The sequence below is a fragment of the Luteimonas suaedae genome, from assembly GCF_008312895.1.
Lineage (GTDB): Bacteria > Pseudomonadota > Gammaproteobacteria > Xanthomonadales > Xanthomonadaceae > Luteimonas > Luteimonas suaedae.
Genome location: NZ_VSSP01000001.1, coordinates 338667 through 454009 on the forward strand (window position 1 = coordinate 338667; position 115343 = coordinate 454009).

Below are 115343 nucleotides of genomic sequence, written 5' to 3' on the forward strand. Positions count from 1 at the left end.
TGGAGGATGGCATAGCCGCGCGCCACGGTCGCCAGCGGGCTTACCGCCTCCAGTGCGCGGGCCGCGCCGCGCAGGCGCAGCGTCTCGCCGTGGAGGCGACGCGGCAACGCCGCGGCCAGCCGTGGCTGCAGCGATTCCAGGCGTTGTCGCAATGCGCGCAGACGCCGTTGCGGGTGCTGTGCGCGCAGCCGCGACTGCGCATGACGCAGGGCGGCGCCGCGACGCTCGGCCGCGATCGCCCAGGCGGCCAGCAGCCGGCGCAGGGCGTCGCGCTGGCGCTGGCGCAGCGCCTGCAACCGCGCCTGCGGCCGCAGCGCCTGCAGGCGCAATGCCGCGCGGTCGGCGCGCTGTGCCGCCTGGCGCAGGCGGTTCCCGCCGAGCGAGGCCATCCGCCGCTGCAGCGTGCGCAACCGCGCCAGCAGCTCGCCGCGATCGGGCACCAGCAGTTCGGCGGCGGCCGATGGCGTCGGTGCGCGCAGGTCGGCGGCGAATTCGGCCAGGCAGAAATCGGTCTCGTGCCCGACCGCGGCCACCACCGGCACCGCCGAGGCGGCCACCGCACGCGCGAGGGCCTCGTCGTTGAACGCCCATAGGTCCTCGAGCGAGCCGCCACCGCGGGTCAGCAGCAGCGCGTCGTAACGATTCGCGGCGGCGGCGCGCTGCAGCATCGACACGATCTGCGGCGCGGCGCCTTCGCCCTGCACCGGCACCGGCAGGATCTCGACCTCGATCAGCGGGTAACGCCGCGCCAGAACGCTCAGCACGTCGCGCACCGCGGCGCCGCTGGGCGAGGTGATCACGCCCAGCCGGCGCACGTGGGCGGGCAGGGGGCGCTTGCGGGCGGCATCGAACAGGCCTTCGGCCTGCAGCTTCGCCTTCAGCGCCTCGAACGCGCGCCGCAGCGCGCCTTCGCCGGCCTCCTCCAGCGAGTCGAGGATCAGCTGGTAGTCGCCGCGTGCCTCGTACAGGGTCAGCCGCCCGCGCGCCACCACCTTCAGGCCTTCGCGCGGCTGGAAGCGCAGCCAGGTGCTCTTGGGCTTGAACAATGCGCAGCGCACCTGCGCGCGCGCATCCTTCAGGGTGAAATAGAGATGGCCGGACGCCGGCCGCGACACGTTGCCGAGCTCGCCCTCGACCAGCACCACCGGGAACGCATCCTCGAGCAGGCTGCGCGCCAGCGTGTTGAGCTGGGTGGGGGTGAGGATCTCGGGGCCATCCTGCATGGGCGAAAGCATAGCGCGTCGTGCCGTGGCCGCCCGCGCCGGCCGGGCGGGGCGCTGCGCGGGTGCGACAAACGGTCGCATTCCGCATGCTGCCGGTGACTGCTGGAATGTCGGGGCGCCGGAATCGACGCCGCGGCAGGAATACCGGCAGACGCGGCGTCCTCGGCCGCATCGTCCGGCGCCTGTGTCGCATCGCCGCATAGAATGCGGATGCCTTGCGCGTTTGCCACCGGAGTTCGACCGATGAAAATGCTCGCCACCAGCCTCGCCACGTTGCTCGTCGTACTCGCTGGCTGCAGCCAGCCGTCCGGGACGGCCGCACCCGAGGACGAAACCGCCGGACCGGAGCGGGCCGAAGCGACGGAAGCCGCGCAGACGCTGCCGCCCGGCGTGGTCGCGTCCGATGCCTGGGTCCGCGAGGTGCCCGCGGGCGGCCGCGTCGCTGGTGGATACCTGACGATCGCCAACGGCGGTGACTCGGACGACCGCCTGCTCGCCGTGGAAAGTGAACATGCCGCGCGTGTCGAGATCCACGAGATGCGGCACGATGACGGCATGATGCGCATGCGCCACCTCGACGACGGCCTGCCGCTGCCGGCGGGCGAGCGCACTGCGCTCGCGCCGGGCGGCTACCACCTGATGTTCATCGAGCCGGCGCGGCCGTTCGCGGCGGGCGACGAGGTGCCGGCGACCTTGCGTTTCGCGCATGCGCCGGCGCAGGAGGTGGTGTTTCGGGTGCGTACGGCGGGCGGCGAGGAGTGAGTGACGTCGGCTGCAGGGAGTGACCTGCATGACGTGAATCGTGCGTGGAAAGAACGCAGCGGCTTTTGTTCGTCATCCCAGCGCAAGCTGGGATCCATCTTGATTCTGCCGTGGTCCCAAATGTTTGCCCGTTGTTCCGAACCGGAGAGGGAATGGCAAAATGGATCCCAGCTTGCGTTGGGATGACGGGATGTCAGGGTTGCGCCTGCGCTCCATGGTCCGCCGGCTCCCAGTCTCGTCCAGGACTTGCGGTTTGCCGATCACGATCAAAGCGTTGGGCCAAGGCTCACGACAGACGGCTCAACCTTCCCCGCCGCCGCGCTCCGGTCCCGGCCGCTTGGCCAGCTTGCGCTGCAGCGAGCGCCGGTGCATGCCGAGCAGGCGCGCGGCGGCGGAAACGTTGCCGTCGGTTTCGTGCAGCGCCTGCTGAATGTGTTCCCACTGCAGCCGGCGCAGCGGGATCATGCCAGCGTCGTCAGGCAGCGCCGTGGCCGGCTCGCCGCGCAGCGCCCGCAGCAGCGCATCGGCGGTGACCGGCTTGGGCAGGTAGTCGTCGGCGCCGCGCTTGATCGCCTCGACCGCGGTGGCGACGCTGGCGTAGCCGGTCACCAGCAGGATGCGCATCTGCGGGTCGATCGCGCGCAACGGTTCGATCAGTGACAGGCCGGACTCGGCGCCGAGCTTCAGATCGAGCAGCGCGAAGGCGGGGCGCTCGCGGCGGGCGAGCGCGAGTGCGCCTTCGATGTCGGATGCGGTGACGCAATCGAGCCCATGGCGCTGCAGTGCGCGCTGCAGCGTGCGCAGGTACAGGGCGTCGTCGTCGACCAGCAGGCCCTTCACGATGGTTCTCCAGCATCCGGCAGCGGCACTTCGAAACTGACGCGCGCACCGTCGGCGGCCGAGGCGATCGACAGCGTACCGCCGAGCCGCTCGACGGTGGCGTGCGACAGCGCCAGGCCCATGCCCAGCCCGTCCGGCTTGTCGCTGCGGAACAGCGCCGGCAGCAATGCGTGGCCGGAGAATCCCTTGCCGTAATCGCGGATCTCGCCGCGCAGCCGCCGCGCGTCGGCCTCGATGCGCAGGTCGACGCGGTGCCCGCCGTTGGCTTCGCTGGCGTCGGCGGCGTTGTTGAGCAGCGCCAGCAACAGGTGCCCGATGCCGCGGTCGATTGCCAGCCCGCGCGGCCCGGTGCCGGAGCGGTTCAGTTCGACGCCCGGACGCACCAGCTGCCATTGCGCCAGCACGCGCTCGAGGTCGATATCGGAGGCGGTCTCCGGATCCGCCGGGCTGGCCAGCTCGCGCACGCGCCGTCGGCACACCTCGAGCAGTTCACGCATGCCGGCGAGGTCCTCGCCGGCGCTGGGCGGCAGTGGCTGCGCATCGAGTTCGTCGACCAGCAGCGTCAGCGTGCCCAGCGGGGTATTGAGTTCGTGCGCGACTGCGGCGGCGTGCGTGGCCAGGGCGAGGATGCCCTCGTCACGGGCGAAACGTTCGCGCATCGTCGCCAGTTCCCGCTCGCGGCTGTCGCGCGCGGCGACCAGGCGGGTGGAGAAGAACAGCACCACCGCCACCGACAGCACGAAGTTCGCCGCCATGCCCCACAGGTGCAGGTCGAAGTCGCTGCCGGAGACGTGCGGCAGCGGCTGGCCGAGCGCGGCCGCCAGCGCATAGCCGGCCATGCAGGCGGCCGCGGTGGCGAGCGTCCAGCGCGGTGGCAGCGCCAGCGCGGTCAGTGCGATCGGCAGCAGGAACAACGAGCCGAACGGATTGGCGATGCCGCCGGTCCAGCCGATGATCCAGGTCAGCACGCCGATGTCGACCAGCAGGTGCGCGAACGCCTCGGCGGCCGACGCGGGCCTGGTACGCGCGCAGCGCCACTGCGCGTACAGGTTGAATGCGGCCAACAGCAGCACCGCGCCCCACAGGCGGCTCCACGGCAATGCCATGTCCAGCGCCAGCGCGACCACCAACAGGGTCGATGCCTGGGTCGCGATCGCCACCCAGCGCAGTCCGCACAGGGTCTTCAGGAATGGGGTGGCCGCGGGCTGCATGGCCGATATGTTACCCAGCCGACGTGGCAAGCCTTCGTTGCGGGGTGGCGCCCGGCACATGCCGTCGCCGGGCCGTTGCGATTCCCATCGCCACGAGGGCGACAAGCCAGTGACGGTGTTTATCCCCTGGGGGGCAATGGAAGCCGCGACGGCGCTGCTGCGGAGCGCACGTGGCGACGGAACGCCCAGTCGCGACTCCCGTCGCTCCCTCGGCGAGGGAAGGCGCAGTCGCGGCGCCCTTTGCTGCCGCAAGCGCCGGACCTGGTCGATTCAGCCGGCGGAACACGAGGCAGGCACCGAGGCAGGTAAAATGCCCACATGTCCGTGCAACCGCCTCCCATCTCCCCCTGCCACGATCCGGCGTCGTTCGGACCCGCGCCGCGGCGCGCTACCCGGCAGGTGCACATCGGCGGGGTCGCCGTCGGTGGCGACGCGCCGGTGGTGGTGCAGTCCATGACCAATACCGACACCGCCGATGTCGCCGCGACCACGAAGCAGATCGGCGAGTTGTGGCGTGCGGGCTCGGAACTGGTGCGGATTACCGTCAACAATCCCAAATCCGCGGCGGCGGTGCCGCGGATCGCCGAACGGCTGGCGATGCAGGGCATCTCCGTGCCGATCATCGGCGACTTCCACTACAACGGCCACCAGTTGCTGGCCAACGAGCCGGCCTGCGCCGAGGCGCTGGCCAAGTACCGGATCAACCCCGGCAACGTCGGTTTCGGCAAGAAGAAGGACTTGCAGTTCGCGCAGCTGATCGAGTTCGCGCTGCGCTACGACAAGCCGGTGCGGATCGGCGCCAACTGGGGCTCGCTGGACCAGTCGCTGGCGACCCGGCTGATGGACGAGAACGCGCAGCGTCCCGAACCGTGGAGCGCCGCCCGCGTGCTGCGCGAGGCGCTGATCCGCTCGGCGCTCGACTCGGCGCAGCGTGCGGTCGAGCTGGGGCTGCCGGCCGAGCGCATCGTGCTCAGCTGCAAGGTCAGCGGCGTGCAGGAGCTGATCGCCGTGTACCGCGATCTCGCCACGCGCTCCGATTTCGCGCTGCACCTGGGACTGACCGAGGCCGGCATCGGCAGCAAGGGCATCGTTGCCTCCAGCGCCGCGTTGGCGGTGCTGCTGCAGGAGGGCATCGGCGACACCGTCCGCATCTCGCTCACGCCGGAGCCGGGTGCCCCACGCACGCAGGAGGTGGTGGTCGCGCAGGAGCTGCTGCAGACCCTGGGCCTGCGCGCGTTCACGCCGATGGTCACTGCGTGTCCCGGTTGCGGACGCACGACTTCGGAGTTCTTCCAGGAGCTGGCCGGACGCGTGCAGGAACACGTGCGCGCGAAGATGCCCGAATGGAAGATCAGCCACCCTGGCGCCGAGAACATGACCCTGGCGGTGATGGGCTGCGTGGTCAACGGCCCCGGCGAATCGCGCCACGCCGATATCGGCATCTCGCTGCCCGGCACCGGCGAGGCGCCGGCCGCACCGGTGTTCATCGACGGCCAGAAGTCGGTCACCCTGCGCGGCGAGCGCATCGCCGAGGAATTCGTCGCCCTGGTCGACGACTACGTCGAGCGGCGCTATGGCCGGCTTGCCGAAGCCGGCTGACCTTCCCGCGGTCCTTGCCACCGGCGTCCGCGCGGGCAGGCGGTTTCTAGGCGATCACGGCTGGGCCCTGCTGTTGCTGTTCGGCGGCGTGTTGCTGCCGATGTGGATGTTCTCGGAACTCGCCGACGAAATCCACGACGCCGAAGCGATTCCTTTCGACGAACCGTTGCTGCTGTTCGCGCACGCGCTGGCGCGGGAAGGCTTCGATCGCGTGTTCCTGTTCTTCTCCGCGATCGGCTATGACCGCGGGGTGGTGCCGTTCGACGTCGGCCTGGTAATCGTGCTGCTGGCGCTGCGCCGTTATCGCGAGGGGATCTTCGCGGCGATCGCGCTCGGCGGCTCGGCCCTGCTCAACGTCGCCGCCAAGCAGGTGTTCGCGCGCGAGCGCCCCGTGCTGTGGGAGTCGATCGCGCCCGAGGGCACCTACAGCTTTCCCAGTGGCCATGCGATGGGCTCGATGAGCCTGGCGCTGGTGCTGGTCCTGCTGGCCTGGCCCACGCGCTGGCGTTGGCCGGTGCTTGCCGCGATGGTGGTGTTCGTACCGATGGTCGGGCTCTCTCGGGTGTACCTGGGCGTGCATTACCCATCGGACATCCTCGCCGGCTGGGCGGCCGCCTCGATCTGGGTGGTCGGGGTATACCTGCTCCTGTTCCGCGGGCACCGTCGTCCCTGGTGGCGCCGCTGACGCGGCCCAGGCGACGGTTTCCCTTGTAGGAGGGGCTTCAGCCCCGACCGCGCCAAGCAGACCCATCGGTGGCGGTAACGATGGACGCGCCGCCGCGCGTTGCGCAGGGAAAAGAATGGCAGAGCGCATCTACTGTTGGCCTGCGCGGTCGGGGCTGAAGCCCCTCCTATAAGGGAGGTCTCGGGAATGCGCGCCCAGGCGGTGCGCCGGTGCTGCACCGCGAGAAGCGTGCGGCGCGGGAGGCGTGTAGAGTCGGACATGGCGTGGTCCCGCGGGACCGCGCCGCCCGGCGGACAGGGGCGCCGGTGAGTGTCGAGCCAATTGTCGCGATCGGCGGACATCCGGTGTTCCGGCTGTCCCGTCCCGATCGCTGTTGCCGATTCTTTCCGGGGAAACAACATGTCACGAATGAAGAAATGGGGTGCGGTGGCCGCGCTGCTGGCGCTCGCCGCCGTTGCGGGTGCCAGCACCCTCAAGTTCGGCGCCGCCGAGCGTGGCGCCTCCGCCGCCAACGTGGCGGTCGGCCAGGCGGGGACCGCGGTCGCCGCGAGTGCCGCCCAGTCCGCCGGCAACGCCGGCATCGCCAAGCCGGCCGTGGCGCCGGGCCGCGGCCGCGATGATGGCGGCACCTATCTGGTGGTGTTCCGCGAGCCTGCGCTCGGTGCCTATCGCGGCGGCGTGTCCGGCCTACCGGCACCACAGCGCAGCACCGGCGCGCGCGGCAAGCTGCGCCTGGACAGCCAGGGCGCACGCGCACGGAACTACGTGAGCTACCTGCGTGGCCGCCAGTTCGAGCTCGAGGGCGACATCGCCCGCGACATCGGCCGTCCGCTGGCGGTGCGCGAGCGCATGCAGCATGCGGTGAACGGCATCGTCGCCGACCTCGGCGGCGGCGAAGCCGACCGCATCCGCGAACGGTCCGACGTGCTGCTGGTCGAGGCGTACCGCGAGTACGTGATGGACACCGACACCGGTCCGGCCCTGATCGGCGCCGAGCCGGTCTGGGACGGCAGCAATCCCGGCGCCGCGGCGGCCTACCAGGGCGAGGGCATCGTGTTCGGTATCCTCGACTCGGGCATCAACTTCGGCAGCCCCTCGTTCGCGGAGCAAGATCCCGTGGACGGCTACCAGCACGTCAACCCGCTCGGCGCCGGCAACCATCTGGGCACCTGCGCCGCGGGCGAGGTGGACGACGGCCGCTGCAACGCCAAGCTGATCGGCGGTTACGATTTCGTCTGCGAAGCGCCGGCCAACCTGTGCGGCCAGGTCAACGTCCGCGAGGAGCCCGGCTTCGGTGACAGCAACGGCCACGGCAGCCATGTCGCTTCGACCGCGGGCGGCAACCGCCGCGACGTCGACTTCCGCGGCAACATGCGCCGGATCTCGGGCGTGGCGCCGCGCGCCAACATTGTCGCCTTCGACATCTGCTACACCAACACGGCCACCAATCAGGGCCTGTGCCCGAACGTGGCGGCCGTGGCCGCAATCGACCAGGCGATCGCCGACGGCGTGGTCGATGTCATCAACTATTCGATCGGCGGCGGTTCGCAGCCGTGGAGCGAGGCGGTCTCGCTGGCGTTCCTGGGCGCGGTCGATGCCGGTATCTATGTCGCCGCGTCCGCCGGCAACAGCGGCCCGGGCCCGAACACGATGGGCCACCTGGAGCCGTGGGTGTCCTCCACCGCCGCCGCCCAGCACGGTCGCGGCGCATTCGCGGTCCTGCTGCACGTCACCGGGCCGGCACCGGTGCCGGAGCCGCTGGCGCCGATGGTGTTGAACGAGGGCAGCAACGGCGTGCCGCACACCACGGCGATCCCGGGGACGACTCCGCTCATCGTCAGTACCGATTTCGACGGGGCCGAAGACGGTTGCGCCGCCTATCCCGAGGGCGCCTTTGCCGGCGCGATCGCGGTGATGCGCCGCGGCGGTTGCGCGTTCACGATCAAGACCGCCAATGCGGCCGCGGCCGGCGCGGTGGCGGCGGTGATCTCCAACAACGACGAGGGCGGGCTGATCCCCTCGGTGCCGGACACCACCATCCCGGCCTTCGGCATCACCCAGGCCGACGGCGACGCCCTGCGCGACTTTGCCTGGGCGCATCCCGACACCACCGCGATGATCGGATTCCCCGCGGTACCGCTGCCGAACACGGCCGATGCGCTGGGCGACTTCAGCTCGCGCGGGCCGGCCGGCAACTTCGATCTGCTCAAGCCGGACGTGACCGCGCCAGGCGTGAGCATCCTGGCGGTGGACGCGGGCACCACGATCACCGGCTTCGAACAGCTGGTCGGACTGAAGAACGGCACCTCGATGGCATCTCCGCACCAGGCCGGCGCCGCCGGACTGGTGCGCCAGGCGCGGCCGGACTGGACCATGCCCGAGATCAAGTCGGCGCTGGTGATGACCGCCAAGCAGGAGGTGTTCACCGAGGACGAGGTCACCCCGGCCGATCCGTTCGGTCGCGGCGGCGGCCGCATCCGCGTCGACCAGGCGATCAACGCCGGGCTGGTGCTGAACGAGACCGCCGACAATTATCTTGCCGCCAATCCGGCGGACGACGGCGATCCGGCCACGCTCAACCAGCCGAGCCTGGCCAGCGGGCGTTGCTTCCAAAGCTGCGTGTTCCTGCGCACCTTCCGCAACCCGACGCCGCGCGCGCAGGCGTTCCGGGCGGAACTGCAGGGACTGCAGGGCACGGTTACGCCGCGGATCGTCAAGGTTCCGGCCGGTGGCATGCGGACGGTGCGGATCATGGTCGACAGCGAGGCGTTGCCGCCGGACGGCAGCTGGCATTTCGGCACGGTGGTGCTGGCGCCGGCCGCGCAGCAGGCGGGCCCGACCTTGCGCCTGCCGGTGGCGGTGTCGGTGCCTCCGCCGGAGATCCAGCTGCCGGATCTCGTCCAGGTCTCGCTGGCCCAAGGCCAGATCGGGAGCGCGAACAGCCAGGTCGGCAACGTCGGCGGTTCCACCCTCAGCTACTCGGTCGACAACACCGGGATTGCCACGTTGAACCTGGCCGATGCCCCGCGCGGCGCCGTCAACAGCGGATTCAACAGCAGTTTCCTGACCGACAATGCCACCCCGGCGCTTTTCGCCAGCGACGACTTCACGCTGGCTGGGGCCACCACGCTGACGTCGATCTACACGGAAGGGTTCACGGCAGCGTCCGCGTCGCTGGCGGCCGTGACCTCGGAACTGACCTGGAGCATCTTCCCGGATGCGGATGGCGTTCCGGCGGGCAATCCGCAGACCTCTCCCAACGCAGCGGTCTGGCGCTATACGGCGGCGCCGACCAGTGCCGGGATCTCCATTGGCGGCTCGGGACAGATCAACAACGTCGGGCTGGACCTCCAGCAGGCTGGCCAGAGCGTCACTCTGCCGGCAGGGCGCTACTGGCTGGTGGTGAATGCACGGACGACCACCGCGAACCGCTGGCTCTGGTTCGCGTCGAACGACAGCAGTGGTGGCTTGATGACGATCACGCCGGGAGCGGCCGGTACCGGCGAGTGGACCGCCAACACGTCGTTCGGCGGCCTGGCGATGCGCATCGACGGGACGGTCGAATGCGGCGCGCCGTGGATGGGTGCTGCGGTTCCGGCGGCGGGCAGCCTGGCCCCGGGGGCGACGCGTCCGCTGCGTGCGACCGTGAGCAGCAGCGGCCTGTCGCCGGGCAGCTACACGGCGAACCTGTGCGTGGCCAGCAACGATCCGGCCACGCCGAAGGCGGCGGGGCCGATCCGGCTGACGGTCATGCCGTAGTCGGCAGTTCCATCGCGGTACCTGAGAGGGCCCGCCATCGGCGGGCCCTCTTTTTCTTTCCGGCCGCCTCCGTAGGAGCGCGCCATGCGCGCGATGCCGCGGGCATCGCGCCGCCCACGAATTCCGGAGACCAGCGCGCCTGCCGGTCCGGAATCGCGGCATCCGTCGGATCCGGCCAGCCCCGCGGTATCGCGCGCATGGCGCGCTCCTACGACGGCAATCCCGGGTGGGCTCATTCGCCCGGCTTGGCGGCCTCGATCGGGGCGCTGGTCGCGGCGCGGCGCGCCAGCTGCGCCTCGCGATGGGCGATGTAGGCGTTGGCGACGAAGATGATCGTCGCACCGGCGATGGTCCAGGCGTCGACGGTCTGCCCGAACAGCACCCAGCCGAACAGCGCCACCACCGGCAGCTGCATGAAGCTGATCGGGGTCAGCGCCGAGACCTCGCCGAGTTTCAGCGCCCGTGTCCACAGCATGTGGCCGCCGGTGCCGAGCACGCCGGAGGCGACCACCCAGATCCAGGTGACGCCCTGCGGCCATTCCCACACGGCTAGCGCCGGCAGCAGCGACATCGGCACCCAGAACAGCGTGGTCCAGATGACGATGCGGTCGGCGGGCTCGGTGCGCGAGAGCTCCTTGATCTGGATCGCCACCAGCCCGCTCAGCATCGCCGCGGCCACCGCGACCAGCATGCCGGGCGTGAACTCGCCGCTGCCGGGGCGCAGGATCACCAATACGCCGAGGAACCCGAGTCCGACAGCGGTCCAGCGTCGCGCACGCACCTGCTCGTGCAGGAAGATCACCGCGGCGATGGTGACGAAGATCGGGGTCGAGTAGGAGAGTGACACCGCCTGCGCCAGCGGCAGATTGCCGATCGCCCAGAACCCGCAGAACATCGACAGCATGCCGATCAGGCAGCGCACGAAATAGCGCGGCAGTTGCGCGGTCTTCAGGAAGCCGATCCCGCGGCCGCTGCGCATCAGCAGCGGCAACGCCGCCGCCAGGCCGAAGAAGTTGCGGAAGAACGCGATCTCGAACGTGTGCAGGGTTTCCGACGCCAGCCGGATCGCGATCACCATCATCGCGAAGAACAGGGTGCTGCCGAGCATCAGCAGGGCGGCGCGGGTGGGTTGGGGGATCGGCATCTGGATGGCTGTGGTAGGTCGGCTGGAGCGGTTGCTTGTCAGGTGTTTACGCGTGTCGCGGGAGTACTCCCTTTCCCGCTTGCGGGGCGAGGCCGCACCGCTTGCGCCACTGGCGCGAGCCGGGGCGCGGAGCGGGGTTGGGGTGAGGGTGCTCCTGGCGAGAGATCAAAAGCGCCCTCATCCGCCCCCCGACTAAAGCGCTCGGGGGCAGGCTCTACGGGCCCTCGCTCCGCGCCCCGGCCCTGCGCAGCGCGCAGGGCGCTCAGGCGTGCACGAGCCAATAGCTCGCAAGGCCGCACGCCTTCGCCCCGCAAGCGGGAGAAGGGAGCTATCAGCTGCCAGCACCGCCCGCCGCCGGAGCCGGCCGTCACCAGCTGTCGCCGACGATCCGCGGCTCGGGTTCCAGCGCGACACCGAAGCGCTCCGATACCGATGCCGCGATGCGGCGGGCGAGGTCGAGCAACTGTGCGCCGCCGGCGGCGCCGTGGTTGACCAGCACCAGCGCGTGGCGCTCGGAGACGCCGGCATCGCCCTCGCGGTGGCCCTTCCAGCCGCAGGCGTCGATCAGCCAGGCAGCCGAAAGCTTGCGGCTGGCGTCGTCGCCGCCGGGGAATGCCGGCAGGGCAGGGTGCGCGCGTTGCAGCGCCTCCGCCTGCGCCAGCGGTACGATCGGATTCTTGAAGAAGCTGCCGGCATTGCCGGTTACCGCCGGATCCGGGAGCTTGCGCCTGCGGATCCGGCAGACGGCCTCGGCGACCTGCGAGGCAGTCGGCTGGTCGATGCCCATGGCGGCGAGTTCGGCGCCGACGCCGGCGTAGTCGAGCCGCGGCACCGGCGTGCGCGTGAGCACGAACTCCACCGCGGCGACCACGTGCCGCTCCGGCTCGCGCTTGAAGCGGCTGTCGCGATAGGCGAACCCGCAGGCATCGCGGTCGAACCGGCGCAAGGTCCGGTCGCCGCGATCGAAGGCTTCGACTACGTCGATGCGCTCGCGCACCTCGACGCCGTAGGCGCCGATGTTCTGGATCGGCGCGGCGCCGACGGTGCCCGGGATCAACGCCAGGTTCTCCAGCCCGGCCAGGCCGCGGCTGAGCGTCCACAGCACCAGCGTGTGCCAGTCGACGCCGGCATCGGCGCGCACGATCGCGGTGTCGCCGTCGTCGGCCAGCACGCGGATCTCCTGGCCACCGAGCGCCAGCACCGCACCGGGGGGATCGCCGGCGAACAACAGGTTGCTGCCGCCGCCGAGCACCAGCACCGGGCCGTCGCGCAGCATCGCGTTGCCGAACAGCTCCGGCAACGCCGCGGCGTCGCGCACCTCCACCAGCATCTCCGCGGTGGCGGGCACGCGGAAGGTGTTGCGCGCCTGCAGCGGGGCGCGCTCGGCCAGTCGATAGGCGGGACTCATGCCGCACTCGGGGGAAGGTTGCCGCGGCTCGGCGCTTCCTTGCGGCGCCGGATCGCGTCCGCGCATTCGCCGATCAATTCCGGGCCGCGATAGATCAGCCCGGTGTAGACCTGCACCAGGCTGGCGCCGGCCGCCATCTTCTTGACCGCGTCGGCGCCGGAGAGGATCCCGCCGACGCCGACCAGCGGAATCGATTCGGGCAGGCGCGTGCGCAGCATGCGCAGGACCGCGGTCGACTTGTCCATCAGCGGCGCGCCCGACAGGCCGCCGGTCTCGCGCGCGCGTGGGTCCTCCTGCACGGCGATGCGCGAGACGGTGGTGTTGGTGGCGATCACCCCGTCCACCTGCAGGTCCGACAGCACCCGGGCGGCGGCCGCGATGTCCTCGTCGCTGAGGTCGGGCGCCATCTTGACCAGCATCGGCACCCGCCGGCCGTGCCGTGCGCCCAGCCGCTCCTGTGCCTCGCGCAGGGTGCCGACCAGGCGCCGCAGCGCCTGTTCCTCCTGCAGCTCGCGCAGGCCGGCGGTGTTGGGCGAGGAGATGTTGACGGTCAGGTAGTCGGCCAGCGGGTAGACCCGCTCCAGGCAGTGCAGGTAGTCGCGTCCTGCGTCCTCGTTCGGCGTGTCCTTGTTCTTGCCGATGTTGATGCCGAGCAGGCCGGCGCGGCGGCGCGCGCGGCCGACGTTGGCGACCAGCGCGTCGACGCCGTCGTTGTTGAAGCCCAGCCGGTTGATGATGGCGCGGTGCCGGGGCAGGCGGAACATCCGCGGCTTCGGATTGCCCGCCTGCGGCCTAGGGGTCACCGTGCCGACCTCGACGAAGCCGAAACCGAGCGCCAGCAGCGCGTCGACATGGGCGCCGTTCTTGTCCAGGCCGGCGGCCAGGCCGACGGGATTGGGGAAGGTCAGGCCGAAGGCCTGCACCGGGAACGCGCGGCGGCGCCCACTCAGCAGCGGATTGAGACCGCTGCGCCAGGCCGCTTCCAGCGCCGCGAAGGTCAGCGCATGCGCCCGTTCCGGATCCAGGCGGAACAGCAACGGACGGGCGACGCCGTACATGTCAGTCCAGCATCCCCAGCCACGCCAGGCCGCCGAAGAACAGCACCAGCGTGGTCAGCAGCACCAGCGACAGGACGATCATCGTGTAGCCGAGGATCAGCCCGGCCAGCGCCAGGCCGTCGCCCTCGTAGCGCTCCGGTGCGCGCCGGATCTCGGCGCGCGCCAGATGCCCGGTGACCACCGCGACCAGGCTGGCCATCAGCGGAAACGGCAACACCCCCAATATGCCCGAGATCAGGCTGATCACCGCCAGCGGGTGGCTCTGTCGCATCGGTGTGCTCATGGCTCGCCTCGGGTCAGGGGGATAAGGTTGCTCAGAGTTCGAACTTGATTCCCTGCGCCAGCGGCATCGCGTCCGAGTAGTTGATGGTATTGGTCTGCCGGCGCATGTAGGCCTTCCATGCGTCGGAACCCGACTCCCGGCCACCGCCGGTCTCCTTCTCGCCGCCGAAGGCGCCGCCGATCTCGGCGCCGGAGGTGCCGATGTTGACGTTGGAGATGCCGCAGTCGGAACCGGCTGCGGACAGGTAGGCCTCGGAGACCTTGAGGTTGGTGGTGAAGATCGCCGACGACAGGCCCTGCGGCACGGCGTTCTGCATGGCGATGGCCTCGTCCAGGTCCTCGTACTTCATCACGTACAGGATCGGGGCGAAGGTCTCGGTCTGCACGATCTCGCTGTCGTTGTCCAGGCCGGTGATCAGGGTCGGCAGCACGAAGTTGCCCTTGCGGTCGCTCAGTGCCGCGCCGCCGCTGGCGATGGTGCCGCCGGCTGCCTTGGCCTTCTCGATCGCGGCCAGGTACGCCTGCACGCCCTCGGCGCTGTTCAGCGGACCCATCAGGTTGGCCGGGTCGGTGGGGTCGCCGATGCGCTTCTCGACCTGCTTGTAGCCGGCGACCAGCTTCTCCAGCACGGTGTCGTAGATCGAGGCGTGCACGATCAGGCGCCGGGTGGAGGTGCAGCGCTGGCCGGCGGTGCCGACCGCGCCGAACACGATCGCCGGGATCGCCAGCGCGAGGTCGGCGCTCTGCTCGACGATGATGGCGTTGTTGCCGCCCAGTTCCAGCAGCGAACGGCCCATGCGCCTGGCGACGCGCTCGCCGACCTGGCGGCCGACCTTGGTCGAGCCGGTGAAGCTGATCAGCGGAATGCGGCGGTCGTCGACGAACTGCTGCGCCAGCTCGGTGCCGGCGTCGTTGATCAGGAAGAAGATGTCGGGGAATCCGCCTTCCTTCAGCGCGGCATTGCAGATCTTCATCGACGCGATCGCCGACAGCGGCGTCCGCGGCGACGGCTTCCAGATGCAGATGTCGCCGCAGGCCGCGGCCACGAACGCGTTCCACGCCCACACCGCCACCGGGAAGTTGAACGCGCTGATGATGCCCACCAGGCCGACCGGGTGCCACTGCTCGTACATGCGGTGGCCGGGGCGCTCGCTGTGCATGGTCAGGCCGTAGAGCTGGCGCGACAGGCCGACGGAGAACTCGCCGATGTCGATCATCTCCTGCACCTCGCCGTCGCCCTCGGGCTTCGACTTGCCCATCTCCAGGGCGACCAGCGAGCCGAGCGCATCCTTGTTGCGGCGCAGGGCGTCGGCGCACAGGCGTACGGCCTCGCCGCGGCGCGGCGCCGGCGTCGTGCGCCAGACCTTGAAGGCGGCCTGGGCGCGCGCGACGACGGTCTCGTAGTCGGCCTGCGACGTGCCCCGCACCTGCGCCAGCACCTCGCCATCGGTCGGATTGACCGGCTCCAGCAGGCCGGCGGAGGTGTCGTTCGACCACTCGCCGTTGCCGAGGTAGGTGCCGGATTCGTTGCCGGTGAGGTCGAGGGCGGTAAGGACGGGATGAGGCATCAAGAGCTCCTGTGAAGCGAGAAGTGAGTGGAGAGGAGTGAGAAATGAGTGGGAGCGATCTCTCTCCCGCGTCCATGACGGCAGGAAGAGGGCGGACGCGAGAGCAGACTGCTTTCTCTCGTTTCTCACTCCTCTCCACTCACTCCTCGCCTTCTGGCGACCCCGGCACGATTCGAACGTGCGACCTTCCCCTTAGGAGGGGGATGCTCTATCCAGCTGAGCTACGGGGCCGTAGCCGGGCATTTTCGCACGGAGGCGACGCTTTCCCAAACGGAACCCCGCTTGCGGCCAGGTGTGGCGCGTTATCCACGCGGTCCATCTCCAGGCCGGGCCGCGGCGGATGCGGCGGCCGGATCCGCCCGGGACGCGGACTCGGGATGAAGGCGTTCCGGCCCGGGTCGCGGATCGGCTATGGGACTGCGGAGACGATCGGCGGGACGGATCGGCGTGGTTCCGGCGCGTGCCGTGCGTCTTCCGGCGCCGGCCGCGGAATCGCCAGGTAGACGGTGCTCCATAGCTGCGCGGCGTTGGATTCGTCGGCATCGCCGCTGCTCTGGCCGAAGGGTTCGATGCGATAGCGGCCGGCGGCGTACGACCAGGACCACAGCTCCGAGGTGCGCATCGCCCGGGTGGCGTCGATCACGCGCCACAGGCGTCGCTGCGCGTCGCGCAGGCGCGTGCGGGCGGCGGCGGGCAGGTCATCGCGCTGCAGCTGGCGCGCCAGCCCGGCGGCCAGCAGGGCCTGCTGCCATGACCAGACGACGGTGCCGTGATAGGCGGTGCGGCCGAATTTCGCGGCGGTGCCGGCGCCGGCATAGGCCGGGTTGGCGACCAGCAGGCCCGCGCCAGTCAGCAGGCCGGCCGGGAAGGGGCGCAGCATGGTTTCGACCATCGTGACCAGGGCATCGGCTTCAGGCTCCAGGAACAGCAGGGCGAAACCGCCGTCCGAATGCAGGACCGGGATCGGCCTGCCTTCCGCATCCAGCGCCAGCGCATCGAAGCGCAGTCCGGCGTGCGGAACGCTGGCCAGCACCGGCGCCGGATCGACACCCTGCGCCTCGGCATGGCGGACGATCGCCTCGCGGGCCGCCGCCGCCGTCAGCGTCGTCCGGAATAGCGGCGGGGCCTGACGCGACCAGACGGCGGCCTGGTCGCGGGCGGTGGAAAATGCCTGTCGCTGCTCCGCGGTGGCATAGGGCTTCAGCAAGGCGGTTCGCTGGAAGCGTGCGATCGCATCGAGCGCCGCCGGCATCAACACCGCGTTGACGTCGTAGGGGGTGCGGCCGCTGGCCAGTCCCTCCTGGCTGTCGCGCCACTGCCCGGTGTCGCGGCCCGGCTTGAGCGAGAGCAAGTGACCGGTGACGGGTCGTCGCGAGAACGCCCGCGCCGACCGAAGAACGCAGTCGAAGTTGCGCGCCAGCGCCGCGCCGAGCGGCTCGCCGGCCGCGGTCGTGCGCGCGAGGAACGCGGCGGCGCGGGTACGGCCCTGTGGGCGGTCGAGCAAATAGGCCGCGGCCACGGGCGCCAGCATCAGGTCGTCGTCGATCATGGCGTAGTCGTAGATCGGCATGTCGTCCGTCGCGGCTCTCGGGGCATCGTCCTCGCGCCGGCGCAGGAGGGCGAATTCGCCGATGTCCTCCTCATGCGCCACCTCGCCCCGCGCGTCGAGCCGCTCGAGCACGGAAGCCAGGCCGTCCTCGATCGCCGCTGGCTGCAAGTCCGGCAGCAACAGCCGCAGCGCCATCAGCGTGTCGCGGCCGAAGTACGTATTGAAGCGCCAGGACCCGGCGAGGAACTTCTCGCGATAGCTCAGGAACTGCAGCGCCTGGCGACTGCGTGGATCACGACTGGCAACCGCGCCGAACAGGTCCTGCGCCGCGATCGGAGTGAGCGGCTGTTCGCCGGTGAGCGCGGTGATGCGCAGGCGCAGCGGTTCGCCTTTGCGCGTCGGTGCCAGCACCAGCGGCGTGCCGTCGCCGCCATCAACACGGCCGTCGAGCAGTTCGATCGAGATCGCATAGCCGGGCGCGCCGTCGATGCGCGCCCGTGCCCAGGTCACGCCGTGCGCCGATACCCGTGCGGGTGTGGCGACCGCCGTCGGATACGCGGTCCCGAGCTGGAAATCGCGCAGCACGCGCACGCTGCCCAGCACCGCGTCGCGGACCACCAGCCGGTCGGCGTCGACGCTCGCTTCCGCCGCGATGCCGCGCAGGAGCCGGCCCGACGCATCGGACCGCTGGATTCCCTCCATTTCGCCCAGCGTCCATCGCACCGGTACGGGGCTCTCCTCGAACCACACGCCGACGCCGCTGTTGCCGGCCGGAAACGCGACCAGCAGGCGCGGTTGCCGGCCGGAACTGAGCAACAAATGCGCCGCGACGGGTCCTTGTCGGTGAAAGGCGTTGAGCACGTCGCCTTCCGCCACCCGGAACTGCAGCGGTGCATCGCCGTCGCCGGCGGAGGCGAGGCCGGGCGCCAGCGAAAGGAGCAGGGCCAGCAGCCATCGCTTCATGGCGGTGAGGCGCTCGGGTGGTGGCATTGACCGATGTGCGCGTCCGTCACCACATGTATTTCACCTGCGCATTGACTTCGCGGCCCTCGAGCGGGCGCGCCAGCAGCACGCCGTCGGTACCGGCGGCGCTGCCGAAGATGCGCGAGTTGCTTTCGGTCAGGCCCAGCTGGTTGGTCATGTTGGTGCCACGCACGTTGAACTGCCAGTGCATGCCGATGTTGGCGGTCACCCCGAAGTCCCAGGTGTGGTACGACCCCAGCTGCTGCAGCCCGGACTGGTCCTGGGTGTGATCGCCGACGTGGGTGTAGGTGACGTACGGCAGGACGTCGCCCCAGCCGAAAACGAAGCGGTAGCTGGGCGTGAACATGTAGCGCAGCTTGGGCTGGCGCTGCAGCTGCTTGCCTTCGATCGGCTCGCAGGCGTCCTCGCCGTTGACGTCGACGTATTCGATGCAGGCGTCGTAATCGGTGTACTCGCCGTCAAGGTAGTTGGCGACCAGCTGCAGGCGCAGGTTCTCGACCGGCGTCACGGCGCCGATGAAGTTGACGCCCCAGGAGTCGGAGCCGTAGATCAGCGGGCGGCCCACCGGTGTACCGGCGTTGTCGGTCGGCTGGTAGGGCAGGCCGCTGAACCTGCGGCGGTAGGCGCTGACGTCGGCGTACAGCAGGTCCGACTGGTACTTGAAGCCGATCTCGTAGTTACGGATCTTGTGCAGCGGCGGGAAGTCGCCGTCGGTGGTGCCGCGGATGCCGTTGTCGAAATCGACGAAGTGTCCGCCGGTATTGACGCGGCCGTACGCCGACATGCGCTCGGTGAAGGAATAGTTGGCGCCGGCCGTCCACGACGGATGGGTCTTGTCGTAGCGGATCCTGGCGTAGGTGCCGTCGCAGACGGGAACGTGATTATCGTATTCGGTCAACGGGTCTCCGTCCAAGTCGACGAAATCCGTCACCCCGTCATCGTCGGCATCTTCATCGTTTTGGAAATTGCAGACGTTGTTGGTCGCGTCTTGGTTCTCGACGCGCCCGGACAGGTCCAGCAGCCACTTGCCGATGCGCCAGGTGTCGGACAGGTACAGGGCGGTGTTGGTGGCGCGCCCGTGCTGGGCGATGTTGAAGGTGCCGTAGTCGAGCAGGCCCTGGTCGTCGGTGCGCTGGCGGACGTTGCCGTCAGCGTCGACGTAGCTGACGGTGATCGGCGTGGCGTTGGGCTCGTTGGTCATCAGCATCTGGTTGCCGAGCGCCCACCTGTCGTCCATGGTGTAGTGGTTGACATACAGCCCGAGGGTGAGGGTATTGCCCTCGAACAGCTCCTTGCTTAGGCGGAAGTCGTTGTTGATGCTCTTCAGGTGCTTGTGGATGTGCCACCAGCCCTGCGCGATCACGCTCTGGCCGCCCGGTACCGTGCCACCACCGACATAGGTGGCGGTGGCCGAGCCGGCCGGCAGCTCGAGTCCGCCCGGGGTGCCGAGGGTGTACAGCATGTCGTCCAGCGTCGCCGGGTTGTTGCCGGAGAACAGGGCGTTGGTGTCGGCATCGCCTTCATCGAACAGGAACCGGTCGCTGATCGACCAGCCGTTGTCGAACTCATACTCGAAGTTGCCGCCGAAGAAGAAGAACTTCGCCCCGCGGCCATCGGCCAGGTCTGCTTCCGTGCCGCCGCCCGGGTAGCCGGGCAGGCGCACGTGCTGGATGGCGCGGCTGTAGTAGGTGTCCTTCAGTGGATCGAAGCCGGGATAGGCGCTGAAACGGTCCTCGCCGCTCTGGATCAGCGGGATCGGCGTGATGAACTGGTTCTTGTCGTTGAGATAGCGCGCGTACAGCACCAGGCTGCCCCGGTCGAAGTCGTGCGCCAGGGTGGCGGTCAGCTGGCCGCCCTCGTCGGCCTTGAACTCGGGATTGCGCACACCGTCGGAACTGCGCCAGAAGCCGCCGAAGCTGCCGTACCAGCCGTCGGCGAGCTTGAAACCGGAGAATCCATCCAGCCGCCACAGGCCCTCGTTGCCGTAGGTCAGTCCGACGCCGCCAGTCGGCACCTCGCTGCCGGTCTTGAGGAAGAAGTTGGCCGTGGCGCCCATCTGCCCATCGGCGAACACGACCGACGGGCCACCCTGCAGGATCTCGACCGATTCGATGGTGTCGTCGAGCCGGAACAGCGAGGTGGTCTCGAAGAACGACAGCGTCGGCATGCCGTACAGCGGCGAGCCCATCAGCAGCGTGGAGAAGTAGGGCGCATCGCCACCGCCGGGAAAGCCGGCGATCTCGATGTTGGCGCCGGTCTGGCCGCCGGTCGATTCGGGCCACATGCCCGGGGAGATCTTCAGCAGGTCGGCGGTGCTCTTGGGGTTCGACTGTCTGATCTCCTCGGCGCTGGCGGTGACGATGTTGTAGCTCGCCTCCAGCTTGGTCACGCCGCCCGCGGCGCTGCCGGTCACGACCACGGTGTCGAGTGTGGTCGCCCGGTCCGTGGTCGCTTGTGCCGCACTGTCCTGTACGGGCGCGTCGCTCGGCGCGGGCTGCGTCTGCGCCTGTGCCAGGACGGGTAACAGCGTCACGGCGATCGCAACCGAAAGCGCATGGCGGGTGCTGTCGAGGCGGTTCATGGGCTCCTCCGGATGTGATGTTGTCAACGCCCGGCGCTACGCGCAGGCAACGGCGGCAACGCTCCGCACAGGTGCGAGACACCGGTCGGCGGGCGCAGGTCCACACACAGGCCGTGAATCGTTCCACAACGGCCGCGGAGGAGAGTTGCGGTTCTACAGCGTGAAAACAGCGTGAAACACGGGATGTCCGCGCGGAATCACCTGCCATATCGTTATGCTGAGGGCGGACATCCAACCCATGACGCACGGAGACGAGTCGATGGCGGACGACAGGATCGCGGCTTCTGCAATGCGCCGCACGAGCGCGACGGCATGGATACTGCTGCTCTGGCTGTCGCTGCAGGCGCCGGCGATGGCCGGCATCTGCGTTCCCGGCCTGCCGCAGCTCTACGGCGAGTTGTTCGAGGATGCGCAGGAGGTCCTGACCGACAAGAAGGCCTTCGTGGACGCGACGCCGAAGCAGCCGCCGGCCGGCATCGCCGCCGAGTACGAGAATGTCCGCGACACGCCCGGCTTCGACCTGCACGCCTTCATCGCCGAGCAGTTCGTCATGCCCCCGCTGGCGGGCGACGATTACCGCACCGACCCGGACCACGACGTGCGCGAGCACATCGATGCCCTATGGGGCGTGCTGGAGCGAAAGCCCGGAACCGCGGATACACGGACCTCGCTGCTGCCGCTGCCGCATCGCTACATCGTGCCCGGCGGCCGTTTCGACGAGATCTACTACTGGGATTCCTATTTCACGATGCTGGGCCTGGAGGAGAGCGGCCGCCATGACCTGGTCGTCGACATGGTGAAGAACTTCGCCTGGCTCATCGACCGCTACGGCCACATCCCGAACGGCAACCGCACCTACTACCTGAGCCGCTCGCAGCCGCCGTTCTTCGCCGCCATGGTCAACCTGCTCGCCGAACGCGACGGGCCGTCGGTGTTGTCGACCTACCTGCCGCAACTGGCCCGGGAATATGCATTCTGGATGCAGGGCAGCGAGCGGCTCGCGCCGGGCCAGGCGCATCGGCGCGTCGTGCGGCTGGCGGACGGATCGCTGCTCAATCGCTACTGGGACGATTGCGACACGCCGCGCGAGGAAAGCTACGGACGCGATGTCGAGACCGCGATGGCCTCCGGCCGCCCCGCCACGGAGGTCTACCGCAACCTGCGCGCCGGCGCCGAGAGCGGCTGGGACTACAGCTCGCGCTGGTTCGCCGACGGCGAGACCTTGGCCACCATCCGCACCGTCGAGATCGTGCCGCCTGATCTGAACAGCCTGCTCTACCATCTCGAGCGCACGCTCGCCGAGGCCTACGGCGTTGCCGGGCAGCCTGACGACGCGGTACGGCTGCAGAAGCGCGCCGACGAGCGCAAGGCCGCGATGCGGCGTCATCTCTGGCATGCCGGGATCGGCGTGTTCGCGGACTACTTGTGGCAGGAAGGGCGACCGACCGACAGCGTCACCGCCGCCACGCTCTATCCGCTGTTCTTCGGCATCGCCGACCGCCGCCAGGCCGCGCAGGTGGCGTCCCGCGTGCGCGCTTCGTTGCTGCAGCCGCACGGGCTGGCGGCGACGACCGTCCGTACCGGCGAACAATGGGATATGCCCAATGGCTGGGCGCCCCTGCAATGGATCGCGATCCAAGGCCTGGACGACTACGGCGAGAAGGAGCTCGCCGCTTCGATCGCCGAGCGCTGGATCCGCCACAACCTCGCCGTGTTCCGGGAAACGGGCAAGCTGGTCGAGAAATACGACGTCACCGGCACGGGTGGCGCCGGCGGCGGCGGCGAATACGAAACGCAGGACGGATTCGGCTGGACCAATGGCGTGCTGCGCAAGCTCATGGCGCTGTACCCGGCGGCCGCGACATCCGGGGCTGCGGAGCCGGTCGGCAAGGCGAATGCGACAGCGATATCTCCCGTGGCGGCCGTCGCCCGAACGGAATAGGGGTCGCCGTCATGACGGCGCCGGATGCGACCGGCGCCATAGGAAATGCCTCTGGCCCTCACTTGCCCTGTTGTGGCGTTCACCAATCCAGGCGCGCGCCGATCTGCCCCTCCAGTGTCCGCCGCCGCTCGCCGCCGAGATTGCGGGTGACGTCGCCGACCGCGAACACGCTCAACGTTTCGTTGACGCGCGACACCACGCCGCCGCCGAACTCCAGCGCGCTGCCCTTGCGCTCGCTTTCGATCGCGTCGCCGCCGAACACGACCCGATCGGTTCCGGCGAAGTCGTGCCACAGGTTGGCCTTGAGGTAGGGCCGCACCACGCCGACCGCGGTGTCGTAGCTGCCGTGCAGGCGCACGCCGATTCGTGCGGTGACGGCGTCGTCCTCGTCGAACGTGACGGTGGAGAACGCGTCCTCGCGGTCGTCCAGCGACAGGCGCTGCCAGACCAGCTGCGCCTGCGGTTCGAGGATCCAGCGCTCCCCGAGCGCGAACGGCCTGCCGCCTTCGAGCGAGACGCTGATGCCGTCGCCGTCCAGGTCCACGCCCAGCCCGCGGCTCGAGCGGCTGTCACCGTCCAGGCGGGTCGCCATGACCACCGCGTCGAGATAGCCGCCGTCGGGCGCGATGCGCGACCAGTACAGGCCGAGGTGGTCGCCGTCCAGGCGCAGGTCGCCGACCGTCAGGTTGTCCCAGCCGATCGCGAAGCCGCGCACGTCGCCGCGCATCCGCGCCTGGCCGACGAACAGCCCCAGGTGATGACGCGGAGCATCCGTGTGTTCGGAAGCGAACACGTCCACGCCCACCTGGTATCCGGTGAGCGATCCATCGAAGGTAGGCGCGACCGTGCCCGACCAGCGTTGATCGTGTCGCTGCCCGAACACGCGCAGCCAGGCCGCGGAGAACGCGCCGCCGGGTTGCAGCAATCCCTGCTCGCCCTGCCGTTCGTGGAAGGTGCCGAGCATGGCCAATCCGAGCTGTTGCGCCGCGGGCGGCACCACCGCATAGGCCGGCACTTCCACGCGGTACAGCGGCACCACCTCGGCGATGTGCGGCCTGGCGCCGGGCGTGGGCGGCTGCGGCGGTGACGACGGCGGCACCGGCGGCGCTCCGGGTGCCGGTGGCGGTGACGGTGGCGCCGGGATGGGGGCTGGCCCGGTCGGGGGAACAGGCGGTGGCGCCGGCTCGCCCGGCGGCGCGGGTGGAACCGGTGGCTCCGGTTCCCCCGGCGGCGGCGTCGGCGCGGGCGTCGGTGGCACCGGAGGCGGCTGCAGTGGCGGCGGCGCCGGGGCCGCTTGTGGCGGCGGGGGCGGATCGGGATTCTCGGGCGTGGGCGGCGGCGGTGCCACGATGGTCGAACGCAGGTACCAGTTCTCCTCGCTGCCGTTGCTGATACCGCCGCGGAACAGGAAGTACTCGTAGGCCCCGACCGCGACCGGATAGTTGAGCGCGAACGCACCGCTACTGGTGCTGGCGCCGTCGATGGCGTGCACCAGCAGGATGCCGTCCAGCAAGGTGTTCGCGCCGCTGCCGCCGAAGTTGACGACCTCCAAACCGGTGCTGCCGCCTGCGTTCCCGCCGGAGATCACCAGCCGGTCCGACGCCGAGCTGTCGTCGCCCAGCACAGTGTCCAGCCGCATCGCGCCGCCGGTGCCGACATAGTCGCCGACTACCGTCAGACGGTCGCTCGCACCGGAACTGCCGTTGGTCATGTCGATGACCCCGGCATTGACGAGGGTCGCGGCGCTGCCGACGACGGATGGCGCGATCGCTGCATTCGCGCCGTTGCCGGCGAACAGGATGCTGGTCGCGTCGATGTCGAAGCGTCCTGTCGTGGTGCTGGCATCGCCGAGGACGAAGTCGCCGTCGAGCGCGAACCTGGATGCGTTCGTCAGCGACACCTGCTCCCAGCGCACGTAGCGCGACGAGCCGGTGGACGCAGTCGCATCGAACACCAGGGTGTCGGTGTCCGCTTCGGTGTTCACGTCCGCGCCTTCGCCACCGTCGATCAGGCGGTCCGGCGCCGCCGTCGCGGTCAGGCCGGCTTCGTCGAGGCCGCGCAGGATCGCGGTATCGTTGCCCGCGCCGAGCGCGACGTCGCCGCCGATCGTGCCGGCATTCTCCCAGGTGAAGCGGTCGCTGCCCTGGCCGGTGCGGACCGCGCCTCCGATCGCACCGCCGCTGACCGCGACGACGTTGTCGCCGTGCAGCTGCACGTTGGCGCTGGTGGGGTTGAACAGCACCACCTCGCCGCCGATCGCACCGTCGGTGACGATCACGGTGTCATTGCCGTTGTTGAAATTGACGTCGCCGCCGATCGCGCCGCCCGACAGTTCCAGCAGATCGTTGCCCTGCGCGGCGCGCACGTTGCCGTCGACCTGCCCGCCCGACATCCGCATCTCGTTGTTGGCCTGCTCCAGGTCCACTTCGCCGACCCGTCCATCGGTCATGGTGAAGAAATCGCCGGCGAAGAACAGCCCGACGATATGCCCGCCGTGCACCTCTGCGCGGTCGAGCTGGCTGCCCTGGTTGAGCGAAGCGATCGTGCCGCCGGTCATGGCGAAGGTATCGACGCCGGTGCCCTGGTTCACCGCACCCAGCACGGTGCCGTCGCTGATCTCGAAGCGGTCGTCGCCGGCGTTCTGGTCGACGCCGCCGCCGATCGTACCGCCGCTCATCTCCACCAGGTCGATCCCGGTGCCGCTGCGCAGGTCGCCACCTATCTCGCCGCCCGACACCAACGCAACGTTGTCGCCATCGCCCTGGTCCAGGCTGCCGCCGAGGCTGCCGCCATGGACCTCGGCGCGATCGTCGCCGTCGCCCTGGCTGACGTTGCCGGTGATCGTGCCGCCCGACATCTCGAAGTGGTCCACGCCGCTGCCGGCGACGATGTCGCCGCCGATCGAACCGTTGGTGACGATCGCCGTATTGTCGCCTTCGCCCTGGTCCACGCCACCGCCGATGCTGCCGCCGTGCGCTTCGGCGTGATCATTACCGTCGCCCTGACTGACGCTGCCTCCAACAGTGCCGTCCCGCAGCTCGAACAGGTCGACACCATTGCCGGTGATCACGTCACCGCCGATCGAACCGCCGGTGACGATGATTCTGTTGTTCCCGTTGCCAAAATTGACACCACCGCCGATCGCGCCGCCAGATAGTTCCAGCAGGTCGTTGTGCTGGGCGGCCACGACATTGCCGTCGACCTGGCCGCCCGACATCCGCATTTCGTTGTTGGCCTGCTCGAGATTGACCTCGCCGATGCGGCCGCCGGTCATGGTGAAGAAATCGCCGGCGAAGAACAGCCCGACGATGTGTCCGCCGTGCATTTCCGCATGGTCGAGTTGGCTGCCCTGGTTGAGCGAAGCGATCGTGCCGCCGGTCATGACGAAGGTGTCGACACCGTTGCCCTGGCTCACCGCGCCCATGACGGTGCCATCCCCGATGACGAAGGCATCAGCGCCGCCGCCCTGGACGACGCCGCCGGTGATGGTGCCCGACTGCATCTCGACGCGGTCCGCACCGAGACCGAACGTCACGCTGCCGTCGAGCGTGCCGCTGCCGCCCTCGGGGAACAGCAGCGTATTGCTGCCGCCGGTATCGACCAGGTCGCCTATGGAGACGTCGCTGCTGCAGGTGTAGGTGTCGTCGCCCGCGGTGGGGGTCAGGTCGCATTGGGCGCTCGCGGCGCCCGCGCTCAGTGCGAGGGCGGTCGCGATCGCAGTTGCGAGCATCGAGCGGGACCAGGAGGGGTTTACCGGTTTACGAGGCATGCGTGCGTTTCCCTACGTGGCCGGTCAACGCCGAAGTACGGCGCAGTCCGGATTCTGATGATTCCCCCCTCTGTTGCCGGCTTATCAATCAGCTTGAGGTGAAGGCGACGTGAAAATCCCACAAGCGGGAGAGGGGCATGTCTGCGACAAGTGGAAACAACCTGCAAAGAACTCATTACTCCAGCTCAGTGGACGGACGGCGCGTAATCCGGCATCGGCCGGGGCTGCGGACGCAACATCTCCGCGATGGTTCCGTGATACTGCAGCAGCGCCGCTTCGTTGCGACCGAACAGCAGATCCGGGGTCATCCCGGTCGCCAAGTTGGCCTGGATGCCTTCGGCGCGAAGGAAGTCTTCTTCGGCGACGGTCCGCATCAAAAGCTCCATGTTGCGCCGCCAGTGCTCCCGTACTTCCATGCGCATGACGATCGCTCCATGAGAGTGATGCCCGGCACCGGGGCTTCATCGTCCAGGTCCACGCGCAAACTACCCGCTATGCGAAGCATTGGACTCGAAGGCCGGGCTCGGTACTGTGCCGGCCGTCAAAGGCTGAACGCTCCGATGCGAGTCCAGCTGCCGCAAGACAAGCGGCTGGCCACTGGCGGCGGACGCTGGGGCTCGGGAGCCTACGAGGAAAGTCTGGCGCTGCGCAGGTAATCGAACAGCTCGGCGTCGTTCTTGAGGCCGAGCTTGCGCATGGCGTCGCGTTTCTGCCGGCTGATCGTGGTGATCCCGCGGTGCAGGCGCTCGGCGATCTGGCTGACGGTCAGGCCGGACGCCAACAGGCGCAGCACCTCCGTCTCGCGCGGTGAAGGCCGCTTCGGTGCGTCCTCGGTCACCCGGGTGTCGCCGGTTTCGGCCACGCGCTGCCTGAGTGTCTGGCTGACGTAGGAGGCGCCGCGGTGCACGGTCTGGATGGCGACGGGTAGCTCCTCCATCGACGAGGTCTTGTCGACCAGCCCGAGCACGCCGGCGGAGGCGACCATCCGCAGAATGCCCAGATTGCTGGCCGCGCTCAGCATGAGGATCGGCAGGTCGGGATACTGGCGACGGATCAGGCCGATCATCGGGAAGCCGTCGGCCTGCTGGCTGCCGGGCATGGAGAAGTCGGTGACCAGGACGTCGCAGGGGTGCGCCGCCAGCGCCTGGAGCAACTCGTCGGGGTTGGTGGCCTCGGCGACGATGGCGCCCACGCCGCTGGACTCGATCACCGCCCGCGCACCGATGCGGACCACGTGATGATCGTCGGCGACGATGATGCGCAGGCTCATGGACTAGTATCGATTGTTGCAGCGTGAAAACGCTCGCAGCGGCCTGGCTCAGGAAGACTGGAGGAAGTAACGCCCATGCGTTCGCACCCTGTCTGTTGGCGGCTGCTGGCCGTGATGCTACTGCTGGTCTTTCCAATACTTCCGCTGCAGGCCGAGGACCGGTTGCCGTTGTCTCCGCGCCAGGAAGCCTGGCTGCAGAAACACCCGGTCGTCGTCGTCGGATTGTACGACAGGGGCTGGCCGCCCTACGAATCCATCGAGGCGGGCCGGCCGCAAGGATTCGGCTACGACTATCTGCGGGAGCTGGCGGGCCGGCTCGGCGTGGAGCTGCGCACGCGCACTTATTCCGACTGGGCCGATATGCTGGACGACGCCTGCGCCGGTGAGCTCGATGTGGTGATGAATCTGGCCCTCACCGCCGAGCGCACCCGCTGCCTGGTCTTCACCCGGCAGTACGCCGAGGCGCCGATAGCGCTGATCGGGCAGCCGCAGGACGCACGGTTGGCGGCCAATCCCGACCTCGAGGGCCTGCGCCTGGTCACCGACCGGAACTTCGCCACGTCCCGCGCCGCCCGCGAACGCTACCCCGGGGCGCAACACCTGGAGGCCGACGACACCGTCGATGCGCTGCGGATGGTGTCCTCCGGCGCGGCGGACGCCTACCTGGGCAATCCGTACGTCGCCTCGGCGCTGATCGCCGAGCGGCACCTCACCCGTGTCGTGCTGGTCCGGCCGACCGACTTGCCGGTGGATACGCTGCATTTCGCCGTCCCGAACGGGAAGGCGCCGCTGGCCGAGGCGCTGGACGACGCCCTGGCCTCGATCCCGGAGGCGCAAGGCCGCGCAATGCGCACGCGCTGGCTCAGGCCGCTGCAGTGGGAAGGCAGCGGCCTGATCCTGAGCGAAGCGGAAAAGGCCGCACTGGCGCAGCCGCTGCGGCTGGGCTTCGCGCCCAACTGGGCGCCGATCTCGTTCCTCGACGAGCACGACCAGGCGAGCGGCCTCGCCGGCGAGTACCTGCGGCGGTTCCGCGCGTTGGGCGCCAACCTGCAAATGGCCGATGTCGAAGACTGGCAGGGCATCCGGGATGGGGCGCTAGGCGGTGAACTGGACGCGATCATGGGCGTTCCGGAGGACCTGCCCTGGCTCGGCAACGAGTGGGTGTTCAGCCAGCCGTTCCTGACGGTGGCCAATGTGATCGTGACCCGCCGGGGCAGCGAGGGCGTACTCGATCTCGGCGATCTGGACGGACAGGTGATCGCGCTCTCCGATCCCGACCGGCTGGGGCCGCCGATCCTGGCGCAGGCGCCGCGGGCGCGGATCGTGCCGGCGCGCGGCGCGGAGAAGGGGCTGGAAATGCTCCGCGACGAACAGGTGGATGCGTACGTCGGCAATCTCGCCGCGGTCGATCGCTTCCTGCGCGACCGCTATTCGGGCGAACTGTACATCGCCGCGCCCGCGGGTATCGAGGACCGCCTCGCCTTCGGCGTGCATCGCCGCCATGCGCCGCTGGCGACCGCGTTCGACCGGATGCTGCTGTCCCTGTCGCCGCGCGAGCGCGAGGCGATCCGCAGCGATTGGCTGGCGGTGGAGTACCACAGCGGCCTGCAGTGGCGGACGGTCCTGCGCTGGGCCGTGCCGCTGCTGCTGATCCTGCTCACCGCCGGCCTGGTGCACGGCCTGGGCCACTGGCGGCTCCGCCGCGAGGTCGAGGAGCGCAGGCGGGTCGAAAAGCGCCTGGACGAGGTGACGAGCAATCTGCCCGCCGTGGTCTACCAGGCCCGGCGCGAAACGGACGGCACCATCGCCTTTCCCTTCATCGTCGGCGACATGCCGTCGCTGTTCGGCGTGAGCGCCGAGCGGGCCATGGGCGACGAGCGCGAGCTGTTCGCGCGCGTGCATCCGGAGGACCAATCCCGGCTGGTCGAGGCGATGGCGCGTTCGGTGAGCGACTTCGCGCCCATCGACGCCGAATTTCGCGGCCTGTCCGCCGACGGCGGCTGGCGCTGGGTGCGCTCGCGCGGCCTGCCGCACCGGGCCGAGGACGGCGCGTTCCTGTGGAGCGGCTACTGGATCGACGTGACCCAGGCGCACGAGCAGGCCGATGAACTGGCCGCGGCCAAGACCGTCGCGGAGCGGGCGGCCGCGGCCAAGGCGGACTTCCTGGCGACGATGAGCCACGAGATCCGCACGCCGATGAGCGGCGTACTCGGCATGCTCGAGATGCTGGCGCATACCGAACTGGACGCCGAACAGCGACGCGTGCTGGCGTCGATCGACGAATCGGCACAGATGCTGCGGCAGATCCTCGACGACATCCTCGACGTCTCCAAGATGGAGGCCGGCGCGCTGTCGCTGGAGCCGGTGCCGGTGTCCCTGCGCCGGATCATCGACAACGTGCAGCAGATGCTCACGCCGCAGGCGTCGGCCAAGGGATTGCGGTTCGAGGCCCGAGTCGGTGAAGGCGTGGCCGAGGCGCACGGTGCGGACGGCGTGCGCCTGCGCCAGATCCTGTTCAACCTGATCAGCAACGCGATCAAGTTCACCGAGCGGGGCAGGGTGGAAGTCGCCCTCGACCTGCTGGAGGACCTGGGCGATCGGCAGACGCTGCGCCTGGCGGTGACCGACACCGGCATCGGCATCGCCCCGGACCGGCAGGCGCATCTGTTCCGCCCGTTCTCCCAGGCCGAGACGTCCACCACCCGGCGCTACGGCGGTACCGGCCTGGGGCTGAGCATCTGCCGGCGGCTGGTGGACATGATGGGTGGGGAACTGCGCCTGAGCAGCGTGCCGGGCGAGGGGACGCGGGTCGAAGCGATCCTGGTCCTGCCGCTGGCAGATCCGGGCGCCGTGGACGCGGCCGTGTCCGGGCTCCCCGCGGAGCCGGCGTACACGGGTGATCCGGAAGGCTGGCGCGGATGTCGCGTCCTGGTGGTGGAGGACCATCCGACCAACCAGGTGCTGATGCAATGGCGCATGAGCCAATTCGGTATCGACTGCGAATTAGCCGACGACGGCATCACCGCGCTGGAAGCGCTGCGCAGGTCGCGCTTCGACCTGGTGATCACCGACTGCCGTATGCCGGGGATGGACGGCTATGCGCTGACCCGCGAGATCCGCCGGCGCGAAGCCGAATGTGGCGAACCCCGGCTGCCGGTGATCGCGTTGACCGCGAGTGCGTTGCAGGAAGAGGCCGAGCGCTGCCGCGCCGCCGGCATGGACGATTTCATGGCCAAGCCGGTGCCGCTGGCGACTCTGCACCAGGTCCTCGCGCGCTGGCTGCCGCGCAATGGCGGTTGCGATGAGGCCGCTGCCGCTACCACCGATGCATCCGTATCCGAATCCACATCCGCAGCAGCACTCATATCTGCATCCGTATCAGCACCCGTATCGGCGGCGCCAGCGCCGGCGTCCGGAATACGCCAGGAGCTGATGCGCCGCTACGGCTCCGCCGAGGTGGTGGTGCAGCTGGCGGCAAGCCTGGTAGCGGCCACGAGCGACGACCTGGGCGGCATCAGGTCGGCGCTGGCGCAGGACGACGCCGATGCCGTGCACCAGCGGCTGCACCGCATCGCCGGCGGCATCGGTGTGGCCGGCGCCCAAGCGCTGGCGCAACGGACATCGGACCTCATGGATGCGATCGACCGCGACGGTACACAGACGCACCGGGACGCGCTGTTGCGTCACATGGGCGAGATTGAAGCCTTCGTGGACGAACTGGCTCGGGATGCGATCTAGAGCGGTTTCTTATCAGATGCTTACGCTTTTGCCCCCTCTCCCGCTTGCGGGGTGAGGGCGTGCGGCTTACGGGCCATTGGCCCGTGCGCGACCGAACGTCCACGCGCTGCGCGCGTGGGCCAGGGCGCGGAGCGGGGTTGGGGTGAGGGCGCTCTTGGCGAGACATCAAAAGCGCCCTCATCCGCCCCCCGACTAAAGCACTCGGGGGCAGGCTCTTCGGGCACCTCGCTCCGCGCCCCGGCCCTGCGCAGCGCGCAGGGCGCTCAGGCGCGCGCGAGCCAAGGGCTCGCAAGCCGCACGCCTTCGCCCCGTAAACGGGAGAAGGAATCCGTCAACACTTGCGCCAAAACTGCTCTAGCTCATCCTCGGCAGCGGTGTTTTCGTACTTGTTGCAGGGACGCCGCGAATACCGAGCGGCAAAGTACGCGAATGGGAAACGCCCCTTTCGCGAGTGCCGCCATGAACAACGTGATTCGACTCCGCAACATGCCGGGACCGGCCGCTCCGGCCGCCGGGCATCCGGATACGTCCGGCGCACCGTCCGCGGACGTTCGCCAGCAGCGGCTGGCCGCGATCCTGCGCGAAGTCGCCACCGCCGACGGCGAGGTGCTCTACCCGCTGCTGGCGGCCCTGCTGGCCACGCACCTGGATGCGCCGTGCGACCGGGAGGGCGATTCGCGCATCCGCGACAGGCTCGACGAGCTTCAGTTGCTGATTGCGCTGGAGATGGAGCGTGAGGGAATCCGCGGCATTTGCGGGCGTGATGTCGCCGCACGCGCCTGTCACGCCTGACCTTACTGATTGCTCTCTTTCCTGGCTTCGGCCCGCCTCACGGCGCGGCAGGGGGACTCGCCGCTGCATCGTGAGCGAATGATGCTCAGCGTACCAGAGTCGGTTTTGGCGGAAGTGCTACCAGATTCTTTCTCCCGTTTACGGGAGAGGTGCCCGAAGGGCGGATGAGGGCGCGTTTGATGAGGGCGCTTTTAATGTCTCGCCAAGAGCGCCCTCACCCCAACCCCGCTCCGCGCCCCGGCCCGCTCCAGCGGAGCGGGCGCTCACCCGCACGCGCGCCGATGGCGCGCAAGCCGAGCGGCCTCGCCCCGCAAGCGGGAGAGGGGGCATTCCTACGACATGTGTAAACACTTGCGCCAAACCTCTATAGAGCGGTTTCGGTGCAAGCGCTTCATAACAAGCCACGACAGTCCCTCGTCTCCACCTGTTTCGGAGTTGTTGCATGGAGCGCCGGCGCACGGCCGGGAACAATGACCGTCATCGCCGATCCGGCGCGCCGCGGAAATCGTCGGCACCCGACCCGGAAAACCGGACCGGGAAACGCAACGGGAGTGACCCGATGTCGATCATGTTTTTCGTCGCGCGTATCCACTCCGGTGCGGTATCGCAGACGTTCCTGCAGTGGCTCCCGTCGGGCGATGCCGGCATTCCTCCGGCGATCGCCCTCGACGGAGGCGCGCTGTTTGCCTTGGTCGCGGCGGTGGCGCTCGGCTGGGCGCTGGCTGCGCGCTACGCCGTCGCGGGCAGGAGCGGCCTGTCGGCCTGGATGAGCGCGGACGGCTTGGTGCCGCCCGCGGGCGCCGGCTGGCCGGCGCTGCATGATGTCCTCACCGGACTGCCCGGGCGCATGCTGCTGGAACAGCAGATCCGCCAGCGCCGCAGCGGCCGCGAGGCCCTGCTGGTGGTCGGGATCGACGGCTTCCGCCTGGTCAACGAAATGTACGGCCACGACCTGGGCGACGGCCTGCTGCGTGCCGTCGCCGCGCGGATCCGCGATGTGGTTCGCGCCGACGACATGGTCGCGCGGCTGCAGGGAGACGAATTCGCCGTCTTCACCGCGTTCGAGGAGCCGGTCCAGGCCGAGGTCATGGCCAGGCGCTTGCTGCAGTCCATGCAGAAGCCGTTCCGTGTGGGCGGCAGGGAGCTCCACGTCTCCGTCAGCATCGGCATACACGTTCAGGCGGATCCATGCCGGCGCGGGCTGCTGGGCGCGGCACTGGCCGCGCTGCGCCAAGCCAAGGACAGCGGCCGCAACCGCTACGCGATGTACGACGCGTCGATGGGCGCAAGCGCCGAAGAGCTGGAGCTGATGGTCTGCGACCTGCGCCGGGCGGTGAAGGAGGGCGAGCTGTTCCTCCTGTACCAGCCGAAGCTGGACCTGGCGTCCGGCCGCGTGCTGGGCGCGGAAGCCCTGCTGCGCTGGCGCCACCCCCGGCACGGCGTGCTGGGTCCCGACAAGTTCATCCCGTTGGCGGAAAAGACCGGGATGATCGGCGAGCTGGGTGCCTGGGTACTCGACGAAGCTTGCCGGCAGATGCGGGAATGGCGCCACAACGGCACGTTCGAAGGAAGCGTGGCGGTCAACGTCTCGGCCATCGAGCTGGCGCTGCCCGGTTTCGTCCGGACCGTGTGCACGGCGCTGGACCGGCACGGCGTCGATCCGGAGCAGCTGGTCCTGGAAATCACCGAATCCAGCGCCATGCGCAATCCCGAATTGACCTTGCTGACGCTGCGTCGCCTGACCGCGCTTGGCGTCTGCGTCGCCTTGGACGACTTCGGCATGGGCCATTCCAGCCTCTCGCACCTCAAGCGCTTTCCCATCGGCGAACTGAAGGTGGACCGGAGCTTCGTCTGCGATATCGAGCGCAACGCCGAAGACGCTGCCATCGTCGCCGCGATCATCACCCTGGCCAAGGCGATGGGATTGAAGGTGATCGCCGAAGGCGTGGAAACCGTCGAGCAGCAGGCTGCGCTCGCGGAACTGGGCTGCGACGCGGTCCAGGGCTACCTGATTGGACGGCCGATGGCGCCCGAAGAAGTCTTTCGCGTCACCGACGAGTACAAGGACGCGTGCGCGTTCTGACGGCAATTCGGATTCCGAAAGCGCCCCATCAGCCGGATGCCCACCTAATATGGCGTTGCTCGGCGCCTGCTCCCCTCAGGCGTAGGACAACATGCTTCCCCAGCATGTGTCATTTCGGACCAGCCCTGCCAAAGCAGGATGCTTTGGCAGAGCCATCTTGACTTTCCGTGCATGTGCAGCGTTCAGACGAGACGATCTTCGTCTCGCGTTGGCTTGCCTGACGGGGCATGCCTTGGCGCAAAGACAAACCTCATTCTGATGGCAACGGCTGGATGATCGTTCCAGTTGGAATGCCTTGGATCTTGTCCAAGGTGCCAGACAAGCACTTCAGATAGGACAGGTTGGGGATGTCGTTATAGGTCAGCACGAAATCGTTTCCCGCGAATTTTCCGCTGACTATTTCACCCTGCAATACGAATACCCGCGGCACTGCGGGAAGGCCGAGTTCTCCGAGCTTGAGGAAAGTCCAGTTGACTACGCTCGAGGTCGTGTCATCCCAGTCGAGCCGGAAACTGCCAGGTGTGTCGGTATTGATTAGGCAGGACAAGTTGCCGAACCCATCGAGGTCCTCCACCAGAGCCGTATGGGTCGAAAGATCTTCAGTGAAGACGCAGGTGACCATGCCTGAGCCGGTCAAATGCGTGGGCCTTGGAAGCAAGCCGAGTCCTGGGTTGAACTGCAATGTCAGCGGGCCCACGCACGTCGCCTTCACGGGCAAGGTCTGTGCCTTTGCCGAGGCGGCTGGAAATAGAAGCGTGACGAGGAATATGCAGCTTGGCAGTAACGCTGAGAACAATATCTTCTTGATCATGGCGAGCTCCATTGCGGGGCACCAAAATACGAAGATTGATCAGGCGGCCCCTTTGCCTGAAGAATGGCGGCATTTCCGACTATTCACCCCGCTCGATAAAAGCACGAGCGGCAAGCGGGCAAACAGGGCAGTTGCATGTTTGAACTCATGGACGTTTCGACGTCCTAGTATCGAATCGATCTGCATGAAACGCCGGGAGGCATCGTCGCCAAGTGTGTTTATGGCGCGTCTCGCGTGCGAGTAAGCGTGCAGGAAGATTGCACCAAGAAAATCTGGAGTTTGTGACGCGCTGTCACATTATCGATCATCTGTCAATACGTGATCAGCGCGATGCAGCGCATCGACTCGAGCCGTCAGTCCGCTTCTGGCCGACGGCAGCAATGGCCGTTCTTTGCAGAAGGCGCAGACGCCTGCGGACCACGGGCGCTTCGGCAACAAAAAAGCCGACGGGAGGCCCGTCGGCATTGAAGTATTGGTGGAGCGGAGGAGGATCGAACTCCCGACCTTCGCATTGCGAACGCGACGCTCTCCCAGCTGAGCTACCGCCCCACGAGGCTGCGGATTATACGGACGCGGTCGCGGCGCCGCCAGAGGGCGCCGCCGTCGTATCCGAGAGAGGGTGAGCGCGGCATGCGGCCGGGCCGGGCGAGGGCCTGGGTGCCGCGCGATGCGTCAGCGCCGGGCGACGCCGGCGCCGCCGTCCACCGGCACGTTGGCGCCGGTGATCCAGGACGCCTCCCGTGACGACAGGAACAGCAGCAGGGCGGCGACGTCGGCCGGCGTGCCCAGGCGGCCGAGCGGATGGCGTTGCACGTTGCGCACGCGTGCGGCAGCGGGGTCGGGCTGGCGCTCGAACGATGCGCGCAGCATGGGGGTGTCGATCGAGGCGGGGGCGATGCAGTTGACGCGGATGCCGTCGGGCGCGAGTTCCAGCGCCAGGGTGCGCATCAAGGCGTCCAGGCCGCCCTTCGAACTGGCGTAGGCGGCCAGGCCGGGCGCGCCGAAGTAGCCGTTGATCGACGACACGAAGGTGAAGGCGCCGCGACGTGCGGCCGCCATCGCCGGCGCGAAGGCCTGGACGAGACGTACCGCGCCGCCGACGTTGACATCGTAGATGCGGCGGAACGCTTCGCTCGAGGAGGCGAGGGTGGTGGCGAACTCGGTCGCGGCGGCGGCGTGGACGACGATGGTCGCCTCGCCCAGTTCCGCCCTGACCGCGTCGGCGGCAGCGGCGACCGAACGATCGTTGCCCAGGTCGCAGGCCAGGCGGAGGTCGCCGTCACCGGCGTCGGCCAGGTCGAGCGCCGCAACCCGGGCGCCCTCGCGGGCGAACAGCCGACAGGCTTCGGCGCCGATCGCGCCGGCGGCGCCCGTGACCACGGCGATCTCGTTGTCCAGCCTCATGTTCTCTCCTGCAAAGGTGGGCGCGGGGCCGCCCGTTCCGGCGGGCGCGATCCGGTTGACAACCCGGTGACTTGTGATAATACTAAATTTCAGATTTTACATTTTACAAGAACGAGCGCATCCACGACTGCGCGATGTGCCATTCAGGGCGCTCGCTGTCGGGGCGGCCAAGGGAGGGTTCCATGATCGCTGCCGGCTCCGGGCTCCATCCTTTCCAGGCCAGGGTATCCGGGCTGCCGCGTTCGCGCCTCGCGCGGATGGCATCGTCGTCCCCGGCCGATCCCGTGTTCCTCCTGCGGCGCTGATCGCAATACCGGCCGGTCGGATCCGCGCTGCCCTGTGCATCCGCGGTCCACCGCATCCATTCGGAGACGGCGTCCCCGAACGGGTGTCCCTCGCGGGGCCGCACATCACGGACGCCGGTTCGCCGTGGGAGGCAGACGATCATGAGGTTCAAGCGCGACCAGCTGCGCGACGCAATCCGCTTCATCCTGGCCATGGGTGCCGTCGCAGTGGCCGTCCCGGCCGTGCAAGCCCAGGAGCCATCCGACCCGCCGACCGAGCTGCAGAAGGTCGAGGTCCTCGGTTCGCGCATCAAGCGGGTGGACGCGGAGACCTCGCAGCCGATCCTGACGCTCAACCGCGAGGAGATCCAGGCCCAGGGCCGGACCTCCATCGGCGACGTGATCCAGGCCATCACCGCCGCCGGCGCCGCCCTCAACAGCAACGTCAATTCCGGCGGCAGCGGCCAGAACCGGGTCAGCCTGCGCAACATCGGCAGCGCGCGCACGCTGATCCTGGTCAACGGCCGGCGTTGGGTCGGCGGCAGCGGGCTCAGCGGCGACGTCGACCTCAATTCAATTCCGACCGCCGCGGTCGAGCGCATCGAAGTGCTCAAGGACGGCGCATCGTCGATCTACGGGTCCGACGCGATCGGCGGCGTGGTCAACGTGATCCTGCGCGATGCCTTCGACGGCATCGAGGCGAACGGCTACTACGGCCAGTTCGACGTCGGCGACGGCGCGCGCGAGAGCGCGGACTTCACCGCGGGCACGGTCCGCGACCGGTTCTCGGCGATGTTCGGCATCAGCCGCGTCAGCGAGAACGCGGTCGGCGCCGGGGACCGCGAGATTTCGGCGGTGCCGGTGTTCGGGACGACCCCGGGCTTCAGGGGCTCCGCGAATACGCCGAATGGCCGCTTCAGCCTGGAGCGCAGCGGCAGCGGCGCGTTCACCAACGACGGGCCGGGCACGCCGTTCCGACCATTGCGGCTGCCCGCCGACAACTACAACACCGCACCCGACCGGTACCTGTCCGTCGACCAGGAGATGACCTCGTTGTTCGGCAACGCGACGGTCGACTTCACCGACAACCTGCGGCTGAAGGTCACCTCGCAGTACCTGGAGCGCGAAACCGGGCAGAAGCTGCCGGTGAACGCGCTGGTCTTCGGCGGGCTCGCCAGTGGCCGCTACAGCGGCGACATGACGATCAGCGCGGACAGCCTCTACAACCCGTTCGGCGAGGACGTGGCGTGGGGCGGACGCATGCTCACCGAGGCCGGCGGGCGCATGATCACGCGCGACGTCGACACCACCGCGGTGAACGTCGCGCTGGAGGGCGCGTTCACGCTCAACGACCGGCTGTGGGACTGGGACCTCGGCTATTTCTTCGGCCGCACCCGCAGCAACGACACCGCGACGGGTCAGCAGGACTACCGCCGCGTGCGCGACGCGATCGGCCCCTCGATGTCGGGTGCCGACGGTACGCCCGTCTGCGTGTCCACGCCGGGCGACCTGTCCACGGCCATCGCGGGCTGCGTGCCGCTGGACCTGCTCGGCGGCGCCGGCAGCGTCATCCCGGAGATGCTCGAGTACATCAACTTCGTCGAGAGCAGCTACCTCGGCTACGAGCAGAAGACGCTGTTCGCGAACCTGACCGGCGAACTCGTGCAGCTGCCCGCCGGGCCGCTGGCGTTCGCGACCGGCATCGAGCATCGCAAGGAGACCGGTCACGACACCCCGGACCCGCTGATCGCGTCGGGCGTCACCAACGGCTTCAGCCGCGAGCCCACCGCTGGCGAGTACGAGGTCGACGAGGCCTATGTCGAGTTCGCAGTACCGCTGGTCGAGGGGCGGCCAGGCATGCAGCTGCTCGACCTCAGCATCGCCAGCCGCTATTCCGACTACAGCAACTTCGGCGACACCATCAACAGCAAGTTCGGCTTCCGCTGGAAGCCCGTCGATAGCCTGATGGTCCGCGGCAACTACAGCGAGGGCTTCCGCGCGCCATCGATCCGCGAGCTGTACCACGGCCAGAGCAGCAACAACCAGCAGAACCTGACCGACCCATGCGCGGCGACGCTACAGGGGGAACCGTTGCCGAACCCGGTGGCCTGCGCCGGCGTGCCGGCCGACCTCGACCAGTCCGGGTCCGCACTCAGCGTGACCTCCGGCGGCAATCCCGACCTGGGTCCCGAGACCGCGGACTCGCGCACCCTCGGCATCGTCTACAGCCCGGGCTGGGCGAGCGGCCTGGACCTGTCGCTGGACTGGTGGCAGGTGGCGATCGACGACACCATCTCCACCCTCGGTGCGCAGAGCGTGCTCGACCAATGCTACCGCGCCGGGAACGACGACCTCTGCAGGTTGGTGAGCCGCGACGAGTTCGGCCAGGTCGCCTCGGTCAGCAACATCCGCACCAATCTCGGCACGGTCGAGGTGGAAGGCTACGACATGTCGGCGTCCTACCGCCTGCCCGAAGGCGAGTGGGGACGGCTCGGCATCCGCTGGGACACGACCTACCTCACGCGCAGCGAGTCCGACTCGGGGCTCGACCTCGGCGGCGGCGGGGTGCAGTCGACCGGCAGCGGCAACATGGTCGGCACCGGCAGCAACTGGCGGATCCGTTCCAACCTGATGCTGTCCTGGCAGCGCGGCATGGTCGGCGCCAACTGGAACATGCGTTACTACTCGCGGCTGCACGAAACCTGCACCAGCCTCGGCAACGAGGCGCGCAACGTCTGCTCCGAACCGGACCGCTATGTCGATGGCCTGGTGGAGCGTCCGGACGGGACCTGGGTCGTCGCACCGGTCTGGCGGCCGCGCAACCGCATCCCCAGCGCCGTCTACCACGACATCAGCGCCTTCGTCGAACTGCCCTGGGACGGCCGCGTCACGCTCGGCGTCAACAACGCCTTCGACCGCGATCCGCCGATCTCGGTGACCTCGCCGAACAGCTTCGGCCCCGAGTACGAGATTCCCGGGCGCTTCCTCTACATGCGTTACCACCAGGCGTTCTGACGTGGCGTCGCGGGAAGGAACGTGCGTGCGGCGCGCGGACACGGACGGGCGGGTTCGGGCATGCAGGTGAGCGAGGTGGCCGCTGCCGTCTCGCCGCTGCGCAGCCGGATGCGCTGGGCGATCCTTGCGCTGCTCTTCCTGTCGACGGTGATCAACTACGTCGACCGGCAGACATTGTCGATCCTCGCATCGACCGTTCAGGCCGACCTGGGCATGAGCGACCTGGACTACGCCGTGGTGGTGCAGCTGTTCCTGGTCGCGTACACGCTCGCGCACCTGGGGGCCGGCTGGCTCACCGACCGGCTCGGGCCGAAGCTCGGGCTGGCGCTGTTCGTGTGCTGGTGGTCGACGGCCAATCTCGTCACCGGCTTCGCCCAGAACGCGATGCAGCTCGGTGCGGCGCGGTTCGCGCTCGGGCTCGGCGAGGCCGGCAACTACACCGCGGCGCCGAAGACCGTGTCGGAGCGCTTCCCGGCGCACGAGCGCGGCTTCGCGATCGGCGTCTACACGGCCGGGGCGATGGTCGGCGCGACGATCGCGCCGCCGCTGATCGGCTGGCTCGCGCTCGCGTACGGCTGGCGCGCCGCGTTCTTCGCCACCGGCGCCCTCGGCTTCGTCTGGGTGATCGGCTGGTGGCTGGTGCACCACTGGTCGCCGCCGGTCCAGGCGCCTCGCGAGACGGAGGCCGGCGGACGCTGGGGCTGGGTGCCGCTGCTCCGGCAGCGCCCGGTCTGGGGCCTGGCGCTGGCGCGGATGCTCACCGACCCGGTCTGGTACTTCTACCTGTTCTGGTTCCCGAAATACATGATTGACGACCGCGGCCTGACGCTGATGCAGATGGCGCAGGTCGCGTGGGTGGTCTACCTCGCCGCGGACCTGGGCAGCATCGGCGGCGGGATCGCGTCGGGGCGGCTGGTGCGGCGCGGAATGACGCCCGCGCGCAGCCGGCTGTGGCTGATGGGGATCGCGGCGCTGCTGGCGCCGATCGGCGCGACGATCAGCGGCGAACCGTCGATCATGGCGACGTTCGCGCTCGCCGCGCTGGTCGCCTGCGCGCACCTGGTGTTCCTCACCAACCTCACGACGCTCGCGGTAGACACCTTCCCCAGCCGCCACGTCGCCACTATCTTCGGCATCATCGCCGCCGGCAGCGGTCTCGGCGGGATGCTGTCGACGCGGGTGGTCGGCGAGTTCGCGAACGAACAGTCGTACGGCTCGCTGTTCCTGATGATGGCGCTGCTGCATCCGCTCGGATGGCTGGTGGCGTGGTGGGCGGTGCGCAAACCCGTGGCAGCGCAGGCACCCGAATGAACGCGCGTGGCGCCCCGGTGTTGCGGCAACCGCTGTTGCGGCAGACCGGGGCGTGGTGGCGCCACCGTGCGACCTGGGCGTCGGTGTGTGCTGCGTTGCTGCTGGGATCGGGCATCGCATCCGACTGTGCAGTGGCGTTGGCGGGCGAGGGCGGCGGCACCGGGCGCACCGAAACATTCGCCGACATCGAGTACGCCCGCCCGGGCGGGCGCGCGCTGCGCGTCGACCTCCACCGCAACCTCGCGGCGCGCCCGTCTCCGGTGCTGGTGCACGTGCATGGCGGGGGCTGGTCACGCGGTGCGCGGCCACCGCGCAAGGCGTTCGCGTCGGCCCTGGCGATGGGATTTTCGGTCGTCGCCGTGGAATACCGGCTGGCCGGCGAAGCGCACGCGCCGGCAGCGGTACGCGACGTGCGCTGTGCGCTGGCCTGGGTCGGGCGCCACGCAGTTCGCTATGGACTGGACGCGTCGCGGATCGTGGTCGAGGGGGTGTCCGCGGGCGCGCACCTCGCGCTGCTCGCGGTGCTCGCCGGCGACGATCCGGAATTCGATGCCGGCTGCGGGCCGGTGCCGCCGGTGGCGGTGCTGATCGACCGCTTCGGCATCGCTGACGTACAGGCCTGGCGACCGGCGTCCGGCGCCGTCGCACGCTGGATCGGGCCGCGCGCGGACGCGGCCGACTATGCGGCGCGGCTGTCGCCGATCCGCTACCTGCACCGCGCGATGCCGCCGCTGTTCATTGTGCACGGCGACGCCGATCCGGTGGTGCCGTTCGCGCAGTCGCGGCGCCTGCACGACGCCGTGCGCGCGCTCGGCGTGCCGGTGGCGCTGCAGGTCGTCGCCGGTGGCGGCCACGGCGGATTCACCAATGCGCAGGCGGCGGCCATCGACGCCGCCCTGTGCCTGTTCCTGCGCGGGCACGGCGTGCCCGCGTGCGGCGGCCGTCCGGCCCGCAGCCCGGACCCAGGCAAGGGAGGAGATCCATGAACGAAACGAGACCATTCCGCGGCAATACGTCCGCATGCGCCGTGGCGATCGCCATCGCGTCGATCGGCGTTCCGGCGGTGGCGCAGGAACTGCCGCCGCCCCAGCTCGTGCTGGCCAGTTCCGGCACCGAGACGTTCCACGACAGCGCGCTGCAGGGCTGCGGCACGACCAAGGTGCACATCGACGGGCCGGTGCGACTGTTCCGCGACCAGGACGACCTCGTGCACATGACCGTCGGCGACCCGCAGGCACGCGCTTGGCAATGGACCGGGAGCGTCGCGGACTTCGCGGCACTGCCGTCGTCGGCGAGCCTCGACTGCACGCCGGTGATGCTCGGCGACGTCGGCAACGACACCATCGACCGGTTCGACCAGAAGACCTTTCTGCAGGCGCTGCACTTCGATCCCGAAACCGCGTACGTCTACGGCTACGGCCACGAGGACTACTTCGGCACACGCCTGGACGATCCCGACTGCCACAAGGCCGGCGTCACCGACGGCAAGCCACAGTGCTGGTACAGCGCCGTGGCGATCTGGAAGGCGGACACGCTCGACACCACACCCGCCGGACACCTCTCGTTCTCGAAGCTGAAATCGGTGCCCTGGCACGTCGCGATCTATCCGCACGTGGTCTATCCCGGCGATGCCGGTACGCCTGCCGCGGGCTGGATCGGCTACGGCGCCCCCTCGAACCTGGTGCGCGGCTTCAACCAGGACGGGCAAGCCGACGGCTATCACTACTTCTTCGCCTATACCAGTTCCGGCTTCGGCGAGCAGGACAAGGGCGTGTGCCTGTTCCGCAGCGACGACCCGACATTGCGCCAGAACTGGCGGGCGTGGAACGGCAGTACCACGACGCCCGCGTTCACCCAGCAGATGAACAACCCGTACATCAGCAGCACCGCGCCGTGCGCAGTGGTCAACCCGGACACGTTCAAGTCCTACGTGCGCAGCGTGCACTGGCACCCGGCGTCGCGGCATTACGTCGCCGTGTTCCGCGACGGCAACGGCGTGCGCTACGCGACCTCGCGCGACCTGGTCACGTGGAACGCATCCGAGCCGCTGCTCACCTCGACCTCGAGCCAGGTGAACTACCCGTCGCTGGTGGACCTCGACGGCGGCACGCCGGCCGTGGCCGGCAACGGCCACAACTTCGACGTCGTCCACGACCTGGGCCGCACCTACCTCTACTTCCGCACGTCGGTTGCGTGGGGACACACGCAGATCAACCGCCAGCGGATCGAGGTGGCGAACTATCCGTGAGCAGGCCTGCCATGCTTGGCGGCTGGAAGGGTGGGGTGCCGGTTCAAGCCGGCATCCCGACGCGCGGAGGGCCGCGAATCGCGCAGCGATCTGCGCTTGCCGGGCTTCCCCCTTTGAAAAAGGGGGATTGAGGGAGATTTGCTGTTGCTTTGCGAGGTACCTGGCAAAGAGCAAATCCCCCAGCCCCCTTTTTCAAAGGGGGAGTCCAAGTGGCTGCACCGACAGTTGCCATTCCTCTCGGCCCCGCTGGGGCCGAAACTCTGCTGAAGCTGTCGCCTGAAGGCGACAGCTTCAGCCCTCAAAATCGGGACAGTGATGAGACGTTGGAGAGAATGAGCATTTCCCCGTGGATGGCCGTGGGGTTGGCGGCGATGCTGCTGGCGACTTGCCGGCCGCTGGCGGCGAACGAGCTCGAGGCGGGTTTCGCGTCGCCGCCGCGCGAGGCGCGGCCGCTCGGCTGGTGGCACTGGATCAACGGCAACGTGACGACCGAAGGCATCGACGCCGACCTCGCGGCCGCCAAGGTCGCCGGCATGGGCGGGGTGCAGATGTTCGACGTGGAGATGTACGCGCCCGAGGGGTCGGTCCGCTACGGTTCCGAACAATGGTTCGCCCATGTGCGGCACGCGATCCGCCGGGCGGCGGCGCTGGGGCTGGAATTCCACGCGATGAACACGCCGGGCTGGTCGGCAAGCGGTGGCCCTTGGGTCACGCCGGAACGTTCGATGAAGCGCCTGGTCTGGAGCGAGACGAACGTATCCGGGGGCGACCTGTCGCTTCGACTGCCGCGCCCGGACCTGGCGCCTGCCTATCCCGAGCGCGCGGTGCCCATGGCGCCCTATTTCGTCGATGTCGCCGTGCTCGCGGTGCCGGAAACAGCGGAGCGGATCGCGGAGTTCGAAGCCAAGGCGGGCTGGGGCAACAGGCCCGTGACCCGCGATACCCGGGTGCTGCCCGGGATCCCTTCCGATCGCGTGATCGTGCTCTCCGACGGAATGGACGCTTCGGGCCGACTCACTGCGCGCCTGCCCCCGGGAGAATGGACGATCCTGCGCTTCGGCTACACGACGACGGGGAAGACCAACCACCCCGCGGTGCCGGAGGGTCACGGCCTGGAGATCGACAAGCTCGATCCGGAGGCGGTTGCGTTCCAGTTCGAGCGTTCGCTGGGCCGCATGATCCGCGAAGCGGGTCCGCTCGCCGGCAGCACGTTCAACGGCCTCCTGTTCGACAGCTTCGAAGGCGGGTTCCAGAACTGGACCGCCGCCATGCCGAACGAATTCGCGCGGCGGAAGGGCTATGCGCTGCTCCCCTGGCTGCCGGTGCTGGCCGGGCGCGTGGTGGAATCCGTGGAGAAGAGCGAAGCGGTGCTCTGGGACTTCCGCCAGGTCATCGAGGAGATGTTCGCGGAACACTACTTCGGCACCATGCATCGGCTTGCCGCACGACATGGCATGAAGATCTATTCCGAGTCCCAGGGCGGCCCGATCACGCCGATGTCCGCCAACCGCCACGTCGACGTGCCGATGAACGAATTCTGGATGCCCGACGTGGCGCCGCGCGCGGCGAAGATCAGGATGACTACCTCGGCGGCGACCTTCCTCGGGCGCAGGATGGTGGCCGCCGAAGCCTTCACGGCGAGGCCGGAGCACGGGCGCTACCAGAACACGCCTGCCACCCTGAAGCGCGTGGGCGATCATGCCTTCGCGCTCGGACTGAACCGGTTCGCGCTCCACAGCTTCACCCACCAGCCGGTCACCGCGGCCGCGCCGGGGTTCTCGCTGGGCCGCTATGGCACGCATTTCGGGCGCCTGAACACCTGGTGGCCGTATGCGGGCGCCTGGATCGACTACCTGTCGCGCAGCCAGTTCCTGCTGCAGCAGGGGCATCGCCTGGCCGATGTCGTCTTCCTGGTCGACGAGGACCTGGGCTACGCCTTGCCGGATGCGATCGAGACGTCGCTGCCCGGGTACGATCTGGAAGTGGCCTATCCCGCGGACGTGCTGGCGATGTCGGTGCACGACGGTGTGCTGGAACATCCCCAGGGAGCGTCGTTCCGCCTGCTCGTCACGCCGGAGATGTCCCAGGGTTGGGTCGCCGGGATCGCGACGCTGCGCAAGCTCGCACATCTTGTCGAGGCCGGCGCGACCCTGGCCGGGCCGCCGCCGCTCGCGCCCGCGGGACTCGGCGACCTGGCGCACAGCGAGGAATTCGACCGGCTCGTCGGCATGCTCTGGGCCGATCTCCCGGCACGGGGTTTCAAGGCGGTGGGCGCGGGCAAGGTCTACGCGGGGCTGACGCCGCTGGAAATCCTGCAGGTCGAAGGGGTCGGCCCCGACCTGCGCTGGGAGGCGCCGATGGAGCAGCTGCGCTTCATCCATCGTCGCAGCAGCGACGCGGACATCTACTTCGTCTTCAACGACTCGGATCAGTCACGCGAAGCGCGGCTCGAAGTGCGGCAGCCCGGCCGCCTGCCCGAGATCTGGGATCCGGCGCGCGGCACGCGCGCCGATGCGCCCGTGTTCGCGTCCACCGCCTCGGGCGTGTCCGTGCCCGTACAACTGCAGCCGTGGGGATCGACGTTCCTCGTGTTCCGTAAGCCCCTCCCGACGCGCTGGATCAGCGACGCGCGCGCAGTGAGCCTCAATCTCGCGGATAGGCCTGGCGCACTGCTCACGCAGGACGGGTCCGTGCAGCTGCATTTTTCCGACCGCTCGACGCGAGACGTCCGCCTGCCGGCGTTGCCCGCGCCGGTGCCGGTCGACGGAGCCTGGGAGATCGAATTTCCGAAGCTGGCCGGTTCGGCAAGGTCTCGGCGGGTCGAGCAGTTGGCATCGTGGACGGAGGATGCCGATCCGACAATCCGCCACCATTCCGGCACCGCGGTCTACCGGACCAGCGTCGATCTGCCGCGGCCACCGGCCGGCGCGGTCGCGCTGCTCGATCTCGGCCGCGTGGCCGACATCGCGCGCGTGACGGTGAACGGGCACGACGCCGGGATCGCCTGGCATCCTCCGTTCCGGCTGGACGTGACCCCGTACCTGCAGCCGGGGACGAACCGGCTCGAGATCCACGTGGCCAATCGATGGATCAATCGCCTGATCGGCGATGAGGCCGTCGCGGTGGACGTCGAGTACCAGAAGACGGGCACTTCGCCGTTCACCGATGGCCGGCTGCTGGCGTTGCCCGCGTGGATCTACCGGCCCGAGGCACGGCACGAATGGCCCCGGTCCAGCTTCGCCACGTGGAAGCACTACGAGGCGGATTCGCCCCTGGTCCCTTCCGGGCTCCTGGGCCCGGTCAGGATCGAATGGTGGCAGCCGGTTCCACAAGCGGATGACCCGTCCTGAAGTCGCTGTCGGAAATCCCCGGCAGCGGCTCGTAGCGTCAGCGCACCAGGTCGACGTCCCGGCTGCGCGTGACACTGCCATCCGGCCGCGTCCCTTCGATCCGCCACGTGAACCGCGTGGCCGTGTCGTCGACCGGGACGCTGAACTCCCACGGGAAGGCCTCGTCGACGATGACGCCCGCGTCGTCGCCCGTCGTCCAGTGCAACGCCACCTGGTTGAAATCGCGCTTGCCGTCCTCGAGGAACACGAAGGCGTGCTGCATCGACTCGCCATAATCGAGGACCATGCCGCGCGCCGCGGGATCGTCGATCCGTGCCATGGGCTGCCGCCAGGCCGAGTCGGGGCCTGCGGCCATGATCCTCGCCTGCAATCCGGGCCGGATGCCGACATCGGCGACCGTGAATGCAACCAGGCCACGCGCGGGAACCGTCACCTGGAACCGGCCGTCGTCGATGGCGATGTCGCCGGTTCCGTGCACATCGGCCGCGTGCAATGTCCTGCCCGCCAGGCCCGGCAGCCGCGCGAGGTCGAGCCGCACCGTGCTGGTGACCGGCGTGTCCGCTTCGTTCATCAGTGCCACGTACAGGCGGGTGTTGTCCTCGCTGCGCGCAGTGACGTAGTTGAGCTCGACCGAGTCGGCCTGCAGCAGGACCTTCGGCATCCACAGCACGGCGTCTTCGTGGCCGTAGAAGCGGCCGACCTGGCCGCCGTAGGCCCGGTTCTGCAGATAGGCATAGCCTTCGATGAACTCCGCCGGGAAGCGGATCGCGCCGTTGGAGCGCGCGTCTGCATCGCTGACCAGGTAGTCGAGCAGCATCGACGCCATTGGCCAGACGTGGTTGAAGTGGAACGAGTTCACGCTCAGCGACTTCGGATCGCGCAGCGGGTAGTCCGGCTTCTCGTAAATCGTCGTGCGTGCAGTATTGATGTGGTAGCCGGGAAAATTGGTGTAGCGGCCGATCACCGCCGAGCGCGCCACGGCGCGCAGGAAGGAATCGTCCATGTGTTCCGCGATCCGCAGCAGCCACGGCGCCCAGTTGGTCATGAAGATGCCGCGGTGGCCGCTGCTGGTGCCGGACGATTCCGGGGTCAGCCCGATTTCCGACAGCCGCCACCCGGGCACGCGCTCCTCGGCGGCCGGCATCTGCGGATGGCCCTTGCCGGCGAGATAGCCGTACAGCGGCGCCTTGCCGCCGGGATTAACCAGGACTTCCGTATCCGGGATCGCCGGCGCGAACCATACGAACTGGGTGAACACGCGCGCGGCGCGATGGGCGGCTTCGAGGTAGCGGCGTTCGGCGGTGACGTCGTAGAGCTGCATCAGCGCGGCGAAGTCGGGCACGAACTGGGTCCAGAAGAACGGCTCTTCGCCGTGCACCCCCGCGAACGCCTGCTGCGGCCGTTCCACGCGTTCGCGCAGGTAGGCGTCGGCGCCGCGGACCGCCGCGTCGAGATAATGCCGGCGACCGGTCGCGCGGTACAGCGCGAGGCTGTTCTGCCAGGTGTCGCCGCGCTCGTTGACGTCGAGGTTGCGCACCCGCGAGCGCCCGTACTCCTCCTCCGCGAGGGCGAGGAACGCCGGCGATGCGCCGCGGAAGATCCGGTGCAGCGCGGCCAGTTCGGAGACCGGCGCGGCGGGACCCTTGAGGGTGTAGGACGGGAACTGGATCTTCTGTTCCTCGTCGATCGTGAACAGGTATTTCTCGCGCGACACCATGTATTCGATGACGGGTTTCGCGCGCAGGCGCCAGATCGCGTCGTCGTCGGTGACCAACGCCAGGTCCAGCGGATTCAGCGACGAGACGTTCTTCACCGTGCCCGGCGCATCGGTCTCGTAGCTCGCGCCCTTGTCCTCGGCGCGGAACTGCGACCAGTGGCTCATGCCGTAGTCGACGATCCGCTCCAGGGTGCGGTTGAGCGACGACAGCGCGTTGTGCCGGTAGTCGTGGAACCCGTAGAGCCGGCGCGCGGCGTACTCGTAGGCCGCGGTGACGTCGCCGCGGTGCACCAGCGGCCGCAGCGTGAAGGAGAATTCGTCGCCAGCGCCGAGCTGCGAGCCCGGCCCGCCGAGCACGGGAGCGAACACCATCGGCCGCGCGCGGCCATCGGGATCGCGCAGGGCGATGCCGAAGCGCGAGTTGCGGAACACCGGCAGCGGGTCGAACGGGAACTCCGCTGCGTCCACCACCATGCCTTCGACCTGTCCAGCGTGCTCGACCAGGGTCGACGGCAACGTCGCCCGAAAGGCCAGGGTCAGGTAGCTGCGATCGGGAAAGCGCTTCTCCGTCCACACCAGCGGCTGGAAGAACGCGTCGGCGTCGTCGGGCGCATGCGACGGCGCGCCCATGTACGCGACCGAGTAGAAGCCGGGCTGCTTCGCCCGCAGCGTGTAGCGCAGGGCAGGGGGCAGGGCGCGGCCGTCGCCGCCCGGGGACAGCACGGCCTCGATCGCGAACCCGGCCTGTTCCGGGAACGTCCAGCGATGGCCACCGTCCGGCGTCGGCCTCACCCCGTCGGCCTCGACGCAGGTCCTCGGCGCCGCGGCGAAGACGTCGGCCGTGCGCCCGCCGGCATCGCCCTGCAGGATATCCGGGTCGAAGCCGTCGCCGACCTGGCTGGCGTCGCCGGCGACCTGCGCGAGGCCCGCGCCCCCGGCATCCTCCGCGCGCCAGGTCACGACGTTGTAGCGTGTGCCGAGGTCGGCCGGCCGCAGTTCCGGGGAAGGATCCGATGTCGTGCGCTGCACGCAGAACCGCATCGCGAATTCGGCGCGCGCGCCGTCGGGCGCGGCGAGCGTGATCCCGTCGCGACGGGCTTCGATCGTGTGTGCGGCCGCGCTCGCGGCACCGCTGGTGGGCGCAGCCGCGGCGAGCACCAGCCCGATCGCCGGAAGTCGGTGGCGTGGCGGCATCGGTGTCTCCGTTTCGATGGGGATTGAAGTCGTGTGTGCAGGCCGGGTCAGGCCCAGCCGAGCGCCTCTTGCGGCAGATCCGCGCGCAGTTCTCCGATCTCGCGCAGGCCGGCGGCGTCGAGTTCGCGGGTCGGATGGCGCACGCGCGCGCTGGCGATGACACCGGCCGCGACCAGGTTGTGCTTCATCACCGCGACGCCGAGCCCGGGCTGCAGCTCGTAGCGGATCAGCGGCAGGTAGCGCGCGAACTCGCGGCGCGCACCGGCGCGGTCGCCGGCGCGCCACAGGTCCCACATGGCGACGAAGGCGGCCGTCAGGTCGCTGCCGGGCATCGTGCCGACCGCACCGCGATCGAGCTCCTCCAGCAGGAACTGGCCGTTGAGGCCGCCGAACAGCACCGGCGGCGCCTCATCGCCCTTGAGGTCGTAGCCGTCGAGGATCGCGCTGATCTTCGGCGCGGTCGGCGGCGCTTCCACCTTGACGTAGCGGACGCGCTCGAGTTCGCGGGCCATGCGCGCGATCAGCGGTGCGCCGATCGCGACGCCGCTCATCAGCGGTGCGTCCTGCACCATGATCGGGATGCGGACCGCATCGCTGATCGCGCGAAAATAATGGAACACGCCCTCCGCATCGGGCTTCATGAGGTGCGGCGGCATGATCATCAGCCCATCCGCACCCCCGGCCTCGGCTTCGCGACTCAACGCGACGGCGAGGTCGGTGCCGGTGTGGCCGCTGCTCACGATCACCGGGACCCGCCCGTCAACCTCGCGCACGATCGCCCGCAGCAGTTGCACGCGTTCGTCCGCGGCGAGCGTGTAGCCCTCGCTGGCGTTGCCGAACAGGCCCAGGCCATGCGCACCGGCATCGAGCAGGAAGCGCACCAGCCGCCGCTGGCTGTCGAGGTCGATGCTGCCGTCCTCGCGGAACGTGGTGTTGACGATCGGGAAGACCCCTTCGAAGCGAGCGCCTTCGACGCGGGCGCCCCCGGAGCGGGCAGGTGCGGGCTGGGACATGCGCGATGCTCCTTGCATCAGAGAACGTATGGGGCGATCGCGGCCTCGTCGATCTCGATACCGAGACCGGGTGCATCCGGCGCAGCGAGGCCGGCCACACCGACCGGCAGCGGCGAGCGCAGGAAGCGGTTGGCGATGGCCTGCACGCGCGGATTGCATTCCAGGCGCGCGAAGTTCGGCGTCGCGGCCGCCAGGTGCAGGCCGGCGGCGAGCTGCGGGCCGAGGCCGATGCTGACGTGCGGCGCGATCGGGACGTGGTGGGTGTCGGCCAGCACCGCGAGCTTGCGGCTCTCGGTCAGACCGGAGCGGCCGAGGTCGGGCTGCAGCACGCCGACCGCGCCGCGCTGGAAGAAGGGCAGCAGCTCGAAGCGGGTGCGGTAGCTCTCACCGATCGCCAGCGGCACACGGGTGCGCTCGGCCAGGCGGGCGTGGCCGGCCACGTCCTCGGGCATCAGCGGCGCTTCCAGCCAGCCGGCGTTGCGCGCTTCCAGCGCCGCGGCGAACCGTGGCGCGCTGCGCGTATCCAGGCGCCAGAGCGCATCGACATAGAGTTCGATATCCGCGCCGAAGGCGTCGCGCAATGCGTCCAGGTCGGCCAGGCAGTCGCCGGGATCGCCGGCCATGAACAGCTTGAACGCCTCGGCGCCGGATTCGACCCAGCCGCGGGCCTCGTCGACGCGCGCGGCGGTGGAATCGCCACCCAGGCCGGAGACGTAGCAGGGCAGGGTGGCGCGGCACGGGCCGCCGAGCAGGCGATGGACCGGCTGCCCGAAGGCCTTGCCGCACAGGTCCCAGATGGCGAGATCGATCCCGGCCATCGCGTCGAGCAGGAAGCTGCCGGTGTGCCCGCGCACCCGCATCGCCGCGTACAGCCGGTCCCAGATCGCTTCCGGCGCCAGCGCGTCCTCGCCGACCAGCAACGGGCCGAGCAGGGTGTCGATGACGCTGCGGGTGACCTCCGGCGCCACCGGCGCCTGCGCCTCGCCCCAGCCGATCAGTCCGTCGTCGGTTTCCACCGTGACCAGCACCGTCTCCAGGTGGTCGGCGGCGTAGACGGTGCGGTAGTGCCCGGCCCAGCGATAGCGCGCGCCGGCCGCATCGCCCAGCGCCGCCGGCGTGCCGGCGGTGCCGCGGGATTCGGCGACGTCGCGCGGGATCCGCAATGCGCGGGCGCTGACGCGCGCGATCCTGCGGACCACTACGCCTGTTCCTTCTCGCGCGCGTGCAGCACGTCCTCGACCAGGTCGTGGCCGGCGCGGCGGATGTGATCGCCCAGCACCTGCACCAGGCGCGGCGCATCGCGTTGCTGCAGCGCGTCGAGCATCGCCCGGTGTTCCTGCAGTTCCTGCTCGAGCCGGTGCGCTTCCGGGCGCCGGCGCGAGTGGATGCGCGCGATCGTGAGGTGGGCGTTGAGGCTGCGGTAGATCTCCATCAGCCGCTGGTTGCCCGACGACTCCACGATCAGCATGTGCAGGGCCACGTTCGCCTGCTCGTGCCGCATGCGCTCGGCCTCCGACGTGACCGGGCGTTCCAGTTGCCGGGTCAGGTCGGTGAAGGCTTCCAGCAGTTCCGGCGTCAGCCGCGCCACCGTGGCTTCCGCGGCCAGGCACTCGAGCGCGCGCCGGATCTCGAAGATCTCGCCGACCATTTCCGGGGTGATCTCGGCGACGAAGGTGCCGCTGCGCGGCCGGATTTCGATCAGGCCTTCGGCGGCGAGCCGGTTGATCGCGTCCTTGACCGGGGTCGGGCTGACCCCGAGCTGGTCGGCCAATGCCTTCACGTCGAGGCGTTGGCCGGGACGGAAGGTGGAACCGAGAATGCCATCGCGGAGCATGTCCAGTACCGAATCGCTGGCGCGCGTGCGGGTCAGTCGGGTCAGTGTGTTCATGCGGCGAAGCCTGCCACGTTCTGTCTGAATTGTAAAATTAGAAATCTGAAATATTAGACTTTACAAACGATGAGGCTTGGCCTAGTGTCGATCGCACCGTGCCATGCCGTCCCGCGCCAAGGAGGCGGCCGCGCCGTCGCTGCCTTGGAGGGCAGACCCGCATGCAGACCGCTTCCGTTTTCATCCGCGCCGCCAGGAAGCGACCGGCGCCATGCGCCACGCGCCGGCCCTGATGGCGCCGCTCGCCTTCGACCAGGAGCGCAACTTCGGTTGCCGCATCCGCGAATTCGTCTATCGCGGCCATCGCTGCGTGTCGCTGGAGAACGCCCGCGTCCGGCTGGTGATCGCCGCCGACAAGGGCGCGGACATTATCGAATGCCTGTACAAGCCGCTCGACGTCGAATGCCTGTGGCGCTCGCGCCACGGCCTGCGCCCCGACCAGCACCTGCGCTTCAGCAGCCCGCTGTCGGGCGGCCATTTCCGCGAATACTTCCCCGGCGGCTGGTATGAGATGCTGCCCAACGGGCCGCAGCCCTGCAGCCATCGCGGTGCCGAGTACGGCCATCACGGCGAAGCCACGCTGCTGCCCTGGGACTACCGGATCGAACGCGACGATGCCGACGGCATCCGCGTCGTGTTCCGCACCCGCCTGGTCCGCCTGCCGCTGCTGGTCGAGCGCGCCATGAGCCTGCAGGGCGACAGCGGCACCATCCGGATCGACGAACGGGTGACCAGCGAGGCCGGGCAGCGGATCGAGTTCCTGTGGGGCCATCATCCGACCTTCGGCTGGCCGCTGGTGGAGCCGGGCACCCGCATCCATCTGCCCGCGTGCACGGCCTCGGTCGGCGCCGCGGTGCCGGCCGGCGCGCGCGTCGCCGCCGGGCAGCGCAAGGCATGGCCCCGACTCGAAGCGGCGGCCGGCGGCGGCGAGCTCGATCTTTCGGTGATGCCGGACGCCGGCGCCGGATCGCACGACTTCATCCGCCTCGACGAACTGGCCGGCGGCTGGTTCGCGATCGTCAATCCCATGCGTCGGGTCGGGTTCGCATTGCGCTGGGACACCGCGGTATTCCCGATGCTCGGGATGTGGCAGGTGTGGGGCGGCGGGCCGGACTATCCGTGGTACGGCACGCCGCACCTGCTGGCGCTGGAACCGGCCTGCGACCTGCCGTCGCTCGCTGCGGCCTCCGAGCGCGGCACCGCGCTGGCGCTCGACGCCGGACAGTCGCTGGAGACCACGCTCGAGGCCACCGTGTTCGAAGGCGCGCCCGAGGTGACCTGGGTCGGGCCCGGCGGCGAATTGCGCTGACCGGCCGCGTCGTTTTCCTCGAACTTCTGCACATCATCGACAACGAGGCCGCAATGCACGCCGAATCCGCCAACGCCACCCTGGGCCTGATCGAGGCGGGCCGCATCGTCGCGATCCTGCGCGGCCACGCCGGAGATGCCGATCAGGTGTTGTCCGCCACGCTCGCCGATGCCGGGATCACGGCGCTGGAACTGACCGTCGATTCGCCGGACGCGTTCTCGCGGATCGGGCGCCTGGCACAGGCCTGGGCCGGGCGCATGGCGATCGGCGCCGGCACGGTGCGCACCGTGGAACAGGCCAGACGCGCCGCCGATGCGGGCGCTGCGTTCATCGTGTCCCCGAACCGCGATACGGCGGTCATCGCCGCGGCGGTGTCGCTGGGACTGGTGGCGATCCCGGGCTGCCAGACGCCGTCGGAGATCGTCGAGGCGGTCGATGCCGGCGCCCAGGCGGTCAAGTTGTTCCCGGCCCAGGCGCTCGGTCCGGCGTTCGTGCGTGCGGTACGCGCGCCGCTCGGCGACGTGCGCCTGGTGCCAACCGGCGGCGTCACCCCCGAGCTCGCCCGCGCCTACCGCGGTGCGGGCGCGTGGGCGCTCGGCGCCGGGTCCGAACTGCTGGGCGGCGATCTCGCGCAGGGCATCGACACGGGCGCCCTCGCGGCGCGCGCGCGGGCGTTCGCGGAGGCGGCGCGATGAACGGGCATGGCGCCGGGAGCGGACAACGTCTGGTCATCGACGGCGGGACCACGACGACCCGCGTGTGGGCGGTCGACGGCGACCTCGTGCTGGCGCGCGGCAGCGCCATGATCGGCGCCCGCGACTCGGCGCGTGACGGCAACAACGGGCGGCTGGTCGGCGCGGTGCGCGACCTGCTGATCGCGGCATCGGCCGAGGCCGATGCGCGAGCGTCGCGATGGGATCCGCGCTACGTGGTCGCCGCCGGAATGATCACCTCGCCACTGGGACTGGTGGAAGTACCGCACGTGGAGGCCCCGGCCGGCGTCGACGAGTTGGCGCGCAACGTCCGGACGCTGTCGCTGCCGGAGGCATCGCCGCTGCCGATCCTGCTGGTGCCCGGCGTGCGCTGCGGCCCGCTCCAGCCCGGGCTGTCGGACTTGGCGGAGGTCGACGTGATGCGTGGGGAAGAGGTGGTCTGCCTGGGCCTGGTACGGACCGGACAGCTGCCACGGCCCGGCCTCGCGCTGAGCGTGGGCTCGCACTGGAAGCGGGTGGAAGTGGATGCCGACGGGCGCATCGCTTCCTGCACCACGACGCTGAGCGGCGAACTGCTGCACGCACTGCGCACGCAGACCGTGCTGGCCGCGAGCGTCGACGCGGCCTTGCCGCCGCGGCTGGAAGCGGGCGACCTCGACGCCTTCCGTGCCGGCATGCGCGAACGTGCACGTTCCGGACTGCCGCGCGCGGCGTTCTGTACCCGGCTGCTGGAACGCGTCGCCGGCAGTTCCGCGCGGTCGCGGCTGCTGTTTCTGCTCGGGGTCGTGGTGGACGAGACATTGGCGCACTGGCGCGATGCGGTCGTCGGCCGGACCATCGCGCTGCTCGGCGCGCCGGTGCTGTGCGCGGCATGGCACGAGGCGCTGGCGGATGCCGGCAGCCAGGGTGTGGTGATCGATGCGGCCGATGCCGAATCGGCCTTCATCGCCGGTGCTACGGCCATTGCCCAGCGGGCGTTCGCAGCGACGGCGTGAGGCGCCCGCGCGCCGTCAACGGCCCGCCGGACGTTGCGCCGCGGCGCTCATCCAGCGTCGTCTGCCGTCTGCAGGTCCGCCGCGGTCGAAAGCAGCGGCAGCAGCGCCGGTTCGAGTTCCCGGCGTCGCCAGCCGGACAGGGCCGGCGGCCAGTCGCCGGTTTGCAGCAGCCGTTCCAGCCAACGCCGCGAGGCGAGCACGCCGTCCGGCAGGCCGAGCTCGGCGCTGCGGGCGGCCACCGTGTCCTGCAGGCTGCGCAGGGCCTTGCGGTCGACGTCGTCGCTCGGGAGCGGTGCCTCGTGTTCGTCCGGCAGCGGGGTCTGCAGCGCCAGCCACATCGGCTCGGCCAGCTTGCGCGAGGCCTTCGGATGGCTGTCGAGCACGCGCTGCACGCCGGCCTGGTCGGGCGGCGGGTCGCGTGCCAGCAGCACCGCCAGTTCGTTGTCCAGCACCCAGCTGCGCGGGCGGTCACGTTCGCGCGCCCAGCGGTCGCGCCAGCGCAGCAGGCGCAGCAGGCGGTGCCGGGCCGCTTCGTCGAGAAATTGCGCGGTGCGCAGCGCGAGGTGCGGCCAGCGCTCGGGTTCGTCCGCGGCGACGGCGAGCAGGCGCCGGCAGTCCTCGTCGAACCAGTCGCGGCGGTCGAGCGTCTCCAGCCGCTCCGCCAGCGTGTCGTGCATTGCGAACAGGTGGCGCACGTCGTCCGCCGCGTACTCCAGCTGCGCCGGCGACAGCGGGCGCTGCAGCCAGTCCGAACGGGTCTCGCCCTTGGCCAGGGCGACGCCGGTCAGCTCCTGCACCAGGCGCTGGTAGCCGACGCCGGCGGCGATGCCGCCCAGTGCGGCGGCGATCTGGGTATCGAACAGCGGCGCCGGTACCGCGCCGCAGGCGTGCCCGAAGGCGATCAAGTCCTCGCCGGCGCTGTGCATGATCTTGAGCACCGCCGGATCGGTGAGCAGCGGCCGCAAGGCCTCGGCGATCCCCGGCGCGAGCGGATCGATCAGCAGGATGTCGTCATCGATCGCCACCTGCACCAGCGCGAGCCGGGGCCAGTAGGTGCGTTCGCGGATGAACTCGGTATCCAGGCCGACACGCGCGGGATGCGTGGACAGGCGGGCGTTGAGGGCGGCGGGATCGGCGATCCACTGCGGTGCGTTGACGGGCATGGCGCAGGAGCCTAGCAGGTCGCGGTCGTGCATTCGCGGCCGCCGGTGCGATTGACGTGCCGCCGGTCCCCGGCCTACCGTCGCGTAACATGGGTCTGTCGTCCCCAGATGAAGAAGAACCGGTTGCGCGCGCTCGTATCTGTCGTCGTCCTGCTGCTGACGCTGAACTCCGGTTGTTCGCGCAACGGCGGCGACACCGGGGACGCGGACGTGCAGGCGGTCGACCAGGCAGCCGAACGTGCGCGCAGCGGCAGCGTCACGGTCAGCGGCGACGACCGCATCGCCGACAGCCTGACCTGGCGGCCACCGCAGGTGGAGCTCGACCAGGAGGCAGTGGATGAGGCCCGTGAGCAGGCCGAGTCCGCGCTCGAGGAAGGACACCTGTACGAGGACGCCGAGGCCGCGATCCCGCTGTACCTGGCGCTGCTCGAACAGGACCCGCAGGACAAGGCCGCCGCGCAGGGGCTGCAGCGTGCACGGCAACGCCTGCTGGACGAGGGCGAGCGCGCGCTGGCCGACAGCGGCGACGACTTCGTGGCCTTGCGCGAGGCGCGTCGCGTGGCCGCGGTGGCGCGCACGGTCTGGCCGGACGATGCGCCGGTGCAGGCCTACCTGCAGCGGGTGGACCGGGCCGACCGCCTGTGGGAACTCAATCGCGAGGCCGAGACCGAGCTCGCGGAGGGCCGCTACGGCGAGTCCGGCGGCGGCGCCCTCGCCAAGTTGCGCGAGGCGCTGGAGCTGCAGCCGGAGCAGCCGCGTGCGCTGCAGAACCTGGCTGCAGTGGAAAGCGGGCTGATCCGTCGCGCCGAAGAGGCGGCCGAGCGGGGTGATTTCGACACCGCCGGCCAGCGGCTCGGCCATGCCGCACTGGTCCGGCCCGAGAGCGCCACCGTGCCCGATGCGCGCGAGCGGATCGAGCGCCTGCGCACGGCCCGCATCGCCAGGCTGCGCGACCAGGGACTCGCCGCCCTGCGCGGGTTCGACGGCGTCGCCAAGGCGCGTGAGATCCTGGCCGAGCTGCTGCTGATCGCAGAGCCCGGCGACCCTGCCGCGGCCGACCTGCGCGAACGCATCAGCTTGGCGGTGCACTACGGCCTGTTCCGGCCCGGGCAGGGGTTCACCGATGCGCTGCAGAGCGGCGCGCGCGGACCGCGCATGGTGGTGGTGCCGCACGGGGCGTTCACCATGGGCGCGCCCGAGGGCGAGGACGGCGCCAGCGACAGCGAGCGGCCGCAGCGCAACATCCGCTTCGACCGGGGCTTCGCGCTGTCGACGCACGAGGTGACCGTCGGCGAGTTCCGCCGCTTCGTCAACGCCACCGGCTACCGGACCCGTGCGGTGCGCCGCGGCTTCTCGATGGTCTACGACGAGCGCAGCGGCAACTTCGTGCGCCGCAGCGGCGTCGACTGGCGGTCGGACTACGTGGGTGCGACCGCCAGCGACGACATGCCGGTGCTGCATGTCAGCGCCCAGGATGCGGAGGCCTACGCCGAGTGGCTGGCGGAGGAAAGCGGCGAGCGCTACCGCCTGCCCAGCGAGGCCGAGTTCGAGTACGCGTTGCGCGCGGGCAGTGGGGAGGCGTTTCCCTGGGGAGACGGCGTGCCGCCGGAATCGGCCGGCAACTTCACCGGCGGACTGGACCGTTCGCCCGGTGGGCGCAGCTGGAGCAATGCGTTCGCGGACTACGGCGACGGCCATTGGGGGCCGGCCGCGGTCGGCAGTTTCGCGCCCAATCGCTGGGGGCTGCACGACCTGGCGGGCAACGTCAGCGAGTGGGTCGCCGACTGCTGGCATGCCAGCTACCGCCGCGCGCCGCGCGACGCCGCGCCCTGGATCAATCCCGGGTGCCGGACGCACGTGATCCGCGGCGGCTCCTGGGCCAGCGCGCCGGAGCAGACCCGATCGGCCTGGCGTGCGCCGGCGGCGCGCGACACCACCAACGCGCGCATCGGGTTCCGGGTGATGCGGGAGTTGTAGCGGATACTTCCGGCGATATCGAGGCGCCCGACAGGCGCGGTCTTGGAGGAGTTCGAGATGCGACAGGATCCTTTCGGTCGGCACCAGGCGGCACCCGGACGGCGTCGTGGCGGCGGTTTGCGGCTGTGGGTGCTGCTGCTGTTCGCCGGCTACGGCGCGTACTACTGGTTCTCCAACCAGAGCGTCGACCCGGTGACCGGGCAGAGTGTGCTGATCGACCGCAGCCTGTCGGCCGACGACGAGAAGGCGCTGGGCCTGCAGGCCTATCAGGAGATCCTGGCGCAGGAGCGGCCGCTGGCGGCGGACGCGGAAATCTCGCGCCAGGTCCGCGACATCGCCCGGCGCCTGATCGACAAGGTCGACGACGTGGAGGCGGCGCTCGCCGCCGAGCACGGGCTGGCGCCGAGCCGGTTTTCGGAGAGCTTCGAGTGGGAGGTCAATGTGATCGACTCCGACCAGGCCAACGCGTTCTGCCTGCCCGGCGGCAAGATGGCGGTGTACACCGGGCTGGTGCCGGTGGCGCAGAACGCCGACGCCATGGCGGTGGTGATGGGGCACGAGATCGCCCACGCGCTGCTGCGCCACGGCGCCCAGCGCATGGCGCAGCAGAAGCTGAGCCAGATGGGCCAGATGGCCGGTGCGCTGAGCGGCATGGATCCGCAGCAGCAGCAGATGGTGATGGCGGCGATGGGCTACGGCTATTTGCTGCCGTACGCGCGCAAGCACGAGACCGAGGCCGACGAAGTCGGGCTGATGCTCGCTGCGGCGGCCTGCTTCGATCCGCAGCAGGCGGTGCCGCTGTGGGAGCGCATGGGCGCTGCCGCCGGCGGGCAGGCGCCGCCCGAGTTCTCGTCGACGCACCCGAATCCCGGTACCCGCATCCAGAATCTGCAGTCGTTGATGCCGAAGGCGATGGAATACCGCGCCCGGTTCTGTGGGGAGGGCGGTGTCGCCGGGGCGCCCTGATCGCGCCGCCGGCCGGCCCGTGTAGGAGCGGCTTCAGCCGCGACCGCGCCAGGCAGCACCATCGGCGGCGACTCTGCAGAGCGCGCCGCCGCGCGGTGCCAGGGTAAACCGCCGTGGTGGAGATCAGCCGTCCGCCTGGCGCCGCGCGGTCGCGGCTGAAGCCGCTCCTACAAGGGCAGGGGCGCGCAGGGGCAGGTGCGGATCAGAAGCTCATGAACAGCCCGCCGTTCACCGGCAGGTTGGCGCCGGTGACGAAGCCGGCGTCGTCGGCGGCCAGGAACTCCACCGCGCGCGCGATCTCGTCCGGGCGCCCGAGCCGGCCGACCGGCACCTGGGCGACGATGCCGTCGCGGATCGCCTGCGGCATCGCCGTCACCAGCGCGGTCTCGCAGTAGCCGGGCGACACCGAGTTGACGGTGACGCCCTTGCGCGCCACCTCGCGCGCCAGCGCCATGGTGAAGCCGTGCATGCCGGCCTTGGCGGCGGAGTAGTTGGTCTGCCCGAACTGGCCGGTCTGGCCGTTGACCGAGCTGATGTTGACGATGCGGCCGAAGCCGCGCGTCGCCATGCCCTCGACCGCGTGGCGGCACATGTGGAACACGCCGTCGAGGTTCACGTTCATCACCGCCTCCCACTGCACCGTTTCCATCTTGCGCAGGGTGACGTCGCGGGTGATGCCGGCGGCGTTGACCAGGATGTCGAGCGCGCCGTGCCGCGTCTCGACCTCCCGCACCAGCGCGGCGCAGGCGTCGAAATCGGAGACGTCGAGCGCGGCGAAGCGCACGTCGTGTCCGTGCACGTCCTGTTCGAAGCGCGCGATGCGCTCGGCGTCGCCGCCCAGGTCGGCGGCGATGACCCGCAGGCCGGCGCGGGCGAGGGCGGTGCAGATCGCGGTGCCGAGCCCGCCGATGCCGCCGGTGACCACGGCGGTCCGCTTGTCCACGACCACTGGCGGCTCAGCGACCGCGTTTGTCGCCGGAGGGCGGGCGCTCCGAAGGCTTCTGGCCGACGCTGCCGGTCAGGTTGCGCTGGAACTCCTGCCACAACTCCATGTTGCGTTCGGTGAGCTTGTTCATCATCGACCAGGGGGTCTGGTCGAGCAGGCCGCCCATCTGCTGCCGGAACTGTTGCTGCTGTTCGAGGAAGGTCTGCATCGAGCGTTCGAGATAGGTGCCCATGAAACCCTGCAGCGAGTCGCCGTAGAAGCGGATGATCTGGCTGAGCAGCTGGGTCGAGAGCATCGGCTGCCCGTCCTGCTCGTGCTCGGCAATGATCTGCAGCAGGACCTGGCGGGTCAGATCGTCGCCGGTCTTGGCGTCGCGGACCTCGAAGGACTCGCCGTCGACGATCAGCTGGCGAACGTCCTCGATGGTGATGTAGCTGGAAATCTCGGTGTCGTAGAGACGGCGATTGGGATATTTCTTGATGACGCGGATTGCGCTCATGGAGCAAAGGCTCTAGCCGTGTTGCCGCGCAGCATGGCGCAGCATGCGAAGGCTTGCAACATCGGCGCATTCACGTGTGGAGGGAGCGCGCGGCCTCGGGAAAAGCGTCAACGCCTCCGCTCGTCATCCCGGCGAAAGCCGGGATCCAGCTTGAGATGCCCGAAAGGCTGGATCCCGGCTTTCGCCGGGATGGCGGTGACAGACTGTCGGCGGGTGCGATCCCGAGGCTCGGCCCCGGCTACCACCCCATGTACTGCCCGCCGTTGGCAGACAGATTGGCGCCGGTGATCCAGCCGGCCTCCTCGGGCAGGAAGAACGACACCGCGTAGGCGATCTCTTCCGGGGTGCCGAGCCGGCCGGTGGGGATCTGCGCGACGATCTTCTCGCGCACCGCCTCCGGCACCGCCATCACCATCTCGGTGCCGATATAGCCGGGCGAGACGGTGTTGACCGTGACCCCGAAGCGCGCGTTTTCCTGCGCCAGCGAGATGGTGAAGCCGTGCATGCCGGCCTTGGCCGCGGCGTAGTTGGCCTGGCCGTACTGGCCCTTCTGGCCGTTGATCGAGCTGATCTGGACGATCCGGCCCCACTTGCGCGCGCGCATGCCCTCGATGACCGGGCGGGTCACGTTGAACACCGAGTTGAGATTGGTGTTGATGACCTCCTGCCACTGCTGCGCGGTCATCTTGTGGAAGGTGCCGTCGCGGGTGATGCCGGCGTTGTTGACCAGGATGTCGACCGGCCCGAGCTGGCGCTCGACCTCCCGCACCATCGCCTCGGCCTCTTCCGGCGACGACACGTCGCCCTTAGCCAGGGCGATCTCGTAGCCGCCTTCCTTTATCTGCGCCTGCCAGGCGTTGGCCTTGTCGGCGTTGCGGTAATTGGTCGCCACCTTGTGGCCGGAGTCGAACAGCCGCTTGCAGATCGCGGTGCCGATGCCGCCGGTTCCACCGGTGACCAGTGCCACGCGTGTGGTCATGCCATGCCTCCCGGAATGTGATGCGAATGCGCAGGTCGGGTCTCGAAGACCAGTGACTGCATTCTATGGGGCGGCGATAACATCGCTGTTGTGCAATGCGGCGAGCGACAGCGCGTGCCGGCACGGGATGCGGCCCGGATCGAAGGCGCGCAGGGCCGCATCCAGCAACTGCGCCGGCGTGCCCGCGGCGACGACCGCGGGCGGCGCCTGCCCCAGCGCGCGCCATGCCGCGCGCAGCGCCGGCAGCGGGTCGTCGTCGTCCACCGGCACGGCCGCCAGCGACTTCGACAACTTGCGCCCGTCGGCATCGAGCACCAGCGGCAGGTGCGCGTAGCGCGGCGTGGGCAGTCCGAGCCTGTGCTGCAGGAAGATCTGTCGCGGGGTCGAGTCGAGCAGGTCGGCGCCGCGGACCACGTCGGTGATGCCCTGTGCGGCGTCGTCGACCACCACCGCCAGCTGGTAGGCCCAGCAGCCGTCGGTACGGCGCAGCACGAAGTCGCCGACCTCGGCGTACAGGTCCTGTTCGACCCGGCCCTGCAGCAGGTCGTCGAAGGCGATCCGGGTGCCGGGCGGCACCCGCAGCCGGACCGCGGGATCGGTGCGCAGCGCGCCGGCGATACAGGCATGGTGTACGCCGCCGCCGGCGGCGGCTAGGCCGCTGCGGCTGCAATGGCAGACGAAGGCGTCGCCGGCGGCCAGCAGCTGGTCGAGCGCGGCGCGATAGATCCCGCCGCGCGTGCTCTGGCGCAGCACCTCGCCGTCCGGCACCAGGCCGAAGGCCTGCAGGCTGCGCAGCTGCGCCTCGGCCACGCCGGCAATCTCGCGCGGCGGGTCCAGGTCCTCGATCCGCACCCGCCATTCGCCGCCGGCATGGCGCGCCAGCAGCCAGCTGCCCAGTGCCGCCAGCAACGAGCCGAAATGCAGCGGGCCGGTCGGCGAGGGCGCGAAGCGGCCGCGGTAGGGAACGTTGGCGGGGGCGGCAGGAGCAGGAGACATCGCGGCTTCGAAGATTACCCGACGCGCCGGCCCCGCGAGCGTGTCCACTTTCGTAGGAGCGCGCCATGCGCGCAATACCGCGGGCCTTGCTTCGCCCGGGAGTTCCCTGTGACCCGCGCGCCTACCGGTCCGGAATCGCGGCATCCGTCGGATCCTGCCGGCACCCGCGGCATCGCGCGCATGGCGCGCTCCTACGGCGGAGGGGACGCACGGACCGTCCGCCGGCGGCGGGTCACTTGAATTTCATCGATGCCAACCACACTGGATTGCGGATAGGGCGCCTCCGCGCCCGGACGGAATCCCTGCCATGTTCAAACGTGTCGCCTTGTTCCTTGCCACCAATCTCGCGGTGCTGGCGCTGGTCAGTATCGTCATGGCGATCTTCGGGATCGACCCGGCGACCAACGCCGGGCTGCTGCTGTTCGCGGCGGTCTTCGGTTTCGGCGGCGCCTTCGTCTCGCTGGCGCTGTCGAAGTGGACCGCCAAGCGCTTCACCGGCGCGCACGTGATCGATCAGCCGCGCAACGAGACCGAGCGCTGGCTGGTCGCCACCGTGCAGCGGCAGGCGCGGGACGCCGGCATCGGCATGCCCGAGGTCGCGGTCTACGACGCGCCCGAGATCAACGCCTTCGCCACCGGTGCGCGGCGCAATGCCGCCCTGGTGGCGGTGTCCACCGGCCTGCTGCGGGCGATGGACCGCGACGAGGCGGAAGCCGTGCTCGCGCACGAGGTCTCGCACGTGGCCAACGGTGACATGGTGACCATGGCGCTGCTGCAGGGCGTGCTGAACACCTTCGTGATCTTCCTGGCGCGGATCGTCGGGCGGGTGATCGACGGCTATCTCAGCGGCGGGCGCAGTTCGACCGGGCTCGGCTACTACGCGGTGGTGTTCGTGCTCGACATGATCTTCGGCCTGTTCGCCAGCATGATCTCGATGTGGTTCTCGCGCTGGCGCGAGTTCCGCGCCGACGCCGGCGGCGCGCGGCTGGCCGGTCGCGCCAAGATGATCGCCGCACTGGAGCGCCTGGCGCAGACCTACGGCCACAGCACCCTGCCCAAGCAGGTCGCGGCCTTCGGCATCAGCGGCGGCGTCGGCACCGGCCTCAGGCGCCTGCTGATGAGCCATCCGCCGCTGGACGAGCGCATCGCGGCGCTGCGCAACGCGCCGCCGGAGACGGACGCGGTGCGGCGGGTAGTCGCTTAGGTCTTGCAGGATTCGGAATTCGGAAAAGCACCGCGCCGCTTTTGTTCGTCATCCCGGCGCAAGCCGGGATCCAGCCTGCCGTTGCGGTCGCCCCGCTGGAAAACGCACCGCGACCAGGCACTGGATCCCGGCTTGCGCCGGGATGACGGTTGACAGGCTGCCGGACGATGCGACGCTGCCTTCCCGATTCCCGATTCCCGATTCCCGATTCCCGATTCCCGATTCCCGATTCCCGAATCATGAATCATGAATCACGAATCACGAATCACGGCCTTTCACTCGAAATCGTAATTCATCTGCGGCCCCGGCTCCGCCAGGAAGCTGCCCTGCACGTAGTCGACACCGGCCGAGAACAGGACCGACATGCTCGCCGCGTCCTGCACGTGCTCGGCGATGGTGCGGATGCCGAGCTCGCGCGCCTTCTCGGCGATCTCCTGGATGCGTTTCTGGTTGTCCGGGTTCTGCACCAGCTCCTCGGTGAAGCTGCGATCGAGCTTGAGCAGGTGCGGCTGCAGATGGGCGAGCAGCTGGAACGAATCCAGACCGACGCCGAACTGCGCCAGCGCCAGCCGGCAGTCGTACTTGCCGATGGCGATGGCGAAGTCCTGGGTGGCCTTGAGATGGGTGAACACCTTGGCCTCGGGCAGCTGCAGCACCAGGTATTCGCCTGGCACGCTGTGCCGGCTTAGCTGCTCGCCAATGTAGCGCACCAGGCTGTCGTCGCGCAGCGAGGCCTGGCTCACCTCGACCAGCAGCGTCGTCGGCGTGCCGGCGCGGATGCGCTCGCCGATGCGGGCGATCGCCTGGCCGACCACGTGGTGGTCGATTTCCCACAGCAGGCCGTGCTCCTCGGCGATCTGCAGGAACGACAGCGGCTTGACCAGCTCGCCCTCGCCGGCGTCCAGGCGCAGCAGCGCCTCGTAGACCGCGCCGGTGTCGGCCTGCAGGCTGATCACCGGGTGGTAATGCAGCACGAAGCCGCCGTTGTCGAGCGCATCGCGCAGGCGCGCGACCCAGGCCTGCACGTGCTCTTCCTCGGCGCGGTCGGTGGCGGCGGGATCGAAGATCTCGTAGCGATTGCCGCCGACCCCGAGCGACGAGTGCACGCCCTCGTCGGCCTTGGCCAGCACCTGGCCGAGACTGGCGATCTTCTCGCCGATCTGCACGCCGCCGATGCTGGCGGTGATCGTGCTGGAGTGCGCGCCGATGGTGAACACGTGTGAGGAAAAAGCCTTCAGGATGCGCTCGGCCAACGCCGTGGTGGCGGCGTAGTCGGCGCCACGCAGCAACACCGCCAGCCGGTGCTCGGAATAGCGCGCCGACAGCGCGCGTTCGTCCAGCACGCCCTGCAGCCGCTGGGCGATGGCGGCGAGCATGGCGTCGGCCGCATCCAGCCCCATCTCCTGCAGCAGCCGCTGGTAGTGGTCCGGTTCCACCAGCAGCAGGCCATGCTGTCCGTCATTCTGGGCGGAGTCGCTGACCGCATCCTCCAGCGCGCGCAGGAAGGTCGGCCGGTTGAGCAGTCCGGTCACCTGGTCACGCTGGCGCAGTTCCTCGACCTGGCGCGCGAGTTCGGGATCGACCTCCTCGCGCCGGAAGACGACCTGCAGGCAGGACTCGCCCTCATACTGCGCGGGGGTGAACTCCATCGAGGCCGGGAAGGCGTTGCCGTCGACGTCGCGCGCCTGCAGCTCGTAGCGCGGTGGCGCCGGTTCGCCCTTGCCCAGGCGCTTGAGCAGCGCCTTGAAGTCTTCCAGGTGCTGCGGCGCGACCATGTCCAGCAGCGACATGCCCTCGACGTCCTCGAACGATTCGTGCCCGAACATCTCCAGGTACGCCGCGTTGGCGCGGATATGCATGCCTTCGTGGATGTAGGCGATCGGGTCGCGCGAGGATTCGATCAGCGCATCGCAGCGGCGCTCGGTCTCGCGTATCCGGGCTTCCAGCCGGCGCAGCATGCGCCGGGCGTCGAGGTCGGCCCACTCGTCGCGGACCGCGGTCAGCAGCAGCTGGGGCTTGCCGCGCAGCGCGATCCGGCGCACGCCCAGCCCGTGGGTTTCGGCGAACGTGTCGTCGTCGATGGCGTCGACCACCGCGATCAGCGGGATGTCCTTGCCGCTCGACTGCACGCGCTGGGCGACCTCGGCCAGCGGAATGGCGCCGGATGTCTGCGAGGCCAGCACCAGGTCGATGCTCTGGCTTCCGAGCATGGTGGCGAGTTCGTCGGCGGACGCCGGACGCAGCGGTCGTACCGCGATGCCGGCGTTGCGCAGTCCGCTGACGATGGTCTCGGCATCCTCCATGCTGTCGTCGACCACCATCAGCCGCAGGGCGTTGTCCAGGTTCTTCGGCATTCGGTCCTCCCGGTGGCCGACGGTTATGCCACGCCGGCGCCTCCGGCGTCCATGCCGGATCGGTCAGAGTGGGCGTTTGGACGCATCGCCCGCCACCTCGCGGACCAGTTTCGGCACCAGATAGCCCGATTGCCGCGCGCGCAGCGCCGCATGCAGCGCCAGCGCCCGGGCGTCGGGGACGTCGAAATGCGCCGCGCCGGCAACGCGGTCGAGCTGGTGCAGGTAATACGGCAGCACGCCGGCGGCGAAGCCGCGCTCGCCCAGCGCGGCCAGCGCCTCGACCGAGTCGTTGACCCCGCGCAGCAGCACCGCCTGGTTGAGCAGCGTGGCCCCGGCGTCGCGCAGGCGCGCCATGGCGGCGTCCACCTCGGCGTCGAATTCGTTGCCGTGGTTGGCATGCAGCACCACGACCACCGGCCAGGGCAGGGCGGCCAGCCACGTCGTGAGCTCGGCATCAACGCGCTCGGGCAGCACCACCGGCAGCCGGGTGTGCAGGCGCAGGCGGCGGACGTGGGCGATGCCGGCCAGCGCCGCGGTGAGCTCGGCCAGCTTCGGCGTGGCCAGCGACAGCGGGTCGCCGCCGGACAGGATCACCTCGTCGATCGAGGCGTCGGCGCGGATCGTAGCGAGCGCCTCGCCCCAGCCGGCGGCGGCGGCGGTTTCCTCGGCGTAGGGAAAATGACGGCGAAAGCAGTAGCGGCAGTGCACCGCGCAGCTGCCGGTGGCGATCAGCAGGGCGCGGCCGCGGTACTTGCGGATCACGCCGCGGCCGGCGCGGGCGGCGCCGTCGCCGACCGCGTCGAAGTCGAAACCGGCGACCGGGCGCATCTCCTCGTCCAGCGGCAGGACCTGCCGCAGCAATGGGTCGTGCGGATCACCATGGCGCATGCGGGCGACGAAGCCGCGCGGCACCCGCAGCGGGAATTGCGCCGCGGCGGCGGGCGAAACCTGCAACGCCGCCTGCTCCAGGCCGAGCATCGCCAGCAGTTCGCGGGGATCGCGCACCGCCTCGCGCCAGGCCTGCTGCCAGCGTCGCGGCTGCATCGGTAGGGGGGCTGCGGGTATCATGTCGGGCTAGTTTTTCAGCCGCAGCCGGTTTCGGCTGCCGATCCGACATTCTATCCGCCCGCGTGGCGGCACCGCAGGAGCAATGATGGCCAGCTACGGCATGAACGACGTCAAGAACGGGATGAAGATCCTGATCAACGGCGAGCCCGCGATCATCACCGACACCGAATACGTCAAGCCGGGCAAGGGGCAGGCCTTCACCCGGGTGAAGTACCGCCTGATCCGCTCCGGGCGGGTGCAGGAAGTCACCATGAAGTCCACCGACTCGGTGGAGGCGGCCGACGTGGTCGACACCGACATGCAGTACCTGTACAGCGACGGCGAGTATTGGCACTTCATGAATCCTGAGTCGTTCGAGCAGGTGCAGGCCGACAAGGCCGGCATGGCCGGCGCCGAGAAGTGGCTCAAGGGCGAGGAGGACTGCGTGGTCACGCTCTGGAACGGCACCCCGATCCAGGTCACGCCGCCAAATTTCGTCGAGCTGCAGATCACCGAGACCGATCCGGGCGTGCGCGGCGACACCTCCGGCGGCGGCGGCAAGCCGGCCACGCTGGAGACCGGCGCTGTGGTGCGGGTGCCGCTGTTCGTCGGCCAGGAGGAAGTGATCAAGGTCGACACCCGCTCCGGCGAGTACGTCAGCCGGGTGAAGTGACGATCCGGCCCGTGGCCGCGAAGCGGCCACGGCTTTGCCGGATCGTCATCCCGGCGCAGGCCGGGATCCATCTTGAAGCCCGGAAGAGGTCCTTCTTCCGAGCTTCGATCAACGCGGATACACACCGATAGGTGTTGAACCAAAACATGAGTTTTCGTCCCTGCTTGGTGCCTTATCCGCGTTGATCCGTGGCAAATGCTTCTGACGGATGGGTCTGGCGGACGCCGGTGTCAACGGTTCAGAACGAACGACCAGCTACGCTGTAGCAAAGCGCCTCCGATCCGCGCGGGAATGACGAGCCAGAGCGAATGACCGAAGCCACCCCCCAGCCCTGCGACCTCCTCATCGAAGCCGGCCACGTCGTCCCGGTCGAGCCGCACGGGGTGGTGCTGGACGACCATGCGGTCGCGGTTCGCGACGGCGTGATCCTGGCGGTGCTGCCGACGTCTGAGGCACGCACGCGGTTCGCGCCGCGGGAAACCGTCTCGCGGCCGGACGCGGCGCTGATCCCGGGCCTGGTCAACGCCCATGCCCACAATCCGATGACGCTGCTGCGCGGCGTCGCCGACGACCTGCCGTTGAAGGTCTGGCTGCAGCAGCACATCTGGCCGGTCGAGGGCGCGGTGATCGGGCCGGAGTTCGTCGCCGACGGCGTGACCCTGGCGATCGCCGAGATGCTCCGCGGCGGCACCACCTGCGTCAACGAGAACTACTTCTTCCCCGACGTGCAGGCGGCGACCTACAAGCGCTACGGCTTCCGCGCCCGCGTCGGCCTGCCGGTGATCGACTTCCCGACCGCGTGGGCGAAGAGCGACGACGAGTACTTCGACCGCGCCGGAGAGGTCCACGATCAGTGGCGCGGCGATGCACTGATCGACACCGCGTTCGCGCCGCATGCGCCATACACGGTCAGCGATGCCAATTTCGAACACATCCGCATGCTCGCCGATCAGCTCGACCTGCCGGTGCACCTGCACCTGCACGAGACCGCACAGGAGGTCGAACAGTCGCAGAAGGAGCACGGCCAGCGACCGCTCGCGCGCCTGGATCGCCTGGGCCTGGTCAACGACCGCCTGATCGCGGTGCACATGACACAGGCGACCGAGGCCGAGACCCGGCTGTGCGCCGAGCGCGGGGTGTCGGTGGTGCACTGTCCCGAATCCAACCTCAAGCTGGCGTCGGGCTTCTGTCCGGTCTGCGCGCTGGAACGGGCCGGCGTGAACCTGGCGATCGGCACCGACGGCTGCGCCAGCAACAACGACCTCGACATGTTCGGTGAGACCCGCACCGCGGCGATCCTGGCCAAGGCGGTCGCCAACGATGCCTCCGCATTCAGTGCCGCCAGCGCGCTGCGCGCGGCCACGCTGGGCGGCGCGAAGGCGATCGGCTTCGACCATCTGGTCGGCTCGATCGAGCCCGGCAAGCAGGCGGACCTGGCCTGCGTGGACCTGTCGGCGCTGGAAACCCAGCCGCTGCACCACGTGTTTTCGCAGTTGGTCTACGCCACCGGCCGGCACCAGGTGAGCGACGTCTGGATCGCCGGGCGGCCCAAGCTGCTCGCGCGCGAATTGGTCGACCTGGATCCCGACGCGCTGGTCGCCAACGCCCGCCAGTGGCGCGAACGCATCGCCACCATCCGACATCGCCCCACGTAGGAGCGGCTTCAGCCGCGAACCCGCGGCCCCGCCGGAACGACCGCGGTCGCGGCTGAAGCCGCTGCTACAGGCCCAGGACAGAGCATCATCATGACAACCGCCAGCCGATCCGATCCGCCACCGAACTTCCGCCAGGCCGAACTCGACAAGTTCGCCGCGCTGGCGGGCCGCTGGTGGGATCCGCAAGGTCCACAGAAGCCGCTGCACGCGCTCAATCCGGTGCGCCTGGACTATGTCGCCGCCCGGACCGCGCTGAAAGACGCCGAGATGCTGGATGTGGGCTGCGGCGGCGGATTGCTGAGCGAGGCGTTGGCGCGCGCCGGCGCGCGGGTGACCGCGATCGACCTGGCGCCGGACCTGATCAAGGTGGCGAAGCTGCACGGCCTCGAGTCCGGCGTGCAGGTCGACTACCAGTTGAAAGCGGTGGAGACCCTGGCCGCCGAACGCCCCGGCGGCTTCGATGCCGTGGCCTGCATGGAGATGCTCGAGCACGTGCCGGACCCGGCCGCGGTGCTCACCGCCTGCGCCACCCTGCTACGCCCGGGCGGTCGCCTGTTCGTGTCGACCCTCAACCGCACGCCGGCGGCGTTCGCGCTGGCCATCGTCGGCGCCGAATACATCGCGCGGCTGCTGCCGCGGGGGACCCACCAGTACCGCGACTTCATCCGTCCGTCCGAGCTCGCCGCCTGGTTGCGCAGCGCCGGGCTCGAGCTCGAGGACGTCAGCGGCATGGCCTACGAGCCGTGGCGCAACGCCGCGCGCCTGAGCCGGCGCACCGACGTCAACTATCTCGCCTGCGCGCGCAAGCCGGAGGCCGGCGATGCCGGGTAGGGGAGGGCCGGCGATCGCGGCGGACGCGTCAGGCTTTCCGCGCGGGGCGCTGTTCGATCTCGACGGCACCCTGCTCGACAGTGCGCCCGACATGCTGGCGACGGTGAACCGCATGCGTGGCGATCGCGGGTTGCCGCCGATGCCGCTGGCCGATCTGCGGCCGCGGGTCTCGCGCGGCGCGCGGGCGATGGCGGCCGCCGCGTTTCCGGACATCGCGCCGGCAGACATTCCGGATCTGGTGCCCGAATTCCTCGACGTGTATCGGCAGGAGCTGGGCCGCCACAGCACGCCGTTCGACGGCATCGAAGCCATACTCGCCGCGCTGGAGGCGGCCGGCTGCCGCTGGGGCATCGTCACCAACAAGCCCGAGTACCTGGCGCGAGAGATCCTGCCGCAGCTCGGCTGGGCCTCGCGCTGTGCGGTGCTGGTCGGCGGCGACACGCTCGCCGAGCGCAAGCCGCATCCACTGCCGCTGCTGCACGCGGCCGACAAGATCGGCCTGACGCCGGCCGAATGCGTCTATGTCGGCGACGACGAGCGCGACATCATCGCCGCGCGCGCGGCCGGCATGGCGTCGGTGGTGGCGCTGTGGGGCTATCGCCTGCGCGAGGACGATCCGGTGGCGTGGCGCGGCGACGTGATGATCGAATCGCCGGCGGACCTGCTGGCGCCGGCGCGCTGGCCGCGGTTGCACGCGCCGGGCGGTGCCGATGCGGTTTCCGCGCGTCCAGCCTGAACGCTTGCGGCGGCGCCTGCCATGATCGAAGACATGAGCGCAACGGACGCGGCCGGTTTCATCGACAAATGGCGCGCGCGCTGGCCCGAGTGGCAGGTGGCGGGCGCCTTCGTGCCGGAGCCGCGGCGCACGACGGCCGCGGCCTGGTTCGCGCTGCTGCAGGAACTCGGCGATGCCGCCTGGCACGGCGCCGATCCGACCCCGGGCCTGGCCAAGCTGGCCTGGTGGCAGGAGGAACTGCAGGGCTGGTCGCGGGGCGCGCGCCGGCACCCACTGGCCACGTGCCTGCAGCGGCAGCCCGCACCCTGGGAAGCCTTCGCGCGGACCCTGAACACCCTGCCGGCCACCCGGGACCTGGGCGCTGCGGCCACCCTGGAAGCGCTGCCGGGCTTCGCCGGCGCGGCCGCCGCCTGCGAAACCGCGTTGCTCGAAGGCGAAGCGGACGCGGGCCGCGTGCCGGCCGACGCCGATGCGCTGGCCCGGTGCCTGGTCGGCGAACGCGTATTGCTTGCCGGCCAAGGCTCCGAGGCGCTGTGGCTGCTCCGGCAATGGCCGCGCACGGTGCGTACGCCGCGTGCGCGCCGCATCCAGGCGGCATTGCTGCACGCCCGGCTGCGCGCCCTGCAGAACGGAACGGCCACGCGACCGCTGCCGGGCTGGCGGGTCCTGCCGCTGGCCTGGCGGGCGGCGCGGGGTGGACGCTGAGCGCACGGCGCTGTCCGCGTACAACGCAGTGTTTCGTCGGGGTCCGGACCATGGCCGCTACACTATGCGCGGCCCTGCCGGCCGCCGTTCCGCCCCCACGAGCCCCGCACCTTGAACGATCGCACCACCAGGATCCTGCCCGACGTCGCCGATGACGCCGCCTTCGCTGCGCGCCCGCTGGACTGGGTGGGCATGGAGCGCATCGCCCTGCCGCTGCGCCTGCCGGCCCAGGACGGCGGCTTCGTGCAGGTCCCCGCTTCGGTCGACGTCGCCGTCGACCTGTGCGCCGCCGAGGCGCGCGGCATCCACATGTCGCGGCTGTACCTGCGCCTGCAGAATGCCTTCGCCGGCGAGGCGCTGACGCCGGCCGGCCTGCGCCGCGTATTGCAGGACCTGGTCGATTCGCAGCGTGGACTGTCGACCTCGGCACGCGTGACCCTGCGCTATGACCACCTGCTGCGGCGCGCGGCGCTGGCCAGCGCCCATGCCGGCTGGAAGAACTATCCGGTGGAGCTGGAGGCGACGCTGGCCGACGGCCATTTCCGCCTGGAGCTCGGATTCTCGGTCGAGTATTCCAGCACCTGCCCCGCATCGGCGGCGCTGTCGCGCCAGCTCAATGCCGCGCGCTTCACCGAGGATTTCGCCACGGCGCGGCCGCTGTCGACGGCCGTGGTCGGCGAGTGGCTGGCGTCCGAACGCGGACTGGCGGCCACCCCGCACGCGCAGCGCAGCCGCGCCGAGATCCGGGTCGAGCTGCGCCCTGCGTTCGACGAGATCCCGCTGGTCGCGCTGGTCGATGCGCTCGAATCCGCGCTCGCCACCCCGGTGCAGACCGCGGTCAAGCGCGAGGACGAACAGGCTTTCGCCCGGCTCAACGCCGAGAACCTGATGTTCTGCGAGGACGCTGCACGCCGGGTCGCCGCGGTGTTGTCGGCCGATGAGCGCATCGCCCGTTTCGACGCCCGCGTGGCTCACTTCGAGAGCCTGCACGCGCACGATGCGGTGGCCCGGGTGAGTGGGGGTGGAGCCGGGAATCGGGAGTCGGGAATCGGGAATCGTTAGAAGCAAGAAGCGGGCGACCGGAGACAGATCCGGATCCTGTCCACTCGGGAAGCCTGAGGTGCCGTAGCTTTTGCCGTGGCGTTTGCCTTACCGGCTCCCTATTCCCGATTCCCCATTCCCGGCTCTTTCCAGTACCAACAGGGGATCGATGCGCACGTCGAACCAGTTCATGCCCCAATGCAGATGCGGCCCCGTCGCCCGCCCGGTCGCGCCGACCGCACCGATCACCTGGCCCTGTTCGACCCGGTCGCCGGGTCGCACGTCGATCCGCGACAGGTGCAGGAAGTTGGAGCTGATGCCGTGGCCGTGGTCGAGCAGCAGGGTGCCGCCGGTCAGGTACAGGTCGGCATCGGCGAAGGTGACCACGCCGGCCGCCGGCGCCTCGACCGGCATACCGCTGCCGACCGCGATGTCCATGCCCGAATGCGCCGAACCGGGCTTGCCGTTGTAGACGCGCTGGTTGCCGAAGCGGCCGCTGACGCGGCCTTCGACCGGCCAGGCGAAGCGCTGGGCGAAATCGGCACGGTCATCGTCGCGGGTCCTTGCCGCAGTGACACGTGCCTGCTCGCGGCGGATGCGTTCGGCGATCGCCGGCGGCGGATCGACGGTCTTCGGCGGCACGCCGCTGACGCGCTCGACCGGCCAATCGCGTGGCATCACCGCGATGCTCGCGTTTTCGCGGCGCCCGTCCGGGCGCGTCACCGAGACCTGCACCGGGCCGGTGGCGTCGCGGCCGATGCCCAGCACCACGCTGCCGTAGCCGGTGACCCGCAGGGTGCGGCCGGCGTATTCCACGCGGCTGCCGGCGGGGACCTTGCCGATCACCATCGCGCCCTGCTGCACGCTGGCGGGGAACACGATGCGGTCGTCGTCAACGGTCTGCGCGACGGCCGGAGACAGCAGCGACAAGCCGGCCAGTGCCAGCAGCATCCGCAGCACCTGCCTCAACGGTCGAACTCCAGGCGCCGGCCCTGCGGCTCGCCGACCAGGCGTTCGCCGTCCCAGGCCAGCACGCCATTGACCCAGGTCGAGGCGACGCGGCTGCGGAACGTGGTGCCCTCGAACGGCGACCAGCCGCACTTCGACAGCACCTGTTCGCGGCGCACCGTGAACGGCGTGTCCTCGACCAGTACCAGGTCGGCCCAGTAGCCTTCCCGCAGGAAGCCGCGCTCCTTCACGTCGAACAGCTGCGCCGGCGCATGGGCGAACTTCTGCACGACCCGGGCGGTGTCGAAGTGGCCTTCGTGCACGCATTCGAGCGCGGCGTTGAGCGCGAACTGCACCAGCGGCAGTCCGCTCGGCGCGCGCACGTAGGGGTATTGCTTTTCCTCGAGCGTGTGCGGGGCGTGGTCGGTGGCGAGCACGTCGATGACGTCGTCGGCGATCGCGCGCAGCAGCGCGGCGCGGTCGGACGCGTCCTTGATCGCCGGGTTGCATTTGATCAGGTGGCCGAGGCGATCGTAGTCGTCGCGCTCGAAGCGCAGGAAGTGCACGCAGGTCTCGGCGGTGATGCGCTTGCGCACGCCGTCGGCGTCCACCAGCGGGCCGCGCTCGAACAGCGCCAGCTCGTCGGCGGTGGAGATGTGCAGCACGTGCAGGCGCGTGCCATGGCGTTTCGCCAGCGCCAGTGCCAGCCGCGTCGACTTGATGCAGGCCTCGCGCGAGCGGATGTCGGGATGGCAGCGGGCGGGAATGTCGTCGCCGTACTTCTCCCGGTAGCGCGCGAGCTCCGCGTCGATCATCGGCGTGTCTTCGCAGTGGGTGATGATCGGCACCGGGGTCTCGCGGAAGATGCCGTCCAGGGTGTCCGGATCGTCCACCAGCATGTTGCCGGTGGAGGCGCCCATGAACACCTTGACGCCCGGCGCGGCAAGCGGGTCGAGCGTGCGCACGTTGTCGAGGTTGTCGTTGCTGGCGCCGAAGTAGAAGCCGTAGTTGCCGCGCGCGCGACCGGCGGCGCGGGCGTACTTGTTCTCCAGCGCGTCGCGGTCGAGTGTCGGCGGACTGGTGTTGGGCATGTCCATGAAGCTGGTCAGGCCGCCGGCGACCGCCGCGCCGGACTCGGTGGCGATGTCGGCCTTGTGCTCCATTCCCGGCTCGCGGAAGTGCACCTGGTCGTCGATCATGCCCGGCAGCAGCCGTCGGCCGCCGGCGTCGATCACGGTGTCGCCCGCGCCCGCGGACAGGCCGCTCCCGATCTCGGCGATGCGGCCCCGTGAGATGCGCAGGTCGCCGTCGGTCTCGCGGCCTTCGTTGACCAGCCGGGCGTTGACGATCAGCGTGTCAGGGGTATCGGTCATGGGGCGTTTTCCGTGGACAGGGGAGGGACGGGGTCGTGCCCGCCGGGGTGCAGCGGATGGCAGCGGCCGATCCGGCGCATGGCCAACCAGCCGCCCTTCAGGGCGCCATAGCGGGCTATCGCGGTCATCGCGTACTCCGAGCAGGTGGGCACGAAACGGCAGCGCGGGCCCAGCAGCGGGCTCAGCCAGCGTTTGTACAGGCGCAGCAGGGCGATGAGCAGGTGTTCTATCACGGCTCCTGCACGGCAAAAAAAGGGAGGATCGCGGTTGCCGATGCAGTCCCAGCAGGGTATAACAGCGCGCTTCCCCATTCCAAGGGAATCCGCAAGGACACAACGACGTGGCAGTGAAGAAACCCGCGAAGAAGACCTCGAAGAAGGCGGCCCCCAAAAAGGCTGCGACGAAGCGTGCCGCTCCGAAGACGGCCGCTCCGAAGAAGGCGCCGACCAAGAAGTCCGCCGCCGCTGGCAAGGCGTCGGTCAAGAAGGCTGCGCCGGCGAAGAAAGCCGCCGTGAAGAAGGCGCCGGTAAAGAAGGCTCCGGTGAAGAAGGCTCCGGTGAAGAAGACACCAGTGAAGAAGCCGGCTGCCAAGAAGCTGCCGGCGAAGAAGGCCGTGCCGGCCAAGAAGACGGCGGCCAAGCCCGCACCGTCCAAGGCCGCGAATGCGCCTGCGCAGAAGAAGCCGGCCGCCAAGGCCGCCAACGTGGTCAAGAAGATCGCGCCGAAGAAGTCCGCCAAGACGACGTCGGCAACCAAGACGGCTGCCGCTCCGCCTCCTGCGCCTGCCAGGCCTGCGGTCAAGCGCCCGGTCGGCAAGGTCGCCGTGGCCGTGGCCGCCAAGCCTTCCGCGCCGACGCCCAAGACCAAGTACCGGACGATCCCCTACAAGACCGATTCGGAAACCGGTCGGCCGATCCTGCCGGCGGGCTATCGCCCGGCAGCGGACGAGGAGTACATGGGGCCGCTGCAACTCGAGTACTTCCGCCAGCGGCTGCTGAAGTGGCGTGCGGACCTGGTCGAGGAATCCAAGCAGACCATCGAGAACCTCAAGGAGGAAGTGCGCGACGTCGGCGACGAGGCCGAGCGCGCCACCCGCGAGACCGAGAACTCGTTGGAACTGCGCACCCGCGACCGCTACCGCAAGCTGATCGGCAAGATCGACAGCACGCTCAAGCGCGTGGACTCGGGCGAGTACGGCTTCAGCGTCGACTCGGGCGAGGAGATCGGCCTGGATCGCCTGGAGGCGCGCCTGACCGCCGAGCGCACGATCGACGAGCAGGAACGCTGGGAACATCTGCAGAAGCAGATCGGCGACTGAGGTGCCGGTTCCTGCGGCGATTCCCGCAGGAGCCGCAATCAAGGCGTCACGAAGAACCCGGCTCCGGCCGGGTTCTTCCGTTTTCGTTGCGGAGCAGAGCGTGCTTGCTTGCTCCGCGCGCGTGCCGCCTGAAGGCAAGGCGGCAGATGCATTTCCTTCTCCCTTTGGAGTGCTGCTTGCGAGCCATTGACTCGCGCGCCCTTGCGCTATGCGCGAGGGCCGGGACACGGAGCAAGACCTGCCCGAAGCGCTTTCTAGTCGAGGATGGCCTGAAGCGCCGGTATGAGCGGCGCGTCATCGCGGGCGATCATGGTGGGCCGAGGCCCACCCTATCCTCGCATAGGGTGGGCCTTGGCCCACCGCAAGCCTGCTCCGGCCCTTGCCAGCGGCACGCGCGCTTTCGCCCTGGAGGGAGAGAGGCTTCAAAGCCGACTGCCGGATTGGTTAAGCCTTCGACAGTCCCTTGGCAGAGCCGGGGCTTGCTCGGAGAAATCAAGCAGGGCGTAGACGTTGGAATCGCGCAGCGGCGGCGCGCTTGTCCTCGACGTCACGACAGCGCGTATTGCGCCCGGTCGCGGATGTAGCCCAGCAGCGCCGCCAGGCCGTTGCTGCGGGTCGGGGACAGGTGCTTGGCGAGGCCGACCGCGGCGATGTAGTCGGGGTCGGTCTCGAGGATCTCGCGCGCGCTGCGGCCCGAGTACACGCGCAGCGCCAGATAGATGAGGCCGGAGACGATTGCCGAGTCGCTGATCGCGGCAAAATCGAGCCGCCCGGCATCGCCCGAAGGCACGATCCAGACCATCGACTGGCAACCGTGCAGACGATGCTCCTCGGTCTTCCATTCCTCCGGAAAGTCGGGGAGTTTGCGGCCGAGATCGATCAGGTACTGGTAGCGCTCGGACCAGTCGCCGAAGAAGGCGAACTCCTCGCGGATCGCGGCCTGGGCGGCTTCGGGGGTGGATTCGAGGGGGAAGGGCTGTTCGGTCACGGATGGATTGCCTTGCTCTGCGATGTGCAGCGCGGGGACGCGCGGGTGGAACGCATGTACTCGAACTGGGTGTGAGGCGCGGCCGATTCAAGGCGCCATGGAACCGGCGTGCCGCACTCGTTCTGTGGGAGCGGCGGAAGTCGCGACGAGACCGCCGAGCCGGTGGCGGTCCGGTGCCAGGTCGCGACCTTCCGGCGACAGCATGCTGTCGCCACTCCTAGCAAAGAGGATCGGCAAATACGGCCGCGTCTTCAGGCGCGCTTCCAGCGAACGCCCTGGGGGGTGTCCTCGAGCAGGACGCCCTCGGCCGCCAGCTGTTCGCGGATGGCATCGGCACGGGCGAAGTCGCGGGTCTTCTTTGCCGCCGCGCGTTCGTCGATCAGGCCCTGGATCCTGGCGTCGTCGTCGCCGGAGGCGCCGCGGGCGAACCAGGTCGCCGGATCCTGCTGCAGCAGTCCCAGCACGACACCGGCGCCCAGCAGTCGCGACTTGGAGCGCTTCCGGGCGTCGTCGTCGCCGGCCTTGCGCGCGTCCGCGGCGATGCCGGCCAGCTCCGCCAGCGCCTGCGGCGTGTTGAGGTCGTCGTCGAGCGCGGTTTCGATCGCGGCCGGAATCGCCGGGGCGGCGTCGACCGCGGCCAGGTCGCGCAGCGTGCCGTACAGGCGGTCGAGGGTCCGCACCGACTGCTCGATCAGGTTGTCGGACCAGTCCAGCGGCTGCCGGTAGTGCGCCGAGAGCAGCGCGTAGCGCAGCGCCTCGGGGGGGTGTCGCTGCCGCAGGTCGTTGACCTTCTCGATGTTGCCTGCCGATTTCGACATCTTGGCGCCAGTCAGCGTCAGCATGCCGTTGTGCAGCCAGAATCGGGCGAAGGTGCGGCCGCCGTGCGCGCATTCGCTCTGCGCGACCTCGTTCTCGTGGTGCGGAAACTGCAGGTCGATGCCGCCGGCGTGGATGTCGATGGTTTCGCCCAGGTGCGCGGCGGCCATGGCTGAGCACTCGATGTGCCAGCCGGGCCGGCCGCGGCCCCAGGGCGAGTCCCAGCCCGGCAGCTCGTCGGTCGAGGGCTTCCACAGCACGAAGTCGCCGGCATCGCGCTTGTACGGCGCCACTTCCACGCGCGCGCCGGCGAGCATCTCGTCCGGATCGCGCCGCGACAGCTTGCCGTAGCCGTCGTAGCTGGCCACCGAGAACAGCACATGCCCCGCGGCGGCATAGGCGTGTCCGCTGGCGATCAGGCGTTCGATCATGGCGATGATTTCGCCGATGTGGGCGGTCGCGGCCGGCTCGATGTCGGGCGCGGCGACGCCGAGCGCCGCCATGTCTTCGCGGTAGGCTGCGGCGTAGCGGTCGGTGATCTCGGAGATCGGCACGCCGCGCTCGCGGGCGGCGGCATTGATCTTGTCGTCGACGTCGGTGATGTTGCGTGCATAGCGCAGATCGCCGTAGCGCCGGCGCAGCAGCGTCGCCAGCACGCCGAAGACCACCGGGCCGCGGGCGTTGCCGATGTGCGCGTAGTTGTAGACCGTGGGCCCGCACACGTACAGGGTGGGGCAGGCCGGGTCCAGCGGCGCGAACGGTTCGACCCGGCGGGTCAGGCTGTTGAAAAGACGCAGGCTCATCGCGGGACAGGAGAGGGAATTCACCGATTCTACCGGTCGCCTGGCACTCACGACAGCGAGGATTCAGCACAGCGGCGCGCCCGCGGCCTACACTTTCGAGGCTGCCGGTCCCCGAGACATTGATGCTGCGTCCGTTCCCGCTCCAGACCACCCTGTTGCTTGCCGCGCTCGCGGCGGCGCCGGCCGTGGTGGCGCAGGAGCAAATGCTGCCGGCACAGCCGCCGGCGGCGCCGCAGGAAAACGTGCGGATCGACTACGCCAAGGTGCTCAGCGCCGAGCCGGTGCACCAGACCCTGCGCGCGACCAGCATGGTCGAACGCTGCGGCTCCGCCTCGACCACCCCGGTGAAGCAGGAAGAGGACCGCCGCGGGCTGTCGCGGGTGGTGGGCGCGGTACGCGACGTACTCACGCCCTCGGAGGGCATCGAGGAGGTGGCGCCCTCGGCCGGCGGCGATTGCCGCATGGTCCCGATCGAGCGCGAGTTCCGCCGCCCGATCGGCTACGACGTCGATTACGTCTACAAGGGCGTCAAGTACCGTTCGCGCCTGCCCTACGATCCCGGCAACCGGGTGCGGGTGCGGGTCTCGGTCACGCCGGTCGTCAGCTCCAGCGGGCAATGAGCCCGTCCACATCCGCGCTTGCGGCCGCTGGCGCCACGTGCGACGATGCCGCCGCGATGACCCAACTCCGCGCCGACGCCCAGATCCTTACCTCCGCCCGCATGGCCGCGGGCATGACTTCGCGCGCGCGCCGACCGGACACCTGCCTTCACGCTGGGTAGCCGGAACTCGCGTCATCGAGTTTCACAGGACAAGCCCAGCCTCGCGCTGGGTTTTTTCGTTTTCGCACCGTGATTTTCCGACCGCCCCACCGGGGTGACCGACAGGACCATCGATGAAGCATTTCCTCAATACCCAGGACTGGACCCGCGCCGAGCTCGACGCGCTGCTCGCCGACGCCGCGCGTTTCAAGCGCGACCGGATCGGCGACGCCCTCAAGGGCCGCGCGATCGCGCTGGTGTTCTTCAACCCGTCGATGCGCACCCGCACCAGCTTCGAGCTCGGTGCCTTCCAACTCGGCGGACATGCGGTGGTGCTGCAGCCCGGCAAGGACGCCTGGCCGATCGAGTTCGATCTCGGCGCGGTGATGGACGGCGATACCGAGGAGCACATCGCCGAGGTGGCACGGGTGCTGTCGCGCTACGTCGACCTGATCGGCGTGCGCGCGTTCCCGAAGTTCGTCGACTGGTCGGCCGACCGCGAGGACCGGGTGCTAAAGGGCTTCGCGAAGTACGCGACCGTGCCGGTGATCAACATGGAGACCATTACCCATCCGTGCCAGGAACTGGCGCATGCGCTGGCGCTGCAGGAGCATTTCGGCACGCCGGATCTGCGCGGCAGGAAATACGTGCTGACTTGGACCTACCACCCGAAGGCGCTCAACACCGCGGTCGCCAACTCGGCCCTGACCATCGCCACCCGGCTCGGCATGGACGTGACCCTGCTGTGCCCGACGCCGGAGTACGTGCTCGACGAGCGCTACATGGACTGGGCGCGGCAGAACGTCGCCGAGAGCGGCGGCTCGCTAGCGGTCAGCCATGACATCGACGCCGCCTACGCCGGCGCCGACGTGGTCTACGCCAAGAGCTGGGGCGCGCTGCCGTACTTCGGCGACTGGGAGCAGGAAAAGCCAATCCGCGACCGCTATCGGCACTTCATCGTCGACGAGGCCAAGATGGCGCAGACCAACGAGGCCGTCTTCAGCCATTGCCTGCCGCTGCGCCGCAATGTCAAGGCGACCGACGCGGTGATGGACTCCCCGGCCTGCATCGCCATCGAGGAAGCCGAGAACCGCTTGCATGTGCAGAAGGCGGTGATGGCTGCGCTGGTGGCGCAGCCGTGATTGGTGATTCGTGCTTGGTGATTCGCAAGAGCGGATCACCGCGAATTGATACAACATGTGTCCATTAGAGAACCCGAAATGTCGCAGCAATCAGCTTTTACGAATCACCAATCACCAATCACGAATCACGCCCCCGGAGAAGGCAAGGACATCGTCCTTGCCTTCTCCGGGGGCCTGGACACCAGCTTCTGCGTGCCCTACCTGCAGGAGCAGGGCTGGCGCGTGCATACCGTGTTCGCCGACACCGGCGGCGTGGACGCCGACGAGCGCGCCTTCATCGAGCGGCGCGCGGCCGAGTTGGGCGTGGCCAGCCATGTCACCGTCGATGGCGGGCCTGCGATCTGGGACGGCTTCGTCAAGCCGTTCGTCTGGGCGGGCGAGGGCTACCAGGGGCAGTATCCGCTGCTGGTCTCCGACCGTTACCTCATCGTCGATGCCGCGTTGGCGCGCGCGCGCGACCTCGGCACCGACGCCATCGCCCACGGCTGCACCGGGATGGGCAACGACCAGGTGCGCTTCGACCTCGCGGTGAAGGCCTCGGGCGACTACCGCATCGTGGCGCCAATCCGCGAGATCCAGAAGGAGCACACCCAGACCCGGGCCTACGAACAGGCATATCTCGAACAGCGCGGCTTCGAGGTGCGGAGCAAGCAGAAGAGCTACACCATCAACGAGAACCTGCTCGGGGTGACCCTGTCCGGCGGCGAGATCGACCGTTGGGAGGCGCCGGGCGAGGGTGCGCGCGGCTGGTGCGCGCCGCGGCGCGCATGGCCGGACGAACCGCTCCAGGTGCGGTTGCGGTTCGTCGCTGGCGAGGCGGTGGAACTGGATGGCAAGCCGCTCGACGGCGCCACCCTGCTGGGCCGGCTCAACACCCTGTTCGCGCAGTACGGTGTCGGCCGCGGGCTGTACACCGGCGACACCACCATCGGGTTGAAGGGGCGGATCGTCTACGAGGCGCCGGGATTGACTGCGCTGCTGGTCGCACACCGGGCGCTGGAGGAGGCGGTGTTGTCGAAGCAGCAGAACCGCTTTAAACCCGACGTCGCGCGGCGCTGGGTGGAACTGGTCTACGAAGGCTTTTTCCACGACCCGCTGAAGACCGACCTGGAGGCGTTCCTGGTCTCCTCGCAGCGCATGGTCAACGGTGAAGTGGTGCTCGAGACCCGCGGTGGCCGCGTCGATGCGGTGGCGCTGTCCTCGCCGCACATCCTCAATGCCCAGGGCGCCACGTACGCGCAATCGGCCGACTGGGGCGTGGAGGAAGCCGAGGGCTTCATCCGGCTGTACGGGATGAGCTCGACGCTGTGGGCGCAGGTGAATGGAGCCGGGAATCGGGAATAGGGAATCGGAAAGGCAGGGCGTCTGCCCGGGCGTCGAGCGCACGCTCTCTTCACCGATGTGGGAGCGACGGAAGTCGCGCCCGATGCCCAAAATGCCGTCGCGACTGCCGGCGGCGGCATGCCTCTACCACTCCCACGACAGATACAGCAATAGCAAGCACCCGCGGCAATATTGACTCCGACCTCAACCAGCCACATCGCCGACAAATCTCCATGCTGCCCGAAACCCTCCGCCACCTCGAAGCCCTGGTCTCGTTCGACACCCGCAATCCGCCGCGGGCGATCGGCACCGGTGGCATCTTCGACTACATCCGCGCGCAGTTGCTCGGCTTCCGGGTGGAGGTCACCGACCACGGCGACGGTGCGGTGTCGCTGCTGGCGGTGCGCGGCGCGCCGCGGCGGCTGTTCAACGTGCACCTGGACACGGTGCCCGACTCGCCGCACTGGAGCGCCGATCCGTGCAGGTTGCGGGTGACCGCCGATCGCGCGATCGGGCTCGGCGCCTGCGACATCAAGGGCGCGGCCGCCGGGTTGCTGGCCGCGGCGCAGGCGACCCGCGGCGACGCCGCGTTCCTGTTCTCCAGCGACGAGGAGGCCAACGACGCGCGTTGCCTGCCCGCCTTCCTCGCCGGCGACCACGGCTTCACCGAGGCGATCGTCGCCGAGCCGACGCGTTGCGAGGCGGTGCTGGCGCACCGTGGCATCTCCTCGGTGCGGCTGCGCTTCCGCGGCTCGGCCGGGCACGCCTCGGGCGCCGATGCGCTGCAGGCCAACGCGCTGCACCAGGCGATGCGCTGGGGCGTGCGGACGCTGGACTTCGTGCAGGCGCAGGATCATCAGCGTTTCGGCGGACTGACCGGCCTGCGCTTCAATGTCGGCAAGGTGGAAGGGGGCATCAAGGCCAACGTGATCGCGCCGGAGGCGGAGGTCCGCTTCGGTTTCCGCCCGCTGCCGTCGCAGGACATCGACCAGTTGCATACCCGCTTCGGCGGCTTCGTCGAGGCCGGCGCCCTGGAACGCTACGAGGAAACCTTCCGCGGCCCGTCGCTGCCGGCCGGCGATGTCGCCGAGGCCGAGGACCGGCGCCTGCAGGCGCGCGACCTGGCCGACGCGCTGGGGCTGCCGATCGGCAACGCGGTCGATTTCTGGACCGAAGCCTCGCTGTTCTCGCAGGCCGGCCTGACCGCGCTGGTGTTCGGCCCCGGCGACATCGCCCAGGCGCACACGGCCGACGAGTGGGTCGCGCTGGACCAGTTGGAGGCGTATGCCGATATCGTGGCGCGAATAATGACGAGGAGCGAGTGAATAGGAGTGAGAAACGAGAGAAGGGCTCACCGTTTGCTTTTACTCACTCCTCACTTCTATTCACTCACTTCTAGCGGCCATAGGCCAGACGATAGACGAACGAAATGACGCCCCACATCCAGACCCGCCAGACGATCATCCGGCTGCTGTCCAGCATGGCCAGCGCCAAGGAGATCAGCCAATACCTCAAGCGCTTCTCGCAGCTCGACGCCAAGCGCTTCGCCGTGGTCAAGGTCGGGGGCGCGGTGCTACGCGACGATCTGGATGCACTGACCTCGTCGCTGTCGTTCCTGCAGCAGGTCGGGTTGACCCCGATCGTGGTGCACGGCGCCGGCCCACAGCTGGATGCGGAACTGACCGCGTCCGGGATCGAGAAGCGCACCGTCGACGGCCTGCGCGTGACCACGCCCGAGGCGCTGGCGATCGTGCGCCGGGTGTTCCAGGCCTCCAACCTGGCGCTGGTGGAGGCGCTGCAGGCGGTCGATGCGCGCGCGACCTCGATCACCGGCGGCGTATTCGAGGCCGACTACCTCGGCCGCGACACCTACGGTCTGGTGGGCGAGGTGAAATCGGTCAACCTGGCGCCGATCGAAGCCAGCCTGCAGGCGGGCTCGATCCCGGTCATCGCCAGCCTCGGCGAGACTTCCAGCGGACAGATCCTCAACGTCAACGCCGACGTCTCCGCCAACGAGCTGGTGCGCGTGCTGCAGCCGTACAAGATCATCTTCCTGACCGGTACCGGCGGCCTGCTCGACGGCGACGGCCAGGTGATCGACTCGATCAACCTGTCCACCGAGTACGACCACCTGATGACGCAGCCGTGGCTCAACGGCGGCATGCGGCTGAAGATCGAACAGGTCAAGCGCCTGCTCGACGACCTGCCTCTGGCGTCCTCCGTGTCCATTACCCGCCCGGCCGACCTGGCCAAGGAGCTGTTCACCCACAAGGGGTCGGGAACGCTGGTGCGTCGGGGCGAGCGGGTGCTGCACGCCGCGAGCTGGGATGCGCTGGACCTGCCGCGCCTGCGCAGCCTGATCGAGTCCAGCTTCGGCCGCGTGCTGGCGCCGGACTACTTCGAGCGCACCCGGCTGCTGCGCGCCTACGTCAGCGAGAACTACCGCGCCGCGATCGTGCTGACCGACGAGGACGGTTGCGTCTATCTCGACAAGTTCGCGGTCCTCGACGACGCCCAGGGCGAAGGACTGGGGCGCGCCGTCTGGCAGGTCATGCGCGAGCAGACCCCGGCGCTGTTCTGGCGCTCGCGCAACGGCAATGCCGTCAACCCTTTCTACTACGCCGAGTCCGACGGTTGCTACAAGCAGGCGCAGTGGAAGGTGTTCTGGTACGGCATCAGCGACTTCGCCCTGATCCAGGCCTGCGTGGAGCATTGCGCACAGCGCGCCCCGACCCTGCTCGATCCACCGGTGGCGCCTGCATGACCGCGTTCGCCGCACCTGATCTGCTGCAGGGCGATCATGTGCGCCTTGAGCCGCTGCAGCCGGGGCATGCCGACGGCCTGCGCGCGGCGCTGGCCGGCGACGCACTGTCGCGCTGCTGGTATACGTCCGTGCCCGCGGTTGCCGGCGTGGACGACTACATCGCGCAGGCGACCGCAGAACGGCAGGCGGGGCGGGCGCTGCCGTTCGCGGTGCGCGGGCCGGCCGGAGACGTCGTCGGCTGCACGCGCTTCTACGACCTGGACCCCGCTGTACCCCGGGCGTCGATCGGCTACACCTGGTACGCCCCGGCCGCGCAGCGCACCGCGGTCAACACCGAGACCAAGCGGTTGCTGCTGACGCTGGCCTTCGAAACCTGGCACTGTCTCGCGGTCGCATTCGAGACCAGCTGGTTCAACCGCCGCTCGCGCGAGGCGATCACGCGGCTCGGCGCCAGGCAGGACGGCGTGCTGCGCAACCATCGACGTCACGCCGACGGCAGCCCGCGCGATACGGTGGTGTTCTCGATCATCGACGGCGAATGGCCAGCGGTGAAGCGCAACCTGCTGGAGCGGCTGCGGGCCCCATCAGGAGGAGAGGCCGGATGAAGAAGACCGTCGGCATCGTCGGCGCCCGCGGCCATACCGGCGCGGAGCTCATCCGCCTGGTGGCGGCGCATCCGGCGCTCGGGCTCGCTTTCGTCTCGTCGCGCGAACTGGACGGCCAGCGCGTGGACGCGCACGTCGCTGGATTCCAGGGCGACCTGCGCTACGAAAGCCTCGACCCGGCGGCCGTCGCCGGCCGCGCGGCGGACGCCGTGGTGCTGGCGATGCCGAACGGCAAGTCCGGTGGCTTTGTCGCGGCGATCGACGACGCCGCGCCGCGAACGGTGGTGGTCGATCTCTCGGCCGATCATCGCTTCGACGACGGCTGGTACTACGGCCTTCCGGAACTGACCCGCGACCGTTCTGCCGGCGAGCGCCGGATCAGCAATCCCGGCTGCTACGCCACCGCGATGCAGCTGGCGATCGCGCCGATGCGCGATGGCCTGGACGGGCCGGTGCAGTGCTTCGGCGTGTCCGGCTACTCCGGTGCCGGCACCACGCCGTCCGAGCGCAACGATCCCGCGCTGCTGCACGACAACCTGATGCCGTACGCGCTCGCGGCGCACATCCACGAGCGCGAGGTGACTCGCCAGCTCGCGACGCCGGTGGAATTCATGCCGCACGTGGCGGCGCATTTCCGTGGCATCACCATGACGGTCAACCTGCACCTGCGTGAATCGCTCGACGTGGACGTGGTGAAGGCGCGGTACGTTGATCGCTATGCGGACGAGCCATTGGTCGAGGTCGTAGACGATGCGCCCTGGGTCAGTCGCATCGCCGGTCGGCACGGCACGCAGATCGGCGGCTTCACGCTGTCGGCGGACGGCCGCCGGCTGGTGGTGGTGGCGACCCTGGACAACCTGCTCAAGGGCGCGGCGACCCAGGCGATGCAGAACCTCAACCTGGCGCTCGGCTTCGGCGAGTTCGAAAGCATTCCGCTGTAGAAGCGGTGCCAGCCGTGGCCGGTGAAGCGCAGCCACGGGTCGACGCGGATGAACACGGATTGGCTTGTTCAAGGTAGCTTTATCCGTGTTTAGCCGTGTAAATCTGTGGCAGAAGCTTCTCGATTCGGTGCTCACGCCACTCCCGACAACAACGCAAGCAGCAGGAATACGACATGTCCGATCTCCTCTGGCAGAAACCCGGCGTCGCCGTCGACGCGCAGATCCAGGCATTCCTGGCCGGCGACGACGTGGTCCTCGACCGCGCGTTCTTCCTGCACGACATCGCCGCCAGCCGCGCGCATGCGCAGGGCCTGCAGCGGATCGACATCCTCGATGCCGGCGAGCTGTCGGCGCTCGAGCGCGAACTCGAGGCGCTGGCCGCGGACTTTCGCGACGGCGGTTTCGAACTCGACGCGCGCTACGAGGACGGCCACTCGGCGATCGAGGCGCGGCTGGTCGAGCGGCTCGGCGATGCCGGCAAGAAGATCCACACCGGTCGCAGCCGCAACGACCAGGTGCTGGTCGCGACCCGGCTGTGGCTGAAGGAGAAGCTGGCCCGGGTGGCGGCGCTTGCGTGCGAGACGGCGACGCTCGCGCTCGACCGCGCGCAGGCCGAGGTGATACTGCCGTTGCCCGGCTACACCCATCTACAGCGCGCCGTGGTGTCGTCGGCGGGCCTGTGGTGGGCCGGCTGGGCCGAGGCCTTCATCGACGACGCGCGGCGCGCGCTCGACACCGCCGCATGGATCGACGCCAACCCGCTCGGCACCGCCGCCGGCTACGGCGTCAACCTGCCGCTGGACCGGGCGCACACCACGGCCGCGCTCGGTTTCGCCCGGCTGCAGGTCAATCCGGCCTATGCGCAGCTGTCGCGCGGCAAGTTCGAGCTGGCTGCGCTGGAAGCGCTGGGTTCGACGACGCTCGACCTGCGCCGCATCGCCTGGGACCTGTCGCTGTTCACCAGCGCCGAGTTCGGCTTCGTGACGTTACCGGCGCAGTACACCACCGGCAGCTCGATCATGCCGAACAAACGTAATCCCGATGCGATCGAGCTGATGCGCGCCACCCACGCCAGCGTGGCCGCGGCGCGCACCGAGATCGAACAGCTGCTGTCGCTGCCTTCGGGTTACCACCGCGACCTGCAGGCGAGCAAGGGCGCGATCTTCCACGGGTTCGGCCGTGGTCTGGCTGCGCTGGAGCTGTTGCCGGCGCTGCTGGCCAACCTGGAGTGGCGGCCGCAGCGGATGCGCGCCGCCATCGATGCCGGCATGTACGCCACCGACGTCGCGGTCGAGCAGGCGGCGGCCGGCGTGCCGTTCCGCGACGCCTACCGCGCCGCCGCCGAGTCGGCGGAGCGGGTGGGCGAGGGCCGGACGCCGGAAGCCAGCCTGTATGCCCGGGTCTCGCCCGGCGCCGCCGCCGACCTGCAGCTGGACGTTTTGCGCGCGAGGCTTCGAGAGCTGGAAAGCGTTCTGCCACGGATTGGCGCGGATGAGCGCGGATAAGATCGCTGACAACACCGTCATGCCCGGGCAGGCGGGCATCCAGTGCCCTTTGCCACGGATCGATCTGCTGAAGCCGCTGGATGCCCGCCTGCGCGGACATGACGATGCACAGGCCAAACCTCTAAGCTCCATCTGCGCTCATCGGCGTCAATCCGCGGCAAAAAAAGACTTACGAACGAAGAGGCCATGACTGACACCAGCCCGCACAGGTTCAGTGAGCAGCTGCTGCCGCCGTGGCGGCGCGCGGTGCTGAAGGTCGGTAGCAGCCTGTTGGCGGCCGACGGCGGCGGCCTGTCGCCGCGCAATGCGCAGGCGCTGGCCGGGTTCATCTCGGCCTGCACGGCGGCCGGGCGCGAGGTGGTGCTGGTCTCGTCCGGCGCGGTCGCGGCCGGGCGCGCGATCGTGCACGCCGACACCGCCGTGGACGCGCCCATCGCCGAGCGCCAGGCCCTGGCAGCGCTGGGTCAGGCGCAGCTGATCGGCTTCTGGCAGGGCTTCTTCGCCCGCCCGGTGGCGCAGGTGCTGCTGACCCATGACGACCTGCGCAACCGGCGCCGTTATCTCAACGCGCGCGCCACCCTTTCGGCGCTGCTGCGCCAGCGCGTGCTCCCCATCGTCAACGAGAACGACACCGTGTCCGTGGACGAGCTCAAGCTCGGCGACAACGACACCCTGGCGGCGATCGTCGCCGCCCTGGTTGATGCCGACGTGCTGTTCATCGCCACCGACATCGACGGCCTGTACGACGCCGATCCACGGCGTAACCCGCAGGCGCAGCCGGTCGAGGTGGTGGCGCGCTTCAGTGCTGAACTGCTGTCGGTCGCCGGCGGCGCCGGCAGTTCCAGCGGCACCGGCGGCATGCGCACCAAGCTGGATGCGGCCCAACGCGCCGCGGCGGCCGGCATCGCCACCGTGCTGTTCAACGGCACCCGCGCCGACGTGCTGCAGGGGCTGGCCCGCGACCGCCTGCGCGGGACCCGCGTGCACGCCGTCCGCAGCCGGATCGCCGCCCGCAAGCACTGGTTGCAAAACGCGCCTGCCGAGCCCGGCGGCCTGGTCGTGGATGCCGGCGCCGCCGACGCGATGATCGAGAAGGGCGCATCGCTGCTGCCGGGCGGCGTGCTGGCGGTCGCCGGCGACTTCCGCCGCGGCGACATGGTCGAAGTGACACTGCGCAACGCCGACGGCGAACAGCGCTTCGCCCGCGGCGTCAGCCAGTACTCGGCCGCCGACATCCGCCGCATCGCCCGGCGGCACTCGCGCGAGATCGAGGCGATCCTGGGCTACAACTACGGCGGCAACGTGATTCACCGCGACGATCTCGCGCTCTTGTAGCGCAGGTGGCGCCGGTCCGGCCGCGCGGGTTGCGGGGCCGGGCGCGCTGGCGCCCTACGCCCCCAGCGGCGTCAGGCTGAGCGGCCGTGCGTTGTCGTCCATGTGCAGCGTCGCGACCTTGATCTGGCACAGTGCGCCTTCGGTCGCCGCGTCCGCGCCGAGCGCGGCGGCGACCTCCCCACGTGGCACGTCGGACTGCGCGCTGCGACGGTCCTTGCCGCGGAAGCGGAAGCGGTTGTACTCCGCCCAGGCGATCAGCAGCGCCGCGCAGGCCAGCGCCACCAGCGGCAGCACGAACAGCAGGAACGGGTCGATATGCGACTCGCGCAGGTACAACTCGTGCAGGGCGGTGTTGATGCCCAGCGCCCACAGCACGAAGGTGACCAGCGGCGCCCACAGGTATAGGTAGAACAGCCAGAACGCCGCGGTGAGGAAGCCCCAGGCGGTGCGTCGCAGCCGCGGCTGGGCGTGGGGTCGGCGGATCAGTCTCGAGTCGTATTTCATCGGAATCCCCGATCAGGGCTGGTCCAGATGGCGCGCTTGCCGCGGCGCTTGAGCAGCGTCTTCGGCAGTGCGACCACGGTGGTGAAGAGGCTGAGCATCCAGTACGCCACCGGGTACCAGATCATCCAGTAGTAGTTACGGCCGACGTGCGTCTCGTAGCGGCGGTCGATGATCAGGCTGCTGGCGAACTGCAACAGGCAGACCAGGCCCAGGATCACGCCATGCCACGACGGCAGGATGGTGCGTACGTACAGCGCGTCCGGCATCGGCATGAACTTGCCGAGCAGCCACAGCACGATGATGAACAGCATGGTGTAGGCCCAGGCCACGCTGAGCAGGTACTCGCCGAGCACCCCCCACATGCGCCGGCCCCGCCAGCGCAGCAGGTCGCCGGTATGGCGCAGCAGCACCTCCACGCCGCCCTGCGCCCAGCGCAGGCGCTGCTTCCACAGCCCGCGCAGGGTCTCCGGCATCAGGATGAAGCCCAGCGCGTTCGGCTCGTAGCGGATGTCCCAGTGGTCCATCTGCAGGCGCCAGCTGATGTCGATGTCCTCGGTCACCATGTCCTCGGACCAGTAGCCGATCCGATGCAGGGCGGTGCGGCGGAACCCGCTGATCACGCCGGACACGGTGAACAGCCGCCCGTACACGCGCTGGGCGCGCTTGATCATGCCGATGATCGAGGAGAACTCGCCGACCTGCAGCCGGCCGAGGAGGGTGGAGCGGTTGCGGATACGTGGATTGCCGGTCACCGCGCCCACGCGCGGCCCGGACACCAGATGCCAGACCATCCAGTGCAGGCCGTACTCGTCCAGCAGTGCATCGCCGTCGATGCACAGCAGGTATTCCGAACGTGCCGCCAGGGCGCCCATGCGCAGCGCGTTGGCCTTGCCCATGTTGCGGTCGAGATGGAGCACCCGCAGTCGGTCGTGCTGCGCGGCGAGACGGTTGAGCTTGTCGGCGGTGTCGTCGGTGCTGCCGTCGTTGATCGCGATGATCTCGTAGTCCGGATAGCGCTGTGCCAGTGCCGCGGCGATGGTCTCGTCGACGTTGTCGGCCTCGTTGTGGCAGGGCACCAGGATCGTCGCCATCGGGAACGTGTCCATCGGCGGCGGATCCGTGCGCGTGCGGGATTTGCGCTCGCGCCGGAAGTAGTAGTACAGGCCGCCGGACATCCAGAAGAAGGACATCACGATCGGATAGAAGAACGCGAAGCTGAAGAGCAACGCCAGCGTCGGGGCCATGTCAGCGCTCCTCGTACGGGAAGCTGCGGGCGGACATCGCTTCGCGCGCGTCCTCCAGCGGCGGCAGGTCGGCGACGAAGTCGTCGGGATACCAGGCCAGATGGCGCACGCCCTGGGCGACGAGCCTGCGCACGTGCGCCTTCAGCCGGCCACCGTCGATCGGCCGGCCGCGCTCCCAGTCGACGGTCTGCAGCTCGAACACGGTCTGGGTGAGTTGCGGGTCGTGGACGCGGACCGCGGCGACCAGACGATCCAGCCAGCGCTCCGGGTGCGCGCTGCCCTCCATCCACGGCATCGCCATCAGCGCGGTGTAGTCGTAGGCGGCGTTGAACAGGTCCAGTCGCTGCGCGAACCAGGCCTGGCTCTGCGGCTCCAGCACCGGCCGCGCGTACAGGTTGCGGACCGTCTTGAGCTTCGGCCGCCAGCGCTCCGCAGCCTGCTTCAGTTCCAGGGTGAAGTCGATCAGGGCACGGGTGCGCGCTTCCGGCTGTTCGGGCGCGAACGCCGGCAGTTCGGTATCGCGCAGATAGGCATCGTCGTGGAACAGCAGGCCCTCGAAATACGAGTTGACCGCCAGGTCCTCGAAGATGCCGGTGACGATGCGGCGCACCTCCGGACGGGTGAAGTCGAGCCGGAATATGCCGTCCGCCTCGCGGCTGTCGATGGCGAAGGCCGCACGCACCTGCGGGTCGCTCAGCTCATAGCCCAGCACCGGCAGCCAGGCGTACACCTCCACGTCCGCGCGGGTCCGCAGCTGCCAGGCGACGCGGTTGAACAGGTCGGCGCGCATCGGCAGGAAACGGTTGGGGAAGTACAGCGCGTCGGCCGAACCGTTGCCGTCGGGGTCGGCGAAGGCCTGCAGGAACACGTGGCTGGGCGAGATCCGCTTGACCCGTTCGACCAGCGCGTCGAGATTGCGCGCCGCCTGCACCGGATCGTCGTCGTGGACCATGTCCAGGTCGATCTGCAGGGCGCGCATGCTGGTCTGCTCGGGGTCGTGGCGCAGTTCGTAGGCCAGGTCGAACACCTCCGGGTTGTTCATCACCAGCAGGCGCGCCAGCCCGTGCAGGTCGGCGCCGTCCCGGCCCGTGGCAATCGCCGTGTTGCGGCCCTCCAGGTCGAACGACACCGTCATGCCGAGGTCGCCGGCGATGGCGTTGGCGACACTGTTGTAGGCGGCGTACGGCCAGACGATCGAGCGCGGCGCCGCGCCGGTGTTGGCGCGGATCAGCTCGACGCTGCGGGCCAGGTCGGCGTGCACGCGCGCGCGGTACTCGTCCTCGGTCTCGTAGCGTCCGGCCGCGGCGTCGTAGATGCGGGTGATGGCGGCCGGTGTGGTGTTGCCCTGCGGGTTGGACGGCACGCCGCGGTGCAGGTCGTGGCTGTGCGAGGCGATCTCGACCAGCCCGGATTCGCGCATCTCGCGCAGCTGCGCCCAGGTGACGAAATCCTCGCGCCCGAACGGGCGCGGGCCGTAGTCCACCTCACGCCCGGCCGGCAGGTCGACCCAGCCGGTGATCACCGCCACCACCGCCGGATAGCCGTAGGCGCGCAGCAGCGGGAACGCATGCGTATAGACGCTGCGCAGGCCATCGTCGAAGGTCAGCAGCACCGCCTTGTCGGGTAGTTGCCCGCGTCCCTGCGCCGCGTCGACCACCTGCGACAGCGACACCGGGCGATAGCCGTGGCCGTGCAGCCAGTCCAGGTGGGCGGCGAAGTTCTGGGTGCTGACCGCGTACGCGTCGGGATCGCCGTCGACCGGGACGTCGTCGCGGATGTCGTGGTAGCTCAGGACCAGCAACTCGTCGGCGGCAGCGGTGGCGCCGGCCGCGAGCGCCAGCAGCAACGCCAGCAGCAGGCGCGCCGGCAATGTCATCCAGGCATGCATGTTCATTCTCCCCAGCGGAATTCGGCGTCGAAGCCGATCCGCTCTTCGCGCTGGCCGTCGTAGACGGGCCGCGACCAGCTCACTCCATAGGTCAGGACGCGTCCGAGCGCGAACTGCCACTCGTGCTCGTAGCGGGCGCTCGGCACCAGGCCGCTGCCGAAGCCTTCCTGGTAATAGTTCCCGGCCCCCACGGTCAGGCGATGCCGGAAGTGCCGGTCGTAGCGCCGCCAGGCCAAGTGGTCGGCGCGCAGGCCCAGTTCCAGCGACGCGTCGCGCGAGGGGTTGAAGTAGGGCGCGTCGTCGCGGCTGCCGCGGCTGGCGTACGCACCGGCCAGGCCGTTGAGCAGGAAGTGCGGGCGCGTGAACAGGCGCTGGTCGAGCCCGAGTGCCAGCGAGTCGCGGTGGTTGCCGTCGTCGTAGCGCCAGTGCTTGGCGGCGAGCGACCAGTAGGTGCGCTCGCTGGGCACGTAGTTCGCGGACAGTTCGACGCTGTCGGCGGTGATGCCGGCGGCGCGCGCCTGCATCGAGGCGTCGGCATCGTTGCGGCGCACCGTCGCGCGGGCGTCCCACAGGTCGTTGAAGCGCCAGCCGGCATCGGCATCGATGCCGGTGCCGCCGACGTCGTCGCTGGCACGGTTGGCCTGCAGGCCCCAGTCGAGCCGGTCGTGGGCGTAGCGCACGCCGGCGCTGGTACGACGATCGTCGATGCGGGCGCCGTCGAAATCGGACCAGCGGTAGTCGTGCCCCGCGGTCAGGCGCCAGCGATCGCCCAGCACCGGCGTCTGCACCTCGACGCCGTAGCGGCGGTCGCGGCTGCCGAGTGGGCTGACGGCGGCGCCACCCTCGCTGCGGCCGCCGGCGGCGTAGGCGCGCCATTGCCAGCCGCGATGCACGTCCCAGGTCTGATCCATGCGCTGCACCAGGGGCAGGTCGCCGTAGCGCTGCATCAGTTCGTCGTGGATCGGGCGCGCCAGGTCGTCGCGCTGCAGCTCGGTCAGCGCGCCGACCTGGCCGACCCGCGACGGCACGTCGCGCTCGTCCAGGGTGGAGGCCATGCGGAAGCGCTCGAGTGCGCGTTCGGGCCAGCCGCGGATCAGGTAGATCGTGCCGAGCGCCGATTGCAGGCCGGTGTTGGCCGGTCCGACCGCGGCGCGCTCCTCCAGCAACGCCTGTGCCTGCGGCAGGTCCTCGCCGAACGCCAGCAGCAACCCGTAGTTGAGGTCGGCCTCGTAGCGGTGCCAGTTCTGCCAGCCCTGGGTCGCACCGGGCCGCAGCGGCCAGGGCGGGTTGGCATCGCGCACGGCCTGCAGCTGCGCCCGCGCTTCGGCGTGCTGCTCCTGCTCCAGCGCGGCGTAGGCGCGCTGGATGCGGATGTCGATGTTCTCCGGATCGGCCTGCAGCGCGCCATCGAGCGCAAGTTCGGCTTCCCCGGGCCGTTGCAGCGCCATCAGTGAATCGCCGATCGCCGCCAGCGCATGTCCGGGAATCTCGCTGCCCGCCGCCCGCAGATCGCGGTATTCGGCCGCCACCTCGGCATGGCGATTGAGGCGATTGAGGACGATCATGCGGTCATAGCGGATGCGCGGCGGCAGTTCCCCGATCCCGATGCCGGTCTCGCGTATGTAGTCGTCGATGGCGGCCTCGGCCCGTTCCACGTCGGCGAGCAGGGCCGACTCGTCTGCGGCGTACTGCCGGCTCCACAGCACCAGGCGCGCCAGCCGGTCGGCCTCGAAACGCTCGCGCTGCTCGGCGCTGAACAGATCGGGATGTGCGCGGTACAGCGCCCAGGCACGATCGCTGTCGCCAACGTCCGACAGCGCGGCCACGCGCAGTCGATAGAAGCGGGCGTCGTCGGGCCAGATCGGCGCCAGCCGTTCGACCCGGGCGAGGGCGGCGACTGGGTCACGCGCCTGCAGCAGAGCCTCGATCTCGGTGATCGCGGTCTCGCGGTCCGGAATGTGACCTGCCGTGTCATTTTGTGACGCTGCGGAGGCACACGTGCCGGCGGACATCAGCCCGAGCAGGGCGCTCAGGGCCGCTGCCAGCGGCCTTCTGCAGAGGAATGGGGTCATGGGAGGTGAGAATCCGTGAGAAAAGGTGAAATGTGATTTCAGTCACATTTCTCAGGATCGTTGTAAGCACAGCCCATGCCAAGTTGCCCCGTTATCGACCGATCGCCGTAGCGCGGACCAGCGGAGCCGGGGAAGGTGCGAGAAGACGTGGTGCCTAATGCGCGCGCGCGAAAAACGAAAAAGCCGGCACGGAGGCCGGCTTGTTCACTGCAACGGTTGGTCGGGGAGACAGGATTTGAACCTGCGACTTCTACGTCCCGAACGTAGCGCTCTACCAGGCTGAGCTACACCCCGACTGGGCGAGCCGCGTATTGTAGTGACCGCTGCCCGGATCGGGCAAGCCCGCATGTGTCTGAGCGGACCGGTCGATGTGCTGCGGCCGGGCCGGCCGGGAACGCGGTCCCCGCAACCGCCACGACGCACGTAGAGCCGAGCTGGCTCGGCTATGGAGTCTCCGGAGCCGGTGCGGCGAAACGCGCTCCGCTCCACTAAACTGCCGCATTCGCATTACCGGAGCCCGTCTTGATCAAGCCGCGTACCCCGCCGGGGGTCATGGAACTGCTGCCGCGCGACCAGATCGCGTTCCAGCGCATGCTCGATACCATCCGTCGCACCTTCGAGGCATTCGGCTTCCTGCCGGTGGAGACGCCGGTGTTCGAGCTGTCCGACGTGTTGTTGACCAAGTCCGGCGGCGAGACCGAGCGGCAGGTGTATTTCGTGCAGTCCACCGGCGCCCTGGAGAAGCAAAGTGAAGGCCTGCCGGAACTGGCGCTGCGCTTCGACCTGACCGTGCCGCTGGCGCGCTACGTGGCCGAGCACGAGCGCGAACTGGCGTTCCCGTTCCGCCGCTACCAGATGCAGCGCGTGTACCGCGGTGAACGCGCGCAGCGCGGGCGTTTCCGCGAGTTCTACCAGTGCGACATCGACGTGATCGGCAAGGACACGCTATCGCCGCGCTATGACGCCGAGATCCCGGCGGTGATCCACGCCGTGTTCAAGGCGCTGGGCATCGGCGACTTCACCATCCAGATGAACCACCGCAAGCTGCTGCGCGGGTTCTTCGAGGGGCTCGGCATCGAAGGCGCGCGCCAGGACCTGGTGCTGCGGGAGCTGGACAAACTCGACAAGCGCGGCGCCGATGCGGTGCGCGATACCCTGCTCGGGGAGGGTTTCGATCTCGCGCCGGAGGCGGCCGACCGGCTGCTGGCGTTCTCGCGAATACGTTCGCGCGACCACGGCGATGCGCTGGCCAAACTCGCCGAACTGGGCCCCGGGACGCCGTCGTTCGAGCAGGGCCGCGACGAGCTGCGCGCGGCACTCGAGCGCCTGCGCGCGATGGGCGTGCCGGAGTCCGACTACGCCATCAACCTCTCGATCGCGCGCGGGCTCGACTATTACACCGGCATGGTCTACGAGACCGTACTGGACGCGCACCCGCAGATCGGCTCGATCTGCTCCGGCGGCCGCTACGATGATCTCGCCGGCCACTACACGAAGTCGAAGTTGCCCGGCGTCGGCATCTCGATCGGCCTGACCCGGCTGTTCTGGCAGCTGCGCGAGGCCGGCCTGGTCGACACCGCCGACAGCTCGGTCGACGTGCTGGTGGCGTTGCTCGACGATGCCGGTCTCGACCATGCGCTGGCGCTGTCGCAGCGACTGCGCGCCGCCGGGCTCAACGTCGAAACCCAGCTCGAGCCGCGCAAGCTGGCCAAGCAGCTGCAGTACGCCGATCGCGCCGGGATCCGGTTCGTGGTGATCCGCGGCGAGGACGAGGCGACGCGCGACGCGGTGGCGGTGAAGGACCTGCGCCGCGGCGAGCAATTCGAAGCGGCCGAGGACGAGCTGGGCCGTACGCTGCTGGTCGAGCGCGAGCAGCTGCGCGCGCAGGGATGAAGCGCCTGTAGGAGGGGCTTCAGCCCCGGCCATCACTGGTCGCGAAAACGCGTGGGGTCGCGGCTGAAGCCGCTCCTACAAGCGCAGTTCCTTTCCATGAGCAATGCAGGTAGGCAGTCAACATGAAATGCGTTCTTCTCGACGGCAGATCGCTCACCCGCGCGCAGCTGGTGGACGTCGCCAACGGCGCCGGCGTCGAACTCGATGCCGAGGCGTTGCGGGCGGTCGCCCGCGCCGCCGACTTCCTCGCCGAGCAGGTGCGCCGCGAGGAACCGATCTATGGCGTCTCCACCGGCTTCGGTAGCAATGCCGACAAGCTGCTCGGCGCGCACCCGCTGCGCGACGAGCTTCCGGGCACGCTGCCGTCAGGCCGCTCGCTGCACGCCGAGCTGCAGCAGAACCTGATCGTCAGCCACGCCGTCTGCGTCGGCGAGCCGATGGCGGCCGACGTGGTGCGGGCGATGCTGTGCATCCGCATCAACACCCTGCTCAAGGGCCATTCCGGTATCCGCGTCTGTACCCTGCAGGCGCTCGCCGCGATGCTCAACGCCGGCGTGGTGCCGGTGGTGCCGTCGTTGGGGTCGGTCGGCGCCTCCGGCGACCTGGCGCCACTGTCGCACCTGGCGATCGTGCTGCTCGGCGGCGGCGAGGCGGTCTACGAGGACGAGCGCATGCCCGGCGCCGAGGCGCTGCGGCGCGCCGGTCTGGCGCCGGTCACGCTGTCGTACAAGGAAGGGCTGGCGCTGAACAACGGCACCGCGCAGATGCTGGCGATGGGCGTGCTCGCGCTCGCGCGCCTGGAGGACCTGCTCGACACCGCCGACCTGGCCGCGGCGATGACCGTCGATGCCTTTGCCGGCCGCCTGGGCGCCTTCGCCGAGGAGGTGCATGCGCTGCGTCCGCATCCGGGCCAGGTGGAGGTGGCCGCGCGCCTGCGTGCGCTGCTGGCGGGATCGACCCTGACCGACATCGCCTATCACCTGGTGCCGAAGTTCCGCTTCTGGCTGCCGGGCAGCTGGGACACGCCCGAGGCGCAGCAGCTGCGCTTCGACATCGGCTGGGACTGGGTGCCGGCCGACCAGCGCCACGGCCGCGAGAAGTTCTACCAGCGCTTCAAGCCGTTCCGCGGCGGCAAGAAGCACCAGCCGCAGGACAGCTACTCGCTGCGTTGCGTGCCGCAGGTGCACGGCGCCGTGCGCGATGCGGTGGCGCAGGCGGCGCGCGTGCTCGACATCGAGCTCAACGCGGTCACCGACAACCCGCTGGTGTTCCCCGACCGCAAGGCCGAGCACGTGGAACAGCAGGTGATCTCGGCCGGACACTTCCACGGCATGCCGCTGGCGCTGGCGCTGGCCTACGTGAAGGCGGCGATCCCGGTGCTGGCGTCGATCTCCGAGCGCCGCCTCAACAAGCTGGTCGACTCCGCTACCAGCGACGGCCTGCCGGCGTTCCTGATCGGCAACGAGGACGGTACCGAATCCGGACTGATGATCGTGCAGTACACCGCCGCAGCGATCGTCAACGACCTCGCCACCCACGCGCATCCGGCCAGCGTGTATTCGGTGCCGACCAGCGCCAATGCCGAGGACCATGTCTCGATGGGCGCCAACGAGGCACGCCACGTGCTGGCGATGGCGGACGATCTGGGCAAGGTGCTGGCGCTGGAACTGCAGACCGCCGCACAGGCACTGGATTTCCGCAGCGACATGATCAATGCCGCGCGCGACCTGGCGCGACGCAGCGACGCCGCCGCCTTCGCCGCCAAGGTGCAGGGCGCCCCCCCCGAGGGCCACCGCCATCGCGCGCAGTTCCTCGCCGAGGTCGAGGCACTGCGCGCCGAGTTGGCCGCGGCCGACACCTTCCATCCCGGCGCCGCCGTTGCCGCCGCACACGCGGTACTGCGCACGCGCATTCCGTTCCTCGATCGCGACCGCGCCCTCGACGGCGAAGTGGCCGAGGCGGTGCGCCTGGCGGAGGACGGCTCGCTGCTGGCGGCCGCGTGCCGCACGGAGGCAATCGCCGGACGCGACGTTTGAACCTGCCGCTGCACCTGGGCTGGCTCGGCGCGTTCGAGGCCGGACTGATCGCGCTGGCAATCGGCGTGCTGCTCTATGGCGTATTCCACGCCCTTGGCGAGCGCTTCGGCTGGAACCCTGGGCACGCCATCGGCTGGGCCTGCCTGTCCGCCATCGCCGTGGCCGCGGGGATCGACACCTGGAATCTGTTCTACCTCGGCGTGGTCAGACTCGAATCGCCGGTCTATGCACGGATCGCACTGTCGAAGATCCATGACGCCGACGGCCTCGGCGCCCGGGTGATGATGGAGATCCTCGGCGCGCTGACCGGCGTGGCACTGGCGTGGATGACGATGCAGGCGAGGACGGCAAGGCGCGATCGCGACCGTAGAACCTAAAGTCGGTTGAGTGCGGCGCGACTCGACGGGGCTTCGCGAAGGGCGCCTTCGGTTTGGCGCGGGGGGCGTGAGCCGCGCTGCGGGGATTGCTTCGCCCTTCGGTCGCGCCAAGTAGATCTTTCCGCCGCAACGAAGTCGCGCCGTCGCCACGGGGCAGCGCCAATGAATCGCCGCGTCATGCTGTTCCTGACCGAAACGCCCGCCTTTGGTCTGCTGCGCCGAGGCGGGAGACGCGCCGCGGGGATTGCTCCGCCCTTCGGTCCGGCCATCCATGGCCGGACTCAGGGCCGCTGCACATCCCTGTGCAGCTCTCCGCAACCCCCGCGGCACGTCTCCCGCTCCAGCCATTGTCGGCTTCGGTGGGAGGGCTTTCGAGCATCCGATAGCGAATTGCCGGTGCGGCGTCCGGGCCGGGGTATGCGGATAGCAGGCCAGGGATGGCCTGCGGCGGCGAGTCCGCCATGGATGGCGGACCGAGCCGGGGAGCATGCCCCGGGCCGGGCGCCGCTGACTCCGAAGCCCGCGAATCCAGGCTTTCTTGACACGAAGAACGGCTCCGATGGCAAGCCGCACTATCGAAATCGCGACGAATGCCCAGGTGCGGCTATCCCGCGATGAAAACTGGAAGCTCTTGCAACGGCCGTCTTAGGCGCAGCCCAGTCCGATGAACAATTCTGGTGTGGAGCTTGACGGTCGCCCCCGAGTCTGCATAATGAACTAACGCGTTAATACATTAGACCGATGAAGCAGCGCCCCGATCCATTGCCGAAACAGGATGCCGACGCCTCGTTCAGGGCGCTGGCGAAGGCGCTGGCCGCGCTGGAGCGGCCGGACGAGGTGGCGGCGTTCCTGCGCGACCTGTGCACGCCGGCCGAGATCGAGGCGATGACCGATCGCTGGCGGGTGGTGCCGCTGCTGCTGCAGGGCGTGCCGTATCGTGAGATTCACGAGCGCACCCGGGTCAGCGTGACCACGATCGGTCGCGTCGCGCGCACGATCGAGCACGGCACCGGCGGCTATGCGGCCGCCGCACGCCGGCAGTTTCCCCGTCTCGCCGCTTCCCATTGAACGGACCGCCATGAGCCCTCCCGCCGCCAAGGCGGTGCGCGACCGCCTGCGCATCGCCATCCAGAAAAGCGGACGCCTCGGTGAGCCGTCGCGCGCGCTGCTGACCGCCTGCGGGCTCGACTGGCGCGAGAGCCGCGATCGCCTGTTCTGCTACGGCGAATCGTTGCCGGTCGATCTGCTGCTGGTGCGCGACGACGACATCCCGGGCCTGCTGGCCGACGGCGTCTGCGACCTGGGCATCGTCGGCCGCAACGTGCTCGACGAGCAGACCGCCGAGCGCGAGCAGGCCGGCACTGTGCCGGTGGCGAAGGAACTCCGCGCGCTCGGCTTCGGCGGCTGTCGGCTCGATATCGCGGTCCCCGACGACTGGGACTGGCAGGGGCCGGAACAGCTGCGCGGCTGTCGTATCGCCAGCAGTTATCCGCAGCTGCTGCGGCGCTGGCTGGCCGGGCAGGGGATCGATGCCGAGGTGGTGATGCTGTCCGGTTCGGTCGAGATCGCGCCGCGCCTGGGCCAGGCCGATGCCGTCTGCGACCTGGTCTCCAGCGGCGCGACGCTGGCGGCCAACCAGCTCAAGCCGGTGCTGACACTGCTGCGCAGCGAAGCGGTGCTGGCCGGGCCGGTTGCGCCGTTTGCCGACGCGCGCGCCGAGTTGATGCAGCTGCTGTTGCGGCGCATGGACGGGGTGTTGCGGCTCCGGCACAGCCGTCTGCTGCTGTTCCAGGCCGAACGCGCCGCCATGCCCGCCCTGATCGAACTGCTCCCGGATGCCGAGCCGCCCACCGTGTTGCAGGTCGACGGCGGCGACACGCTGGCGCTACAGGCGCTGTGCCACGGCGCGATGACCTGGCAGCGACTGGAGGACCTGCGCCACGCCGGCGCGCGCAGCTTGATGGTGCTGCCGGTGGAGAGGACCCTGGCATGAACGGTTCGCCGGTCCGCCGCCTGCGCTGGTCGGCGCTCGACGACGGCGCCCGCGCGCAGGCGCTGGCACGCCCGGTGCGCGCGACCGGGGAGGCCACGCGCAACGACGTCGCCGCCCTGGTCGAGGACGTGCGCCGTCGCGGCGACGTGGCATTGCGCGAGATCACCGAACGGCTCGAAGGCGTCGCCCTGCAGGCGTTCGAGGTCGGCGCGGAGGAGTTCGCGCGGGCCGAGGCCGCGGTCGAGCCCGGGTTGCGGCGCGCGATGGCAGAGGCCGTCGCTCGCATCGAGGCCTTCCACCGCGCCGGCATGGTGCCGGGGTACGCGATCGAGACCGCGCCCGGCGTGGTCTGCGAGCGCGTCGTGCGCGCGATCGCGCGGGTCGGCCTGTACGTGCCCGCCGGCAGTGCGCCGCTGCCGTCGACCGCGTTGATGCTCGGGGTGCCGGCGCGCCTGGCCGGCTGCCGCGAGGTGCTGCTGTGCACGCCGCCACGCGCCGACGGCAGTGCCGATCCGGCGGTGCTGGTGGCGGCGCGCCTGACCGGCGTGCGGCGCGTGTTCAAGCTCGGCGGTGCCCAGGCGATCGCGGCGATGGCGCTGGGCAGCGGCAGCGTGCCGAAGTGCGACAAGCTGTTCGGCCCTGGTAATGCCTGGGTGACCGAGGCCAAGCGGCAGCTGGCGCACTCCGGCGCGGTGGCCATCGACATGCCGGCAGGGCCGTCCGAGGTGATGGTGATCGCCGACGCCGGCGCCGACCCCGGCTTCGTCGCCGCCGACCTGCTGTCGCAGGCCGAGCACGGTCCGGATTCGCAGGTGCTGCTGCTGTCTGATGATGCCGCGCTGCTGGATGCGGTCGAGCGCGCACTGGCGACGCAGTTGCCGGCGTTGCCGCGGGCAGACATCGCCGCGCGCGCGCTGGCGCAGTCGCGGCTGGTCGAGGTCGACGTCCTCGATGACGCCTTCGCGATCAGTAATGCCTATGCGCCCGAGCACCTGATCCTGGCGCTGCGCGAGCCGCGGCGTTGGCTCGACCGCGTCGAGGCGGCGGGTTCGGTGTTCCTCGGCGACTACACGCCCGAGGCGCTGGGCGACTACTGCAGCGGCACCAACCACGTGCTCCCGACCGACGGCGCCGCGCGTGCCTGCAGCGGCCTTGGCGTCGCCAGCTTCCAGAACTTCATCAGCGTGCAGTCGGCCTCGCGCCAGGGCATCGCCGGCATCGGCGCCTGCGCGGTGACGCTGGCCGAGGCCGAGGGCCTGGAGGCGCACGCGAACGCGGTGCGGCTGCGCCTGCGCGGTACTGCGGCGGAGTCGAAGGTGGGGGCGCCGGCATGACCGGCGTGCTCGATCTGGTGCGCGAGGACCTGCGCGACTTCGCCGGATATCGTTCGGCGCGCGGCGAGCGGCTGCGGGGCGAGATCTGGTTGAACGCCAACGAGCCGACGTGGGCCAGCGCCGCCGACGGCGACGGCACATGCCGCCGCTACCCGGAGCCACAGCCGCCTGCGCTGGTCGACGCGCTGGCGTCGCTATACGGCTGCGACCGCTCGCAGCTGCTTGTCGGGCGCGGCAGCGACGAGGCCATCGACCTGCTGGTGCGCGCGCTTTGCAGGCCGGAGCGCGATGCGGTGCTGGTGACGCCGCCGGTATTCGGCATGTATGCGGTGAGTGCGCGGCTGCAGGGCGCGCCACTGGTCGAGGTGCCGCTGATCGAAGGCTCCGGTGGTTACATGGTCGACTTCGACGCCGTCGCCGAGGCCGCGCTGGCAGGGGGCGTTCGCCTGGTCTTCCTGTGCTCGCCCTCGAATCCGACCGGAGGCGCCATTGCGCGGGACGATGTGCTCCGGCTCGCGACGCGGCTGCGCGATCGGGCGTTGGTCGTGGTCGACGAGGCCTACGTGGAGTTTTCCGATGCGCCCTCGATGGTGGCGCTGACCGCATCGGCGTCGAATCTTGCCGTGCTGCGCACGCTGTCGAAGGCGCACGCACTGGCGGCGGCTCGCATCGGCGCACTGATCACCGACCCTGCGCTGATCGCGGTGCTGCGTCGTTGCCAGGCGCCGTATCCGGTGCCGGCGCCTTGCGCTGAACTGGCGCTGTCGGCGCTGTCCACGGCAGTGCTGGCGGAAACCGCCACGCGCGTCGCCTCGGCGCGCCATGAGCGCGAGCGCCTGCGGGACGGACTTGTGGCGTTGCCGGATGTCGTGCGTGTCTACCCGTCGCAGGGCAACTTCCTGCTGGTGCGCTTCGCCGATGCCGACGCGGCATTCGCGGCGCTGCTCGCGGCCGGCATCGTGGTGCGCGACCAGCGCGGGGCGCCGCAACTGGCGGACGCGCTGCGCATCACCATCGGTACGCCGGCGCAGAACGATCGGTTGCTGTCGGTGCTGCGCACCCTCGAGGTCGCGGCGTGAGGCGCGATCCCGCCGCCCCCCGTAGGAGCGCGCCATGCGCGCGATACCGCGGGTGTCGGCAGGATCCGGCGGATGCCGCGATCCTGGACCGGCAAACACGCCGGACATCGGCGTCGCCGGCGGCGATGCGCCCGCGGCATCGCACGCATGGCGTGCTCCTACGGAAATCGCATGCCGCCTGCCTGCGGGGCAAGTTCCGCCCGACGCGCAGCACGTGCACTGCACCGGAACGTGAGCGCCCCGGCGGTGGGCGGGCGGGGCGGTGCGCATGAGCACACCGATCCTGTTCGTCGACCGCGACGGCACCCTGATCGAGGAGCCGGAAGACTTCCAGGTCGACTGCTACGAGAAGCTGCGCCTGGTGCGCGACGTGGTCCCGGCGCTGCTGAAGCTGCGCGATGCCGGCTACGAATTCGTGCTGGTCAGCAACCAAGACGGCCTCGGCGGCGATGGCTATCCGCAGGCCGCCTTCGACGGTCCGCATGCGCTGATGCGGCAGATCTTCGAGAGCCAGGGCATCGTGTTCCGCGAGGAACTCATCGACGTCAGCCTGCCGCAGGACAACGCGCCCACCCGCAAGCCGGGGATCGGCCTGGCGCTGCACTACCTGCGCGATCGCGGCATCGACCTGGAGCGCTCGGCGATGGTCGGCGACCGCGACAGCGACCTGCAGTTCGCCGCCAACCTTGGCATCCGCGGCTTCCAGCTGCGCACCGCGCAGTTCGGCGGCGACTGGGACTGGCCCGGGATCGCGCACGCGCTCGCGGACGCGCCACGCCGCGCGCAGGTGTGGCGCGACACCCGCGAAACGCGGATCCGGATCGATCTCGATCTCGATCGCTCGGCCGACGCCGAGATCGCCACCGGCCTGCCGTTCTTCGACCACATGCTCGACCAGATCGGCAAACACGGCGGCTTCGCGCTGTCGGTGCGCGCCGAAGGCGACCTGCACATCGACGAGCACCACACCGTCGAGGACACCGGCATCGCGCTCGGGCAGGCGCTGCGGCAGGCGCTGGGCGACAAGCGCGGTATCGCGCGCTACGGGTTCCATCCGGCGGAAAGCGCGCTGGCCGAGGGCGAGAGTTCCGGCAGGCACGGCTTCGTGTTGCCGATGGACGAGGCGCTGGCCTCGGCGGCCCTCGATTTCGGCGGCCGTCCGTACCTGGTGTTCGACGGCGAGTTCCGGCGCGAGCGCGTCGGCGACTTGCCGACCGAACTGGTGCCGCACTTCTTCCGTTCGCTGTGCGATGCGGCGGCACTCAACCTGCACCTGCGGGTGCGCGGCAACAACGACCACCACAAGGTCGAAGCCTGCTTCAAGGCATTCGCGCGCGCGCTGCGGCAGGCGATCCGTCGCGAGGGGGCGGAACTGCCCAGCACCAAGGGTGCGCTGTGATGCGCGTGGCGCTGGTCGATGCCGGCGGCGCCAACCTCGGCTCGGTGCGTTATGCGTTGCGCCGGCTCGGGGTCGAAGCGCAGGTCAGCGCCGACGCCAATGTCATCCGTGCCGCCGACCGGGTGATCCTGCCGGGCGTCAGCACCGCGGCCACGGTCATGCGGCGCCTGCATGAACTCGATCTCGTGGAAACGCTGCGGAACCTGCGCCAGCCGCTGCTGGGCGTGTGCGTGGGCATGCAGCTGCTGTTCGAGCATTCGGAGGAGGACGACACGCCCTGCCTCGGGCTGTTGCCGGGCAGAGTTTCGAAGCTGCGGAGCGCGCCCGGCGTCCGCATCCCGCACATGGGCTGGAACCGGCTCGAGCCCATGCGTGCCGATGCGCTGGTCGACGGCATCGCGTCCGGCGCGCAGGCCTATTTCGTGCACAGCTACGCCGCACCGGTCGGCGCCGACTGCGTGCTGGCCTGCGAGCACGGCGGCCGCTTCGCCGCCGTGGTGCAGCGCGGCCACGTCGCCGGCGCGCAGTTCCATCCGGAACGTTCGGGCGCCACGGGTGCGCGGCTGCTGGGCAATTTCCTCGGGAGCGGCGTCGCATGAGCGGCGCGTTCACCGTCTATCCCGCCATCGACGTGCGCGAGGGCCGCGTGGTGCGGCTGGCGCAGGGCGACTATGCGCGCGAGACGCGCTACGGCGATGCACCGCTCGTCCTGGCGCGGCAATACGCCGATCAGGGAGCAGAGTGGCTGCATCTGGTGGACCTGGATGCGGCCCGCGAAGGTGGCTACACGCTGCTGCCGTTGCTGCGTGCCATCGTCGCCGACAGCGCGTTGCGGGTCCAGACCGGCGGCGGAGTACGCAGTCGCGAGGACGTGCAGCGCCTGCTCGACGCGGGCGCCGCGCGGGTGGTGATCGGTTCGCTCGCCGTGCGCGAACCGGCGACGGTGACGCGCTGGATCGCGGCGTTCGGCGCCGAGCGCATCACCGTGGCGCTGGACGCGCGCCGCGATGCCGCCGGTGGCTGGCGCGTGCCGGTGCACGGCTGGACCGAAGACGGTGAAGCGACGCTCGATGATGCCGTATCCGGCTACGCCTCCGGCGGATTGTGCCACCTGCTGTCCACCGACATCGATCGCGACGGCATGCTGTCCGGTCCGAATCTCGGGCTGTATGCGCATGTGCGCGCACGGGCTCCGGCGCTGCAGCTGCAGGCATCCGGTGGCGTCCGCGACGCCGGTGACGTGGCTGCGGCGCGCGAGGCCGGCTGCGCCGGCATCGTGCTCGGCCGCGCGCTGCTCGAAGGGCGGCTGACGCTGGCCGACGCACTGGCGACGGCGTGATGCTGAGCCGGCGCATCATTCCCTGCCTGGACGTGCGCGGCGGCCGCGTGGTCAAGGGCGTGCGCTTCCGCGACCACGTCGACATGGGCGACATCGTCGACCTGGCGCTGCGCTATCGCGATGCCGGCGCCGACGAGTTGGTGTTCTACGACATCGGCGCCAGCCCACAGGGCAGGTCGGTCGACTACGGCTGGGTCGAGCGCGTCTCGAGCCTGCTGGACATCCCGTTCTGCGTCGCCGGCGGCATCCGCGACGTGGCGACCGCGCGCGCGGTGCTGCACGCCGGCGCCGACAAGATCTCGGTCAACACGCCGGCGCTGGAACGGCCCGCGCTGGTATCGGAACTGGCCGACGCGTTCGGCGTGCAGTGCGTAGTGGTGGGGATCGACTCGCTCCGGGAGCCGGACGGCGAGTGGCGCGTGCGCAGCCACACCGGCGATCCCGACCGCACCCGGGCACTGCCGCTGCGCACCCTGGACTGGATCATCGAGGCGCAGCGGCTCGGCGCCGGCGAGGTCGTGCTCAACTGCATGGACAGCGACGGCGTGCGGCGCGGTTACGACACCAAACAACTGGCGGCCGCGCGTGCAGTCTGCGGCGTGCCGCTGGTGGCGTCCGGTGGCGCGGGAACACCGCAGCATTTCGTCGAGGTGTTCCGCGACGCCGACGTCGACGGCGTGCTCGCCGCCAGCGTCTTCCACAGCGGCGCGATCGCGATCATGGAACTCAAGCGACACCTGCGCGGGCAGGGGATCGAGGTGCGGGATGAATGAAGCGAAGGCCCTATCGAACGACCTCGATGCGGACGCCCTGGACTGGGGCAAGGGCGACGGCCTGCTGCCCGCCATCGTCCAGGACGCGACCACCCTGCGCGTGCTGATGCTCGGCTACATGGACCGGGCGGCGCTGGCCGCGACGCAGGCGAAAGGCCAGGTGACGTTCTTCAGCCGCAGCAAAGGGCGGCTGTGGACCAAGGGCGAGACCTCGGGCCATGCATTGCAGCTCGTCTCGATCCGTGCCGACTGCGACAGCGACACCCTGCTGGTGCTCGCGCATCCGCACGGACCGACCTGCCATCTGCAACGCGCCAGCTGCTTTCCGGAAGCGCCGGGCAGCATGCTCGCCGACCTGGACCGGCTGCTCGCCCGGCGCGAGCGCGAGCGGCCGGCCGGCAGCTACAGCACCGGGCTGTTCGCGTCCGGCGTGCGCCGCATCGCGCAGAAAGTCGGCGAGGAGGGTGTCGAGACCGCACTCGCGGCGGTGGCTGAGGACGATGACGCGCTGCTCGGCGAGGCGGCGGATCTGGCCTATCACCTGCTGGCGTTGCTGCGTTCGCGCGGGCTCGGGCTGGCCGACCTGGAACGCGTGCTGGAGGAGCGGCGAACGGCTTGAACCCGAAACGGCGTCATTGCCTAGAGGTTCCGCGGCTCGCTCGATCTCACCCTTGGCACGATATCCTTCCCCCTTCGAAGAAGGGGGATTGAGGGGGATTTGCTCTTGCCTTGGCTTGGCTTGGCAGAGCGTCCCGAACATCCCCCAGCCCCCTTTTTCAAAGGAGGCGCGCGGCGGCGATGTTGATCATGCCGGTCGATTGCATCCGAAGATCGAGCGGCGCCCCGATCTTCAGGCCGCGCTGATCGAGGTGCGGACGCAATCGCGGCCGTTCGCCTTGGCCGCGTACAGCGCTCGGTCGGCGACTTCCAGTGCGTCGTCGATGTCATCCAACGCCTCGGCATGGACGGTGTGCACGCCGATGCTCGCCGAGATGCGGATCGTATGGCCCTGCGCCTCGCAGGCCGCCTGCACCAGCGCCTGGCGGATTTCCTCCGCCACCGCGACCGCGGCGGGCAGGTCGTGCATCGGCAGCGCGACGACGAACTCCTCGCCGCCGAACCGGGCCAGCAGTGCCTCGTGCGGGCGCAAGATCTTGCCGATCCGATGGGCGGCCCAGCGCAGGCACTCGTCGCCGACCAGGTGGCCGTGGCGGTCGTTGATCGTCTTGAAGTGGTCCAGGTCGATCATCAGCAGCGACAGCGGATGCCGTCCTTCACGTGCCTCGTCCAGCATGCGTTCGAACGCTTCGTGGAACCAGGTCCGGTTGTACAGGCCGGTCAGGCCGTCGCGGCGGCTGGAGTCTCGCAATCGGGTGTGTGCTTCCTCCAGCCGCATCAGCGTGCTGCGCACCTCCTGCGTGCGCTGCGCCACCTTGCGCTCGAGTTGCAGCCGGGCCTCGTTGACGATGCGCTCGTTCTCGTTGCGCAGCGCCGCATAGCGGTAGCCCAGCGCGATCGACAGCAGCAGCATCTCCAGCGCCGAACCGATCTGCACGCCGTACTCGGTGGCGAAGTTCTTGGGCAGCACGCCGAACGCCAGCAGCGTGAACACCGCGGTGCCGAGCAGGAACATCGCCCATGCCAGCAGCAGCAGCCTTGCCGGCGCGTAGCCCTGGCGCAGGACATACACGGTGGCGACCACGATCCAGATCAGTCCGACCAGCACGGCGCGCGAGGCCACCGGCGTGGAGACGCGGTACGGCAGCCAGATCGAGGCGATGCCGAACAGCACGAAGAAGACGATCACCGCCAAGCTCACCAGGTTGCCGCGCGGCCAGCGTTGCGGCAGTTCCAGGAACGTCCTGGCGAACTGCTGCATGGCCACCAGCGCGAGGCAGATCGACAACGGGACCATGCGGTCTGCGAGCCAGGGCGAGTTCGGCCACAGGTACTCGAAGCCCAGGCCGTTGAGCGTGAACAGCACAAGACCGAACGCGCTGATGTGGAACAGGTACCAGAAGTAGCTGGCGTCGCGCAGCGACAGCCACAGCACCAGGTTGTAGAAGAACAGCGCCACCAGGATGCCGTAGTAGAGGCCGATCGCGAGCTGCGCATCGCGCGAGAGCTCGATGAAGGCGCCCGGCGTGTAGAGCTCTAGCGGCACCTGCATCGAACTCTGGCTTTCCACCCGCACCACCAGTTCGACACGTTCGCCGGGCGGCAGGTCGAGCAGGAAGTTCGGATGGCGGTAGCGCACGCTGCGCTCTCCGAAGGGCAGGTGGTCGCCACTGGCTTGGTGCAGCACGCGGCCGTCGGCATGGCGCAGATAGAGGTCGACGCGGTCGCTGAGCGGATATTCCTGCACCAGCAGCCAGCGCCGTTCCTCGGTGTTGCGATTGACCAGCGGCGCATGGAACCAGAACGCGCCACGCTGGAAGCCGAACGCGGCGCCCGCTGGCAACGGCTGGAATTCGCCGCGTGCGGCGCCCGCGAAGGCTTCGTCGATGCGATCGTCGGCTTCGATGTCGTGCCGATAGGACAGGTGCGGCGTCAGGCTGACGTGGTCGGCGGCGGCCGGCAGTTCCACGGTCGCGGCGCGCGCATCCGCGCACAGGACAGCGAGCAGCAGGATCGCGCCCGTCCCTGACCACAAGCCTGCGAGAATCGCACGTCGAGCCATCGTTGCTTCCCCGGGCCGCTGGGGGCGGGTCCCGCCCAACGCCGAGGTTAGTCCAGCTTTGCCGGGATTGCACCGGCGCCGGGCATAATCGCGGGTCCGAACGCCGGAGCCGGACATGGGGATTGCGATGCGAGGGGTGTTGTGGCCGATGCTTTTGTGGGCGGCGTCGTGGCCGGTGCTGGCATGCGATGCCGGGACCGTGGGCGTCGATGCGGACGGTGACGGCCGGCCGGACCGGGGTGCGGCGGGCGTGCGTGTGTCCGACGGCCGTCAGCTGGCCATCACCGATAGCAGCGGGCAGTGGCGATTGCCCGCCCCGGCTCAGGGCCCGGTTTTCGTGATCAAGCCACCGACCCACGCGTTGCCGCTGCGCGGCGACGGTCTGCCGGACTTCTGGCGGACGACGGCCGACCAGGCCGGCTGCGATTTCTTGCTGCTGCCCGCTTCCGACTCGCCGGAAGATGCGCTCGAAGTGCTGGTGTTCGCCGATCCGCAAGCCGCCACCCGCAAGCAGGTGGGCTACTACCTCGACGACATCGTGCGCCCGCTGCAGGACCGCCACCACGCTACGCTCGGGGTGACGCTCGGCGATGTCGCCAACGACGATCTCTCGCTGTACCCGCAGCTCAACCAGGCCACGGCCCTGCTCGACGTACCCTGGCTGCATGTCGCCGGCAATCACGATCTGGACCTCGAGGCGACACGCGACGAGGCTTCGCTGAGCACCTTCCGCGGCGTCTACGGGCCCGACACTTTCGCCTGGGAGGAATCGCGGGCGACCTTCGTCGGGCTGGACGACGTCATCTACCGCCCGGGCGAGCGGCCGGCCTATGTCGGGGGACTGCGCGAGGCGCAGTTCGCGTTCCTCGAAGCCTACCTACCCACGGTTGCGCGCGATCGCCTGCTGGTGCTGATGCTGCACATCCCGCTGTTCGATACCAGTGCGAACGCCGAGACCTTTCGCCGTGCCGACCGCGAGCGCCTGTTCGCGCTGCTGCGCGATTTTCCGCACGTGCTGGTGCTGAGCGGCCACCAGCATCGGCTGCAGCAGTACTTCCACGATGCCGACACGGGCTGGCAGGGCGCAGCGCCGCTGCACGAGTTCAACGTCGGTGCGGCCAGCGGCGCCTTCTGGTCGGGCGCCGCCGATGCCGCCGGTATCCCGGACGCCACCATGGCGGACGGCACCCCCAACGGCCATGCCACGTTGCGTGTGTTCGACGACGGCGCATACGCCCTGGACTGGCATCCCGCGCGCCTGCCCGAGGACAATCGTGCGCGTACCGCCTCGATGCACCTGCATGCGCCGCGGGCACTGCGTCGTGGCGCCTATCCGGCCTGGGGCGTCTACGCGAACGTCTACATGGGACATGACGACACCCGCGTCGAGTTCCGGGTCGACGGGCGCGAGTGGCGGCCCATGCGCAAGGTCATGGCGCCCGATCCGTGGCTGAACCTCGAGAACGCGCGCGACGATCTTGCCGAATCGCTGCGCGGCTTCGATCGTTCGCCCGAAGCCGTCCCTTCGACCCACCTGTGGCGCGGCGCACTGCCGACCGCGCTGGAGACCGACGAGCATGTCGTCGAAGTGCGCGTGTTCGATCGCCGATATGGCGAGCGCCGCGCGTCGACGGTGTATCGCCTGCTCGACGCGACAGAGTGATCACATCGCCGCCAGAGCGACCGATCTGCTGATCCGTCTGTTCCGCGCTGCCGCGCCGGATCAGAAGTCCGGCGGATAGGGGTAGGGTACGGGCGCTGTCGGCGGCAGCAGGGCCTGCCACGCCTGCAGCCGCCTGCCGACGCGCGCGCCGACCGCGATCTGCGGCAATGACGGCTCGTAACCGTCCTTGCGTTCGCGGCGCGCAATCCGGCGGGTGGCCTCGTCGTAGGCGCCGATGAAACTGGTATGTCGGTTGAGCCCCTCGACCAGCCATGCATTGCCGAAGTAGGTGATGCTGGATTCGACGCCGCAACCGAACGAGGTGCGGTCCTCGCGCGCCGCGGTGATCACCAGTGTGTCCGGCCCTTCCAGCGCCGGCAGGAAGCCGCCGGAAAAACAGGCCGAAATCACCAGCACCCGGTTGCGGATGCCGGCCTCGTCGAGCGCGGTGCGCAGGTCGTCGGGGCGGACGACGTCGTCGACCATCGGCTCGAGCGCCACGACCAGCTCGTGCTCCTCGGTGCCGTGGCTGGTCACGAACAGCAACAGCAGGTCTTCCTCCCGGTTCATCGCCTGGCCGATGCCGGCCAACGCCAGGCGCAGGTTGTCGAGCGTGGCCAGCGGCTGCGGCGCGTCCTCGAGGCTGTCGGGATGATTGATCAGCGAGACGACGCGCCGCTCCGCGCCGAGGCGTGCCGACGCCAGCGTCTCCAGGTAGCGCACCTCGTTGCGGAACACGTCCTCGTAGCCGTCGCCGGCGAACCCGACGACGTAGAGGTCGGGGCGGCCCGGACGCTGCGCCGGCATCGCCGCCGCGGTCGCCTGGATCAGGCGCCGGTCGCGACCGGCGATGCTCTCGTCGGCCGTCCGCGCCGAGCCGACCGGCAGCACCAGCAACGCGACGGCGATGCACAGGCAGCCGCCGACTGCGGCGGCACGCAGCGCCCGCTTCATTCGGTGAGGCCGAGCCCGCCCGCCACGGGGAACTCGGTCTGGGTGAACTCGCCGGTCAGCAGCGGCATCGCCTCGGCGATGGTGGCGCGCACGCCGGGCAGCTGCAGCGACGCGCGATGCGCGTCCTTCGAGTCCCAGACTTCGGTCACCCGGATCAACTCCGGATCCTCGTGGTCGAGGCCGACCACGTAGAGATGGCAGCCGATGGCCTTCAGATCATCGACGTCGCGCAGCAACAGTCTGACCACGGCGTCGCGTTGGCCGGGCTTGGTGCGCATGGTGCCGATGAGGCCGTAGCGCGACGTGGTAGCGGAGGATGTCGGCATCGGTGTATCCCTGGCGGCAGTGGCGGCATCGCTGCCCTGCGCGGCCGCGTGGCCCGGAAGCGCGAACGCCGCCAGGGTCAGACAGCCGAGCAGGAAGCGGCGAAGGGACGGCATGACTCAGGCGAGCTCCAGCTGGTCGAAGCGTTCGATCCGCGTGTGCCCGTGCGTGGCCTCGCCGGCACGCGGCTGCGGGTAGTCCTCCAGACGATCGACCAGCACGGTCCGCAAGCCGGCCTCGCGCGCGGCGTCGAGCTCCGCCACCACGTCCGACAGGAACAGCAGCTCGTCTGGGGGGCGTTTCAGCGCCAACGCGATCCGCGCATAGCTGGTGCCTTCGCGCTTGCCGCCGATCTCGGTATCGAAATAGGCGTCGAACAGCGGCGTCAGGTCGCCGGCGTCGGAGTGGGCGAAGAACAGCTTCTGCGCGGCGACCGAGCCCGACGAATAGACCGCCAGCCGGTGTCCGGCCCGATGCCAGCCCCGCAGTGCAGCCGCGGCGTCGGGATAGACGTGGGCCGTATAGTCGCCGTTGCGGTAGCCCTCCGCCCACAGTAGGCCTTGCAGCGCCTTGAGTGCGGTGTGCTTGCGGTCCTGGTCGATCCAGCCCTGCAGGGCTTCCACGATCACGTCGTCCTGGCAGGCGCCGCCGAGATCGGTGGCCACCTCGTCCAGCCACCGCCGTACCTCGGGCTCGCCGCCGCGCAGGTGCACGAAGCGCGGCAGTTCGCGGCGGGCGTAGGGAAACAGCACGTCCTTGACGAACGAGATGCTGCTGGTGGTGCCTTCGATGTCGGTGAGGATGGTCATGGGGAGTGATTCGTGATTCGTGATTGGTGATTCGCAAAAGCGAAAGCCAGGGCCGTCATCCCAGCGCAAGCTGGGATCCATTTCGACTTATTGCACGGCGAGAATTGGTTCCAGCCTACGCTGGAACGACGGTGTTCTTGCTTTTGCGAATCACCAATCACGAATCACCAATCCCGGCCATCACTCATACCGCGGGAAACGCCGGGCGATGTCGGAGCCGGTGAAGTGCCCGATCCAGCCGTCCGGTTGCTGGAAGAAACGGATCGCCACGAAATTCGGTTCCGGGCCCATGTCGAACCAGTGGGTGGTGCCGTCGGGCACTGCGATCAGGTCGTTCTTGACGCACTCGATCTCGTAGACCTTGCCGTCGACGTGCAGGGTGAACAGGCCCGAGCCGGCGACGAAGAAGCGCACCTCGTCCTCCTTGTGGAAGTGTTCCTCGAGGAACTTGCCGCGGAGTTCCTCCTTCTTCGGGTTGTCCGGCGCGATGCTGATCACGTCGACGCTGGTGAATCCGCGCTCGGCGACCAGGCGGTCGATATCGGCGCGATAGGCGGCGATCACCTCGTCCTGGCTGGCGCCGGCGGTGATCGGTTGCGTCGCCTGCCAGCGCTCGAAGGTGACGCCGATCTTCCGCAGCTCGCGCGCGATCTCGTCGCCGTCGTGGCTGACCAGTTCGGGGGTCTGCGGGGCGTCTTCGGCGAAGATGCGCAGTCGGCTCATGGCGGTGTCTCCTGGCGTCGAGGCAACAAGGGCGAAAATGGGGCCGGCGGCGCCGAAACGCAAGCCGTCCTGCCTCCCCATGGTGGGAGCGACGGATGTCGCGACGAGGGTCCTACAGGTGGCCGTGTCGTCAGCCGCATCGATGCTTGCAAGGATGCGGATATCGCAACTTCCTGGCGGCGGCAAGCCGCTGTCACTCCACAAGGAGTCAGGGCTTGCGCCTAGTGCCCGGTCAGCCTGCGCAACGCCAGCTCGCAGCCGAGCAGGAACTCGAACGCTTCCAGGTGCCGGCGCGCCTCGGCCGTATCGCGGCCCCAGGCATACAGGCCGTGGCCGTCGATCAGGTAGCCCCACAGCGTCTGCCGGT

The 115343-nt window shown here is 69.5% G+C and carries 90 protein-coding genes and 3 tRNA genes (2 of these 93 cut by a window edge); 49 read left to right on the forward strand and 44 right to left on the reverse strand.

The window, feature by feature from the left end:
* Positions 1 to 1223: the 5' portion of an exodeoxyribonuclease VII large subunit gene (gene xseA / locus FXO19_RS01510; RefSeq protein ID WP_149193284.1), read on the reverse strand. The gene continues 115 nt to the left of window position 1, outside the view; only the first 1223 of its 1338 coding nucleotides appear in the window; it begins with the start codon at positions 1221 to 1223; the stop codon falls past the left edge of the window.
* Between the two features lie 243 nt (positions 1224 to 1466).
* On the opposite strand from xseA, the gene FXO19_RS01515 reads away from it, so the two are divergent.
* A complete protein-coding gene (locus FXO19_RS01515; protein ID WP_255516225.1) occupies positions 1467 to 1985 on the forward strand; it encodes a copper chaperone PCu(A)C in 519 nt (172 codons plus the stop codon).
* 300 nt (positions 1986 to 2285) lie between these two features.
* Here FXO19_RS01515 and FXO19_RS01520 read toward each other — a convergent pair whose 3' ends face one another.
* Together FXO19_RS01520 and FXO19_RS01525 are read right to left on the reverse strand one after the other, a co-directional pair.
* Positions 2286 to 2825: a response regulator transcription factor gene (locus tag FXO19_RS01520; RefSeq protein WP_255516227.1), complete on the reverse strand. Its 540-nt coding sequence runs from the start codon at positions 2823 to 2825 to the stop codon at positions 2286 to 2288.
* A complete protein-coding gene (locus tag FXO19_RS01525; protein WP_149193286.1) occupies positions 2822 to 4036 on the reverse strand; it encodes an ATP-binding protein in 1215 nt (404 codons plus the stop codon). The genes FXO19_RS01520 and FXO19_RS01525 overlap by 4 nt, the downstream gene beginning before the upstream one ends.
* A 318-nt stretch (positions 4037 to 4354) precedes the next feature.
* On the opposite strand from FXO19_RS01525, the gene ispG reads away from it, so the two are divergent.
* The 3 genes from ispG (at position 4355) to FXO19_RS01540 (ending at position 10079) form a co-directional block, all read left to right on the forward strand.
* Positions 4355 to 5635 (forward strand): flavodoxin-dependent (E)-4-hydroxy-3-methylbut-2-enyl-diphosphate synthase, encoded by a 1281-nt coding sequence (gene ispG / locus FXO19_RS01530; RefSeq protein ID WP_149193287.1) that lies wholly within the window; start codon positions 4355 to 4357, stop codon positions 5633 to 5635.
* Positions 5636 to 5735: 100 nt separating this feature from the next.
* Positions 5736 to 6320 carry a phosphatase PAP2 family protein gene (locus tag FXO19_RS01535; RefSeq protein WP_425481433.1) on the forward strand — a complete coding sequence of 195 codons (585 nt, stop codon included), beginning with the start codon at positions 5736 to 5738 and terminating at the stop codon, positions 6318 to 6320.
* A gap of 399 nt (positions 6321 to 6719) precedes the next feature.
* Positions 6720 to 10079: a S8 family serine peptidase gene (locus tag FXO19_RS01540; RefSeq protein WP_149193289.1), complete on the forward strand. Its 3360-nt coding sequence runs from the start codon at positions 6720 to 6722 to the stop codon at positions 10077 to 10079.
* Positions 10080 to 10311: 232 nt separating this feature from the next.
* On the opposite strand, the gene FXO19_RS01545 is transcribed toward FXO19_RS01540, so the two are convergent.
* The 8 genes from FXO19_RS01545 to FXO19_RS01580 form a co-directional block, all read right to left on the reverse strand.
* Complete coding sequence (locus FXO19_RS01545; protein ID WP_149193290.1) at positions 10312 to 11223, reverse strand: DMT family transporter; 912 nt, start codon at positions 11221 to 11223, stop codon at positions 10312 to 10314.
* Positions 11224 to 11590: 367 nt separating this feature from the next.
* Positions 11591 to 12631 carry a UDP-N-acetylmuramate dehydrogenase gene (murB, locus tag FXO19_RS01550; protein WP_149193291.1) on the reverse strand — a complete coding sequence of 347 codons (1041 nt, stop codon included), beginning with the start codon at positions 12629 to 12631 and terminating at the stop codon, positions 11591 to 11593.
* On the reverse strand, positions 12628 to 13689 hold the full coding sequence (locus FXO19_RS01555) for a quinone-dependent dihydroorotate dehydrogenase (protein WP_149193292.1): 1062 nt from the start codon (positions 13687 to 13689) through the stop codon (positions 12628 to 12630). The genes murB and FXO19_RS01555 overlap by 4 nt, the downstream gene beginning before the upstream one ends.
* A 1-nt stretch (position 13690) precedes the next feature.
* Positions 13691 to 13972 carry a DUF4190 domain-containing protein gene (locus tag FXO19_RS01560; RefSeq protein WP_149193293.1) on the reverse strand — a complete coding sequence of 94 codons (282 nt, stop codon included), beginning with the start codon at positions 13970 to 13972 and terminating at the stop codon, positions 13691 to 13693.
* A gap of 31 nt (positions 13973 to 14003) precedes the next feature.
* Positions 14004 to 15539 (reverse strand): L-piperidine-6-carboxylate dehydrogenase, encoded by a 1536-nt coding sequence (gene amaB / locus FXO19_RS01565; protein WP_149193294.1) that lies wholly within the window; start codon positions 15537 to 15539, stop codon positions 14004 to 14006.
* A 154-nt stretch (positions 15540 to 15693) separates the two neighbouring features.
* A tRNA-Arg gene (locus tag FXO19_RS01570) sits at positions 15694 to 15770 on the reverse strand.
* Positions 15771 to 15948: 178 nt separating this feature from the next.
* Entirely contained in the window at positions 15949 to 18051 is a 2103-nt protein-coding gene (locus FXO19_RS01575) for a hypothetical protein (protein ID WP_187775581.1), read from the reverse strand.
* Positions 18052 to 18097: 46 nt separating this feature from the next.
* On the reverse strand, positions 18098 to 20653 hold the full coding sequence (locus FXO19_RS01580; RefSeq protein ID WP_149193295.1) for a TonB-dependent receptor: 2556 nt from the start codon (positions 20651 to 20653) through the stop codon (positions 18098 to 18100).
* Between the two features lie 289 nt (positions 20654 to 20942).
* Here FXO19_RS01580 and treF point away from each other — a divergent pair, with 289 nt between their 5' ends.
* Positions 20943 to 22595, forward strand: coding sequence for an alpha,alpha-trehalase TreF (gene treF / locus FXO19_RS01585; RefSeq protein WP_223115403.1), 1653 nt, complete (start codon positions 20943 to 20945; stop codon positions 22593 to 22595).
* Between the two features lie 79 nt (positions 22596 to 22674).
* On the opposite strand, the gene FXO19_RS01590 is transcribed toward treF, so the two are convergent.
* The 3 genes from FXO19_RS01590 to FXO19_RS01600 all read right to left on the reverse strand — a co-directional run bounded on the left by FXO19_RS01590 (position 22675) and on the right by FXO19_RS01600 (position 27634).
* Positions 22675 to 26325: an autotransporter outer membrane beta-barrel domain-containing protein gene (locus FXO19_RS01590; protein WP_149193297.1), complete on the reverse strand. Its 3651-nt coding sequence runs from the start codon at positions 26323 to 26325 to the stop codon at positions 22675 to 22677.
* A 224-nt stretch (positions 26326 to 26549) separates the two neighbouring features.
* Entirely contained in the window at positions 26550 to 26786 is a 237-nt protein-coding gene (locus FXO19_RS01595) for an SRPBCC family protein (RefSeq protein WP_149193298.1), read from the reverse strand.
* Between the two features lie 203 nt (positions 26787 to 26989).
* Positions 26990 to 27634 (reverse strand): response regulator, encoded by a 645-nt coding sequence (locus FXO19_RS01600; RefSeq protein ID WP_149193299.1) that lies wholly within the window; start codon positions 27632 to 27634, stop codon positions 26990 to 26992.
* 75 nt (positions 27635 to 27709) lie between these two features.
* On the opposite strand from FXO19_RS01600, the gene FXO19_RS01605 reads away from it, so the two are divergent.
* The 3 genes from FXO19_RS01605 (at position 27710) to FXO19_RS01620 (ending at position 34247) form a co-directional block, all read left to right on the forward strand.
* Positions 27710 to 31372, forward strand: a complete 3663-nt coding sequence (locus FXO19_RS01605) for an ATP-binding protein (protein WP_149193300.1) — start codon at positions 27710 to 27712, stop codon at positions 31370 to 31372.
* Between the two features lie 459 nt (positions 31373 to 31831).
* Positions 31832 to 32164: a hypothetical protein gene (locus FXO19_RS01610; RefSeq protein ID WP_149193301.1), complete on the forward strand. Its 333-nt coding sequence runs from the start codon at positions 31832 to 31834 to the stop codon at positions 32162 to 32164.
* Positions 32165 to 32723: 559 nt separating this feature from the next.
* Positions 32724 to 34247 carry a putative bifunctional diguanylate cyclase/phosphodiesterase gene (locus tag FXO19_RS01620; protein WP_149193303.1) on the forward strand — a complete coding sequence of 508 codons (1524 nt, stop codon included), beginning with the start codon at positions 32724 to 32726 and terminating at the stop codon, positions 34245 to 34247.
* 250 nt (positions 34248 to 34497) lie between these two features.
* On the opposite strand, the gene FXO19_RS01625 is transcribed toward FXO19_RS01620, so the two are convergent.
* The 3 genes from FXO19_RS01625 to FXO19_RS01635 form a co-directional block, all read right to left on the reverse strand.
* The gene (locus tag FXO19_RS01625; RefSeq protein ID WP_149193304.1) at positions 34498 to 35058 is read right to left on the reverse strand and encodes a hypothetical protein; all 561 of its coding nucleotides are present in this window, start codon (positions 35056 to 35058) and stop codon (positions 34498 to 34500) included.
* Positions 35059 to 35531: 473 nt separating this feature from the next.
* Positions 35532 to 35607, reverse strand: a tRNA-Ala gene (locus FXO19_RS01630).
* A 123-nt stretch (positions 35608 to 35730) separates the two neighbouring features.
* On the reverse strand, positions 35731 to 36462 hold the full coding sequence (locus FXO19_RS01635) for an SDR family NAD(P)-dependent oxidoreductase (protein ID WP_149193305.1): 732 nt from the start codon (positions 36460 to 36462) through the stop codon (positions 35731 to 35733).
* A gap of 446 nt (positions 36463 to 36908) precedes the next feature.
* Between FXO19_RS01635 and FXO19_RS01640 the strand changes: the two genes are divergently transcribed.
* From FXO19_RS01640 to FXO19_RS01660, 5 genes are all read left to right on the forward strand, one after another.
* Positions 36909 to 39761, forward strand: coding sequence for a TonB-dependent receptor domain-containing protein (locus tag FXO19_RS01640; protein WP_149193306.1), 2853 nt, complete (start codon positions 36909 to 36911; stop codon positions 39759 to 39761).
* Positions 39762 to 39836: 75 nt separating this feature from the next.
* Positions 39837 to 41072, forward strand: a complete 1236-nt coding sequence (locus tag FXO19_RS01645; RefSeq protein ID WP_223115404.1) for an MFS transporter — start codon at positions 39837 to 39839, stop codon at positions 41070 to 41072.
* On the forward strand, positions 41069 to 42058 hold the full coding sequence (locus FXO19_RS01650; RefSeq protein ID WP_187775582.1) for an alpha/beta hydrolase: 990 nt from the start codon (positions 41069 to 41071) through the stop codon (positions 42056 to 42058). Before FXO19_RS01645 ends, FXO19_RS01650 begins: the two co-directional genes overlap by 4 nt.
* A complete protein-coding gene (locus tag FXO19_RS01655; protein ID WP_149193309.1) occupies positions 42055 to 43320 on the forward strand; it encodes a hypothetical protein in 1266 nt (421 codons plus the stop codon). Before FXO19_RS01650 ends, FXO19_RS01655 begins: the two co-directional genes overlap by 4 nt.
* A 209-nt stretch (positions 43321 to 43529) precedes the next feature.
* Positions 43530 to 46670, forward strand: a complete 3141-nt coding sequence (locus FXO19_RS01660; RefSeq protein ID WP_149193310.1) for a glycosyl hydrolase — start codon at positions 43530 to 43532, stop codon at positions 46668 to 46670.
* Between the two features lie 37 nt (positions 46671 to 46707).
* Here FXO19_RS01660 and FXO19_RS01665 read toward each other — a convergent pair whose 3' ends face one another.
* The 4 genes from FXO19_RS01665 to FXO19_RS01680 are packed head-to-tail and all read right to left on the reverse strand — an operon-like array spanning position 46708 to position 52482.
* Complete coding sequence (locus FXO19_RS01665) at positions 46708 to 49581, reverse strand: hypothetical protein (RefSeq protein ID WP_149193311.1); 2874 nt, start codon at positions 49579 to 49581, stop codon at positions 46708 to 46710.
* Between the two features lie 47 nt (positions 49582 to 49628).
* Positions 49629 to 50594 (reverse strand): dihydrodipicolinate synthase family protein, encoded by a 966-nt coding sequence (locus FXO19_RS01670; protein ID WP_187775583.1) that lies wholly within the window; start codon positions 50592 to 50594, stop codon positions 49629 to 49631.
* A gap of 17 nt (positions 50595 to 50611) precedes the next feature.
* Complete coding sequence (locus FXO19_RS01675) at positions 50612 to 51793, reverse strand: mandelate racemase/muconate lactonizing enzyme family protein (protein WP_149193313.1); 1182 nt, start codon at positions 51791 to 51793, stop codon at positions 50612 to 50614.
* Positions 51793 to 52482 carry a GntR family transcriptional regulator gene (locus FXO19_RS01680; protein WP_149193314.1) on the reverse strand — a complete coding sequence of 230 codons (690 nt, stop codon included), beginning with the start codon at positions 52480 to 52482 and terminating at the stop codon, positions 51793 to 51795. The genes FXO19_RS01675 and FXO19_RS01680 overlap by 1 nt, the downstream gene beginning before the upstream one ends.
* A gap of 211 nt (positions 52483 to 52693) precedes the next feature.
* On the opposite strand from FXO19_RS01680, the gene FXO19_RS01685 reads away from it, so the two are divergent.
* Genes FXO19_RS01685 through FXO19_RS01695 form a run of 3 tightly spaced genes read left to right on the forward strand, consistent with a single transcriptional unit; the run spans position 52694 to position 55499 of the window.
* A complete protein-coding gene (locus FXO19_RS01685; protein ID WP_187775584.1) occupies positions 52694 to 53791 on the forward strand; it encodes a DUF4432 family protein in 1098 nt (365 codons plus the stop codon).
* A 53-nt stretch (positions 53792 to 53844) separates the two neighbouring features.
* Positions 53845 to 54486, forward strand: coding sequence for a bifunctional 4-hydroxy-2-oxoglutarate aldolase/2-dehydro-3-deoxy-phosphogluconate aldolase (locus FXO19_RS01690; RefSeq protein ID WP_149193316.1), 642 nt, complete (start codon positions 53845 to 53847; stop codon positions 54484 to 54486).
* Entirely contained in the window at positions 54483 to 55499 is a 1017-nt protein-coding gene (locus FXO19_RS01695) for a 2-dehydro-3-deoxygalactonokinase (protein ID WP_149193317.1), read from the forward strand. Before FXO19_RS01690 ends, FXO19_RS01695 begins: the two co-directional genes overlap by 4 nt.
* A 47-nt stretch (positions 55500 to 55546) precedes the next feature.
* Here FXO19_RS01695 and rnd read toward each other — a convergent pair whose 3' ends face one another.
* The gene (rnd, locus tag FXO19_RS01700) at positions 55547 to 56662 is read right to left on the reverse strand and encodes a ribonuclease D (RefSeq protein WP_149193318.1); all 1116 of its coding nucleotides are present in this window, start codon (positions 56660 to 56662) and stop codon (positions 55547 to 55549) included.
* A gap of 123 nt (positions 56663 to 56785) precedes the next feature.
* On the opposite strand from rnd, the gene FXO19_RS01705 reads away from it, so the two are divergent.
* Together FXO19_RS01705 and FXO19_RS01710 are read left to right on the forward strand one after the other, a co-directional pair.
* Positions 56786 to 58639, forward strand: a complete 1854-nt coding sequence (locus FXO19_RS01705) for a formylglycine-generating enzyme family protein (protein WP_255516232.1) — start codon at positions 56786 to 56788, stop codon at positions 58637 to 58639.
* A gap of 57 nt (positions 58640 to 58696) precedes the next feature.
* The gene (locus FXO19_RS01710; RefSeq protein ID WP_149193320.1) at positions 58697 to 59605 is read left to right on the forward strand and encodes a M48 family metallopeptidase; all 909 of its coding nucleotides are present in this window, start codon (positions 58697 to 58699) and stop codon (positions 59603 to 59605) included.
* A gap of 202 nt (positions 59606 to 59807) precedes the next feature.
* Here FXO19_RS01710 and phbB (FXO19_RS01715) read toward each other — a convergent pair whose 3' ends face one another.
* From phbB (FXO19_RS01715) to gluQRS, 4 genes are all read right to left on the reverse strand, one after another.
* Entirely contained in the window at positions 59808 to 60548 is a 741-nt protein-coding gene (gene phbB, locus FXO19_RS01715; RefSeq protein ID WP_149193321.1) for an acetoacetyl-CoA reductase, read from the reverse strand.
* Positions 60549 to 60561: 13 nt separating this feature from the next.
* Positions 60562 to 61050, reverse strand: a complete 489-nt coding sequence (phaR, locus tag FXO19_RS01720) for a polyhydroxyalkanoate synthesis repressor PhaR (protein ID WP_149193322.1) — start codon at positions 61048 to 61050, stop codon at positions 60562 to 60564.
* A gap of 238 nt (positions 61051 to 61288) precedes the next feature.
* Entirely contained in the window at positions 61289 to 62029 is a 741-nt protein-coding gene (phbB, locus tag FXO19_RS01725) for an acetoacetyl-CoA reductase (RefSeq protein WP_149193323.1), read from the reverse strand.
* A 63-nt stretch (positions 62030 to 62092) separates the two neighbouring features.
* The gene (gluQRS, locus tag FXO19_RS01730; protein ID WP_149193324.1) at positions 62093 to 63025 is read right to left on the reverse strand and encodes a tRNA glutamyl-Q(34) synthetase GluQRS; all 933 of its coding nucleotides are present in this window, start codon (positions 63023 to 63025) and stop codon (positions 62093 to 62095) included.
* Between the two features lie 307 nt (positions 63026 to 63332).
* Between gluQRS and htpX the strand changes: the two genes are divergently transcribed.
* Positions 63333 to 64229: a protease HtpX gene (gene htpX, locus FXO19_RS01735; protein ID WP_149193325.1), complete on the forward strand. Its 897-nt coding sequence runs from the start codon at positions 63333 to 63335 to the stop codon at positions 64227 to 64229.
* A 275-nt stretch (positions 64230 to 64504) separates the two neighbouring features.
* Here the strand turns inward: htpX and FXO19_RS01740 are convergent, their stop codons facing one another.
* Positions 64505 to 66583, reverse strand: coding sequence for an EAL domain-containing response regulator (locus FXO19_RS01740; RefSeq protein WP_149193326.1), 2079 nt, complete (start codon positions 66581 to 66583; stop codon positions 64505 to 64507).
* Between the two features lie 63 nt (positions 66584 to 66646).
* Complete coding sequence (gene epmB / locus FXO19_RS01745; protein WP_149193327.1) at positions 66647 to 67651, reverse strand: EF-P beta-lysylation protein EpmB; 1005 nt, start codon at positions 67649 to 67651, stop codon at positions 66647 to 66649.
* Positions 67652 to 67736: 85 nt separating this feature from the next.
* On the opposite strand from epmB, the gene efp reads away from it, so the two are divergent.
* The 6 genes from efp to folE2 all read left to right on the forward strand — a co-directional run bounded on the left by efp (position 67737) and on the right by folE2 (position 73292).
* Positions 67737 to 68303 carry an elongation factor P gene (gene efp / locus FXO19_RS01750; protein ID WP_149193328.1) on the forward strand — a complete coding sequence of 189 codons (567 nt, stop codon included), beginning with the start codon at positions 67737 to 67739 and terminating at the stop codon, positions 68301 to 68303.
* A 308-nt stretch (positions 68304 to 68611) separates the two neighbouring features.
* Positions 68612 to 69958 (forward strand): TRZ/ATZ family hydrolase, encoded by a 1347-nt coding sequence (locus FXO19_RS01755; RefSeq protein ID WP_149193329.1) that lies wholly within the window; start codon positions 68612 to 68614, stop codon positions 69956 to 69958.
* A gap of 90 nt (positions 69959 to 70048) precedes the next feature.
* Complete coding sequence (gene ubiG / locus FXO19_RS01760; protein WP_149193330.1) at positions 70049 to 70789, forward strand: bifunctional 2-polyprenyl-6-hydroxyphenol methylase/3-demethylubiquinol 3-O-methyltransferase UbiG; 741 nt, start codon at positions 70049 to 70051, stop codon at positions 70787 to 70789.
* A complete protein-coding gene (locus FXO19_RS01765; protein WP_149193331.1) occupies positions 70779 to 71525 on the forward strand; it encodes a phosphoglycolate phosphatase in 747 nt (248 codons plus the stop codon). Before ubiG ends, FXO19_RS01765 begins: the two co-directional genes overlap by 11 nt.
* Before the next feature lie 33 nt (positions 71526 to 71558).
* Complete coding sequence (locus FXO19_RS01770; protein ID WP_149193332.1) at positions 71559 to 72230, forward strand: phytoene/squalene synthase family protein; 672 nt, start codon at positions 71559 to 71561, stop codon at positions 72228 to 72230.
* A 111-nt stretch (positions 72231 to 72341) separates the two neighbouring features.
* Positions 72342 to 73292: a GTP cyclohydrolase FolE2 gene (folE2, locus tag FXO19_RS01775; protein WP_149193333.1), complete on the forward strand. Its 951-nt coding sequence runs from the start codon at positions 72342 to 72344 to the stop codon at positions 73290 to 73292.
* Between the two features lie 87 nt (positions 73293 to 73379).
* Here folE2 and FXO19_RS01780 read toward each other — a convergent pair whose 3' ends face one another.
* The 3 genes from FXO19_RS01780 to yidD are packed head-to-tail and all read right to left on the reverse strand — an operon-like array spanning position 73380 to position 75825.
* A complete protein-coding gene (locus FXO19_RS01780) occupies positions 73380 to 74222 on the reverse strand; it encodes a M23 family metallopeptidase (protein ID WP_187775619.1) in 843 nt (280 codons plus the stop codon).
* Positions 74223 to 74236: 14 nt separating this feature from the next.
* Positions 74237 to 75592, reverse strand: coding sequence for a dihydroorotase (locus tag FXO19_RS01785; RefSeq protein ID WP_149193334.1), 1356 nt, complete (start codon positions 75590 to 75592; stop codon positions 74237 to 74239).
* Positions 75589 to 75825 (reverse strand): membrane protein insertion efficiency factor YidD, encoded by a 237-nt coding sequence (gene yidD, locus FXO19_RS01790; protein ID WP_255516237.1) that lies wholly within the window; start codon positions 75823 to 75825, stop codon positions 75589 to 75591. Before yidD ends, FXO19_RS01785 begins: the two co-directional genes overlap by 4 nt.
* 107 nt (positions 75826 to 75932) lie before the next feature.
* Between yidD and dksA the strand changes: the two genes are divergently transcribed.
* On the forward strand, positions 75933 to 76910 hold the full coding sequence (dksA, locus tag FXO19_RS01795) for an RNA polymerase-binding protein DksA (RefSeq protein ID WP_149193336.1): 978 nt from the start codon (positions 75933 to 75935) through the stop codon (positions 76908 to 76910).
* 547 nt (positions 76911 to 77457) lie between these two features.
* On the opposite strand, the gene FXO19_RS01800 is transcribed toward dksA, so the two are convergent.
* Both FXO19_RS01800 and cysS read right to left on the reverse strand, forming a co-directional pair.
* Positions 77458 to 77898, reverse strand: a complete 441-nt coding sequence (locus FXO19_RS01800; RefSeq protein WP_149193337.1) for a SufE family protein — start codon at positions 77896 to 77898, stop codon at positions 77458 to 77460.
* Between the two features lie 251 nt (positions 77899 to 78149).
* The gene (gene cysS, locus FXO19_RS01805; RefSeq protein WP_149193338.1) at positions 78150 to 79517 is read right to left on the reverse strand and encodes a cysteine--tRNA ligase; all 1368 of its coding nucleotides are present in this window, start codon (positions 79515 to 79517) and stop codon (positions 78150 to 78152) included.
* 122 nt (positions 79518 to 79639) lie between these two features.
* Between cysS and FXO19_RS01810 the strand changes: the two genes are divergently transcribed.
* The 10 genes from FXO19_RS01810 to proB all read left to right on the forward strand — a co-directional run bounded on the left by FXO19_RS01810 (position 79640) and on the right by proB (position 89892).
* Positions 79640 to 80137: a hypothetical protein gene (locus FXO19_RS01810; protein WP_187775585.1), complete on the forward strand. Its 498-nt coding sequence runs from the start codon at positions 79640 to 79642 to the stop codon at positions 80135 to 80137.
* Between the two features lie 274 nt (positions 80138 to 80411).
* Positions 80412 to 81419: an N-acetylornithine carbamoyltransferase gene (locus FXO19_RS01815; RefSeq protein WP_149193339.1), complete on the forward strand. Its 1008-nt coding sequence runs from the start codon at positions 80412 to 80414 to the stop codon at positions 81417 to 81419.
* A gap of 78 nt (positions 81420 to 81497) precedes the next feature.
* Positions 81498 to 82763, forward strand: coding sequence for an argininosuccinate synthase (locus tag FXO19_RS01820; RefSeq protein WP_149193340.1), 1266 nt, complete (start codon positions 81498 to 81500; stop codon positions 82761 to 82763).
* A gap of 212 nt (positions 82764 to 82975) precedes the next feature.
* Positions 82976 to 84067, forward strand: a complete 1092-nt coding sequence (locus FXO19_RS01825; RefSeq protein ID WP_149193341.1) for an acetylornithine deacetylase — start codon at positions 82976 to 82978, stop codon at positions 84065 to 84067.
* Between the two features lie 104 nt (positions 84068 to 84171).
* Positions 84172 to 85506, forward strand: coding sequence for an acetylglutamate kinase (locus tag FXO19_RS01830; protein ID WP_149193342.1), 1335 nt, complete (start codon positions 84172 to 84174; stop codon positions 85504 to 85506).
* Entirely contained in the window at positions 85503 to 86111 is a 609-nt protein-coding gene (locus FXO19_RS01835) for a GNAT family N-acetyltransferase (protein ID WP_149193343.1), read from the forward strand. The genes FXO19_RS01830 and FXO19_RS01835 overlap by 4 nt, the downstream gene beginning before the upstream one ends.
* Positions 86108 to 87052, forward strand: coding sequence for an N-acetyl-gamma-glutamyl-phosphate reductase (argC, locus tag FXO19_RS01840; RefSeq protein WP_149193344.1), 945 nt, complete (start codon positions 86108 to 86110; stop codon positions 87050 to 87052). Before FXO19_RS01835 ends, argC begins: the two co-directional genes overlap by 4 nt.
* 173 nt (positions 87053 to 87225) lie before the next feature.
* On the forward strand, positions 87226 to 88557 hold the full coding sequence (argH, locus tag FXO19_RS01845; protein ID WP_149193345.1) for an argininosuccinate lyase: 1332 nt from the start codon (positions 87226 to 87228) through the stop codon (positions 88555 to 88557).
* A complete protein-coding gene (locus FXO19_RS01850; RefSeq protein WP_149193346.1) occupies positions 88544 to 88747 on the forward strand; it encodes a hypothetical protein in 204 nt (67 codons plus the stop codon). Before argH ends, FXO19_RS01850 begins: the two co-directional genes overlap by 14 nt.
* On the forward strand, positions 88744 to 89892 hold the full coding sequence (proB, locus tag FXO19_RS01855) for a glutamate 5-kinase (RefSeq protein ID WP_149193347.1): 1149 nt from the start codon (positions 88744 to 88746) through the stop codon (positions 89890 to 89892). The genes FXO19_RS01850 and proB overlap by 4 nt, the downstream gene beginning before the upstream one ends.
* Before the next feature lie 54 nt (positions 89893 to 89946).
* On the opposite strand, the gene pgaD is transcribed toward proB, so the two are convergent.
* The 5 genes from pgaD to FXO19_RS01880 form a co-directional block, all read right to left on the reverse strand.
* The gene (pgaD, locus tag FXO19_RS01860; RefSeq protein ID WP_149193348.1) at positions 89947 to 90396 is read right to left on the reverse strand and encodes a poly-beta-1,6-N-acetyl-D-glucosamine biosynthesis protein PgaD; all 450 of its coding nucleotides are present in this window, start codon (positions 90394 to 90396) and stop codon (positions 89947 to 89949) included.
* Positions 90393 to 91640: a poly-beta-1,6-N-acetyl-D-glucosamine synthase gene (gene pgaC / locus FXO19_RS01865; RefSeq protein ID WP_149193349.1), complete on the reverse strand. Its 1248-nt coding sequence runs from the start codon at positions 91638 to 91640 to the stop codon at positions 90393 to 90395. Before pgaC ends, pgaD begins: the two co-directional genes overlap by 4 nt.
* Before the next feature lies 1 nt (position 91641).
* Positions 91642 to 93516 carry a poly-beta-1,6-N-acetyl-D-glucosamine N-deacetylase PgaB gene (gene pgaB, locus FXO19_RS01870; RefSeq protein ID WP_149193807.1) on the reverse strand — a complete coding sequence of 625 codons (1875 nt, stop codon included), beginning with the start codon at positions 93514 to 93516 and terminating at the stop codon, positions 91642 to 91644.
* A gap of 14 nt (positions 93517 to 93530) precedes the next feature.
* Positions 93531 to 95600 (reverse strand): poly-beta-1,6 N-acetyl-D-glucosamine export porin PgaA, encoded by a 2070-nt coding sequence (pgaA, locus tag FXO19_RS01875; RefSeq protein ID WP_149193350.1) that lies wholly within the window; start codon positions 95598 to 95600, stop codon positions 93531 to 93533.
* A 217-nt stretch (positions 95601 to 95817) separates the two neighbouring features.
* A tRNA-Pro gene (locus FXO19_RS01880) sits at positions 95818 to 95894 on the reverse strand.
* A gap of 228 nt (positions 95895 to 96122) precedes the next feature.
* On the opposite strand from FXO19_RS01880, the gene hisS reads away from it, so the two are divergent.
* From hisS to hisIE, 12 genes are all read left to right on the forward strand, one after another.
* A complete protein-coding gene (gene hisS / locus FXO19_RS01885; RefSeq protein ID WP_149193351.1) occupies positions 96123 to 97493 on the forward strand; it encodes a histidine--tRNA ligase in 1371 nt (456 codons plus the stop codon).
* A gap of 122 nt (positions 97494 to 97615) precedes the next feature.
* Positions 97616 to 99529, forward strand: a complete 1914-nt coding sequence (locus FXO19_RS01890; protein ID WP_149193352.1) for an HAL/PAL/TAL family ammonia-lyase — start codon at positions 97616 to 97618, stop codon at positions 99527 to 99529.
* The gene (locus FXO19_RS01895) at positions 99526 to 99906 is read left to right on the forward strand and encodes a hypothetical protein (RefSeq protein ID WP_149193353.1); all 381 of its coding nucleotides are present in this window, start codon (positions 99526 to 99528) and stop codon (positions 99904 to 99906) included. The genes FXO19_RS01890 and FXO19_RS01895 overlap by 4 nt, the downstream gene beginning before the upstream one ends.
* A 741-nt stretch (positions 99907 to 100647) precedes the next feature.
* Positions 100648 to 100974, forward strand: coding sequence for a YerC/YecD family TrpR-related protein (locus tag FXO19_RS01900; protein ID WP_149193354.1), 327 nt, complete (start codon positions 100648 to 100650; stop codon positions 100972 to 100974).
* A 10-nt stretch (positions 100975 to 100984) separates the two neighbouring features.
* Complete coding sequence (hisG, locus tag FXO19_RS01905; RefSeq protein WP_149193355.1) at positions 100985 to 101899, forward strand: ATP phosphoribosyltransferase; 915 nt, start codon at positions 100985 to 100987, stop codon at positions 101897 to 101899.
* Positions 101896 to 103233, forward strand: coding sequence for a histidinol dehydrogenase (gene hisD / locus FXO19_RS01910; protein ID WP_149193356.1), 1338 nt, complete (start codon positions 101896 to 101898; stop codon positions 103231 to 103233). The genes hisG and hisD overlap by 4 nt, the downstream gene beginning before the upstream one ends.
* Positions 103230 to 104312, forward strand: coding sequence for a histidinol-phosphate transaminase (gene hisC / locus FXO19_RS01915; RefSeq protein WP_149193357.1), 1083 nt, complete (start codon positions 103230 to 103232; stop codon positions 104310 to 104312). The genes hisD and hisC overlap by 4 nt, the downstream gene beginning before the upstream one ends.
* Before the next feature lie 268 nt (positions 104313 to 104580).
* Entirely contained in the window at positions 104581 to 105711 is a 1131-nt protein-coding gene (gene hisB, locus FXO19_RS01920; protein ID WP_149193358.1) for a bifunctional histidinol-phosphatase/imidazoleglycerol-phosphate dehydratase HisB, read from the forward strand.
* Complete coding sequence (gene hisH, locus FXO19_RS01925; RefSeq protein WP_149193359.1) at positions 105708 to 106310, forward strand: imidazole glycerol phosphate synthase subunit HisH; 603 nt, start codon at positions 105708 to 105710, stop codon at positions 106308 to 106310. The genes hisB and hisH overlap by 4 nt, the downstream gene beginning before the upstream one ends.
* On the forward strand, positions 106307 to 107050 hold the full coding sequence (hisA, locus tag FXO19_RS01930) for a 1-(5-phosphoribosyl)-5-[(5-phosphoribosylamino)methylideneamino]imidazole-4-carboxamide isomerase (protein ID WP_149193360.1): 744 nt from the start codon (positions 106307 to 106309) through the stop codon (positions 107048 to 107050). Before hisH ends, hisA begins: the two co-directional genes overlap by 4 nt.
* The gene (hisF, locus tag FXO19_RS01935) at positions 107050 to 107823 is read left to right on the forward strand and encodes an imidazole glycerol phosphate synthase subunit HisF (protein WP_149193361.1); all 774 of its coding nucleotides are present in this window, start codon (positions 107050 to 107052) and stop codon (positions 107821 to 107823) included. Before hisA ends, hisF begins: the two co-directional genes overlap by 1 nt.
* On the forward strand, positions 107816 to 108442 hold the full coding sequence (gene hisIE, locus FXO19_RS01940; RefSeq protein ID WP_149193362.1) for a bifunctional phosphoribosyl-AMP cyclohydrolase/phosphoribosyl-ATP diphosphatase HisIE: 627 nt from the start codon (positions 107816 to 107818) through the stop codon (positions 108440 to 108442). Before hisF ends, hisIE begins: the two co-directional genes overlap by 8 nt.
* Positions 108443 to 108673: 231 nt before the next feature.
* Here hisIE and FXO19_RS01945 read toward each other — a convergent pair whose 3' ends face one another.
* Positions 108674 to 110503: a sensor domain-containing diguanylate cyclase gene (locus FXO19_RS01945; RefSeq protein WP_187775586.1), complete on the reverse strand. Its 1830-nt coding sequence runs from the start codon at positions 110501 to 110503 to the stop codon at positions 108674 to 108676.
* Between the two features lie 115 nt (positions 110504 to 110618).
* Between FXO19_RS01945 and FXO19_RS01950 the strand changes: the two genes are divergently transcribed.
* On the forward strand, positions 110619 to 112166 hold the full coding sequence (locus tag FXO19_RS01950; RefSeq protein ID WP_149193364.1) for a calcineurin-like phosphoesterase C-terminal domain-containing protein: 1548 nt from the start codon (positions 110619 to 110621) through the stop codon (positions 112164 to 112166).
* Between the two features lie 60 nt (positions 112167 to 112226).
* Here the strand turns inward: FXO19_RS01950 and FXO19_RS01955 are convergent, their stop codons facing one another.
* The 5 genes from FXO19_RS01955 to FXO19_RS01975 all read right to left on the reverse strand — a co-directional run.
* The gene (locus tag FXO19_RS01955; protein ID WP_149193365.1) at positions 112227 to 113120 is read right to left on the reverse strand and encodes a C13 family peptidase; all 894 of its coding nucleotides are present in this window, start codon (positions 113118 to 113120) and stop codon (positions 112227 to 112229) included.
* The gene (locus tag FXO19_RS01960; protein WP_149193366.1) at positions 113117 to 113560 is read right to left on the reverse strand and encodes a putative quinol monooxygenase; all 444 of its coding nucleotides are present in this window, start codon (positions 113558 to 113560) and stop codon (positions 113117 to 113119) included. The genes FXO19_RS01955 and FXO19_RS01960 overlap by 4 nt, the downstream gene beginning before the upstream one ends.
* 3 nt (positions 113561 to 113563) lie before the next feature.
* On the reverse strand, positions 113564 to 114253 hold the full coding sequence (gene mtnC, locus FXO19_RS01965) for an acireductone synthase (RefSeq protein ID WP_149193367.1): 690 nt from the start codon (positions 114251 to 114253) through the stop codon (positions 113564 to 113566).
* 180 nt (positions 114254 to 114433) lie between these two features.
* Positions 114434 to 114976 carry a 1,2-dihydroxy-3-keto-5-methylthiopentene dioxygenase gene (locus tag FXO19_RS01970; protein WP_149193368.1) on the reverse strand — a complete coding sequence of 181 codons (543 nt, stop codon included), beginning with the start codon at positions 114974 to 114976 and terminating at the stop codon, positions 114434 to 114436.
* Positions 114977 to 115197: 221 nt separating this feature from the next.
* Positions 115198 to 115343, reverse strand: the final stretch of a protein-coding gene (locus FXO19_RS01975) for a methylthioribulose 1-phosphate dehydratase (protein WP_149193369.1). The gene runs 493 nt beyond the window's last position; 146 of the gene's 639 nt are visible here — the last part of the coding sequence; its start codon lies off the right edge, out of view; it ends in the stop codon at positions 115198 to 115200.

Excerpts from the sequence above, each read along its gene's own strand:
- FXO19_RS01560 (WP_149193293.1), bottom strand. The coding sequence starts at position 13,972 with ATGAGCACACCGATGCGACAGAGCCACCCGCTGGCGGTGATCAGCCTG.
- hisB (WP_149193358.1), top strand. The coding sequence starts at position 104,581 with ATGAGCACACCGATCCTGTTCGTCGACCGCGACGGCACCCTGATCGAG.
- FXO19_RS01580 (WP_149193295.1), bottom strand. The coding sequence starts at position 20,653 with ATGAACCGCCTCGACAGCACCCGCCATGCGCTTTCGGTTGCGATCGCC.
- hisG (WP_149193355.1), top strand. The coding sequence starts at position 100,985 with ATGAGCCCTCCCGCCGCCAAGGCGGTGCGCGACCGCCTGCGCATCGCC.
- FXO19_RS01835 (WP_149193343.1), top strand. The coding sequence starts at position 85,503 with ATGACCGCGTTCGCCGCACCTGATCTGCTGCAGGGCGATCATGTGCGC.
- hisD (WP_149193356.1), top strand. The coding sequence starts at position 101,896 with ATGAACGGTTCGCCGGTCCGCCGCCTGCGCTGGTCGGCGCTCGACGAC.
- efp (WP_149193328.1), top strand. The coding sequence starts at position 67,737 with ATGGCCAGCTACGGCATGAACGACGTCAAGAACGGGATGAAGATCCTG.
- hisIE (WP_149193362.1), top strand. The coding sequence starts at position 107,816 with ATGAATGAAGCGAAGGCCCTATCGAACGACCTCGATGCGGACGCCCTG.
- FXO19_RS01740 (WP_149193326.1), bottom strand. The coding sequence starts at position 66,583 with ATGCCGAAGAACCTGGACAACGCCCTGCGGCTGATGGTGGTCGACGAC.
- FXO19_RS01830 (WP_149193342.1), top strand. The coding sequence starts at position 84,172 with ATGACGCCCCACATCCAGACCCGCCAGACGATCATCCGGCTGCTGTCC.
- argC (WP_149193344.1), top strand. The coding sequence starts at position 86,108 with ATGAAGAAGACCGTCGGCATCGTCGGCGCCCGCGGCCATACCGGCGCG.
- gluQRS (WP_149193324.1), bottom strand. The coding sequence starts at position 63,025 with ATGTCTCCTGCTCCTGCCGCCCCCGCCAACGTTCCCTACCGCGGCCGC.
- mtnC (WP_149193367.1), bottom strand. The coding sequence starts at position 114,253 with ATGACCATCCTCACCGACATCGAAGGCACCACCAGCAGCATCTCGTTC.
- FXO19_RS01625 (WP_149193304.1), bottom strand. The coding sequence starts at position 35,058 with ATGATCAAGAAGATATTGTTCTCAGCGTTACTGCCAAGCTGCATATTC.
- FXO19_RS01620 (WP_149193303.1), top strand. The coding sequence starts at position 32,724 with ATGTCGATCATGTTTTTCGTCGCGCGTATCCACTCCGGTGCGGTATCG.
- FXO19_RS01950 (WP_149193364.1), top strand. The coding sequence starts at position 110,619 with ATGGGGATTGCGATGCGAGGGGTGTTGTGGCCGATGCTTTTGTGGGCG.
- FXO19_RS01890 (WP_149193352.1), top strand. The coding sequence starts at position 97,616 with ATGAAATGCGTTCTTCTCGACGGCAGATCGCTCACCCGCGCGCAGCTG.
- FXO19_RS01960 (WP_149193366.1), bottom strand. The coding sequence starts at position 113,560 with ATGCCGTCCCTTCGCCGCTTCCTGCTCGGCTGTCTGACCCTGGCGGCG.
- FXO19_RS01670 (WP_187775583.1), bottom strand. The coding sequence starts at position 50,594 with ATGTCCCAGCCCGCACCTGCCCGCTCCGGGGGCGCCCGCGTCGAAGGC.
- cysS (WP_149193338.1), bottom strand. The coding sequence starts at position 79,517 with ATGAGCCTGCGTCTTTTCAACAGCCTGACCCGCCGGGTCGAACCGTTC.
- FXO19_RS01590 (WP_149193297.1), bottom strand. The coding sequence starts at position 26,325 with ATGCTCGCAACTGCGATCGCGACCGCCCTCGCACTGAGCGCGGGCGCC.
- pgaA (WP_149193350.1), bottom strand. The coding sequence starts at position 95,600 with ATGACCCCATTCCTCTGCAGAAGGCCGCTGGCAGCGGCCCTGAGCGCC.
- FXO19_RS01815 (WP_149193339.1), top strand. The coding sequence starts at position 80,412 with ATGAAGCATTTCCTCAATACCCAGGACTGGACCCGCGCCGAGCTCGAC.
- FXO19_RS01600 (WP_149193299.1), bottom strand. The coding sequence starts at position 27,634 with ATGAGCCTGCGCATCATCGTCGCCGACGATCATCACGTGGTCCGCATC.
- ubiG (WP_149193330.1), top strand. The coding sequence starts at position 70,049 with ATGACAACCGCCAGCCGATCCGATCCGCCACCGAACTTCCGCCAGGCC.
- FXO19_RS01780 (WP_187775619.1), bottom strand. The coding sequence starts at position 74,222 with ATGCTGCTGGCACTGGCCGGCTTGTCGCTGCTGTCTCCGGCCGTCGCG.
- hisA (WP_149193360.1), top strand. The coding sequence starts at position 106,307 with ATGAGCGGCGCGTTCACCGTCTATCCCGCCATCGACGTGCGCGAGGGC.
- hisC (WP_149193357.1), top strand. The coding sequence starts at position 103,230 with ATGACCGGCGTGCTCGATCTGGTGCGCGAGGACCTGCGCGACTTCGCC.
- FXO19_RS01685 (WP_187775584.1), top strand. The coding sequence starts at position 52,694 with ATGCGCCACGCGCCGGCCCTGATGGCGCCGCTCGCCTTCGACCAGGAG.
- FXO19_RS01515 (WP_255516225.1), top strand. The coding sequence starts at position 1,467 with ATGAAAATGCTCGCCACCAGCCTCGCCACGTTGCTCGTCGTACTCGCT.
- pgaB (WP_149193807.1), bottom strand. The coding sequence starts at position 93,516 with ATGACATTGCCGGCGCGCCTGCTGCTGGCGTTGCTGCTGGCGCTCGCG.
- FXO19_RS01655 (WP_149193309.1), top strand. The coding sequence starts at position 42,055 with ATGAACGAAACGAGACCATTCCGCGGCAATACGTCCGCATGCGCCGTG.
- epmB (WP_149193327.1), bottom strand. The coding sequence starts at position 67,651 with ATGATACCCGCAGCCCCCCTACCGATGCAGCCGCGACGCTGGCAGCAG.
- FXO19_RS01850 (WP_149193346.1), top strand. The coding sequence starts at position 88,544 with ATGAGCGCGGATAAGATCGCTGACAACACCGTCATGCCCGGGCAGGCG.
- FXO19_RS01650 (WP_187775582.1), top strand. The coding sequence starts at position 41,069 with ATGAACGCGCGTGGCGCCCCGGTGTTGCGGCAACCGCTGTTGCGGCAG.
- FXO19_RS01770 (WP_149193332.1), top strand. The coding sequence starts at position 71,559 with ATGAGCGCAACGGACGCGGCCGGTTTCATCGACAAATGGCGCGCGCGC.
- FXO19_RS01825 (WP_149193341.1), top strand. The coding sequence starts at position 82,976 with ATGCTGCCCGAAACCCTCCGCCACCTCGAAGCCCTGGTCTCGTTCGAC.
- FXO19_RS01555 (WP_149193292.1), bottom strand. The coding sequence starts at position 13,689 with ATGTACGGCGTCGCCCGTCCGTTGCTGTTCCGCCTGGATCCGGAACGG.
- FXO19_RS01755 (WP_149193329.1), top strand. The coding sequence starts at position 68,612 with ATGACCGAAGCCACCCCCCAGCCCTGCGACCTCCTCATCGAAGCCGGC.
- pgaD (WP_149193348.1), bottom strand. The coding sequence starts at position 90,396 with ATGAAATACGACTCGAGACTGATCCGCCGACCCCACGCCCAGCCGCGG.
- FXO19_RS01575 (WP_187775581.1), bottom strand. The coding sequence starts at position 18,051 with ATGAAGCGATGGCTGCTGGCCCTGCTCCTTTCGCTGGCGCCCGGCCTC.
- FXO19_RS01665 (WP_149193311.1), bottom strand. The coding sequence starts at position 49,581 with ATGCCGCCACGCCACCGACTTCCGGCGATCGGGCTGGTGCTCGCCGCG.
- phaR (WP_149193322.1), bottom strand. The coding sequence starts at position 61,050 with ATGAGCGCAATCCGCGTCATCAAGAAATATCCCAATCGCCGTCTCTAC.
- phbB (WP_149193323.1), bottom strand. The coding sequence starts at position 62,029 with ATGACCACACGCGTGGCACTGGTCACCGGTGGAACCGGCGGCATCGGC.
- FXO19_RS01765 (WP_149193331.1), top strand. The coding sequence starts at position 70,779 with ATGCCGGGTAGGGGAGGGCCGGCGATCGCGGCGGACGCGTCAGGCTTT.
- argH (WP_149193345.1), top strand. The coding sequence starts at position 87,226 with ATGTCCGATCTCCTCTGGCAGAAACCCGGCGTCGCCGTCGACGCGCAG.
- treF (WP_223115403.1), top strand. The coding sequence starts at position 20,943 with ATGCGCCGCACGAGCGCGACGGCATGGATACTGCTGCTCTGGCTGTCG.
- FXO19_RS01900 (WP_149193354.1), top strand. The coding sequence starts at position 100,648 with ATGAAGCAGCGCCCCGATCCATTGCCGAAACAGGATGCCGACGCCTCG.
- FXO19_RS01820 (WP_149193340.1), top strand. The coding sequence starts at position 81,498 with ATGTCGCAGCAATCAGCTTTTACGAATCACCAATCACCAATCACGAAT.
- FXO19_RS01610 (WP_149193301.1), top strand. The coding sequence starts at position 31,832 with ATGAACAACGTGATTCGACTCCGCAACATGCCGGGACCGGCCGCTCCG.
- FXO19_RS01810 (WP_187775585.1), top strand. The coding sequence starts at position 79,640 with ATGCTGCGTCCGTTCCCGCTCCAGACCACCCTGTTGCTTGCCGCGCTC.
- FXO19_RS01535 (WP_425481433.1), top strand. The coding sequence starts at position 5,736 with ATGTGGATGTTCTCGGAACTCGCCGACGAAATCCACGACGCCGAAGCG.
- FXO19_RS01945 (WP_187775586.1), bottom strand. The coding sequence starts at position 110,503 with ATGGCTCGACGTGCGATTCTCGCAGGCTTGTGGTCAGGGACGGGCGCG.
- FXO19_RS01640 (WP_149193306.1), top strand. The coding sequence starts at position 36,909 with ATGAGGTTCAAGCGCGACCAGCTGCGCGACGCAATCCGCTTCATCCTG.
- amaB (WP_149193294.1), bottom strand. The coding sequence starts at position 15,539 with ATGCCTCATCCCGTCCTTACCGCCCTCGACCTCACCGGCAACGAATCC.
- hisF (WP_149193361.1), top strand. The coding sequence starts at position 107,050 with ATGCTGAGCCGGCGCATCATTCCCTGCCTGGACGTGCGCGGCGGCCGC.
- proB (WP_149193347.1), top strand. The coding sequence starts at position 88,744 with ATGACTGACACCAGCCCGCACAGGTTCAGTGAGCAGCTGCTGCCGCCG.
- murB (WP_149193291.1), bottom strand. The coding sequence starts at position 12,631 with ATGAGTCCCGCCTATCGACTGGCCGAGCGCGCCCCGCTGCAGGCGCGC.
- ispG (WP_149193287.1), top strand. The coding sequence starts at position 4,355 with ATGTCCGTGCAACCGCCTCCCATCTCCCCCTGCCACGATCCGGCGTCG.
- FXO19_RS01540 (WP_149193289.1), top strand. The coding sequence starts at position 6,720 with ATGTCACGAATGAAGAAATGGGGTGCGGTGGCCGCGCTGCTGGCGCTC.
- htpX (WP_149193325.1), top strand. The coding sequence starts at position 63,333 with ATGTTCAAACGTGTCGCCTTGTTCCTTGCCACCAATCTCGCGGTGCTG.
- FXO19_RS01680 (WP_149193314.1), bottom strand. The coding sequence starts at position 52,482 with ATGAACACACTGACCCGACTGACCCGCACGCGCGCCAGCGATTCGGTA.
- FXO19_RS01525 (WP_149193286.1), bottom strand. The coding sequence starts at position 4,036 with ATGCAGCCCGCGGCCACCCCATTCCTGAAGACCCTGTGCGGACTGCGC.
- FXO19_RS01955 (WP_149193365.1), bottom strand. The coding sequence starts at position 113,120 with ATGAAGCGGGCGCTGCGTGCCGCCGCAGTCGGCGGCTGCCTGTGCATC.
- FXO19_RS01595 (WP_149193298.1), bottom strand. The coding sequence starts at position 26,786 with ATGCGCATGGAAGTACGGGAGCACTGGCGGCGCAACATGGAGCTTTTG.
- FXO19_RS01545 (WP_149193290.1), bottom strand. The coding sequence starts at position 11,223 with ATGCCGATCCCCCAACCCACCCGCGCCGCCCTGCTGATGCTCGGCAGC.
- rnd (WP_149193318.1), bottom strand. The coding sequence starts at position 56,662 with ATGCCCGTCAACGCACCGCAGTGGATCGCCGATCCCGCCGCCCTCAAC.
- FXO19_RS01690 (WP_149193316.1), top strand. The coding sequence starts at position 53,845 with ATGCACGCCGAATCCGCCAACGCCACCCTGGGCCTGATCGAGGCGGGC.
- FXO19_RS01710 (WP_149193320.1), top strand. The coding sequence starts at position 58,697 with ATGCGACAGGATCCTTTCGGTCGGCACCAGGCGGCACCCGGACGGCGT.
- FXO19_RS01635 (WP_149193305.1), bottom strand. The coding sequence starts at position 36,462 with ATGAGGCTGGACAACGAGATCGCCGTGGTCACGGGCGCCGCCGGCGCG.
- FXO19_RS01695 (WP_149193317.1), top strand. The coding sequence starts at position 54,483 with ATGAACGGGCATGGCGCCGGGAGCGGACAACGTCTGGTCATCGACGGC.
- pgaC (WP_149193349.1), bottom strand. The coding sequence starts at position 91,640 with ATGGCCCCGACGCTGGCGTTGCTCTTCAGCTTCGCGTTCTTCTATCCG.
- FXO19_RS01970 (WP_149193368.1), bottom strand. The coding sequence starts at position 114,976 with ATGAGCCGACTGCGCATCTTCGCCGAAGACGCCCCGCAGACCCCCGAA.
- FXO19_RS01785 (WP_149193334.1), bottom strand. The coding sequence starts at position 75,592 with ATGACCGATACCCCTGACACGCTGATCGTCAACGCCCGGCTGGTCAAC.
- FXO19_RS01605 (WP_149193300.1), top strand. The coding sequence starts at position 27,710 with ATGCGTTCGCACCCTGTCTGTTGGCGGCTGCTGGCCGTGATGCTACTG.